We start from the raw sequence: 112,085 nt of genomic DNA, 5'->3' as shown, positions 1-112,085 counted from the left end.
GCGAAGCGCACCGTGGAGCGATCCCGCAATTGACGGGCGAAGATCTCGACGAGCGCGGGCCCGGTGCCCCAGGTGATGTGGAAGCGGGGAACCGAATTGCCGTGTCCCTGCGCGTCATACCCGCCGCGCTCGGCCCAGCCCACCAACGGGAAAAGCTTGAGCCCCCGGGAACGCAGCCAGCTGCGCTTCTCCCCCGCGGCGAAATCGACGTAGGCGTGCGCCCATTGGCGTGGCCAGTAGTCCTCGGGGCGGTCGAACGCCGCCGTACCGAGCCAGTCCTGCAGCGCAAGCTCGTGGCTGTCGCGGATTCCCAACCGGCGCTGCTCGGGGCTGTCGACGAAGAACAGGCCGCCGAAGGACCAGAACGCCTGCCCGCCCAAGTTGGCGCTGTTCTCCTGGTCGAGGATCAGCACCCGCAAGCCGCGATCCACCAGTTCGCAGGCGGCGACCAGGCCGGACAGCCCCGCCCCGACGACGATGGCATCAGCGCCGAACCCCGCAACCGAAGAATCGCTCATGTCGGTCCAGGGTAGTGCCCCCGGACAGCAGGTCAGGCAGTCGATCGGTCAGGCGGCGTCGAGCAAGGCCTTGTCATGACGCCAGCGGTACACCGTCGGTGTGCAGTTGTGCATCAACGCCAGGTCGACCGCGTCCAGCATCGCCTGCAGCGGCCCGGGTTTGCGGAGGTGACGAGCGGCGACGGCCACCCGCACCACACCGTCGCGCCGCGCGATCCGCTCGGCCGACAGCACGACCGTGCGACACCACCACGGTTCGGTGAGAACGCCTTCGCCGATGCCGAGGACCCGCGCGCGCACGGTGGTGTGCCGCACCAGGTCGGTGATCCCGTGCAGATCGGCCAGCATGCGAAATCCGTTCGCCGGCAATGCTTTGACCACGCCCGGCGAGACCACGCAGCTGGGCGACGCGAACAATCGGGTGCGCAGCCCGAGGTGCTCGAGAATCCGGTCGGCGGCCATCAATCGCAGATTGGCCTCATGCGCACGCAAGATCGCGAACTCACCGCGACGCTTCCTGGTGAGGGCATCGTCGTAGCCGTGCAGCACGATCGCGTCGCCACCGGCGCGGCGGGCGGTCAGCCAGTCAACGGTTTTCGGGTCGCTGTCGAGCCGGTAGTCCCCGGACAGGCGGGGAGCCACGAGGAGCGACACCGGAACCGTGCGGGCATCCATTTGCGCGCAGAACGTCTCCACGTCGGGCAGGGTGCGTTCGCAAATCCCCGAGACCGAGACGATCAATTTTCCAGACACACCAGCAGTTTGCCGACCGCAAGTGTCGGAATAGTGAAGGACACGCAGACAGCAGGCGTATATGCGCTCACCTGAGCGCGATGACTTACCTCGGCGACCGGCGTATCGGGGCGGTCCAGCAAAGGGCCGGCAGCGTCGGCGGAAACGAACTGTTCGATATGCTAAGCAACGCGATGGACGAGGCCTCCTACGCAGCGGCCAAAGCGCCGCTGCCCCATGCCCCCGCCGGGCAGCCTGGCGCCGACGAACGGGAGTATCCCGACAAGTTGGACGCCGCGCTGTTGCGGATCTCCGGTGTGTGCATCTTGGCCACGGTGATGGCGATCCTGGACGTGACGGTGGTCAGCGTCGCGCAGCGCACGTTCATCGACCAGTTCTCGTCCTCTCAGGCGGTCGTGGCCTGGACGATGACGGGCTACACGCTCGCCTTGGCGACCGTGATCCCGATAACCGGGTGGGCCGCCGACCGGTTCGGCACCAAGCGGCTGTTCATGGGCTCGGTGCTGGCATTCATGCTGGGCTCACTGCTGTGCGCGATTGCCGCAAACATCTTGCAGCTCATCATCTTTCGCGTGGTGCAGGGTGTCGGCGGCGGCATGCTGCTGCCGTTGGGGTTCATGATCTTGACCCGTGAGGCCGGCCCCGGGCGGCTCGGCCGCCTGATGTCGATCTTGAGCATCCCGATGCTGCTCGCCCCGATCGGCGGCCCGATTCTGGGCGGTTGGCTGATCGACACGTCGAGCTGGCGGTGGATCTTCCTGATCAATGTGCCGATCGGGCTGCTCACCATTGTCCTCGCCGCGATCGTGTTCCCGCGGGATCATCCGGCCCGGTCGGAAACCTTCGACGCCGTCGGCGTGCTGCTGCTCTCCCCCGGCCTGGCGATGTTCCTGTTCGCGGTGTCGTCCATCCCTGGCCGCGGCACCGTCGCGGACCGCCATGTGGTGATCCCGGCGACGATCGGACTGGCGTTGATCGCGGGGTTCGTCGCGCACGCCTGGCGTCGCGTCGATCATCCCCTGATAGATCTGCGGCTCTTTCGCAATCCGGTGCTGACCCACGCCAACGTGACGATGCTGGTCTTCGCCGGCGCATTTTTCGGCGCCGGCCTGCTGCTTCCCAGTTACTTCCAGCAGGTGCTGCACCAAACGCCCATGCAGGCGGGCGTGCACTTGATCCCCCAGGGGCTCGGCGCCATGCTGACCATGCGGCTGACCGGACCGCTGGTGGACAGACAGGGACCGGGCAAGATCGTGCTGGTCGGCATTGCGCTGATCACGGTCGGCCTGGGAGCTTTCGCGTTCGGGGTGGCCAGGCAGGCCCACTATCTCCCCGTGCTGCTGGTGGCGCTGGCGGTCACCGGCCTGGGCATGGGCTGCACCATGATGCCGTTGTCCGTCGCGTCGGTGCAGGCGCTGGCCCCGCACCAAATCGCCCGGGGAACGACCTTGATGAGCGTCAGCCATCAAGTGGGCGGCTCGATGGGAACCGCGCTGATGTCGATGGTCCTGACGAATCAGTTCAATCGGAGCCAATACATCGTCGCGGCAAACAAGGTTGCCGCCCTGGATCAGCGAGCGGCCGTCGACGGGGTGCCGGTCGACCAATCCGCAATGCCCCGGCAGGCGCTTGCGCCAGATTTTTGGGGGAATGTGGTGCACGATCTTTCCCAGGCGTATACCGCGGTATTCGTGATTGCCGTCATACTGGTGGTTTGCACGGTAATTCCGGCGTCGTTTCTGCCGAAAAAGCCGGCAAGCGAAACTGCCGGCGAATAAGACAATCACGCCTGCTAGTCGACCCCGGGCCGATTTTTCGCTTTAAATGGCCGTCCGCGCCGCTGCTGTGCAGCACGAATTACACGCATGGGAATACCGGCGAATACGAGTGAAAACGCCTCAGCAGGGCTAGCCGTATAGATATGCTCAGCGGCGCCATGGAGAACACCCGTTCTGCAGCTCTCAGTGTCCCGTTGCCCACCGCCGCGGGACCATCGCTGCGTTCTGACGACTACCCGGACAAGCTCGACGCAGCACTGTTCCGGATCGCCGGAGTCTGCGGCCTGGCCTGCATCATGGCCGTCCTGGACAGCACCGTCGTCGCCGTCGCGCAACGCACCTTCATCGATCAATTCGGGTCGAGTCAGGCCGTCGTCTCGTGGACCATCGCCGGCTACATGCTCGCGTTTGCGACCGTGATCCCGGTCACCGGATGGGCGGCGGATCGGTTCGGCACCAAACGGTTGTTCATGGGGTCGGTCCTGATCTTCACCCTGGGCTCGCTGCTGTGCGCGGTGGCTCCGAACATATTGCTGCTCATCTTGTTTCGCGTGGTGCAAGGGGTTGGCGGCGGCATGCTGCTGCCGCTCAGCTTCGTCATCTTGACGCGTGAGGCGGGACCCAAACGGGTCGGCCGCCTCATGGCGGTGGGGGGAATCCCGATCCTTCTCGGCCCGATCGGCGGGCCCATCCTGGGGGGATGGCTGATCGGCGCCTATGGCTGGAAGTGGATCTTCCTGATCAACCTGCCGATCGGACTGACCGCGTTTGCGCTGGCGGCGATCATGTTCGCGAAGGATCGCTCGGCCCCGTCGGAGGCCCTCGACATCACCGGCGCGCTGTTGCTGTCACCCGGCGTGGCGATCTTCCTGTGCGGGGTGTGCTCCATCCCGGGGCGGCACACGATCACCGACCCGTATGTGCTAGGGCCGGCGCTGCTCGGCCTGGCGTTGATCGCCGCGTTCATCGTGCACGCCTGGTATCGCACCGATCACCCCCTCATCGACCTGCGGCTGTTCCGCAACCCCGTGGTCACGCAGGTCAACGTGACGATGCTGGTGTTCGGGGCCGCCTCGGTCGGCGTGGGCCTGCTGGTCCCGAGTTACTTTCAGATCGTCAGCCACGAGACGCCGATGCAGTCCGGGTTGCACATGCTGCCGATCGGGATCGGTGCCGTATTGACCATGCCGATCGGCGGGGCCTTCATGGACAAGCACGGTCCCGGCAACATCGTGCTGATCGGCCTGCCCCTGATGGCAGCGGGTCTGGGGGTCTTCACCTACGGCGTCGCCACGCAGGCCGAGTACTCGCCGGTCTTGGTGTCCGGGCTCGCGATCATGGGGCTGGGCGCCGGCTTGACCACCACGCCGCTTTCCGCGGCGCTCATGCAGTCGCTGACCCCGCGTCAGGTGGCCCGGGGGACGACGTTGATCAGTGTGAATCAGCAGGTAGGCGGGTCGATCGGGGCCGCCCTCATGGCGGTGATCCTGACCAATCAGTTCAATCGCAACGAGGCCCTGATGGCGGCCAACGAGATGCTCGGGGCGCGCCCGGACGCCGGGAAGCGGGGACTTGACCCGTCGGCCCTCCCGCGCCAGACGATTACGCCCGATCTGGCCGGCCACGTGTCGCACCACTTGGCGCACGCCTATGCGACGGTGTTCGTGCTGGCGGTCGTGTTGGTGGCGTTCACCACCATCCCGGCATCCTTCCTGCCCAGGAAGCTGGCAACCCCGCCCGTCGGCGACTAGCGCCCGGCCCGCGGCTGATCCTCGAGCTAGCCGTCCCGGCCGCCATAACGGTCGCCGTCGGCGGTGGCCAACAGCCACGCATACTGGAAGGCGGCTTCCTCCCACCCCTTGTAGCGACCGCTGACGCCGCCATGCCCGGCGTTCATTTGCGTCTTCAGCAGGACGGGGCTCCCATTCGCGTTGACGTGTCGCAGCGCGGCAACCCATTTCGCGGGTTCCACGTAGTAGACCCGCGTGTCGTTGAGCGACGTCATCGCCAGTATCGCCGGATAAGGCTTGGCCTCGACATTCTCATACGGGGAATAGGACTTCATGTAGGAATAAACATCCTTGTCCGCCAACGGGTTTCCCCATTCGTCCCACTCGGTGACGGTCAGCGGCAAGGAGGGATCCAAGATGGTGGTCAGCGGGTCGACGAAGGGCACCTGCGCGAGGATGCCGGCGAAGAGTTCCGGCGCCAGGTTGGCCACCGCCCCCATCAACAGGCCACCGGCACTGCCCCCCAACGCCACCAGCCGGCGCGGGCGGGTGATTCCGGAATCCACCAGATGCCTTGCCACCGCGACGAAGTCGGTGAAGGTGTTCTTCTTCTCCAAGAGCTTGCCGTGTTCGTACCACAGCCGGCCCATTTCGCCGCCGCCGCGGACGTGGGCGATCGCGAACACCATTCCTCGGTCCAAGAGCGACAACCGGGCGATGGAAAAACTCGGATCGGTGCAGATCTCGTAGGCACCGTAGCCGTAAACCAATGCAGGCGCCGGGAATTCGATTCCTGCGCGGTGCACGACCGAAACGGGGATCCGGGCGCCGTCCTCGGCGACCGCCCAATCGCGGCGTTCGACGTAATCCTCCGAGCGATAATCCCCGAGCACGGGTTGCTCGCGCAGTAGGGTGCGTTCGCCGGTGACGAAGTCGATGTCGTAGACCCGCGCCGGAATGACGAGAGACCCCGCCCGGATCCGCAGCTTGGGGGCGCCCCAATTCGGGTTGCCGGCCGGACCGGCCGACATCAGTTCGGAGTCGAACGAAACCTCTTCAGGCTCTGCATATGTCCCGTCCGAGTTGATGCGCCACAGCGCAAGCCGGGGCAGCGCCTCACGCCGATAGCTGACCACGAGGTGGCCGGCGAAGGCGTCCACCCCGTCGAGCCGGACATCGTCGCGGTGGGGGATGAGCGTGCGCTGCTGCGTGGGATCGCCGACCGGCGCCTCGGTCAGCGTGAAGTTGACCGCCCCGTCGTTGTGCAGGATCAAGAACCGGTCCTGCCCGCCGACGACCGCATGCTCGACCGAATACTCGACACCTTCGCGGCGCGGCAGCACGACGGTGAACTGCGCGCGCGGATCGGCGGCGTCGGCGTAGCGGAATTCGGAGGTGATCGACGAGCCCGAGGCGATGAAGACGTAGGCCTCGCTTCGGGTGAGTCCCACGCCGAGCCAGAACTTTTCGTCGGCTTCGTGATACACCAGCTCCGATTCCTCACCGGAGCCCACCCGATACCGCCATACCTTGTCGGGGCGATGGGCCGCGTCCAGGGTGAGGTAGTACACGGTGCGGTTGTCGGCGGCCCAGGTCGCGCCCGCCCCGATGTCGGCGATCTCGTCCGGATAAAGCTCGCCGGTGCGTAAATCCTTGAACCGCAACGTATAGCGCTCATCGCCGAGCGTGTCGACCGAGTATGCCAGCAGGTGTCCGTCGAGGCTGACGGTTGCGGCGCCCAGGGAGAAGAACTCGTGCCCCTCGGCCTCGACGTTCGAATCGAGCAAGATCTGTTCGCCCGGAATGTCGGTGTTCTCGTCCAAGGTCGGCGGGTCCCAGTCATCGGGATCACGTACCGGACAACGGCACTGGACGCGGTACTGCTTGCCTTCGAACGTGCGGGCGTAGTACCACCACTGGCCCTGCCGCGTCGGTACCGACAGGTCGGTTTCCTTGGTGCGCGCCTTGATCTCGTCGAAGATCTGTTGCCGCAACGGTTCGAGGTGGGCGGTCATCTCGTCGACGTAGCTGTTCTCCGCCTCGAGGTAGGCGATGACATCGGGGTTCGTCTTTTCGCGTAGCCACTCATAGGGGTCGATGAAGACGTCACCGTGGTGTTCGCGCCGGCTGTCCACCCGCTTGGCGACGGGTGGTACGGACCCGGCGAGGTGCGGCTCGGTCATGCGGCCGGGCCGATCCAGTCGCCGAAGCTCAAGCCGGAAATGCGTTCGTAGGCCTCGATATAGCGGGCGCGGGTCGCTTCGATGATGTCGCCCGGGAGCGGCGGCGGGGGTTGTGTGCCGTGGCGGTCCCAGCCGGACTCGGGGCTGGTGAGCCAGTTACGGACGAACTGTTTGTCGAAACTGTTCTGGACCACGCCGACCTGGTACTCGTCGGCCGGCCAGTACCGTGACGAGTCCGGGGTGAAGATTTCGTCGGCCAGCAACAGGTTTCCGTCGCGGTCGGTGCCGAATTCGAACTTGGTGTCCGCGATGATGATTCCTTTCCGCAGCGCATGGTCGGCGGCCTGAACGTAGATCCGCAACGTGCGGTCGCGCAGCTGGTTGGCGCGCACCCCGCCCACCATCTCGATCACGCGGGCGAACGAGACGTTTTCGTCGTGGTCCCCCAACGCGGCTTTGGTCGCGGGGGTGAACAGCGGTTCGGCGAACCGGCTGGCTTCGGCCAGTCCCGGGGGCAAGGTGATGCCGCAGACCTTGCCGGTCGCCTGGTAGTCCAGGAGCCCCGAGCCGGTCAGGTAACCGCGCGCCACGCATTCGACCGGAAACATCTCCAGACGCCGCACCACCAGCGCCCGGCCCAGGACCTCGTCGGGGATGCGTGGGTCGTCCGGTGGTCCGGCCAGGTGATTGGGGGAGTCGACGAGACCGAAGAAGAAGACGCTCATCGCGGTCAGGATGCGGCCCTTGTCCGGGATGGTGCTGTCCAGGACGAAGTCGTACGCCGAGATGCGGTCGGTGGCGACCAACAGGAGGTGTTCGTCGTCGACGCGATACAGCTCACGGACCTTGCCGCTGGCCAGATGCTGGTAGTCGGACAGTGCAGGCATCCGGTCAGCCTATCGGGCACCTGACGGCGCGGCTTGTGCTGGGATCGGGGCTATGACACCGCGGTTTCTGCCCTACTCCACCAGGCCCGGCCGGCTGGCCGCCCAGCTGTTCAGCGACTTCGCCGTCGTCGTGTGGACAGCGCTGTGGCTTCTCGTCGGCCTGGCGGTTTACGACGCCATCGCGACCATCGCCGACGCCGGCCGACAGGTCGAGAGCGGGGCGGACGGCATCGCCGGCAACCTCGCATCCGCCGGCCACGGCGCCCAGCACATCCCGGTGGTGGGCGACACGGTCAGCAAGCCGCTCAACTCCGCCAGCCAGGCCGCGCTGGACATCGCGGGCGCGGGCCACGATCTGGACACCGCGGCGAGCTGGCTCGCGGTGCTGCTGGCGATGGCGGTCGTGGCGCTCCCGATCCTCGTCGCGGTGATCCCGTGGCTGTTTCTGCGGATTCGCTTCTTTCGGCGCAAGCTGACGGTGACCGCATTGGCCGCAACCCCGGCCGGGGCGCAATTGCTCGCGCTGCGCGCGCTGACCAATCGCCCGCCCCGCAAGCTGGTCGCCGTCAGCGCCGATCCGGTCGGTGGGTGGCGTCGCGAGGACCCGGTCACCATCGGGGCCCTGGCCGCGCTCGAACTACGCTCGGCGGGTATCGCGATCCGCGGGGTTTAACAGCAGCGCACGCGACAAGAGGAGCAGCCCCGCGGCGACCACAATGAGCCAGGCCGCCAACGCATCCCAGAAGAACACCAGCGAGACGGTCTGCAGCCAGCGCTGACCGATCTCGATCGCCATGGCGAAGCTGGCCGCCGAATACATGCCCAACGGAAACACGAACGCCCACCACACGCCGGCAAATCGCAGCATGTTGGGATGCCGCCTGATGCGGTGCAGGGCGAAGTAGATCAGCGGCGGTATCCACAGGGTGGCCGTCACCCAGGTCACGATGGTGACCGCGCGCACCGGGCCGGCCAGCCAGGCGGGAGCCACGGCGTGGATGTTGTCGCCGGCCAGCGTCGCAATCGCCATGCCGCCCATCAGGATCCAGGTGTCCGGTTCGAAGCCGTCGCGGTCCTGTCGTTCGTTGACCACGCGCCACATGGTCAGCCAGGTCATCAGTCCGTATATGCACAGCGCCGCCAGCCAGGCGGCCACGGCCACCGCGAGCCACCAGTGATGACCGGTGTGATAGGCCGCCCGGGCGATCACGATCGCCAGACCCGATGTTCCGACGCTGCCCAGCTGCCAGGCGCCGTGGGCACGGTCGCGCAGCTCGGACCAGCGATGCGCCAACATGTTTCGCGCGCTCAGCAGGATCAGCACCAGCCAGGACGCCAGCCCGACCGCACCGAGGACCCGCGCCACCCACACATTCGACGACAGGCGCGTGTCGATCACCGCACAGGCGGCGACGAAGGTGATCATCCGCAGCGTGACGTCGGGATCGCTCAGATCCCAGCGCAGCTTGTGTCCGGTGGCGCAGCCCTTCGCGACGACGAGGGCGACCAGCAAGACCAGACCCAGGGTGGCGATGACACCCATCGTGTCGCTGATCAACCGGTACCCATGATTTTTCGCACCGATCGACAAGATGCCCGTCGCCATCACCGCAGCGAACACATCGGGTGAGGGCTCGATATCGGCGAACCGGATCGTCACTGTTCTTCGCGTAGCTCCACGACGAGGTGCCGGATGCCGGTGTGCCGGTTGCTGCGGGCCCATTCGACCGGCCGGACCACCCTCACCGCACCGAACCGGGAGAGCAACTCCTCGAACAGCACCCGCAGCTCCAGCCGGGCCAGGTTGGCGCCCAGGCAATAGTGCACGCCCTGGCCGAATCCCAGATGCGGGTTGGGTTTCCGGGTGATGTCGAATGCGTCGGCGTTGTCGAACACACTGGCGTCGCGATTCGCCGAGCCCTCCCAGATCTGTATTTTCTGGCCGGCCTCGATGTGCTGGCCGCCCAGGGTGACGTCGCGGGTGGCTGTGCGCCGCTTCGAGGGCGAGGGTGAGGTCCACCGCACCATCTCCTCCACCGCGGTGGGCAGCGCGCCCAGATCCCGACGCAGAGAACGCAATTGCGACGGATGGTTGGCCAGCGCCAGCAGGCCGCCCGCGACCGCATTGCGGGTGGTCTCCGCGCCGGCGCTGAACAGCAGGCTGAAGAACAGGTACAGCTCGAGGTCGGATAGGGCCGACGCGTCGCGCCCCTCCGAATCGTCGAGCATCGCGTTCGCCACGACCGACAACATGTCATCGGTCGGGTTCTCACGCTTGGACGCGATCAATTGCTGACCGTAGTCATACATGCGCGACCCCGCCTCTTCCACCGATAGCTGTGAAAGCGCAGCCTTGCGCGAACCACCGAAATCGAACTGCGGCTCGATCGCCTCGAACAACCAATGCCGTTCGGATTCAGGGACTCCCAGCAGTATGCAGATCATCTGCATCGGCAGCTCGGCGGCGATGTCGACCAGGAAGTCGAACGGCTCGCCCGGCACCACCGCGTCCAGCAGACGACGCGCCCTGCTTCGCAGATCGTCTTCGACCAAACGGATCATCCGCGGAGTCAGCCCGGAGCTGACCAGTCGCCGGATCTGCGAATGCCGCGGGTCGTCCATCATGTTGAGCACCTGCCCGGCGATCGCCAGGTCCTGTAACAGGGTGCCGCCGTAGGGCCGTTCGCCGCCGGTAACCGACGAGTACGTCGCCGGATCCTTGAGAACCTCAAGCGTTTCCGCGTAGGTGGCAACCGACCAGAAGCCCTCGTTGTCCGGGGTGTTGTCGGTCGGCGGGTGCCAATACACCGGCGCCTCGCGCCTATGGATGGCGAACAGGTCGTGCGGGAATCCGTCGGCGAAGTTGTCGAGGTCGGTGAAATCGATCCCCGAAAGTGCGCCGGCCAGGGTCACAGGATCGCACCCGGGACGTACTTGGCGGCGTCCGGGTAGCGGCTCACCAGCGCGTCCACCAGCGCCGCCACCTCGTCGACCTGGTCACCGGCGGCGCCCGTGAACGCCTGCTTGTCCGCCAGCGCGGCGTCCAGGGCCGCCCGGTCCAGCGGCAGCCGCTCGTCGGCCGCCAGCCGATCCAGCAGATCGGGCTCGGCCCCGCGTTCCCGCATGGCCAGCGCCGTCGCGACCGCGTGTTCGCGGATCACGTGATGCGCGGCCTCGCGGCCCATGCCGGCGCGCACCGCCGCGATCAACACCTTGGTGGTGGCCAGGAACGGCAGGTAGCGGTCCAGCTCGCGACCGATCACCGCCGGATAGGCGCCGAACTCGTCGAGCACCGTCAAGAAGGTCTCGATCTGCCCGTCGATGGCAAAGAAGCTGTCCGGCAACGCCACTCGCCGCACCACCGAGCAGAACACGTCGCCCTCGTTCCACTGCGCGCCGGCCAGCTCGGCGGCCATCGAGGCGTAGCCGCGCAGCACCACCTGCAGGCCGTTGACCCGTTCGCAGCTGCGGGTGTTCATCTTGTGCGGCATCGCCGACGAACCAACCTGGCCCGGCGCGAATCCCTCGGTGACCAGCTCGTGCCCGGCCATCAGCCGGATGGTGTGCGCCATCGAGGATGGTCCCGCGCCCAGCTGCACCAGCGCCGAAATCACGTCGTGGTCCAGCGATCTCGGATACACCTGCCCGACACTGGTCAAAACCGTTGCAAAGCCCAAGAATTGGGCGATGCGCCGCTCGAGCTCGGCGAGCTTGGCGGTGTCGCCGTCCAGCAGGTCGAGCATGTCCTGCGACGTGCCCATCGGTCCCTTGATCCCGCGCAACGGGTAGCGGTCGATCAGCTCGCGCAGCCTGGTCAACGCGATCAGCGTCTCCTGCGCCGCCGAGGCGAACCTCTTGCCGAGGGTGGTGGCCTGGGCGGCGACATTGTGGCTGCGTCCGGCCATCACCAGGTCGCGATAGGCCACGGCCCGCTCGGCGAGCCGCGCCGCGACCGCCACCCCGTGCGCGAAGACCAGCTCCAGCGAACGCCGGATCTGCAGCTGCTCCACGTTCTCGGTCAGATCGCGACTGGTCATGCCCTTGTGCACATGCTCGTGACCGGCCAGCGCGTTGAATTCCTCGATGCGGGCTTTGACGTCATGGCGCAGGACGCGTTCCCGGTCCGCGATCGACGCCAGGTCGACGTCCTCGAGCACCCGCTCGTAGTCGGCGATCGCTTCGGGCGGCACCGCGACGCCCAACTCCGCCTGTGCGCGCAGCACCGCGAGCCACAGCCGCCGCTCCGCGACGATCTTGGCCTCGGGCGACCAGATCGCGACCATCTCGGCACTGGCGTACCGGGCGGCCAGCACGTTCGGAATGCTCACTCGGTCAGCTTAGCCACCGCGAGACTGCAGCTGGCAACGCGTTTCCCGAGTGACGGTGTCGCTAGCTACAGTCTCGCGGCACACTTTGACGATGTACTTCGCCGGCGTCGACCTCGCCTGGGCGGGTCGTAACCCGACCGGTGTCGCCGTCGTCGACTCCGGTGGTGATCTGGTGAGCGTGGGCGCGGTCCGCGACGACGACGAGATCCTGGCCGCGTTGCAGCCCTACGTGCGGGGGGATTGCCTGGTCGCCTTCGACGCGCCGTTGGTGGTGAACAACCCCACGGGTCAGCGTCCCGCCGAGACCGCGCTCAACCGCGACTTCCGCAGGTTCGAGGCCGGCACCCACCCCTGCAACACCGGGAAACCCGAATTCGCCGACGGCCCGCGCGGCGCGCGCCTGGCCGCGGCGCTGGGCCTCGATCCGGATCCGCGCTCGGCGGCGCCGCGTCGGGCCATCGAGGTCTACCCGCATGCGGCGACGGTCGCGCTGTTCCGGTTGGAGCGGACCCTGAAGTACAAGGCCAAGCCGGGCCGTAGCGTCGACCGGCTCAAATCCGAGCTGTTGTTGCTGATGGACGGGCTCGAACGACTCGCGCAGGCCCCGATACCCCTGCGCGTCGCCGGCCACGAAGGCTGGCTCGCGCTGCGGGCGGCCGTCGCGGGCGCGCAACGCAAAAGCGAACTGCGCCGTGCCGAGGATCCGGTCGATGCCGTCGTCTGTGCCTACGTGGCGCTGTACGCGCAGCGCTGCCCGGGCCTTGTGACGATCTACGGCGACGTCGACACCGGGTGCATTGTGACGCCGTCGCTGCCGGATCAGATCTGCACGGGGCGCTGATCGATGGGGGCGAGCACCTCGATGAGATCGACCACCGCCCCCTGCGCCGCCGCGCGCGGATCCCGGCCCTCCACCAAGGCCGACACCACCGACCCGTCGACCGCGCAGATCAGCGTGCACACCAGTTCGATGTGCACCGAGCGGCCGGAACGCTCGATGGCCTCCGCGATGGCCTCCGCGCGCTGACGCAAGCTGCGTCGCATGGTTTCTTGCAACGCGGGCAGGCGGGTGCACGCGATGTGTCGCTCATAGCGCGAGATCAGCTGCTCGGTGAGTCCCGGGCCGGACACGTCCCCGACGAGCAGGTCCGCCAGCACCTCGGCGATGGTCTCCGGTCCGCGCCGCCGCCGGGACAACGCGGTGACCCGCGACCGAAGCTGCGCCACCTCGATCATCGCGATGTGCTCGACCGCGCGGGCGATCAGATCGTCGAGGGAGGAGAAGTAATAGGTGGTGGACGCCAACGGCAATCCGGCCCGACTGGCGACCGCCCGGTGGCGCACCGCTTCGAACCCGCCCTCGGCGAGCAGCTCGGCGGCGGCGCTGATGAGCGCGTACCGTCGACGTTCTCCTTTCGGAGTAACCGCTGCAGTCACGAGTAGCCATCGTGCCAGTCAAAGTGGTACTGCATTGCCATTTCGGCCAAACGGCCCGCCGATCGAACATGGCATGATGGCCCGCATGCCCGACTTGAGCCGCCGCGCCGTGCTCGGCCTCGGCGCCGGCGCGGCCCTCGGCGCCGCCGGCGCTTACGGGCTCGACATTCTGTTACAGCCTCGGACATCTCACGCCGCGCCGACATCCGCGGCGGGCACCCAGGTGCCTTTGGCGCCGCCACCGAGCGCACCTCGCGATCCGGCTCCCCCGGCGGCGGCCGCGCCCACCATGGTGACCGGTTCCTTCGTCTCCGCCGCGCGTGGCGGGGTGAACACGAATTGGGCCATCGCGCGTCCGCCGGGCCAGACGAAGCCGCTGCGACCCGTGATCGCGCTGCACGGCAAGGGCAGCGACGCGTCCACCGTGATGGCCGGCGGGGTCGAACACGGTCTGGCACAGGCCGTCGACGCCGGACTGCCGCCGTTCGCGGTGGTCGCGGTCGACGGCGGCGGCAGCTATTGGCACAAGCGAGCTTCCGGCGAGGACAGCGGGGCGATGGTGCTCGACGAGCTCATCCCCATGCTGGGCAACCAGAATCTGGACACCTCACGAGTGGCGTTTTTGGGCTGGTCGATGGGCGGCTACGGCGCGTTGCTGCTCGGCGGCCGGCTGGGGGCCGGACGCACCGCCGCGATCTGCGCGGTGAGCCCCGCGCTGTGGATGTCGTCGGGCGCGGCAGCACCGGGAGCTTTCGACGGTCCGGACGACTTCGCCGCCAACTCGGTGTTCGGGATGCCGGCGCTGGCGTCGATCCCCATCCGGATCGACTGCGGCGACAGCGACCCGTTTTACAGCGCGACAAAGCAGTTCATTGCGCAACTGCCTCATCCGCCGGCGGGCGGTTTCTCCCCGGGCGGGCACGACGGAGCATTCTGGAGCTCGCAGTTGCCGGCCGAGCTGACCTGGATGGCACCGCTGCTGACGGCGTGATCTTCGGCCGCGAGCGTAACGCGGTGGCGGATTCTCGAGGAGGTGAAAATCGCCGTGGCGTTACGCTCGCGGAGATGAGCGCACCGTTCGACTGGAACCTCCCCTACGCCTGGCCCCGCAAGCCCATCCTGGCGGAAAACGTTGTGTGCACATCGCAACCGCTCGCCGCCCAAGCGGGCCTGCGGATGCTCGCCGAGGGTGGCAGCGCGGTCGACGCGGCGATCGCCACGGCCATCACGCTGACGATCGTGGAGCCGGTTTCCAACGGCATCGGCTCGGACGCCTTTGCCATCGTGTGGGACGGCAAGCAATTGCACGGGCTGAACGCATCGGGCCGCTCCCCGGCGGGGTGGACCCCGGAATACTTTGGCGGAGAACCCGTTCCCCTCTTCGGTTGGAATTCGGTGACCGTGCCGGGCGCGGTGTCGGCATGGACCGAACTGCATGCCAAGTTCGGTAAGCTGCCGTTCGAGCGGCTCTTCGAATCCGCGATCTCCTACGGCCGCAACGGCTTTCTGGTTTCGCCCACGGTGGCCGAGCAGTGGGCGGCCCAGGTACCGCTGTTCGAGAGGCAGCCGGGTTTCGGCGAGGCGTTTCTGCCCGGCGGGCGGGCGCCGAAACCCGGCGAGCGATTCAGCCTGCCCGATCATGCGGCCACGCTCGAGGCGATCGCCGCCACCAACGGCGAGGCGTTTTACCGCGGGGAACTGGCCGCCAAACTCGAGGCGCACGCGTCGGCCAACGGCGGTGTCATGCGGGCCAGTGACCTCGCGGCTCACCGTTCGGAATGGGTGGGCACGGTCGACGGCGGCTACCGCGGCTACACCGTGCACGAGATTCCGCCCAACGGTCAGGGGATCGTCGCGCTGATCGCCCTGGGAATCCTGGAGCACTTCGACATGGCGTCGTTGCCGCCCGATTCCGCCGACAGCGTGCACATGCAGATCGAGGCGGTGAAGCTGGCGTTCGCCGACGCTCAGGCGTACGTCGCCGACATCGAGCACATGCCGCTGAAGCCGGAACGCCTGCTGGACAAGGAGTACCTGGCGCAGCGTGCCGCACTGATCGACCGGGCACGGGCGAAGCCCGCGTCCGCGGGCGCCCCGACGGGCGGGACCGTCTATCTGACCGCGGCCGACGCCGCAGGGGTGATGGTGTCGATGATCCAGTCGAATTACATGGGATTCGGTTCCGGCGTGGTGGTGCCTGGCACCGGCATCTCGCTGCAAAACCGTGGGGCGAATTTCGCTGCGAGCCAAGGCCATCCGAACGTGGTGGGCCCGAACAAGCGCCCATTCCACACCATCATTCCGGCCTTCGTGACCAAGGACGGGGCCCCGGTCATGAGCTTCGGGGTGATGGGCGGAATGATGCAGCCGCAGGGACATGTGCAGGTGATGGTCCGCATCGCCGACCACGGACAGAATCCGCAGGCGGCGTGTGACGGTCCGCGGTTCCGGTGGGTCGAGGGGATGCAGGTCAGCTGCGAAACAGGTTTCCCGGCTGCAACGCTCGACGAGTTGCGCCAGCGCGGACACGACCTGGTTGCCGTCGACGACTACAACCAATTCGGCAGCTGCCAGGCGATCTGGCGACTCGATGGTGGCTACCTTGCGGCCAGCGATCCGCGCCGCGACGGGCAAGCGGCTGCGTTCTAGTCGCTTTCTAGACGCGGATCTGGCCTTCGGCAGCCGATTGGGCGATGTCGCTGCGGAAATGGCTGCCAGGCAGGCGAATCGAACGAAGCACGTCATACGCTTTGGTCCGCGCGGCCGCGAGGTCGGCGCCGGTTCCCACCACCGACAGCACGCGACCACCCGAGGAGACGATTTCGCCGTCGTCGCGCCGCGAGGTTCCGGCGTGCAGCACACCGTCGGCCTCCGAGCCGACGATGACGTCGCCCACCCGAGGACGGCCGGGATAGTTCTCCGCCGCCAGCACCACCGTCACCGCGGCACCGTCGTGCCAGCGCAGCTCGCCGAATTCCGCCAACGTGCCGCTGCCCGCCGCGTACAGGAGCTGCCCGAGCGGTGATTCCAGCAGCGCCAGCACCGCCTGCGTCTCGGGATCGCCGAAGCGGCAGTTGAATTCGACCACGGCCGGCCCGCTTGCGGTGATCGCGAGCCCGGCGTACAGCAATCCGCTGAACGGGCAGTCACGCGCAACCATCTCGGCCGCAACGGGTTCGACGATGTTGCTGACAATGTCGCGATAGACCTCGTCGGGAAGCCACGGGACCGGCGCGTAGGCGCCCATGCCGCCGGTGTTGGGTCCGTTGTCGCCGTCGCCGACGCGCTTGAAGTCCTGAGCCGGCAGCAGCGGCACCACGGTCTCGCCGTCGACGACGCAGAACAGTGACACCTCGGGGCCATCCAGGTACGACTCCAGCAGCACCGGGTGGCCGGCCTCGAGCAGTCCCGCGGCGTGCGCTCGCGCCGCACCGCGATCCGCGGTCACCACGACACCCTTGCCGGCGGCCAGGCGGTCGTCCTTCACCACCCAGGCGGCATCCCCGACAGGCGGACCGAAGCGATCCAGCGCTGCGTCCAAAAGTGCGGGGCTGTCGACGATTTCAGTGGTCGCGGTGCGCACACCGGCCGCGGCCATGACCTCTTTGGCGAACGCCTTGGAGCCTTCGATGCGGGCGGCGTCCTTGCCGGGGCCGAAGCAGACGATGCCGGCGGACCGCAACGCGTCGGCCACCCCGAGGACCAGCGGCACCTCGGGACCGATGACCACCAGGTCGGCGCGGACCTCGCGCGCCAGGGCGACGACATCCTCCGCCGCGGTGACATCGACGTCGTGCTGCTCGGCCAACCGGGCGGTGCCGGCGTTGCCGGGGGCGATCGCCAGCCCGGTGACCTGCGGGTCTTTGCGAAGCGCCAGCAGCAACGCATGCTCACGGGCACCGGAACCAATCACCAGGACGCGCACGACAGGTCAGACTAGCCGGGCGCAGGAGCGACTCCTACAAGGCCTGGTAGATGAGTCGCGTGTACTTGCGGGTGCGCTCGGTTCCCGCCGAGGTGACCTGTCCCATCTTGTTCATCACATAGGCGAAGGTGGCACGGCGGTCGGGATTCATGACCACCATCGACCCGCCCCAGCCGCCCCAATAGCAGACCTTCCCGTCGGGCATGTCCGGCACCGCTTCGGGGTGGGGCAGCGCGAACCCCAGGCCCCACCGCGCCGGCATGGCCAGGACCAGGTCGGTCCCGTTGGCATGTTCTTGAAAGATCAGGTCGATGGTGTCCGGGTTCAGTAGCCGCGTTCCATTGACGCTGCCACCCAACGAGATTGGCGAAAGGGCGCGGACCAACGACCGAGCGTTGCCGTGACCATTGGCCGAGCCGATGTCCGCGCGGCGCCACGCCGTGGTCTCGGCCGCCAGCGCGGATTCCGGAGTGGGCGGCACGGCGGCGAATGTCTTGTACATCGGATGGTCATGGGGCACCGCGTCGAGTGGAACATCCAGCGGTGGTGGCGGGACCAGCTCCGCGATGCGGGCGTCGTCTTCGGGCACCGCTCCAATCTGAAAGTCGGAACCCAACGGTTCGGCGATCTCGTCACGCACGAAGTTTTTCAGTGTCTTTCCGGTGATCCGCCGCACGATCTCGCCAATCAGGTGGCCACTGGTCACGGCGTGATAGCCGGACGCGGTGCCGGGTTGCCACCACGGGGCTTGGGCGGCCAGTCGCGACGTGGATTTCTGCCAGTCGTAGACGTCCTCGAGGCGAAACGGCATCTCCCAGCCGGACACTCCGGAGGTGTGGCTGAGGACGTGCCGCACTTCGACCTGCTCCTTGCCGTTGGCGGCGAACTCGGGCCAGTACTTCGCGACCGGGGCGAAGGGGTCGAGCAGCCCGCGGTCGATGAGTGTCAGCGCGGCCAGCGCGGTCACGTTCTTGGTGCTCGAAAAGACATTGACGATGGTGTCTTGCGACCATTCGCGGGTTTTCGCCCTGTCGGCGTGTCCGCCCCAGATGTCGACGACCAGTTCGCCGTCGATGTCGATGGCTATGGCCGCGCCGAGCTCGCCGCCGGTGCTGACCTCGTCGGCCAGCCCGGCGACGAGGTCCTCGAAGCGACTGTCGTAGTGCCCGTGCAGGACACCCGTGGTGAAGTGGGCGTCGATGAGAGTTCGGCTTGCCATTGGTACCTCCTTGAGTCCGGTGGACCCACTATGGGGCGGATCGCGGTGAACAACATTCGCCAACCGGCCTAGATCCGGGGCACGGCGCCGAAGCCGCGTTCTAGGCCATTGCGCTGATGTTTGCTGCCTGCGATTGCCGCATGCTGGCTAACATGACTGAGACCACCGATCGACGTGCGGAAACGCCGCCGCTGGAACCTCTGAAGTGGAGTGATTTGGGCGTAAGCGAGCTCCCGACTGGAACGGTGACGTTGCTGCTGGCCGACGTCGAGGGGTCGACGCGGCTATGGCAGACCCAGCCCGAAGAAATGGGTGCCGCGGTGGCGCGCCTGGACCGCACGGTATCGGATCTGGTGGCCCAGCACGGCGGGGTGCGCCCCGTGGAGCAGGGCGAGGGCGACAGCTTCGTCGTGGCGTTCGCCCGTGCCAGCGACGCCGCAGCGTTCGCGCTGCGGCTTCAGCTCGCGCCGCTTGCCCCGATCAGCCTGCGGATCGGTTTGCACACCGGCGAAGTGCAACTGCGCGACGAAGCAAATTACGTGGGGCCCACCATCAACCGCACCGCACGGCTGCGCGACCTCGCCCACGGGGGCCAGACGGTCCTGTCGGCCACGACGAGCGACCTGCTGGCCGACGGTCTTCCCGCCGACGCGTGGCTGCTCGATCTGGGCACCCACCAATTGCGGGACTTGCCCCGCCCAGAACGGGTGACCCAGCTGTGCCATCCGGAGGTGCGCAACGACTTCCCACCACTGCGCGCATCGAAAAGCACTGGAAAGCAGCATCTTCCGGTGCAGCTCACAAGCTTCGTCGGCCGCGACGCCGAAATCAAGACCGTGCGCGAAATCGTCGCGGGCAACCGATTGGTGACGCTGACCGGCGCGGGCGGTGTGGGCAAGACGCGCCTAGCGGTGCAGATCGCGGACCGGATGGATAGCGATTTCGCGGACGGCGTGTGGTACGTCGATCTGGCAGCGATCACCGACCGCGCCGTCGTACCGGTCGCCGTGACGCGGGCGCTGGGACTGCCCGATCAAGTGGGGCGTTCGACGATCGACACCCTGACCCACGTGATCGCCGGGCGACACATCCTCATCGTCTTGGACAACTGTGAGCACCTGATCGAGGCATGTTCCTCGCTGACCGTTGCGTTGCTAGGGGCGTGCCCGGCGGTGAATATTTTCGCCACGAGCCGTGAACCGCTCCGGGTGCCGGGCGAAGTCGCCTGGGGGGTGCCGTCCTTGTCGCTGACGGACGAGGCGATCGCATTGTTCACTGATCGCGCACGCCAGGTACGTCCTGATTTCGTTGTGTCTGAGCATAACTCGGCCACGGTGGCGGAGATCTGCGAGCGCCTGGACGGCATGCCCTTGGCGATCGAGCTGGCGGCCGCGCGAGTTCGCGCGCTGTCGCTGACGCAGATCCTCGACAGCCTGCACAACCGCTTCCGCCTGCTGACCGGCGGCGCACGCACGGCCGTTCGCCGCCAGCAGACGCTGCGGGCGTCGGTCGACTGGTCGCACGCGCTGTTGACCGAACCGGAACGCGTCCTGTTCCGCCGGGCAGCGGTGTTCCACGGGGGGTTCGACCTCGATGCGGCACAAGCGGTTTGCGGTGACAGCGATGTCGAGAGCTATCAGATTCTCGACCAGCTCACGCTGCTCATCGACAAGTCGCTCGTTGCGGCAGAGGACGGCGACTTCGGAACCCGATACCGAATGCTGGAGACGGTTCGCCAGTACGCGCTCGAAAAGCTCAGCGAGTCCGGCGAAGCCGACGCCGTCCGCGCGCGCCACCGCGACCACTACTCCGCAATGGCCGCCATGCTCGACGAGCCCGGCTGGTCGGGCCATCAGCACCGCGTGGAGCAAGCAGAAACCGAGATAGACAACCTGCGCGCCGCGTTCGCCTGGTGTCGGGAAAACGGCGAAACCGTAGCAGCAATACAGCTCGCATCGGCGTTGCAGCCGTTGTGGTTAACCCGCGGCCGCGTGCGTGAAGGACGCGCCTGGTTCGACGCAGCGCTCGCCGGCGGCAAGCCGCACCTGAGTGGAGTACCGGTCACGGTTCGCGCGCGGGCCCTGGCGGACAGTGCCGCCCTCGACGCCGCACAGAACATCCACGACCGCGTGGACACGGCCCTAGAGGCGCTGACCATCGCCCGTGAACTCAATGACCCCGCCTTACTGGTTCGCGCGCTCCTCGCGTGCGGCCTCCTCACCGCCTACGACGCAGAGGCCGCCAAGACTTACCTCGATGAGGCGCTGGGACTGGCTCGCGAGCTGGGTGACGACTGGAGCCTGAGCCAGATTCTCGCTTTTCAGGCGTTCGCAGCAGTCACCGGGAAGGGTGACGCCATAGCGGCTCGTGCGGCCGGTGAAGAGGGCCGCGCAATCGCCGATGCGGTCGGTGACGGATACACCTCCAGGATGTGCCGCTGGTGCGTGGCCTTGGCGCAGTGGTGGGGCGGCGATATCACCGGTGCGATTGCGGAATTCCGTGATTTGGTGGCCGAATCGGACGCGGCACACGACGAAACGTGGAAGATGTCCAGCCTCGTCTCCCTGGGCCATATGCGGTCCTACGCCGGCCAAACGAGCGATGCGTGCGCGGCCGCAAGCGCGGCCGTGGAAGCCGCCGCGGACCTCGGCGAGTTCAACCAAGGATTTGGCTATGCGGCGTTGGCTGTCGCGAATCTCGCCGCGGGCGACGTGGAAGCGGCAGCCAGCGCCAGCGAGACCGCCTGGCGGCTGCTGAGCGTCCAGCCCGAACTGGCAATCGTGAACGTAATCCCGCTCGCGGAGGTTGCGCTGGCGCGGGGAGATCTGACCGCGGCCCGCCGTTGGGCCGATGCCGCCGTGTCGGTGGCTCCGGGCCTGCACCAAATGCAGGCGCTGGCCGCACGCGCGCGCGTTGGGATCGCGCAGGGGGATTCACATCTGGCTGAACGCGATGCCCACGACGCGCTCACGCGCGCTAAGAGGCTCGAGGGTCAACGGATCGTTCCCGACGTGCTCGAGTGTCTCGCGATAATCGCGGTACGGGTCGGCGCCAACCAACATGCCGCCCATCTTTTCGGAGCTGCGACCGAATCTCGCCGCCGCACCGGCCAGGTCCGCTTCAAGATCTATGACGCCGACTATGCCGCGTCGGTGGCGACACTGCGGGAGGTCATGGGCGAGGGCGAATTCCATGACGCATGGACCGAGGGTGAGTCGCTGTCAATCGACGAAGCGATCGCTTATGCACAGCGCGGTCGCGGCGAACGTAAGCGGCCGGCGACGGGCTGGGATTCACTGACACCCGCCGAACTCAACGTGGTGAGGCTGGTCAGCGAGGGGCTCTCGAACAAAGACATCGCCGCGCGCCTCTTTCTTTCGGCGCGCACCGTGCAAGCACACCTCGGCCACGTCTACGCCAAACTGGCTATCAGCTCGAGAGTGCAGCTCGCCCAAGAGGCTTCACGCCATGCTTAATCACCCTTATCGCCCGAGTGCATCTTCAGCGCACCCTCGACGTTCGCCTTCTTGTCTTCTCCGGCGCCCTTTGCCGCGGCCTTCTTGCGCTTGGCCACGACGGCGTCCACCGCGCCGTTGAGGGCCGAACCCAAGGGGAAGCCCAGGTAATGGGTGAGGAAGACGGCCATCTCCTTCAGTTCGGTCACGGAAAGTTCACCGTTGAGGAGCGCGGCGTTGATCTGGATCTCGGCCAGGTCGCGATTGCCGATCGCGGTCACGGCCGTCAGCGTCATGATGCGCTTGTCGCGCATCGACAATCCCGGACGGGTCCAGATGCTGCCGAACAGGTGATCGACTGTCAGGTCGAAGTACGCGTCGCCTTCGATGTTGGGCATCTCCCAGCCGTAGACCTCGTTCATCTTCGCGAGACCCTTGCTGCGCAGCTCGTCCATTACACCTCTTTCTCCGTGTGTGGCACCCCGAGGCCCGCGGCCAACCGCTCGTAGGCCAACTGCGCGAGCGGCAGATCGACCGACACCGACTCGCCCAGAGCCAGCGCCAGGCTCAGATCCTTCTCCCCCAGCCCCCGGGTGTGCAAGAACGGTTGGTACAGGAAGTTGTCCGGCTCAAGGTCTTTCATGTCCTCACGCACCATGATCGCGCCCGGGCCACCGGTGAGCGCGTCGGTGTGCCGCACCACCCGGCCCAACGCCTGCAGATCCAGCCCGGCCGCCTCGGCGAGCTTCATGGCCTCGCACGCCGCGGCATAGGAGGTGAACGTCAACATGTTGCGGGCCAGCTTCATTCGCGTCCCCGCACCCGGCTCGCCCGCGTGGATGACCATCGCCGCCCAGTGTTTGAACGCCGGCTTGATCTTCTCGTAGACCTCGCGCTCGGCGCCCACCATGGTGGCGAGTTCGCCTTTGGCCGCCGCGGCGGCCCCGCCGCTCACGGGCGCGTCGACGATGTGGATGTCTTGCGGTTTGAGTTCGACCGCGAGTTCGACGGCGGTGGTGTCACTGATGGTCGAGTGGATCGCGATGACCGTCCCGGGCTTGGCGTGCGCCGCCAACTCGCCAACCACCTCGCGCACCTGAGCGTCGTTGAGGACGGTGATGTGGATGATGTCGGCGGCGACGGCAATGTCGGCCACGCTGTCGGCCAGGCCGGCGCCCTTTTCGGCCAACGGCGTCATCGCCTCGGTCCGAATGTCGAAAACCGTTACCCCGCCTGGCCATTCGGTCATCTTTGTAGCCATCGGAGCGCCCATATTGCCCAGCCCGATGTAGCCGAGCTTCACCTCGTCACTCATGACCGGATTATCTGTCCACCGTCGACATTGAAGATCTGCCCGGTGATCCACGACGCCTCGTCGGACAGCAGGAACAGGCACATGCCGACCAGGTCCGCGGGCGTCCCCATGCGCGACAGCGGCAGACCCTTGACGATGTCGGCGACCATCTCTTGGGGGGTGGTGGTCCGGTTCGCCTCGGTGTCGATGGGGCCCGGCGCGATCGCGTTGATCCGGATCTTCTGGCCGCCGAGCTCGCGGGACAGTTGCTGCGTCAGGCCGTTGAGGCCGACCTTGGCCAGGCCGTAGTAGTTCGAGTACAGCCAGGCGGCGGTGGATGATTGGTTGACGATCGCCCCGCCGCCGCGCTTGGCCATCTTCTTGTACACGGCGCGCGTGCACCACAACGCCCCGTCGAGGTTCACGCTCATGAACTTCTTGTAGTACTCGGGGTCGATGGTGAGCAAGAAGTCCAACTTCATGCCCCCGAAGATCGCGGCGTTGTTGACCAGGTAGTCGATGCCGCCGAATTCGGCCAGCGTGCGGTCGGCCATCGCCTTGGCCGACGCCGGGTCGGACACGTCGACCGGAATGCTGATCGCGGTTCCGCCGTCGGCCACGATCTGCTTGGCGACCGACTCGGCCGCCTCGGCGTTGATGTCGGCGACCACCACCGCGGCGCCCTCACGGGCCAGCGCCTCGGCATAGGCCTGCCCGATGCCGCCCCCGGACCCGGTGACGATGCCGACCTTGTTCTCGAATCGCATGCTTGCAAGCTCCTCTAGTTAATCGCTGTCGCAATAGTTTTGGTTTCCAGGTACTCCTCGAAACCGGCCAGGCCCATCTCGCGTCCGTTTCCGGACTGCTTGTAACCGCCGAAGGGCGCATCGGCTGAGTACCACACGCCGCCGTTGACGTTGATCGTGCCCGCGCGGACCCGGGCGGCGACCCGCGCGGCTCTGTCGGGGTCCGCACCAAACACGGTGCCCGACAGGCCGTACGGCGAGTCGTTGGCAATGCGGACCGCGTCGTCGTCGCCGTCGTGTGGAATCACCGTCAGGACCGGACCGAAGATCTCCTCGCGCGCGCAGCGAGCATCGTTGCCCAGCCCCGCGATCACCGTGGGCTCGATGAAGAAGCCGACTTCGCGGTCGGCCGGCCGACCGCCTCCGCAGGCGAACGTCCCGCCCTCGGCGATCGCCGAGTCGAGGTAGCCCTGTATGCGGTCCCGCTGGCGCGCCGAAATCACTGGGCCGCAGATGGTTCCGGGGTCGGTGGGGTCACCGGCCTTGATACCGCCCATCGTCGCGGCCGCGATCGAGACGGCCTCGTCATACTTCGCCCGCGGCACCACCAGCCGGGTGGTGATCGCGCAGCCTTGGCCGGCGTGCATGCACACCGAGAACGCCGCTACGCCCACCGCGCCGCCGAGGTCGGCGTCGTCGAGGACGATGAACGCCGACTTGCCGCCCAGCTCGAGGAAGACCTTCTTGATGGTCGCTGCGCCGTCGGCCATCACGCTACGCCCGGTCGCCGTCGACCCGGTGAACGAAACCATGTCCACCCGTGGGTCTTTCGACAGCAACGCTCCGACGCCGTGGTCGTCTGAGGTGACGATGTTGAGGACGCCGGGCGGAAAGTCGGTATGCGCGGCGATGAGTTCCCCCAGCACGGCGGCGCACCAGGGGGTGTCGGGTGCGGGCTTGAGGACGACGGTGTTTCCGGCGGCCAGGGCCGGCCCGATCTTGGCGAGGTTGATCTGGTGGGGAAAGTTCCACGGGGTGATGGCGCCGACGACGCCGACGGCCTCACGCGCGATGGTGCGCCTGGTAGGGATGCCCATCGGTGACGCCTCACCCAGATCCTGTTGGTATTCATAGGATTCGGCGGTGTCGGCGGCGAACGCCAGGTCGTTGACCGGGACTTCGAGCTGAGCGATGCTGGTGAGCATTCGCGGCGCCCCGACTTCGGCGATGGTCAGATCGCGCAATTCTTCGAGGTGCTGCTGCATCGCCTCGCGCAGTTGCCGCACGCAACGCACCCGCAACTCGGTGTCGCGCGACCAGTCCGTCTCGTCGAAGGCGCGCCGCGCGGCATCGATCGCGCGGTCCATGTCGGCGGCGTCGGCGTTGGCGGCGACCCCGAGCACTTCCTCGGTCGCCGGATTGACCGTGGGAAACGTGCCGGCGCTGCCGGCCGACATCTTGCCGTCGATAAAGAGTTCGCTCACGCCGTCGGCCAACAAGGCCATGTCCCGCTCCTGTCTGTGCGCGGCCGCACCGGCACGCCAATCTAGTGGACAGTTGTCCGATATCGTCCGATCGAACCATAGTCTTCTGGTCAGCGGCGGTGCAAGAGCCGATCCCGGTAGACACGCGGAATCGCCATAAAATGGCTGATTAAGCACAATGTTGACGAATCGGACTTGCTTCGTGCCGACACCATCCACTAGCTTGGACATGTGTCCAGCGATGCCCTGGCGATCACCTCCGACGCCGACCGCCAGACCGGTCAGACGCCGCGCAATCGGCGTCAAGAGGAGACCTTCCGGAAAGTGCTGGCCGCCGGCATCGAAACGTTGCGTGAAAAGTCCTACGCCGATCTGACCGTGCGCGCGGTAGCGGCCCGCGCCAAGGTCGCACCGGCCACCGCCTACACCTACTTCTCCTCGAAGAATCACCTGATCGCCGAGGTCTACCTGGACCTGGTGCGGCAGGTTCCCTACTTCACCGACGTGAACGACCCGATGCCCACCAGGGTGGAACAGGTGCTGCGTCATCTGGCCCTGGTGGTCGCCGACGAACCCGAGGTCAGCGCCGCCTGCACGACGGCCTTGCTCAGCGGCGGAGCGGACCCCGCGGTGCGTGCCGCGCGCGACCGCATCGGCGTGGAGATCCACCGCCGGATCACATCCGCGATGGGCCCCAACGCCGATCCCACTACCGTTTCCGCGTTGGAGATGTCGTTTTTCGGTGCGCTGGTCCAAGGCGGCAGTGGCGAATTCAGCTACCGCGAGATCGCCGACCGGCTGGCCTACGTGGTCCGGCTGATCCTGACCGGCGCCGCAGACACAAGCCAAGAGACAGAGGCAGGAACCTAAGCGATGACCGTCCATGTTGGCGACCACGAGCTCGTCCTCGATCCCTACGATTACGACTTCCACGAGGATCCGTACCCGTACTACAAGCGTCTTCGCGACGACGCCCCGCTGTATCGCAATGAGGAACTGAAGTTCTGGGCGCTGTCGCGGCATCAGGATGTGCTGCAGGGATTCCGCAACAGCACGACGCTGTCCAACAAGTACGGCGTCTCGCTGGATCCGGCGTCGCGCGGCCCGCACGCCAGTAAGACGATGAGCTTTCTCGCGATGGACGATCCGGCCCACCTGCGTCTGCGCACGCTGGTCTCAAAGGGCTTCACCCCGCGCCGGATTCGCGAGCTCGAACCCCGGGTCACCGAGATCGCGACGCAGCACCTCGACACCATGCTGGCCAAGGCGAAGAACGGCACCGTCGACTATGTCGACGAGTTCGCCGGCAAGCTGCCCATGGACGTCATCTCCGAACTGATGGGTGTCCCCGTGCCGGATCGGGATCAGGTGCGGGCGTGGGCCGACGGGGTGATGCACCGCGACGAGGGCGTCACCGACGTGCCGCCCGAGGCCGTCGAGGCCTCCCTCAACCTCATCGTCTACTACCAACAGATGGTGGCCGAGCGGCGCGAGCAATTGACGGACGATCTGACGTCGGCGCTGCTGGAAGCCGAGATCGACGGCGACCGGCTCACCGACGACGAGGTGCTCGGCTTCATGTTCCTCATGGTGATCGCGGGAAACGAGACCACCACCAAACTGCTTGCCAACGCCGCCTTTTGGGGTCATAAGAACCCCGATCAGCTGACCCCGGTCTACGACGATCTGTCTCGAGTGCCGCTGTGGGTCGAGGAGACGTTGCGCTACGACACCTCCAGCCAGATCCTGGCCCGCACCGTGTCCGGCGAGCTCACCCTCTACGACACCACCATTCCCGACGGCGACGTTCTACTGCTGTTGCCCGGTTCGGGCCATCGTGACGAGCGGGTCTTCGACAACCCTGACGATTATGTGATCGGGCGCGAAATCGGGCCCAAGCTATTGAGTTTCGGTAGTGGCGCACACTTCTGCCTGGGCGCGCATCTGGCGCGGATGGAAGCCCGGGTGGCGCTCACCGAGTTGTTCAAGCGAATCCGCGGCTATGAAGTGGACGAGGCCAACGCCGTCCGCGTCCACTCCAGCAACGTCCGCGGATTCGCCCACCTACCAATGCGCGTGGAGGTCCGCTGAATGCCCCGCTTTGAGCCCCTGCCCGAACGCCGGCCCGCCATCGTGGCCGGTGCCTCCTCCGGTATCGGGGAGGCCACCGCCATCGAGCTCGCGGCGCACGGCTTCCCGGTCGCCCTGGGCGCACGCCGGGTGGAGAAGCTCGACGACATCGTCGGCAAGATCAACGCCGAGGGCGGTGAGGCGGTCGGGTTCCACCTGGACGTCACCGACCCGAATTCGGTGAAATCCTTTGTGGCACAGTCGGTCGAGGCGCTCGGTGATGTCGAGGTGCTGGTGGCCGGGGCGGGCGACACGTACTTCGGCAAACTCGCCGAGATCACCACCGACGAATTCGAGTCCCAGCTGCAGATCCACCTCGTCGGCGCCAACCGGCTGGCCGCCGCGGTGCTGCCCGGCATGCTGGAGCGGCAGCGGGGCGACCTGATCTTCGTCGGCTCCGACGTGGCCCTGCGCCAGCGCCCGCACATGGGCGCCTACGGTGCGGCCAAGGCCGCTCTGGTCGCGATGGTCACCAACTTCCAGATGGAGCTCGAGGGCACGGGCGTGCGGGCCTCGATCGTGCATCCCGGCCCGACGAAGACGTCGATGGGCTGGAGCCTGCCCGCCGAAAAGATCGGCCCCGCACTCGAAGACTGGGCCAAGTGGGGGCAGGCCCGCCACGACTACTTCTTGCGGGCCGCCGATCTCGCGCGGGCGATCACGTTCGTCGCGGAGACACCGCGGGGCGGTTTCATCGCGAACATGGAACTTCAGCCCGAAGCCCCGTTGACCGACAACAAAGAACGCCAGAAGCTCGCACTCGGCGAAGAGGGGATGCCAGGACAATGACGACCACCGCGATCGTGCCCCGGGTTTCCGGCGGTGAAGAAGAGCACGGCCACCTCGAGGAATTCCGCACCGACCCAATCGGTTTGATGAAACGCGTCCGTGACGAGTGCGGCGACGTCGGCTGGTTTCAGCTGGCCGGAAAGCACGTCATCCTGTTGTCCGGCGCGGGCGCCAACGAGTTCTTCTTCCGCTCCGCCGACGAAGACCTGGATCAGGCCGAGGCCTACCCCTTCATGACGCCGATCTTCGGCAAGGGCGTGGTGTTCGACGCGAGCCCCGAGCGGCGCAAGGAGATGTTGCACAACTCGGCGCTGCGCGGCGAGCAGATGAAGGGTCACGCCAGCACCATCGAGGGCGAAGTCAAGAAGATGGTCGCCGACTGGGGCGACGAGGGCGAGATCGAGCTGCTCGACTTCTTCGCCGAGCTGACGATCTACACCTCGACGGCCTGCCTGATCGGGCTGAAGTTCCGCGAGCAGCTCGACCACCGGTTCGCCGAGTACTACCACGAGCTGGAGCGCGGCACCGATCCGCTGTGCTACGTCGATCCGTACCTGCCGATCGAGAGTTTCCGGCGCCGCGACGAGGCCCGCGTCAAACTCGTTGCGCTGGTTCAGGAGATCATGGACCAGCGGCTGGCCAATCCGCCCAAGGACAAGGCCGACCGCGACATGCTCGACGTGCTGGTGTCGATCAGGGACGAGGACGGCAATCCGCGGTTCTCCGCGGACGAGGTCACCGGGATGTTCATCTCGCTGATGTTCGCCGGGCACCACACCAGCTCCGGGACCTCGGCGTGGACGTTGATCGAGTTGATCCGCCATCCCGAGGTGTACGCCGAGGTGCTGGCCGAGCTCGAGGAGCTCTACGCCGACGGCCAGGAGGTGAGTTTCCATGCGCTGCGCTCGATTCCGAAGCTGGACAACGTGGTCAAGGAGACCCTGCGGCTGCACCCGCCGCTGATCATCCTGATGCGGGTCGCCAAGGGCGAATTCGAGGTCGAGGGCTTCCCGATTCACAACGGCGACTACGTCGCGGCGTCCCCGGCGATCTCCAACCGGATTGCCGAGGACTTCCCCGACCCCGACGCGTTCAAGCCCGACCGCTACAACAAGCCCGAGCAGGCCGACATCGTCAACCGGTGGACCTGGATTCCGTTCGGCGCGGGACGCCACCGCTGCGTCGGCGCCGCGTTCGCCCAGATGCAGATCAAGGCGATCTTCTCGGTTCTCCTGCGCGAGTACGACTTCGAGATGGCGCAACCAGCGGACAGCTATCACAACGACCACTCGAAGATGGTTGTGCAGCTGGCCCGGCCGGCGAAGGTCCGCTACCGCAAGCGCAATGCGTAAGGAGTGAGGCCTATGGGCCGGGAAACACCGAGCGGATTCAGAATCGAAGCCGATCTGGATTTGTGTCAGGGCCACGCCATGTGCGAACTCGAGGCGCCCGACTACTTCCGGGTGCCCAAGCGGGGCAAGGTCGAGATCATCGACCCCGAACCGCCCGAAGACGCCCGCGACGAAGTCGAGCGCGCGGTCGATATGTGCCCAACGCAAGCACTGTTCATCAGAGAGAAAGAAGACTGAGATGGCGTCACACTCGCGCGAAGATCTCGAGGCATGGGTCGACCGCTGGCTGCAGGCCAACAAGGACTGCGAAAAGGCCGGTGACTGGCGGCCATTGGCGGACTTCTACACGAAAGACGCCACCTACGGCTGGAACATCGGCCCCAAGGAAGACGTGATGTGCGTGGGCGTCGACGAGATCCGTGACATCGCTTTGGGTTTGGAGATGGAAGGCCTGGAGAACTGGGTGTACGAGTACCAGAAGGTGCTCATCGACGAGAAGCAGGGCGAGATCGTCGGCTTCTGGAAACAGATCGTCAACAAGGCCGACGGCACCCAGGACGAGATCTACGGCATCGGCGGCAGCTGGTTCCGCCTCAACAGCGACCGGCTGATCGAGTGGCAGCGGGACTTCTTCGACTTCGGCCACGTCGCGTACATGTTCGGCAAGCTCATCGAGTCCGGGGACCTGAGCGACGGCATGCAGAAGCGCATCGAGCGCAGCCTCGCCGGCGAAAAGCTGCCGGGTTACTACCCGCTTGGCGAGGCACCGGTCCCCATCTGGTGACCGAACCACTGGCGGGGAGCCAACCAAGCATTTGATTTGTTGCACGCGCTATGCTGACGCGACAAGGGTGCCTGTGGCACCCGTCACCTAGCTGGCCGGCATGAAGGGGCCGGTCAGCGCTGATCAATTCAAAGGCGAAATGGGGTCAGGACCATCGTGAAGACAAAAGGCGCACTGATCTGGGAGTTCAACCAGCCCTGGTCCATCGAGGAAATCGAGATCGGCGACCCGCAAGCGCATGAGGTCAAGATCCAGATGGAAGCGGCGGGCATGTGCCACTCCGACCATCACCTGGTCACCGGGGGTATCCCGATGGCCGGTTTCCCGGTGCTGGGCGGTCACGAGGGCGCGGGCATCGTCACCGAGGTCGGCCCGGGTGTGGAAGACATCGCCCCCGGTGACCACGTGGTGCTGTCGTTCATCCCGTCCTGCGGGCAATGTCCGACCTGTCAGGCGGGCATGCGCAACCTGTGCGACCTGGGAGCCGGCCTGCTGGGCGGCGCCGCGGTGTCCGACGGGACCTTCCGCATCCAGGCGCGCGGCCAGAACGTCTTCCCCATGACGCTGCTGGGAACGTTCTCCCCCTACATGGTCGTACACCGCAGCTCGGTGGTGAAGATCGATGAGTCGGTCCCCTTCGAGGTCGCCGCGCTGGTCGGCTGCGGCGTCACCACCGGTTACGGTTCGTCGGTCCGCACCGCGGACATCCGGCCGGGCCAGGACGTCGCCATCGTCGGCGTCGGCGGGGTCGGCATGGCGGCGCTGCAGGGCGCGGTCAACGCCGGCGCGCGCTACATCTTCGCGATCGACCCGGTGGAGTGGAAGCGCGACCAGGCGCTGAAGTTCGGCGCCACCCACGTCTACCCCGACATCATGGCCGCGATGGCGGGCATGGCCGAGGTCACCTACGGCCTGATGGCCCACAAGGTCGTCGTCACCGTCGGTGAGCTGCAGGGCGCCGACGTCGACAACTACCTCAACATCACCCAAAAGGGCGGGACCTGCGTGCTGACCGCCATCGGCAGCCTGCTGGACACCAACGTCAACCTCAACCTGGCGATGCTGACCCTGATGCAGAAGAACCTGCAGGGCACCATCTTCGGTGGCGGTAACCCGCAGTACGACATCCCGCAGCTGCTGTCGATGTACAAGGCCGGCAAGCTGAACCTGGACGACATGATCACCCGCCAATACCGTCTCGAACAGATCAACGACGGCTACCAGGACATGCTGGACGGCAAGAACATTCGCGGCGTCATCCGCTACACCGACGCCGACCGGTAAATCACCCGTCATCAGCCGCGTCTTTTAAGTGACCGGCTTTCCGCCACCTCATGGCGCCGGGACGAACCGGCGCCATGACGGTGCGCGACCTCGTGCTCAACTCCGCGACGGACGAGTCGCCGTCGAGCTCCTTCCTTGCGCCCCAACGCAATCGGCGCACGAACGAACGGTGTGCGCACACCAGTGACAGGAGAAGAAATGACCGAAGCCGCAGCAGCTCAAGAATCCCAGGCATCCCCGGCCCTGGCCGCGTCGCAGTCCTCGTGGCGGTGCGTGCAGGCGCACGACCGGGCGGGTTGGCTGGCGCTGATGTCCGATGACGTCGTCATCGAGGACCCGATCGGCAAGTCCGTCACCAACCCCGACGGCACCGGTGTCCGCGGCAAGGAGGCGGTCGGCGCGTTCTTCGACACGAACATCGCGGCCAATCAGCTCTCCATCACCTGCGAGGAGACCTTCCCGTCGAGTTCGCCCGACGAGATCGCCCACATCTTGGTGCTCAACAGCAAGTTCGAGGGCGGCCTCACCAGCTCGGTGCGCGGAGTGTTCACCTACAAGGTCAACGACGCCGGGCTGATCACCAACATGCGTGGCTACTGGAACCTCGAGATGATGCAGTTCGGCAAGGAGGAGTGAGTGCCCATGGCGTCGATCTTCACCAAGATCATCAACCGTGAACTGCCCGGCCGCTTTGTCTACGAGGACGACGACGTCGTCGCGTTCCTGACGATCGAGCCCATGACCCAGGGGCACACCCTCGTCGTGCCGCGCGCGGAGATCGACAATTGGCAGGACGTCGATGGCGCGGCCTTCGCCCGGGTGATGACCGTGAGTCAGTTGATCGGCAAGGCCGTGTGCAAGGCCTTCAGAACCGAACGGTCCGGCCTGATCATCGCCGGCTTGGAGGTGCCCCACCTACACGTGCACGTCTTCCCCACCCGCAGCCTCAGCGACTTCGGCTTCGCCAACGTGGACCGCAACCCCTCACCGGAATCACTGGACGAGGCCCAGACCAAGATCAAGGCCGCCCTGGCTCAGTTGGCGTGAACCGCGTGCTGCGCATGCACATCACTGATGCGCGGCAACGTCACCCGGAAGCAGCAGCCCTCGCCCGGAGCGGTGGTCACGCTGACGACACCGCCGTGCGCCCGCACCAGCGACTCGACGATGGACAGACCCAGACCGGTACCGCCGCTGGCCCGCGCACGCGACGAGTCCGTGCGATAGAACCGCTCGAACACCCGCGACGCGTCCTGCTCGCTCATGCCGGGGCCCTTGTCCGCCACTTCGAGGACCGCGTCATCGCCGTCGGTGCCGACCCGCACCGTCACGTCGGCGCTCTCCGGGGTGTGCTGCAAGGCGTTGGCGATCAGGTTGCTCAGCACCTGCCTGATTCGTGGTTCATCGCCGAGCACCTCCGGCGTGCCGGGACCGTCGAGGACCTTCATCGTGATGGATCGCCGGGGATCGATCGCCTGCGCATCATGCACGGCATCGCTGGCCAGCGCCAGTAGGTCCACGCGGTTGTGTTCGAGCGGTCGTTGCACGTCGAGGCGAGCCAGCAACAGCAAGTCGTCCACCAGCAGGCCCATCCGGGATGCCTCGCTCTCGATCCGCGACAACAACATGGCGACGTCGCGGGTGGCGCCCTGGCGATACAGTTCCGCGAAACCGCGGATGGTGGTCAGCGGGGTCCGCAGCTCGTGGCTGGCGTCGGTGATGAAGCGCCGCATCCGGTCCTCGGAGCCGCGGGCCTTCTCGGCCGAGGATTCCGAGGAAGCCAACGCTTGCTGAATCTGCGCGAGCATTCCGTTGAGCGCTAGTGAGAGCCGGCCCACCTCGGTTCGCGGATCACGTTCTGGGACACGGCGATCCAACTGGCCGGAGGCGATGGCCGCGGCCGTCCGTTCGACTTCGGCCAGCGGCCGCAGGCTGCGCTGCACCACCGCGAAGCCGGCGATCCCGACCAAGACCAGCACCGCCACCCCGATGCCGAACTGCAGCCAGACCAGCGAGCTGACCGTGTGCTGGAGGTCGGACAGGTCGATCGCCACGGTCGTCAGCCCGTGCGGGCCGCGCACGGATACGGCCCGCCAGTGGATGCTCGACCCGTTCACCGAGGGCAGCGTCGTCGGATTGGGACCGACGTCGTTGTTGGCCGGCAGGGCCGGCTCGGCGTTGCGGTCGTTGATGGCGGTGAACGGGGTGCCATCGGTGCTGACGCCGCGCACGTAGAACTTCGACGGGGGCCGGCCGGGGTCGGGGCCTTCGTAGGGCGGGGGCGACTGCCGCCGCGGGGCCTGCGCCCACCCGCGCGACGCGTCGAGCAGCGTCTGGTCGATGCGGCTGACCAGGCTGTGCCGCAGGATCGACGTCACTGCGACACCGGAAACGGCGAGACCGCAGGCGACCAGCACCAGGGTGGCGGCGACGAGCCCTACCCGGAGCGGCAATCCACGTCGAGGCTTAGTGACCATCTCCCAATTCTTCGCTACCGCCGTTGGCCGAGCACGTGCTCAGCGCGGTTCCCGCAACACATAACCCACCCCGCGCAGGGTGTGCAGCAGCCGCTTCTCCCCGGTGTCGATCTTGCGGCGCAGGTACGACACGTAGGACTCGACGACATTGACGTCACCTCCGAAGTCGTAGCGCCACACGTGGTCGAGGATCTTCGGTTTGCTCAACACCGTGCCCGCGTTGATCACAAAGTAACGCAGCAGCGTGAATTCCGTCGGCGACAGCGACACCGGTTGACCGGCCTTCCACACCTCGTGCGTTTCTTCGTCGAGTTCGATATCGGCGAAAGTCAGTCGGGCGCTGCGTGGTTCGGCCCCGCCCTTGCCGGCGCGCCGCAGGATGACCCGCAACCGCGCGACGACCTCCTCCAGGCTGAACGGTTTCGTCACATAGTCGTCGCCGCCCAGGGTCAAACCGGCGATCTTGTCCTGCAAGGAATCCCGCGCCGTCAGGAACAACGCGGGGGCGTCGATACCGTCGGCGCGCAACCGTCGCAGCACCCCGAATCCATCCATGCCGGGCATCATCACGTCGAGGATGACGGCGTCGGGACGCGCTTCACGCGCCCGGTCCAGCGCCTGGGCGCCGTTGGTTGCCGTATAGACCTCGAATCCCTGGAACTTCAAACTCACCGAAAGCAGTTCGACGATGTTGGCCTCGTCGTCGACCACGAGGACGCGGGCCTCGGGTTTGGTGTCACTGGGAGTTGGCGATGTCATCAGGTGCTTCTGTCCCTTACTTGAAGTTACCTATGGAAAGATTGTGTGATTCCTGAAAGCTCAGTGTCAACCGTCTGTAAGTAGTCTGCCAAACATGACCGCATTGCCTTGGGACGGATCGGCTCTTCGCAGGCCGCGCGCGAATAGACTCGAGGAATGAACCTCGCCAAAAGCATCGTGTCGGTGGCGACCGCTCCCGCGCGCGTCGGGCTGGCCGCGGCGGACGCGGGCCTGGGCGTGGCAAGCGCGGCCGTCGGCGTGGCGAAGCGGGCCTTGGGCGAGAACGGATCCGCGGGCACGAACGCGATGACGTCCATGCTGGGGATCGACGACGCGCTCGTGCGCGCCAACCGGCTGGCCAGGCTGCTCGACGACGACGCCCCGCTGGGTCGGGCGGTGGCCCCGGACGGCCCGCTCGACCGCTTGCTGCGCCCGGGCGGGGTGGTCGACATGCTGACCGCGGAGGGCGGTCTGCTCGACCGCCTGACCGCCGAGGGCGGCGCCTTGCAGCGCACGCTGCAGCCGGGTGGGCTGGCCGATCAGCTGGTCGCCGAGGAGGGTCTGATCGAACGACTGCTGGCCGAGGACGGGCTGGCCGACCGGCTGCTCAGCGAAGGCGGCCTGGTCGACAAACTGACGGCGAAGCACGGACCGCTCGACCAGCTCGCCGACGTCGCCGACACCCTGGCGCGGCTCACCCCCGGGATGGAGGCGCTCGAGCCCGCCATCGCCACCCTGCAAGACGCCGTCATCGCGCTCACCATGGTGGTCAACCCGCTGAGCAACATCGCCGACCGGATCCCGCTGCCGGGACGCCGGCGCCCCTCGTCGCGGGCGGTGCGCTCAGCACGCGTGATCGACAGCGACCAGTGACCGATTAGGCTGGGTCCGGTTTTACCCCGCCTCCTTAGCTCAGTGGTAGAGCACTCGCCTTGTAAGCGAGCGGTCGTCAGTTCAATCCTGACAGGGGGCTCCCTCTGCGGCATCGGCCTCTTCAGCGTGCCCTACGCTCGCCGTGGTCGTCGTCGTCCCAGTAGGCCCATTCGGGAAGCGGTGTGTTGGGCATGGCGCCCAAAGCGGACGCCTCGCACCCGGGTTGCCCACTGTGTCCCTTCCACCGTGGATCCAATCTATTCGCCCGTGAACGCTTGACCCCGCGGGCGATCAGGGCGATGGTGCCGCCTACGACGAAGGCGATCAACGCGACTTGAGAACCAGCAACAGCAGGGTCACGGCTGCGTGTGCTCCTCGCCGCTGTGCGATAACTGCTTGCAGGACAGGGGTTTCAGACACGAGAAGGGTCCGCGGCCCACCGGGCTCACGGGTGGCCCGGAAGGTTATCCAGATCGCCCTGGATGTCGCGCAGTTTTCCTTCGATGGCCTGCAGATCGGAGAGAGCATCCTGATAGGCCGGCTGCGTCTCGTCCGGCGCAGTAGGTAGGGACTGAGGGCAGTAGGCGACGATGGCCCCCGCGGTGACATGGGAACTTTGGTCGGCGTCCCAGATCGACGACCGCTGCACGAATGCGACCGCGTCGGAAAAGTTGTGTTGGTGCCCCAGGAAGTCGCAGACCGCGTGCCCTTGGGCCATCACGTAATCCTGGCTGGGAATCGGCACGCCCTCGTGCTTCAACGCGGCGATGAACGCCGTGTCGGCGACGCCAATCCGCGGGACTGCTGTGGGTGGCGCTATGTGACTGGGTGGTGGCGCGGCCGGCGCCGGGGTTTCCGTCGGTTGCGCCGCTGAATCCTGGTGGCGGACGGCGAATATGGCCATCACCGCGGCTGCGATGGCCACCAGCGACAGCGGCAACGCCGCCACCAGGCCCAGCCGGCGCAGCAGACCGCTACGCCGCAGGAGCATGATTCGGCTCGTGTTGCGCCGTGGCGGGGCGCCGGCGACCACCTGGGTCTCGCCCGCCTGAGGCGCGTTCACCAGCGGTGTCCCCATGCTGTGGGCCAGGAGCTCGTCGAGCAGTTCGTCGACCTCTTGGGACGACGGCTGACCGCCCTGCTCGCGGATCGATCGGCGCCCAAGGGCGATGCGCCGCAATTCTGAGTCGATCGTCTCGCGGTCGCGCATATCAACTAGTTTGAGAGTGCGACGACGTTGTTACAAGTCCCTGTGCTTCATCGGCATTGATGTCACGCGCTTCGATGCGCAAGACTCGGTGTGAGCCAACCAACCGGAGCCGTACGGATCGAGGCAATGGACGGACGTGATCAGTGTGGGCCGTAACCGACGCGCCGCGCCGCTCGTCCTGGCCGCGGTCATGTTGGCGCTCGCCGGTTGTTCCGCGTCGCGTTCTGTGGAGGCGACCCGCGCCACCCTGCCGACCCCGGCCGCACCGCTGGCGCCGCCGACACGAGTGGTGCCCGCGGATGCCGGGACGCCCGGCGGCGCGCAGCCGACCCTGGCGTCGGACCCCGTGCAGCTGGCCGATGACCTCGTCGCCGACGAGCGCGCGCTGCGTGACCCGGGGACTCCAGAGCCGGCGCTGACGGCGGCGGCGCACCGCGAGCAGGCGGCCTACCGCGCCATCGCTCGCCATCCCGAATGGGATGCGACGACGCGCCCGCGCATCCCGGCGGAGCTGGCCGATGTCTACGACCGCAACGTCGACGCGCGTCGGCAACTCATCGCGCTGACCCCGGTGCGAGACACCCTTCCGGCGTGGCGCATCGAGCCGCCGGCCCCGGCCGACGAGCTGCTCAACGATTACCACCAGGCGGAATCCGAGTCGGGCGTCGGCTGGAGTTACCTGGCCGCGATCAACTTCATCGAGTCGCGTTTCGGCAGCATCGTGGGCGCGAGCACCGCCGGCGCGCAGGGCCCCATGCAGTTCTTGCCGTCGACATTCGCGGGTTACGGCCAGGGCGGCGACATCCACTCGCCCCGCGACAGCATCCTGGCGGCGGGCCGCTACCTGGCCGCCAACGGCTTTGCCAACGATCGGGATCGCGCCATCTATGGCTACAACCAGGCGACCGAATACGTGCGCGCGGTCGACCAGTACGCGGCGCTGATCGCGGCCGATCCCGCTACCTTCGCGGCGTACTACCGGTGGGACGTCTATTGCCGCACGACGGCCGGCGACGTCTTGCTGCCCATCGGCTACGAGGCCTCGTCACCGATCCCGGCCGCGGACTACGTGGCGGCCCATCCGCAGTAGTGCGCGATCAGTACAGCGGCACCCAGACACCGAAGAACCAGTAACCCCACCCGCCGTACTGCCAGTTGAAGACCGGGATGACGGTAAAGGTGTTGTAGTTGAACGGTCCGAAGTCGGCCCGGGCCACAGCCACGTCACGCGGCGGGCCGGCCCACGGCCGGTTCCAGCCACCCGGAGGCGGCGGACCGTTCCAGCCACCCGGAGGCGGCGGGCCCTCCCAGTGCGGCGGCGGGTGGCCAGGGGCCGGGCCGTCGTTCCAGCCGTAGCCGTGCTGGCGCGGCGGCGGGGGCGCCCCGTGGCCCACGACGCTGAAGCCCGTGTCGAGACCCACTGGTCCGCCGATCTCCGCATTGCCGCTGGCATACACCCCGCGCGGCGGAACGTACGGCGGGTGCGGCGGCTGAGTGCTCGGCGGGTTGAGCGACGCATACCGCTGCCGCTCGTTCGGCGGCGGGTTCTGGGTGTTCGCCGGGGCATTCGTCTGCCCACCCTGCGGCGGCGGATTCTGACCAGGCTCGTTCGGCGGGGTGTTCTGCCCCGGCTGGGGCGGGTTTTGGTTGTCCTGGCCGGGGGGCGCGTTCTGCCCGGGCTGGGCCGGGGGTTGGCCGTGCTCATTCGGCTGCGGCGTGTTCTGGCCCCCCTGGGGCGGTGCGTTCGTCGGTCCGCCCTGCGGGGGCGGACTGTTCTGCCCGCCCTGCGGCGGGTTGGTCTGGCCGCCCTGCGCCGGCGGACCGTTCTGGCCGCCTTGCGTCGGCGGGCTGTTCTGCCCGCCCTGCGCCGGCGGGCTGTTCTGGCCGCCTTGCGCCGGCGGGCTGTTCTGGCCGCCCTGCGGCGGGGTATTGCCCCCGCCCTGCTGGCCGCCGGGGCCACCACCGCCGCCGCCCGGCTGCCCACCCGGTCCGCCGGGGTTGCCACCGCCGCCACCGCCGCCACCGCCGCCGTGGCAGCCCGGGCAGGGCGGTGGCGGGTCAAGTGGCGCGGAGTAGGCCGAGCCGGCGTTCAGAGTCGCCGCCGAGATGCTCAGGCCGGCGGCCACCGCGGCAGCGCTGACGACACGTTTCATAGACATAGCTGCGTCCCCCTAGGGTGTCGATGGCCTGCGCTACGGGCAGGTGACGTCCAACTCGAATGACTTGGTTACCTGCTGCGATTGCTGCGGATTGCTCATGTCGACACCCGTAGCGGTGCCCTTGATCGCCCACGTCTTGCCGTTGACCGCGGCCCCCGCACTGCCGCCCTGGTTGGGGGCGGCGTCGGAGAACCCGAGCGCGACACCGTTGACGGTGCCCAGCCCGACCGAATGGACCAGCGGCGGATTGCCGTTGCTGACTACGGCGCCGAGCCCGGCGGTCGGGTCACCGATGCCGATGTTGGTGTTGTCACCCGCAGCGGTGCACGTGACCTGCCCGCTGACGTTCTGATTCTGACCGTCGACGATAACTAGCGGACCTGCTGCCGCCGGCGTAGATGAGCCCGACGATCCCGTACCGGATTTGTTGCTCGAACAACCGGCGCCGGCCGCGATCACCAGGGCCACACCGGCAACGCCGACTACGATCCCACGCTTCACTACTGTCCCCTTCGTGCCGCTGGTTCCGCTGGCTCTCGGAGTTCGAGGCCGGTCGCCCGCATACCCGATACCCGAGATCTGCAAACGCTTCTCACGGGAGAACCCGTAGGCCCCACCTGTCCAGCAGCGGATTGATCAGCATGAAGTAGGTCGTGTAGTCGTCTCCGTCGGGCGAGGACATCAACAGACCGACCGCGCTCACGGTGCCGTCCGGGTTCATCACGAAGCCGGGACTGCCGCTGTCGCCGTCGAGGCTGAACACGCTGGCTTCGACCACGTCACCATCGATGCCCTTGATCGCGCCGCACGTCTCGCCCGTCACCGCGCCGATCTTGCAGAACGGCATACCGGGCTGAATCTGCGTGCGGCTCAACACATCCCGAACCTGATATCTGCCACCCACGTCGCCCACCGGCATGCCGACACTCGGCTCGAGGCGGATGATCGCGGCGTCCCGCTTGGCGCCCTCATGCTCGCTGGCCGAGATTCTGCCGAGCGGGGCATCGTTGCCATACGTCCACTCCGAACCGTCATGCGCGTCGCAGTGGCCGCTGGTCATCAGGTAGTAGCTGCCGTCGGCACCCTGTGCCGCGAATCCCGCTGTGCACCTGCCGGATTCATGATCGACCCCCATGCCCGGCGCCGGGGGCGGCGATGGCAGGGCCGGGGGCGGCGCTGCCGCAGCGGTTTTCGCCATCGCCGTCCCAGCCACCATGAGGGCCCCGACGAGTCCCAGCCTCCGCAACCACGGCATGCTCACTCCGACCCCCTCCGCTTGTGCCCGGCAGATAGTAGCAGCGCCACCCGTCTCAGATACGCTGGCGGCCAGCGGGTTCCGTGTGGGCGGTTCATCCGGCGTCGACGTGCCGCGCAAGGAATTCCAGCACGGCGCCGGCGAAGATGTCGTTGCGGTCGCCGGCGACCATGTGTCCCGCACCGCGGACATCGGTGAATTCGACTTGGGGAAAACGCGCCAGGAATTCGTCGGCGCGCTCCTGGCTGACGAGGTCGCTCATCTGCCCGCGGACGAGCAGCATCGGCACCCCGCCGCGCAGGATCGCCTCCACGGCCGCGTGCATCCGATCGGCATCGGTGACCTCGAACGGTGGGAATGCCGCAGTGCCGCTGATGAACTGGGGATCCCAGTGCCAATACCAGCGGTCGCCGCGGCGACGCAGGTTGGTGGTCAGGCCATCCAGATCGGTTGGTCGCGGCCGATGCGGGTTGTACTCGGCGATCGCGTCGGCGACTTCGTCGAGTGAGCCGAACCCCGATTCCACCCGCTCGGCCATGAACGCATGTATCCGGTTCGCCCCGGACTGGTCCATGTTCGGGACGATGTCCACCAACACGACCGCACTCGCGATGCCCCGGGACAGCTCCCCCGCGAGCAGCATCGACGTGAACCCGCCCAACGAGGCACCGACCAGCACGGGTCGCGGCGGCAGCGTGCGCAACACCTCTTGGACGTCGCCGGCGAAACTGACGACGCGATAGTCGCCGTCACCGGACCAGTCCGATTCGCCATGGCCGCGCAGGTCGACGGTGACGGCCTGCCACCCGCGCGCGGCGACCGCGGCAGCGGCCTTGCCCCAGGAACGGCGGGTCTGCCCGCCGCCGTGCAAGAACACCACGGCGCGGGCGTGAGGATCCCCGAGGCGGTCGGCGACGATCTGGACCCCGCCGGGACCCCGGATCGTAAACGGTTCAGCTGCCGTGGGCACCAGGTGATACTAAGGCGCCCCGAGCCGGTGCCCGCATTCGCTTGACGTCGATAGCGTGCAGCGGCGTCAATTTAGGGGAGGTCAGGTCGGTGCCGCACGGGACGGACCGGAGCGAAGGAGAAGACATGCACCTCGACGAGTACATGTCGCTGGACGCGACCGCCCTGGCCGAGCTGGTCGCGCGCAAGCAGGTCACTCCGGCCGAACTCCTCGCGTTGGCGCGGCAACGAGCGGACGCCGTGAACCCGCGGTTGAACGCCATCGTCCGCCGTCTCGACCATGTCGCCGACGCCCAAGCCGCAGACCCGAACCTGAGCGGGCCGTTCGCCGGTGTCCCATTCCTGCTCAAAGACCTCGGCCAGGAGTACCGCGGCTTTCCCACGTCGTGCGGGTCACGGTCGCTGGCCAACGAGGTGGCCGACCGGCACGCGCTGGTCACGCAGCGGTTTCTGGACGCGGGCCTGGTGATCTTCGGGATGACCAATACTCCCGAATTCGGGGCCAAGGGCGTGACGGAACCCGACTACTGGGGTCCCGCCCGCAACCCGTGGAACACGAAGCACACGCCCGGCGGCTCGTCAGGCGGATCCGCGGCAGCGGTGGCAGCCGGCATCGTTGCGGCCGCCGGGGCCAACGACGGCGGCGGGTCGATCCGAATCCCCGCCGCCTGCAACGGACTCGTCGGCCTCAAGCCCAGCCGGGGCTTGGCGCCCTACGGCCCGCAGACCGGCGAGATGCTGTTGGGGATGGCGACCCAGGGGGTGGTGTCGCGCACTGTGCGCGACAGTGCCGCGCTCTACGACGCGATCGTCGGACAGCAACCCGATGGGGCCTACCGGGTTGCATTGCCCGACAAGCCATTCAGCGAACTCATCCAACGTCGTCCGGAAGCGCTGAGAATCGGATACTCGGCGCGCTCGGCCATCAACCCGCGGCCGAGCCCGGAGGCCGTCGCCGCGGTCGAGAAGACCGCCGTGCTGCTGGGCGAACTGGGCCATCAGGTCGAGGAGGTCGCCCCGCCGTACGATGATGCCGCGCTGGGCCGTGACTTTCTGACCATCTGGTTCGCGCAGCTCCACCACCAGGTCGCCGACATCAAGCGGCGAACCGGCGCCCGCGACAGCGACTTTGAGGCCGATAGTTTGGCCGTCAGTGAACTCGGCCGATCCGGGGGTGTCCTCGCGGTCATGTCCGCACTGGAAAACAGGAACAACTACATCCAGTCTCTGGCCGAGTTCCACGGCGCCTACGACTACTTCCTGACCCCCACCCTGGCCACCCCTCCCCTGGAGGTGGGCGCCACCACGACGTCGGCGGTGTTGCAGCGCGCGGCCCGAGTGATCAGCAGGCTCCGCGCGGGAAAACTCATGGGGCTCAGCGGAATTCTCGACGACCTCATCCAGGAGAGCCTGGGCTGGGTGCCCTACACGCAGTTGGCGAACCTCACCGGGCGCCCCGCGATCAGCGTCCCCCTGCATTGGACACAGGGTGGCCTTCCGCTGGGTGTGCAGTTCGTGGGGAAGTTGGGCGCCGACGGCAGCCTCCTGCAGTTGGCCGCCCAACTCGAAGAGGCGCAGCCATGGGCTCACCGACATCCGGCTCCGGCCACGAATTAGCCGCTGCCGCAATCGGTTTTATGCCGGCGGCTCGGTGTCCTGCTGGCCGCCCGGCTGGCCGCGCTGCCCCCGCCAGAGACTGGCGAACCGTCGGGCGATGTCACCCAGGCGGCCGCCCGCGTGTTGGGAAGCCTTGATGCGGCCCAGGGTTTCCCGGCCTTCTTTCGCGTAGTCCTTGACCGATTCGTCGCCTTCCTCGGCACGCATATCCGTCCTCCGATCCTGCTCGGTCGCGTTCGTTATTCTGGGGCGTGACGCTCGGGCGGTTCCGATGGCGTCAACCGCTCCGGCGGTTCTGTCGGCGTGAGCCGTTCGGGCGTTTCGGTCGGCGTGAGCCGCTCCGGTTTCTCGTCCGGTGTCCCCGGCTCCCGCGGCTCTGAATTGCCTGGCCGCTCCGCCGAAAGCGGCCTGAGGTCCGTATCGCTCATGCTCAGCCCTTCGATCGGCTCACATCCGCGTACCCGCGGCACCCGGGCCCCCAAACGCCGTGGGGCCTAGGAAGAAGGGCCCGCGGCGTCGCAGGTGCCGCGGCGGGATCGGCCGCTTACACTCCAACGGTGGTAGATCTGGCGCAAACGAGGTCGGCAGTGAAGAAAGTCCCGCTGAGCATCGGAATCGCCGTCGTCGTGTTGCTCGCCGTTTTCGCGATACCGATCAAACAGCGATGCGGGGCGCCGGGCTACCCGTGCGCGTCGACACTGGATACCAAGGGCAATGCCCACTACTACTACGAGGTCGAACCCGCGGGTGTCTATCTCGCCGAAATCGTCACCGGCACCAACATCACGCTCTTTTACTCCGCGGGTGAGGACCTGGTCAAAGCCCGCTAGCACGGCTGGGAGACAACATGCGCATCCGCAGAATTGCCGGGACCACGGCGGCCGCCGGAATGCTCGCGGCGGCGATGCTGACCGTGAGTACGCCGACGGACGTGGCCCGCGCCGCCGTGGGGCAACACCCCTGTGGCGCAAATGCGCTGTGCCCCAACGCCCCCGCGCCCGACGGCGGTGACCAGGCCGCCGCCGAGCGCGCGATCATCGACGGCTACGTCAAGAAACAAGTCGGATGCACACCGACCATGCCGCCCAACCCGATATCCATCGCGTGGGATCCCCCGGGCTTCACGCCCGGGGTCGGCGGCTCCGGCCTCATCCACGATGCCAACCCGGCGCTCGGCGGCCAGTATCACGCCGACTATGTCGATGGCCGATGGCGCATCGAGTACCTGTACTGCTGACGGCGACGGTTTGCTGGCCCGTCCCGGTCGATGCCGGTCCGCTACGAGGTATCCGTGCGGTAACGAGTTCGGCTCGATCGCTCTCCCGCTCGAGGCCCGCCGGCGATCAGCGCGGCCACTCCCCCGCACCGCCCGACCAAAACAGCCTGGTAGAGCGGCGATCGTGGCCGCGAATCGCGCCGACCGGGCCCGCCGAACTCGCTCGCGACGGCCGTCGACGGGCGCTCTCGATTGGGGCCTTCACAGCAAGCTAACGCATACTTGTCACCATGCTCGAAGCGACATCGCCGCTAACCGCCGTTGCGGGGTCCGGTGATGCGCTGGGTGTGGGCAGAGGTTTGTGATGGCCCGCTCGGGCGGCGCCCATCGCCGCCATCGAGCCGTCCGTCAACCCTCTCGATTCCGTAAAGGGCTGACGCGCACCTTGGGCGCACTGGTTTCCGTGGCGGCGGTCGGGTTGACCGGCGCCGGGTATTACGTGGCGCACGGCGCGCTGGGTGGCATCACCGTTTCCAACGCACTGCAGCCCGACGACCCGCGGTCCAGCGGCGACAACATGAACATCCTGCTGATCGGCCTGGACTCGCGGAAGGATCAGGACGGCAATGACCTGCCGTATTCGATCCTCAAGCATCTGCACGCGGGCGATTCCGACGACGGCGGCTACAACACCAACACGCTGATCCTCGTGCACGTCAGCGCCGACAACAAAGTGGTCGCCTTCTCGATCCCACGCGACGACTGGGTGCCCTTCACCGGGGTCCCGGGATACAACCACATCAAGATCAAAGAGGCCTACGGGCTGACCAAGCAGTACGTCGCGCAAAAGCTGGCCAACCAGGGGACGAGCAGTCAGAAAGAGCTCGAGACCAAGGGCCGCGAAGCGGGCCGGGCGGCGACCCTGCGCGCGGTGCGCAGCCTGACCGGCGTCCCGATCGACTATTTCGCCGAGGTCAACCTGGCCGGTTTCTACGATCTGGCGCAGACGCTGGGCGGCGTCGAGGTGTGCCTGAACCACGCCGTCTACGACTCGTATTCCGGCGCCGACTTCCCGGCCGGCCGTCAGCGACTGGACGCTTCCGAGGCCCTGTCGTTCGTCCGGCAGCGGCACGGCCTGGACAACGGCGACCTGGACCGCACCCACCGCCAGCAGGCGTTCATCTCGTCGGTCATGCAGGAGCTGCAGGCCGCCGGCACGTTCACCAACATCGACAAGCTCAAGAACCTGATGGCGGTGGCGCGCAAGGACGTGGTGCTCTCGTCCGGCTGGAATGACGAGATGATCCAACGGCTCGGCGGGCTCGCCGGCGGCAACCTGGAATTCCGGACGCTGCCGGTGGTGCGCTACGACAACATCGATGGCCAGGACGTCAATATCGTCGACCCGACCGCGATCAAGGCAGAGGTGGCGGCGGCGATCGGCACCGACGCACCGTCGACCGCGACCACCACGACGGCCGTCAAGCCCAATCCGTCCACGGTCGTCGACGTGGTCAACTCGGGCAGCATGAGCGGGCTCGCCACCGAGGTCTCGCGCGCGCTGAAGAAGAAGGGCTACACCCCGGGCCAGGTCCGCGACCGCGAGTCCGGCGAGCCGACCACCAGCTCGATCGAGTACGGCGCCGGCGCGCAGACCGATGCGAGCAACGTGGCCAACCTGCTGGGCCTCGACGCGCCCAAACAGCCCAGCCCCGGCGTCCAACCCGGCCACATCCGGGTGACGGTGGATACCAACTTCTCGATCCCCACACCGGACGAGACGCAGATGGACGACGTCACGAGCACCAGCACCACCACGTCGACCAAGGCCAAGTCCTACTACTACAACGGCACCACCACGACCTACCCGACGCCCGATCAGGGAAAGCCGATCGACGGCGGCGGCGTGCCCTGCGTGAACTAGCCGCCATCAAGCGTGCGGCGATCGCAAGCGCGGCGAAGCCGGGCGCAGCGGGTCGCCGCCATCAGGCGCAGCGGCGATCGCAAGCGCGGCGAAGCCGGGCGCAGCGGGTCGCCGCCATCAAGCGTGCGTGCCGCCGTCCATGCGGATCTCGGTGCCCGTGATCCAGGCCCCGTCGTCGGACACCAGCATGGCGATCACGCCGGCCACCGCGTCGGGTCCGGCCATCCCGGTGCCGCTGGACTCCGTCGTGGTCGGCAGGACCGGCATCAGCCGCGAAAACAGCGACCAGTCAGCGTCTTTCGGAATGTATCCGCCGGTGGCGTCGGTGATCCCGGACTTGATGCTGCCGGGCGCCACGCACACCGCACGCAGGCCCTCGCGCGCGAATTCGAGCGCCAACGAGTGGGTGAAGGCCTGGATGCCGCCCTTGCTCGCGGCGTAGGCGGCCATGTAGGGATGGGCGAACGAGGCCGACGTGGAGCTGAAGTTCACGATCGCGCTGCGCGGGTTCGCCAACAGGGCGTCGAGCGCTTCACGCACCACCAGAAAGGTCCCGGTCAGGTTCACGCCGACGATCTGGTTCCACAGTTCGAGGCTGGTCTCGCGGGTGTGGGCGGCCCGCAATATGCCGGCGGCATTGACCAGCGAATCAAGGCCGCCCAGCCGCTCGACGGCCAGGCGTACGCCGTCGATCACCGACTCCTCGCTGCCGACGTCCATCGGCAGGGTGGTGAGCCGGTCGGCGGTGCCTGCCTGCTGGGCGCGGGCCTTCGTCGTGTCCAGGCCGTCGGCTGCCACGTCGGAGGCCGCCACCGCGGCGCCCTCGTCGAGCAAGCGCAGCGCGGTCGCCTGCCCGATGCCCGACGCGGCGCCGGTCACCAGGATCCGCCTACCCTCGAGTCGCTTCATCGCTTCTCCCGTTCGCTAGGCGCGGCGACGATTAGGGTGCCACCACCCCGCGCAGCGCGTCCTCGCCGTACATCTGCACCATCATCGAGGAGTAATCCGGACCGCGACGCAGAATGTGTCCCCCGTCGACGTTGATGCACTGGCCGGTGATCCAGGCGGCCGCGTCGCTGAGCAGGAACATCGCCAGGTTGGCCACGTCTTCGACCTCACCGACCCGCGGCAGCGGGGTGCACAGCGCGTAGTCGCCGCTGATCTCCGGTGACTGGATCACGCTCGCGTCGACCAGATCGGTGCGGATCAGGCCCGGTCGGATGCTGTTGACCCGCACCCACGACGGGCCGAGTTCGTCGGCGGCCAGCATCATCATGTGGTCGATCGCCGACTTGGTGACCCCGTACGGCCCGAACCACCGGTGGGTGTTGCTGGCCGCGATCGATGAGATCCCGATGAACGAGCCGCCACCGCCGCGCACGAGCTCGCGCCCCACGTGCTTGAGCACGTACATGGTGCCGTTGACGTTGAGGTCGACGGTGTTTCGCCACGCCTCCGAGTCGGTGTGGGTGATCGGCCCCACGGTCAGCGAGCCACCCGCGCAATGCACCGCGCCGTGCAGCCGCCCGTGCCAGGCCGTCGCCGCGTCGACCGCGCGGGCCACCTCGTCCTCGTTGGTGACGTCGGCGGGCTCATAACGAATGGAGCCGCCGCCGGGCAGGGCCTCGATCTCCTTGACGGCCCCGGCGAGTCGATCGGCATTGCGGCCGACGATCATGACCGAGGCGCCGGCCGCGACCAGCCCGGCCGCCACGCCCTTGCCGATCCCGCTACCGCCGCCGGTGATCAGGTATGTCCGGTCTTGGAAAGAAAGCTGCACGCGAGGCCCTTTCAAACTGGAACAAGTTCTAGCTATAGAAGCATGTCCCCTCGGGGGGAATATCGCTACCCCCGGTCTCGTTAGCCGCTCTGCTGCGCGGCGCTACGGGGTGTCGCGGCGCGCCAGCTTCGTCGGCTTGGCGTTGCGCCAGTCCTCGACGTCGGGCGGCAGGCCGATCGGATACCTGTTCTCGTTGTGGGCCGCCCAGTGCGCGTGGCCCAACTCGTGGATGTGGAACGCGTGGCGCAACGCCTCGGTGAAGCCCATCGCGTCGGAGGCGGCGTTGACCGAATCCTTGATCAGCATGGCCGCCATCGTGGGCCGCTCCGCGATGCGTCGCGCGAATTCCAGTGTCTTGTCGGCTAATTCGTCGACCGGGAACACCTTGGACACCATGCCCAGCCGGTAGGCCTCGTCGGCGTCCAGCGCATCACCGGTCAGCAGCAGCTCTTTGGCCTTGCGCGGGCCGAATTCCCAAGGGTGGGCGTAATATTCGACCCCGGGCATGCCCATCCGCACGCCGACCACATCGCTGAACTTGGCGTTGTCGGCGGCGACGATCAGGTCACACGCCCAGATCAGCATCAGGCCCGCCGAGATCGCGTTGCCCTGGACCTGGGCGATCGTAATCTTGCGCAGATCGCGCCAGCGGCAAGTGTTTTGGAAGAAGTAATGCCACTCCTGCAGGTAGGTCTTCTCCGCGACCGGATCGCGGGTGGCGCCATTGATCCGAAACGTCGGATGCTGCCCCGCACCCGGCGCCCGCTCGGCCAGCGCCAGCTCCGAGCCGAGGTCATGACCGGCGGAGAAGTTTTTGCCGCGGGCGGCCAGGATGATCACCCGGACGGTGTCGTCGGCCTCCGCGCGCAGGAATGCCTCGTCGAGCTGCACCAGCAGGCCGCGGTTCTGCGCGTTGTGGGCGTCGGCCCGGTTGAGCCAGATGCGCGCGATGCGGCCCTCGTCGAGGGTTTCGTAGGTCACCAGCTCCTCGGCGCTGGCGTTGCCCGCCTGCGCGCCGGCTTGCTCGGAGAGAGTCATTGGCCCACCTCGCTTGTTGTCAGCTCGAATTGTTTACAGATTACGGCCAGTGTGTAACCGGGGCCGCGCTGGGGGGACGCGCCGCGAACCCCTGGCAGGGGCACGCCCCGGCCGATCGTGTCTTCGCGAGCGGCGCGGCGAATCCCTGCAAACCAGCCATAAATGCGTCCGACGCCCGTTAGCTGGTGAGACGGGCTGCGGCCGATCACGCGCGTCGCCTACAGTTAAGTCATGCCTACGAAATCTGATCCTGGCGAAATCGGCGACGTCGAGCCGGTGGCGGACAGCACTGCGAGCCAGGCCAGGCGGGTCGTCGCGGCGTACGCCAACGACGCCGACGAATGCCGGGTTTTTCTGTCCATGCTGGGTATTGGGCCGGCGAAACTCGACGCGTAAATGGCTCCCGGGGGAGGGCGAAGCTCCAAGGCAGCCAAATTCGGGAAATCCGACTTCGTCGTCGTCGCCAACCGGCTGCCGGTAGACCGGGAGGTGCTTCCTGACGGCAGCACGGCCTGGAAACGCAGCCCCGGGGGACTGGTCACCGCCCTCGAGCCGCTACTGCGGCGCCGGCGCGGCGCGTGGGTCGGCTGGCCCGGCGTCGTCGACGAGGACGTCGACAACGAAGACGAGCCGATCGTCCAGGAGGACCTGGAACTGCGGCCGGTCAAGCTGAGCGCGGACGACGTCGCCGAGTACTACGAGGGCTTCTCGAACGCCACGCTGTGGCCGCTGTATCACGACGTCATCGTCAAGCCGCTCTACCACCGCGAATGGTGGGATCGCTACGTCGTCGTCAACCGCCGCTTCGCCGAAGCGACCTCGCGTGCCGCCGCGCGCGGCGCGACCGTGTGGGTGCAGGACTATCAGCTGCAACTGGTCCCGGCGATGCTGCGCGAGATGCGGCCCGACCTGACCATCGGCTTCTTCCTGCACATCCCCTTCCCGCCGGTGGAGCTGTTCATGCAGATGCCGTGGCGGACCGAGATCGTCGAGGGCCTGCTGGGCGCCGACCTCGTCGGATTCCACCTGCCCGGCGGCGCGCAGAATTTCCTGTTCCTCTCCCGGCGGCTGACCGGAGCCAACACCTCGCGCGGGGCGGTCGGGGTGCGGTCGCGGTACGGCGAGGTCGAGCTCGAGTCCCGCGTCGTCCGGGTGGGCGCCTTTCCCATCTCCATCGACTCCGGCGCACTCGACAAGACGGCCCGGCACCGCGCTATCAGGCGCCGCGCCAAGGAAATTCGTGCCGAGCTCGGCAACCCCCGCAAGGTGCTGCTCGGCGTCGACCGGCTCGACTACACCAAGGGCATCGACGTTCGGCTGAAGGCGTTTTCGGAGCTGCTGGCCGAAGGGCGGGCCAAGCGCGACGACACGGTGCTGATCCAGCTGGCGACACCGAGCCGCGAGCGGGTGGACAGCTACCAGCAGCTGCGCAACGACATCGAACGCCAGGTCGGCCACATCAACGGTGAATACGGCGAAGTCGGGCATCCGATGGTGCACTACCTGCACCGGCCGGTCCCCCGCGACGAACTCATCGCGTTCTTCGTGGCCGCCGACGTCATGCTGGTCACCCCGCTGCGCGACGGGATGAACCTGGTCGCCAAGGAGTACGTCGCCTGCCGCAGTGATCTCGGCGGTGCGCTCGTGCTGTCCGAATTCACCGGCGCCGCCGCCGAACTGCGGCAGGCGTACCTGGTCAACCCGCACGACCTCGAGGGGGTCAAGGACGCCATCGAGGCCGCACTCGACCAGTCCGTCGAGGAAGGACGGCGGCGCATGCGGTCCCTGCGCCGCCAGGTGCTCGCCCATGACGTTGATCGCTGGGCGCGGTCATTCCTCGACGCGCTCGCCGAGGCGCGGCCCCATGGCGCCGATTAGCCCGGATGCGCCGAGAACCCATGGTGTTGGCGCGCCAACGCTGTGATACTCGGGTGCAGCGTCGCACGCGAAGGAGAAAGAGTCACATGAAGCTCCGTCACGGTCTGGCCGCGGGTGCCGCGATCTTCACGGCCGTCGCAACGGGAATCGCGTTGCAATCCGGCGAACCGGCCAAAGCGCTCGGGCCGCCCGCGGACGGCACCTACGCCTACAACGAGGCGGGCGTTTCCGGGGTCACCTGGACGATCTCCGCACTCTGCGACCAGCCGTCCGGGACCCGGAACATGAACGACTATTCCGACCCGATCGTATTTGCGATGAACTGCGCGCTGAACATCGTGAGTTCGACGTCCGAGCAGATCAGCGCCGCCGACAAGCTGCAGAACTTCAGCGGCCGGGCGCGCATGTCCAGCATGCTGTGGACTTTCAAGGTTCAAAAGGACAACGGCGTGGCCTGCCCGGGCGGAGGCACCGCGCCGTCCACCGAAACCTTCGCGTTCAGCGACGAAACGATGAGCGGCACCCACACCACGCTGCACGGGGCGGTGTGCGGGCTGCAGCCGGAGATGAAAAAGCAACCATTCTCGCTGGCGATGACCGGGCCGCCGCCCAGCCCCATCGAGCGTTACCCGTTGTACTGCAACGGCATTGCGATGTGCTACTGAGCTAGATCGGCGTGATGTAGCCGATCAGCCATTGCTTGCCGATCCTCTTGAAGTCGACCCGCAACCGGCTGCCGTCATACAACGGCTGGCGTGACTTGTCGGTGACCGTCCGGTTCATGTAGACCATCACCGACGCCGAATTGCGTTGGGCGGACATGACTCCCACGCCCACGACGTTGGCCTGCACCACCACTTCGCGCTTCTTGGCTTCCGGGATGATCTGCGTGTTGGCGCTCTTCTGGAACTCCGCGCGATAGTCGGGGGTCAACAGCGGGTAGGCGGCCGACAGGCTGCGTTCGACGGTTTGGTAGTCGTAGGCGAAGACCTCGGGTATTTCCTTGGCCGCCAAGCCGGGCAACACGGCGCGCGCCGCCTGCTCACCGCGGACCTCGACCCGATCCCAGTACATCCAGCCGGCCACCGCGGACAACCCGACGAACGCCACGGCCAGAAGGCAACCCGCGACGATGAGCAGCCAACGCCGCCATCGCATCAATTACCCCCGTCGGGATACTTCAGGTCGTAGCCGCTCATCCGCCCGGAGTCGTCCTCGTGCACGATGACACGCAACCGGTAGGGCATGGACGGCTTGTTGACCCCGTCGATGTCGGCGACAGTGACGCGAACCGACACCAACACCGACGCGTTATCGGTAACGGTGTCAATGCCTTCCAGCGCGGCGCCGTTGACGACGGCTTCGGATGTCGCGTTGGTGGAGCGGAACAGGCCTTTGAGGTTTTCGACGTTGTTGTTGGCGCTGAGCATGCCGCGCAGCGGGCCACTGGTCCCGTTGACGAACCGGTTGACGCTCTCGTCGATGTTGTCCTGCTTGTAGCTGAACATGTTGACCACGGTCTGCGTCGCGGTGTCGACGAAACGTTGGTCGCGCGCCTGCGCCGCGGTGGCGTGGCGGTGCTGGACGATCAAGAGGGCCACGCATCCGGCCAACGTCCCCACCGCCACCAGCGCCGCCGCGAACGAGATCCACGCCACCAGGGCGCGGTGCGGCTGGCGCCGCGGTGGCGGCTTGATGGACTTGAGGGCCTTGGGTTTCGCCGGCCGCTTCGGCGCGGCCGGGCCCTCGGTCTGGACCGTGACGTCCCGGGTCGACTCACTCTTGGCGGGACCCGCCGCGCGCGAGGCTCGACGACGAGCTCGCGGCTTGGTTGTTTGTTCGTCTGCCACGACAGGGTCCATTACACGGTCCATTACATCGGCCTTGGATCAAGCATGAGGTCCACCCAATTCTCGGCGCCGGAGGTTCCGGTGGCGCCGGCGGCGAAGATACCAGTGCCGCCTGCCGGATCGACAAACGCGCCGGTCTTCTCGTCATAGGTGGCGTAGGCCGGCCCGCTGGCCTGTGGCTGTCCCCCGGGCGGCGGGCCCCACGGCTTCTCCGGTCCGGGGGCCGACGGCGGCGGGTTGATCCCCAGCGGCGGTGCCGGCGGGGGCAGCCACTTCGGATACGGAAGCTGCGGCGGCACCGGCGGCACCCCCGGTGGCTGCCACGACGTGAACGGCGGCGGCGGCCCGTTGTCGTTGGGTGGCGGCGGGGCGAAGGCAGGCTGCTTGTTGGGCAACGGCCCCGGCCCGGGCACCACGCCCGGGGGCGGCGGCCCGACGATCGGTGTCCCGGGATCGGGTTCCGCGTCCGGTGGGATATACGGGAAGTGGTTGGGCGGCAACACGTTCAGCCCGTTGGTCATCGGGGTGTCGTAGGGCACCGGCGGGCCGCGCCACGGGTTGCGGCCGATCGGCACGTAGCCCTTCGGGTCGCGGCAGAGCTGAATCGTGGGGGCGCGTTTTCCGGGAAACTCCTGGCAGGGATAGTTGCGGGCGCCGCGCACGGTGCTGGGATCGTTCTGGGCGGTCTTGCAGTACATGTCCCTCGGAAGTTCGCGCACCGTCTCATCGGCCGGTGTGCGCATCAACGGCGGGGGCAGGAAGCCGACGGCGCACGGCGGCGGGTCGTTGAGGTCGAGCTTGAAGTCCAGCTTGGCGCCTTCGTCCTGCGGCCCGCCGCCCGCGGCGGTGGTGATGGCCGCGAACAACGCCGGCAGGACCACCAGCAGCTGTTCGATCGACTTGTTGTAGATCACGCCCACCCGTCCGAGGTTGGCCAGGCTGGCGGCCAGGGCCGGGAAGGCGGGGCGGATGCCGGAGAACGCGGTGCTGGCCTCGTCGGTGGCCCCGGGGGCCGTGGCCAGGGTGTCGCGCAGCTGCGGGTCGGCCTGACGGACCTCGGAGGTGAACCGCGCCAACCCGTCCGACAGCGACTTGATGTCCCCGCCGGCGCGGATCTGGGCCTGCAGGAAGGGGCCGGCCTGGTCGATCAGCTGCGAGACTTGCGGATAGTTGGCGTTGGCCTCGTCCACCAGCAGCCGGGCCGACTCGAAGAGCCGCGCGAGCTCGGGGCCCGAGCCGTTGGCCGCAATGAACGTCTCGTGCAACAGCTCACGCAGCCGGGTGTCACCCAGGCTGTTGACCAGTGTCTCCGCCCGCTTCAACAGGTTGGCGACGTCCTGGCCGATGCGGGTGTTCTGCCGCTCGATGCGAGATCCGTTGGTCAACTTGCTCGATGCCGGTGCGCTCGGGGGCACCAGGTCGATGTATTGCTCGCCGACCGCCGACACGCTCTTGACGGTGGCGGTGACGTTCGACGGGATGGCGGTCTCGCTGTTCAGCCGCATCTGGGCGATGACGCCGTTGGGGCTCAGGCCCACCGACTCGACGCGGCCGACGGCAACTCCGCGGTAGGTGACGTTGGCGTTCTTGTACAGGCCGCCGCCGGCAACGAAATCAGCGCTCACGCCGTAGGTTCCGATGCCGAACGTCGCGGGCAGCCGCAGGTAGAAGATCGCCATCACGGTCAAGGTGATCGCCGTGATCACGGCGAAGATCGCCAGCTGGATCTTGGTCAGTCTGTCGTGCATCTGCGCCCGCCCCTACTGTCCCGAAGCCGTGCCGGGCGGAATCTTGAACGGATCCGCGGCCTGACCGGACAGGTTGGCCAATTCGCCGGTCAAGAAGTCCGGCGGATTGAGGATTTCGTCCATGTGAGCCATGTTCGGGTCGAAATAAGCGGTGGTGAAGAACGTTTCACCAATGCGGCGCAGGGTGAGGTCGAAGGTGGTGAACACGTTGAGGTAGTCACCCCGCACCGCCTGCTTGATCCCGAAGTTGGGGAACGGAAACGTCAGCAACAGCTGTAGCGAGGTGACGAAATTCCTCCGGTTGTCATTGAGGGCCTTCACGGCCGAGTACAGGTCCTTCATGTCGGCGGCGAAGTCCACCTTGGTCTTTGCCAGCACGTGCGAGGTGACGTTGGCCAGTTTGTGCAGCGCGCCGAAGGCCTCCACGATGTGGTCGCGGTTCTTGTTGAGCACGCGAATCGCCTCGGGCAGCGTGTCCAGCGCCCGGCCCAGGTTGTCCTTGTCGCGCGCCAATGCTCCCGAGAATCGGTTCAATCCGTCGACCGCATCGATGATGTCGTTGACCTGACGGTTGAGCCCCGAGGTCAATTCCGCCAGCCTCGGCACCAGGTCCACGAACTGGTCCTGCCGGCCCGCGACGGCCCGGTAGGTCTCGTCGGTGATCTCTTCCAGCGCACCGACATTGCCCTTGTTCACCACAACGCCGAGCGCCGAGAGCACCTCTTCGGTGGTGGGATAGCGACCGGTGTTGGCCTCCGTGATTTTGGACCCGTCGGTCAGCCGGCCGACGGCCGGCTTGTCCTTCGGCCGAGCCAGGTCGATGTGCATCGAACCGAGCAGCGAGGTCTGGGCGACCGTCGCGGTCGAGTTGGCGGGCAGCACGACGTTCTTGTTCAGCGCCAATTTCACTGCCGCATAAAACGATCCGTCGGACCGCTGTTCGGCGGCAATACCGGCAACACTTCCGACGGTGACGTCGTCCACCATGACCGGTGAGTTCTGCGGCAGCGTCGCCACATCGGGCAGCTCGACGGTCACCGAGTAGGCACCACTGCCATGGCCGGCGGTGCCCGGCATCGCCAACGAGTTCAGGCCGTTGAATTGGCAGCCGGCCAGCAGCACGCTGCCCGCCGCCAACCCGCTGGCGCGCAACCACATTCGGTTCATCCGCCACCGCCCAAGCCGGCCGCCGGCCCGTTAGGCGCCGGTTGACCGGGAGCGGGTCCCGGCCGCGGGCCGAACGCGCTTCCGGGAGCGGGACCGGGGGCGGGTGCGGCACCGGCCGGCGCGGGGCCGGGTGCCGGGCCGGCCTGCGGGGCCGTCGGGACGAGCAGCGCCTGCAGGTCCGCCGGGTTCTGGGAGGCCGGCGTTTGGGCGCCCTTGGCCGGGACCCAGGTCAGCTCCGGGACCGGGGTCGCCGCCTTGGCCTGGGTTTGCGGGGTGTCGTAGATGATCTGACCCTTGTACGCCGTGATCGTGTTGAGCGGGTGGAACATCAGCGGCGGGTAGTTCACCGTGAGCCGGCGCAGCACCGGCCCCAGCCGCTCACGACAGAGCTCGGCGCGCTTGAAGTAGTCCGGCGCCCTCGGCCCGGCCGCGGTCTCGAAGGATCCACCGCAGATGAACTGCACGGGATTGGCGAATTCCGGTATCGACAAGAGGCCGTTCAGCGTGCCCTGCGCGGGGTCGTAGATGTTGTAGAAGTTGGCGATACCCGGGCCCGCCACGTGCAGCACCTGCTCGATGTTGTCGCTCTGGTCGCTCAACGTCTTCGCGAAATCGTTGAGGTTGTTGACCGTATCGATGATGGTCGAGTTGTTTTCGTGGAGGAACCCGCGGATGTCCGACAGCGCGGTGTTGAGGGTGCCCAGCGTGCTGTCGAGATGGCGCGAACTGTCGGCGAGCACCTGCGACACCGACGCGACGTTGCCGGCGAATTGGACGATCTGTTCGTTACTGGACGAGAGGGCGTTGACCACCACCTGCAGGTTCTTCACCGTGCCGAAGATGTCGCCGCGCGAATCCCCCAGCCGCCCAGCGGCTTGCGAGAGCTCGCGCAAGGCGCTGTGGAACGACTGGCCCTTGCCGTCGAAGGTGTCGGCGGCCTGGTTGATCGCGGCGCCCAACGGACCCTGCATCGATCCGGCGGTCGGGCCGAGTTGGACGGCGAGCTGGGTCAGCGACTCCTTGACCTCGTCCCATTCCACCGGGACCGCGGTGCGGCCCGGCCCGATGGTGGCGCCGTCGGCCATCTCCGGCCCGCCGGTGTACGCCGGCGTCAACTGGATGAACCTGGCCGCCACCAGGTTTGGCGACATGATGATCGCCTTGGCGTCCTTGGGGACCTTGACGTCCTTGGACACCGACATGGTGATCTTGACGTCGGACGGCCGCGGCTCGATCGTGTCGATGGTGCCGACCGGGACACCCAGGATGCGCACCTGGTCGCCGGGGTACAAACCGACCGCCGAGGCGAAGTAGCCGACGATCTTGCGGTTATTCTCTTGCGACGACAGCACATACACGCCGCCCACCAACACCGCGACCAGCGCGATGATGGTGGCGTAGCGCAGCCCACGGCCGCCGAGGATCCGCTGCATCATGGTGACTTCGGCCTGATGATCCAGCGTTCCTGGATCAGCCCGCGCAGGTAGTCGGCGAGGCTGGCCGGCATCTTGCCGGGCTGATAGAAGAAGTCGAACATCGTCGCGAGCAGCGGCGCCGGGATGACACCGTAGACGTTCACGTTGAAGCCGGGGCCCGACCCGACGACCTCGCCCAGCTCGGTGGCGTAGGTGGGCAACCGCTTGAGGGCCTCGGTGATGTAGTCGCGGCGCTCATTGAGGTTGGACAGCACATCGTTGAGCTTGTTCAGCGCGGGCCCGAATTCCCGGCGGTTGTCGGCGACGAAGCCGGAAATCTGCGCCGAGAGATCCTGGATGCCCGAGATCAGCTGGCCCAGGGCCCGGCGGCGTTCGTCGAGGGCGGCGAACAACTCGTTACCGTCATCGACCAGCTTGTTGACCTGCTCGGCGCGCTGGGACAACACGCCCGTGACCGACTTCGCATGCGCCAGTAGGCTTTGCAGCGCCTCGTCGCGTCGGTCCAGGGTGCGGGACAGGGACGTCACGCCGTCCAGCGCACCGCGCAGCTCGGGGGTCGCGTCGTGCAGCGTGTCGGTCAGCACGTTCAACGCCTTCTCGAACTGCGGCTTGTTCAGGTTGCTGGCGTTGGAACCCAAGTCCTCGAGCGCGCCGGCCAGCGTGTACGGCGTCGTGGTGCGACTGAGCGGGATGGTGGTTGCCTTGCCACCGCCGGCCGGCGTCACCGAGATGGAGCGCTCACCGAGGATGGTGTCGGTGCGGATCGCGGCCAGCGACTGGTCGCCGACCGCGACGTGGCGGTCGACGCTGAAGCTGATCTTGGCGCTGTCGCCGGCCAGACCCACCGAGGTCACCTTGCCGACCTTGAAACCCGAGACGTAAACGGCGTTGCCGGGATTGATTCCACCGGCGTCGCTGAAGTAGGCGTCGTAGATCTTGCCCTGCGGCCAGAACGGCAACCCGGCGTAGCCGAATGCGATGAGTACGACGCAGACCACCAGCACCACGCCGAAGATGCCGGTGCGCAGTGGATCGCGCTCATGTTTTGCGTTACTTGGCAAAAGCGCACCTCCCCTTGCTGGGATCCACCTGGCCACCCAGGGGCAGGAGGATGTCGCCACCGGCCGGGCCGTTGATCTTGATCGTCACGGAGCAGAAATAGATGTTGAAGAACGACCCGTAGGCGCCGAGGGCGGCCAGCCGCAGATAGTCCTCACCCAGCTGTTCGATGTCGTTGTTCACCTCGGCCTTGCGGTTGTCCAGCTCGGTGGCCAGCGGACGGGTGTTCTCCAGGATGCCTTGCAGCGGCCGGCGCGAATTCTTCAGCAGCTGCGTCAGATCCGTCGTCGTCGAGGCCAGCGGGGGGATGGCGCCGGCGATGTCGTCTTTGTGTTCGGCCAGCCCGCTGATCAGTTGTTGCAACTGATCGACACTGGTCGAAAATTGCGCGCTGCGTTGGTCCACGGTCGTCAGCACCGTGTTGAGGTTGTTGATCACGTCGCCGATGAGCTGGTCGCGCTGGCCCAGCGCCGAGGAGAACGCGCTCGTGTCGGCAAGCACGTTCGACAACGCCCCGCCCTGGCCCTGCAGCAGCTGGATGACCGCACTGCTGATGGTGTTGACCTTGTCGGCGTCCAGGCCTTTGAGCACCGGCCGAAGTCCGCCCAGCAGCGCATCGAGATCGAGCGCCGGCTGGGTGTGTTGGCTGTTGATCGTCCCGCCCGCCGGTAGCCTCCGCAGCTCACCCGGGCCCGACGTGATCTCCAAATACCGGTCGCCGACCAGGTTTTCGTACCGGATCACCGCGCGCGTCGACGAGTAGAGCGTGTAGCGCTTGTCGACCCCGAACTTCACGTCGATGGTGTTGTCGTGGTTGAGCTTGATATCCGACACCGCACCGACCGGCACCCCGGCGATGCGCACCTTTTGACCGGCCTTCAGCCGCGAGATGTCGGTAAACGTTGCGTGGTAAGTGCTTTCGGGGCCGAACCGGAAGTCGCCGAAGACGACCACCAGTCCCGCCGAGACCAACAGCATGGCCACCGCGAAGATGCTGACCTTGATCATCATCGAGCGGTGCGAGGGCATCGCGGAGCTGGGCATCAGAAATCGTCCCGTTCCGCAAAGGCGCCGTGGAACAAGAACTGCAGCGTCGAGGGCGCGTCGACCTGCAGCTCGGTGAACGGCTCGTACGGGATGTTGGCGTTGTCGGTGACCAGGAACGGCGCCCGGTAGAACGACCCGCCGGTCTGCTTGGTCGGGATGTCGGGCAGCCCACGGCAGTTCGGGCCGCCGGAGGCGTTCACGATCGGCAGCGATTCCGGGAACGTGTACGACGGCGCGCCCAGCACGAAGCTTGACGACGTGAACAACCCCGCCTTGCGAACGCCGAGCAGCGGGGCGAATTCCTTGATACCGCGCTCGATCCCGGCAAACAGGCAGCCGAATTCCGGCGAATAGTCGGCGGCCACCTTGAGCGGGGCCCGCAGCCGGTTGATGGTGTCGATGAAGTCCTGTTCGGCCGGCGCCAACGTCTCATAGGCGTTGTTGGACAGGCCGATGGTGGCCAACAGCGTGCTGTCGAGATTCTTCTGCTCGTCCACGACCGTCTTGTTGATCGTCGGCAGGTTGTCGACGACGGTGTTCAGGTTCGGGGCGGAGTCGGCGTACACGTTGGCCACGACCGCCGTCTTCCGGAGGTCTTCCTGCAAGGCGGGCAGCTTCGGATTCGCTTGGCGCGTCAGCGTGTTCAATCCCGACAGGATGCCGCCCAGGTCGTCGCCGTGGCCGCGTAGGCCTTCGGCGAACGCGCTCAGCGTCCCGTTGAGTTCGACGGGGTCGATCTTGTGCAACAGGTCGATCAGCGACTGGAACAAGGTGTTGACTTCCAGCTGCACCGACGAGGCCGCGACGTGCGCGTCCGGACGCAGGGAGGTCGGCGACGGCGCTTGAGGCGGAATGAATTCCACCGCCTTGGCACCGAAGATGGTGTTGCCGGCGATGTGCACCGTCGCGTTGGACGGAATGAAATGCATGTCGTCGCTGTTGATTCCCAGCGTGAGGCGCGCCTGGTCACCGGAGTAGTCGATGGTCTCGACCTTGCCGATCTGGATGCCCCGGTATTTCACCTTGGCGCCCTTTTCCATCACCAACCCGGCCCGGGGCGCCGACACGGTGACGGTGTCGATCGACGCGAAGGCGGCCGTGTAGGAAAGGTAAGTCAGCACAGCGAAAGCCACCATCAGGCCGGCCAGCACTGCTGCTGCCAGCCGGACGGTTGTGCGTCGCGCGCTTGTGTCTGCCATGTCCCTTTTAAGCGGTCCTCTTAGCCGGAGAGGTTGAAGTTACCGGACGCCCCATACACAGCGAGCGAGATGAACAAAGTGATGACGACCACGACGATCAACGACGTCCGCACGGCCTGGCCGACCGCGATCCCGACGCCGACCGGGCCACCGCTGGCGTTGTAGCCGTAATAGGTATGTACGAGCATGACCGCGATGGACATCACGATGGCTTGCAGGAACGACCACAGGAGATCCGACGGGATCAGGAACGTATTGAAGTAGTGGTCGTAGAGGCCTTTTGACTGCCCGTTGATGTACACCGTGGTGAAGCGGGCGGCGAAGAAGGCGGCGAGCACGGACAGCGAGTACAGCGGAATGATCGCGATCAGGCCGGCGATCAGGCGGGTCGACACCAGGTAAGAGACCGAGTGCACCGCCATGCACTCGACGGCGTCGATCTCCTCGGACACCCGCATGGCGCCCAATTGGGCGGTGGCGCCGGCACCGATGGTGGCCGCCAGCGCGATACCGGCGATCACCGGGGCGACCACCCGGACGTTCAGGAAGGCCGACAGGAATCCCGTCAGCGCCTCGATGCCGATATTGCCCAGCGACGAATACCCCTGCACCGCAATGACACCGCCGGAGGCCAGGGTCAAGAAGGCCGCGACACCGACCGTGCCGCCGATCATGACGAGGGCTCCCGCGCCCATGGTCATCTCGGCGATCAGCCGGATCGTCTCCTTGCGATAGCGGGTCAGCGCGTTGGGGACGTAGCGCATGGTCTGCCCGTAAAACAGCGCCTGCTCGCCGAAGTCGTCAACCGGCTCTTGCAGCCGCGAGAAGACGCGACGAAATCGCAGTGTGGCGTCGTAACTCATCGCGTGCTCACCCGTCTCATCACTTCGCCGAAATTCGCACGCCGATGGCGGTCATCACCACGTTGATCACGAACAGACAGATGAAGGCGTAGACCACGGTTTCGTTGACGGCGTTACCGACGCCCTTGGGCCCCCCCTTGACGGTCAGGCCGCGGTAACAGCCCACCATCCCGGCCATCACCCCGAACAGCAACGCCTTGACTTCGGCGAGCACCAGCTCGCGCAGACCCGTCAGCACGGTCAAGCCGTTGATGAACGCGCCGGGGTTGACACCCTGCAGGAAGACCGAGAACACGTAGCCACCGGAAAGGCCGATGGCACATACCAAGCCGTTGAGCAGCAGTGCCACCACCGTGGACGCCAGCACACGGGGCACGACCAGCCGATGGACCGGGTCGATGCCGAGCACGCGCATCGCGTCGATCTCCTCGCGGATCGTGCGGGCGCCGAGGTCGGCGCAGATCGCGGTGGCGCCGGCGCCGGCCACGACGAGCACGGTCACCACCGGACCCAGCTGGGTGATGGTGCCGAATGCCGTTCCGGCGCCCGAGAGGTCGGCGGCGCCGATCTCGCGCAGCAGGATGTTGAGGGTGAAGGCCACCAGCACCGTGAACGGGATGGACACCAGCAGCGTCGGGACCAGCGATACGCGGGCGATCATCCACGTCTGATCGAGGAACTCACCAAACTGGAACGGCCGGCGGAAGGCGGCCCGGCCGGTATCCATCATCATTTCGAAGAATCCGCCGACCGCGCGGGCGGGAACCGCAAGTTGCTCCATCAACTCGGTCTCCCCCCTTGGCTGGTCTCGGCGAAGTCTATGGCTGGCCTTTGCGTGGTCTACGGTCGCGCGGGGCTCGGTGTGAGCCGGATCATATTAACTCAGAACAAGTTCACCATGTCAATGAACAGCATTTCTTATCCCAACCGTTAATTCGCCAGGTCAGAAGCACTTGTCACGTGTCAAACTGACACACGTTCTACCTGCCGATTCCCCCCGATCGACGAGCCGAAAATGGCTATTGATCCATCAGTGCGCTCGCCGAAAAATTGTGCTCAGGATCACGTCCAGCAAAGTAATCCTGCAGCGTCGCGCTCAGTTGTGCAGGGTCCCAAGCGGCGCCGTTGGCGCTGAATTTGCGCTCGACGGTCGGGGCAGCGACCAATGTCACCTGTGGACCGTAGACGATGAACACCTGGCCGTTGACTTCCGCGGCCGCCGGGGAGGACAGGAACGTGACCAGATTGACTACGTGCTCTGGCGACAGCGGATCGACGCCGCCCGTTTCCACCTCCGGTGCGTCGCCGAAGACGTCGGCCGTCATCGCGGTGCGCGCGCGGGGGCAGATGGCGTTGGCGCACACGCCGTAGCGGCCCAGCGCCCGCGCGGCCGTGAGGGTGAGCGAAATGATGCCCGCCTTGGCGGCACCGTAGTTCGCCTGCCCGACCGGGCCGACCAGGCCGGCCTCCGAGGCGGTGTTGACGATCCGGCCGAAGATCTGGCCGCCCGCCCCCTTGGCCTTGGAGCGCCAGTAGGTGGCGGCGTTGCGGGTCAGCAGGAAGTGGCCGCGCAGGTGCACGGCGATGACCTGGTCCCACTCCTCGTCGGACATGTTGAACAGCATCCGGTCGCGCGTGATGCCGGCGTTGTTGACCACGATGTCGAGCCCGCCCAGCCCGTCGGCCTGGGCGACGAGTTCGTCGGCGGTGGAGCGTTCGCTGATGTCCCCGGCGACGGCGACGGCCTTCGAACCCGAAGAATTGATTTCATCGATGACGTCGGAGGCATCCAACGCGGCGGCGATGTCATTGACGACCACGGTCGCTCCGAGGCGCGCCAGGCCGAGCGCCTCGGCCCGTCCCAGGCCCGCGGCCGCACCGGTGACCACCGCGACCTTTCCGGAGAGATCGGTCGCGTTCGTGCTGCTAGTCAATTTATGAATACCTCTAGTTTTCACGCAGCAGAGCCGCGCGCGGGCACTCCGCGATCGCTTGCTCGGCCAACTGCTCTTTGTCGGACGGAATCGGGTCCAGCTTCACCACGGCGTAGTCCTCGTCGTCCAGGTCGAAGATATCCGGGGAGATTCCCAAGCACACTGCGTTACCTTCGCACCGGTCACGGTCCACGATCACCCGCACAGCACCCTCCTTGAACCTGGCCTTCACCGCAGGACTCACCCCATCAGTATGTAGGTCCACCATAAGACCCCGACACCGATGGGGAAACGGTCGCTGGATTCCCAGACTAGAACGTGTTACAACCGGGAAGACGAATGGGTAGCCGTTGGTCGAGCTGCAGCCTGTGACGAGGGTTGTAATCGGAAACGTCGTTGACTTGAAGGACGGCTGAAATGCGCATCAGTTACACCCCGGAGCAGGAAGAGCTGCGTCGCGAGCTGCGGTCGTACTTCACCAACCTGATGACCCCGGAGCGCCGCGAGGCGCTGACCTCTTCAGGTGGCGGCGAGGTCGGCACCGGTACCGCGTACCGCGACACCGTCGCGCAGATGGGCAAAGACGGGTGGCTCACCCTGAACTGGCCCACCGAGTACGGCGGCCAGGACCGCTCGCCGATGGACTCGCTGATCTTCACCGACGAGGCCGCCATCGCCGGTGTGCCGGTGCCGTTCCTGACGATCAACAGCGTGGCGCCGACGATCATGGCGTTCGGCACCGAGGAACAGAAGAAGTTCTTCCTGCCCAAGATCGCCGCGGGCGAGCTGCACTTCTCGATCGGCTACTCCGAGCCCGGCGCGGGCACCGACCTGGCCAATCTGCGCACCACCGCGGTGCGCGACGGCGACGACTACGTCATCAACGGCCAGAAGATGTGGACCAGCCTGATCGCCTACGCCGACTGGGTGTGGCTGGCGGTACGCACCAATCCCGAGGCCAAGAAGCACCGCGGCATTTCGATGCTCACCGTGCCGACCACCGCGGAGGGTTTCTCCTGGACTCCGGTGCACACCATGGCCGGCGTGGACACCAGCGCCACCTACTACTCCGACGTGCGCGTCCCGGTGACCAACCTGATCGGCGAGGAGAACGGCGGCTGGAAGCTGGTGACCAACCAGCTCAACCACGAGCGCGTCGCCCTGGTGTCGCCGCAACCGATCTTTTTGGCCCTGCGCGAGGTGCGCGAATGGGCGCAGAACACCAAGGACGCCGGGGGCGCCCGGCTCATCGACTCGGAGTGGGTGCAGCTCAACCTGGCCCGGGTGCACGCCAAGGCCGAGGTCCTCAAGCTGATCAACTGGGAACTGGCCTCGGCGGCGAGTGAAGACCTGTCGCCCGCCGACGCGTCGGCGGCCAAGGTCTACGGCACCGAGCTGGCCACCGAGGCCTACCGGCTGCTGATGGAGGTGCTCGGTACCGCGGCGACGGTGCGCCAGAATTCGCCGGGCGCGTTGCTGCGCGGCCGGGTCGAGCGGATGCACCGGGCCTGCCTGATCCTGACCTTCGGCGGCGGCACCAACGAAGTGCAGCGCGACATCATCGGCATGGTCGCCCTCGGTCTGCCCCGCAACCGCTGAGCCGCTACGTAATAGAAGGACGGACGTTCATGGATTTCACGACAACCGAAGCGGCGAACGACCTCGGCAACCTGGTCGACACGATCGTGGACTCGGTGTGCACACCCGAACACCAGCGTGAGCTCGACGGGCTCGATCAGCGGTTCGACCGCGACCTGTGGCGAAAGCTGATCGACGCCGGCATCCTGTCCAGCGCGTCCGCGCCGGCGCTCGGCGGCGACGGCTTCGGCGCGCTCGAGCAGATCGCAATCCTGGTCGCCCTGGGGCATCAGCTGGCCGCGGTGCCCTACCTGGAGTCGGTGATGCTGGGCGCCGGGGCGCTGGCCCGGTTCGGCTCCGAAGAGCTGCAGCAGAGCTGGGGCGTGCCGGCGGTCAACGGCGAGAAGACGCTGACCGTTGCCCTCGACGGTGAGATGGGCGAGGGCCCGGTGCAGGCGGTCAGCGGCGGCGCCGGCTACCGGCTGACCGGCACCCGCACCCAGGTCGGCTTCGGCCCGGTGGCCGACGCGTTCCTGGTCCCCGCCGAGACAGATTCCGGCACAGCGGTATTCCTGGTTGCCGCCGACGATCCCGGCGTCACGCTGACCGCGCTGGAAACCACCGGCCTGGGCAGCGTCGGGCACCTCGCGCTGGACGGAACCGAGGTGGACGGCGCCCGCAAGGTCGGCGGCGCCGAGGTCGTGACCTGGATCGGCACGCTGGGGACCTTGGGCCGCAGCGCTTTCCAGCTCGGGGTGCTCGAGCGTGGCCTGCAGATGACCGCCGAATACGCCCGCGAGCGCGAGCAGTTCGACCGACCCATCGGCAGCTTCCAGGCGGTCTCGCAGCGGCTCGCCGACGGCTACATCGACGTCAAGGGGTTGCGACTCACGCTCACCCAGGCGGCCTGGCGAGTCTCGGAAGACATTCCGGCCGAGATCGACGTCGCCAGCGCGGCGTTCTGGGCCGCCGACGCGGGTCACCGGGTGGCGCACACCATCGTGCACGTGCACGGGGGTGTCGGCGTCGACACCGACCACCCGGCGCACCGCTACTTCCTGGCCGCCAAGGAGATCGAGTTCGCCTTGGGCGGCGCCACCGGGCAGCTGCGTCGCATCGGGCGCGAGCTGGCGGAGACGCCCGCCTAGGCGCAATGGACCTCACCGATGACCTGACGGTCACCAAGCTGCTGGAGCCGCTGACCGAGATCGACGATCGCGGTATCTACTTCGAGGACTCGTTCACCAGCTGGCGGGATCACCTGCAGCACGGCGCCGCGATCGCCGCGGCGCTGCGTGAGCGGCTCGACCCCGCCCGGCCGCCGCATGTCGGCGTGCTGCTGGAGAACACCCCCTTCTTCTCGGCGGTGCTGGTGGCGGCGGGAATGTCGGGGATCGTGCCGGTCGGGCTCAACCCGGTGCGCCGCGGCGAGGCGCTGCAGCGCGACATCGCCCGTGCCGACTGCCAATTGGTACTCGCCGACTCCAAATCGGCTGAGACGCTGGGTGATATCGAGCACCTCAACGCCGACTCCGCCGCGTGGGCCGAGGAGGTCGCCGCGCACCGTGACGCGCAGATCTCCTTTCAGGAGGCCTCGCCGGCGGATCTGTTCATGTTGATCTTCACGTCGGGAACCAGCGGCGAGCCCAAGGCGGTCAAGTGCAGCCACGGCAAGGTCGCGATCGCGGGCGTGACGATGTCACAGCGCTTCGGCCTCGGCCCCGACGATGTCTGCTACGTGTCGATGCCGCTGTTTCATTCCAATGCGGTGTTGGTCGGCTGGGCGGTGGCGGCGGCCTGCTCGGGCTCAATGGCGTTGCGGCGCAAGTTCTCCGCCTCGGGGTTCTTGCCCGACGTCCGCCGCTACGGCGCCACGTACGCGAATTACGTGGGCAAGCCTTTGTCCTATGTGCTCGCCACACCCGAGCGGCCCGACGACGCGGACAACCCGCTGCGCGCGGTGTACGGCAACGAGGGTGTGCCCGATGACATCGAGCGCTTCGGCCGCCGATTCGGGTGTGTCGTGCAGGACGGGTTCGGTTCCACGGAAGGCGGCGTGGCGATCGCGCGCACCCCCGACACACCGCCGGGTTCATTGGGCCCCCTTCCGCCGGGCATCGACATCGTCGATCCCGACACCGGCACGCCATGCCCGCCGGGCGTGGTCGGCGAACTGGTGAACGCCGCGGGGCCTGGGCGTTTCGAGGGTTACTACAACGACGCCGCCGCGGAGGCGGAGCGGATGGCCGGCGGGGTCTACCACAGCGGCGATCTCGCCTACCGTGATGACGCCGGCTACGCGTATTTCGCTGGGCGGCTGGGTGATTGGATGCGGGTCGACGGCGAAAACCTCGGTGCCGCGCCCATCGAGCGGGTGTTGCTGCGCCACCCCGATCTCACCGAGGTGGCGGTGTATCCGGTGCCCGACGCGATCGTCGGCGACCAAGTCATGGCCGCGGTGGTGATGGCGCCGGGCACCGAGTTCGACGACGAGAAGTTCCGCGCCTTCCTGGCCGAGCAGCCGGACCTGGGACCCAAGCAATGGCCGTCGTACGTGCGGGTCAGCGCCGAGCTTCCGCGGACGGTGACGTTCAAAGTGCTGAAGCGACAGTTGGCCGCTCAGGGTGTCGACTGCGGCGACCCGGTCTGGAAGATCCACCGCTAGGGGTGCGGACGGGCGTTGCGGCCGGATGCGCCGCCCAAGCAGTAAACTCAGCGCTTGATGAAAATCCGCGAAATGATCGCCGGCTCGATCCTGGTTGGGTCGCTGGGTGGCGCCGCACTCGGGCTGGGCGCCGGTTTCGCCGCGGCGGAACCGCCCCCGCCGCCTCCCCTGCCTCCACCGCCGCCGCTGGTGTGGTCGCCGCCGACGCCGGACCCCGAACCCTGGGAAGCCCCTCCCCCGCCCGACGACGGGCCGCCGCTACCGCCGCTGCCCCCGCCATCGGGCTGATGGTTATCGCCCGGCGCACGGCGTAGCTGAGCGCCGATCCGCACCGAACACGCCGCAACGACAAGGAGACCCGATGGTTGATGCGCCGGTCCCCCACCCCGGCGTCGCTGTCCCGCACGCCGAAATCGGCACCAGCGCATGACGGCACGGCCTCTCGAGCTCGCGTTGGAAGCCAGCTTCGAACAGCTTTCCGCCGCGGTGCCGGCGAACGTCGGCGTCGCGATCGCCCGGCCGGATAGGACATTTTCGCTGGGGAGCTGGTGGTCCGGCGTGGCATGGTCGACGATCAAGGTGCCCCTGGTGGTGGCGGCGCTGCGCAACGATTGGCTGGGCGCCCGCGATTTCGCCGTGAAGGCCATCACCGAATCCGACAATCGCGCGTCCGAACAGTTGTGGTCGCAGTTGGGCGAGCCGGCCGACGCGGCACGGCAGGTTCAGGCGGTGGTGGCCGAAGGCGGTGACACCGCGACGGTGGTCGAGTCACGCCGACTTCGTCGCGGCTTCACCGCGTTCGGCCAAACGCAGTGGAGCCTGCAGCGCCAGGCGCGCTTCGCCGCGGAGCTACCGACCATCCCCGACGCCGGCGAGGTGATCGACCTGATGCAACGACTCACCAGCGGTGACCAATGGGGGCTGGCGGCCAAAGGGATTGCCGCAAAAGGGGGTTGGGGTCCGGGCGTGCACGGCGAGTACCTGGTCCGGCAATTCGGGATCGTTCCCACCCCGTCCGGGCAGTGGGGCGTGGCGCTGGCGGCGGACGCGCACGACGGCGCGTTCGAGACCGGCGTCGACGTGGTCAATACGATGACGGACTGGTTGCTGAGCCGGCTGCCGACCCTAGCCCGTTATTGACGGCACCACGGCGTCGATCAGATGCGGGCCGGGTTCCGCGAACGCGGCGCGCAGCGCATCGGCGAACTCCTCGGCGGTGGTGACACGCCGGGCCGGCACCCCCATGCCCTCGCTGAGTTTCACGAAATCCATTGTGGGGTCGGATAAGTCGAGCAGGGACAGGGCTTCGGGCCCGGGGGCCGACCCGGCGCCGACCCGTTGCAGCTCGATGCGCAGGATGTCGTAGGCGCTGTTGTTGTACACCACGGTGGTGACGTTGAGGTTCTCCCGCGCCTGGGTCCACAACCCCGCAATCGTGTACATGGCTGAGCCGTCGGATTCCAGGCACAGCACCGGACGGTCCGGGGCGGCGATCGCCGCACCGACCGCCGCGGGAATGCCGTAGCCGATCGCCCCACCGGTCAGGGTCAGCCAGTCGTGTGCCGGCGCCCCGGCGGTGGCCTGGGCGAGCAGCAGTCCGGAGGTGTTCGACTCGTCGACCACGATCGCCCGTTCCGGCATCAGCGCCCCGATGACGTCGGCGGCCGACGCCGACGTCAGCGCGCCAGTCGGCAGCTTCGGGCGCGACGCGGCCGCCACCGCCGCCACCGTCCCCGGCGCCACCTGATCCGCCAAGGCGGTCAACGCATCCGCAGCGCCGCTGTGTTCGGCGAGCACGTGCACCTCGCAGCCGGCCGGCACCAGGTCGCTGGGCATGCCGGGGTAGGCGAAGAATGACACCGGCGACTTGGCGCCGGCCAGCACCAGATGTTTGGCGCCGTCCAGCTGGGCCGTGGCGGCTTCGGCGAAATAGGCCAGCCGGTCGACGGCGGGGATGCCGGCGCCGCGCTCGAGCCGGGCGGGGAACGTCTCGCACAGCACCCGCGCGCCCGTGGCCGCGGCGATCCGGGTGGCCGCGTCCAGGCCGGCGCGGCGGGTGGCGTCGCCGCCCACCATGATCACCGTCGGCTCCCCGGAGCCGAGCACCTCGGCCACCTCCGGCGCCAGCAGGGGGTCGGCGCCCGCCGGCTGTGCCTCCAGGTTGGAGAACAGCTGGGCGCCGTCGGACCAGGACACGTCGGCGGGCAGGATCAGCGTCGAGATCTGCGAACCCCACCGGCTGGCGGCGATGCCCTCGACGGCGTCGGCCGAGACCTGGGAGGCGTCACCCGTTCGGCGCACCCATCCCGAGACGGTGCCGGCGAGGGCGTCGATGTCGGATTCCAGTGGGGCGTCGTACTTTTTGTGATACGTGGCGTGGTCACCGACGACCACCAGCATCGGCACCCGGGCGCGGCGCGCGTTGTGCAGATTGGCCAGGCCGTTGCCCAAACCGGGGCCCAGATGCAGCAGCACCGCCGCCGGGCGATCGGCGATGCGGGCATAGCCGTCGGCCGCGCCGGTGGCGACCCCCTCGAACAAGGCCAGCACGCCGCGCATCCGCGGAACGCTGTCCAGGGCCGCGACGAAGTGCATCTCCGACGTGCCCGGGTTGGCGAAGCACACGTCGACGCCGCCGTCGACCAGGGTGTTGATCAGGGCCTGAGCGCCGTTCACGTGTCTGCCTCCAGTCGGAACACTCGTTCGGCATTGCCGCGCAAGAAGTCTCGGCGAGCGTCGTCGGACAGCCCGAGGTCGTCCAGGCCCGCCAACGCGTGCTCGTGGCCGATCATCGGGTAATTGGTGCCGAACAGCACTTTCCGTTGTCCGGTACCGGTTTTCATGAATCTGATGAGCTCGTCGGGCAGCCGCTTGATCGTGTACGCCGAGGTGTCGATGAAGACATTTTGGTGCTTGCGGGCCACCGCGACCATCTCTTCGGTCCACGGGTAGCCGACGTGACCGCAGACGATCGCGAGTTCCGGGAAGTCGAGGGCTACCTCGTCGATGTAGGGAATCGGCCGGCCGGTCTCCGACGGGCGCAGCGGGCCGGTGTGGCCGACCTGGGTGCAGAACGGCACGCCGGACTCGACGCACTTGGGCGAACAGCGGATAGTAGCGGCGATCGGTGGGCGGGGCGTTCCACAACCACGGCACCACCCGCAGGCCGACGAATCCCTCTTCGACTCGCCGTCTCAGCTCCCGGACCGCCTCCATGGGGCGATCGAGGTCGACGGTGGCAAGCCCGGCGAATCGGTTCGGGTGCGCGGCGATCCATTGCGCCACCTCGTCGTTGGAGACGAGGTCTTGGCCGTTCGGGCCGCGCCAGGCGCTGAGTATGCCCAGTTGAACGCCGGCGGCATCCATCGACGCCAGCGACGCCTCGATCGGGATCTCGGTGTCGGGGATCGACCCGCCCGTCCAGCGCCGCAGGGACGCGAGCATGTCGCTGCGCAGGAACCGCAGCGTCGGGTGTTGCATCCAGACGTCGATCGTCATCGGGATCGACAGTAACCCGGCTGCCGTAGACGACGTTCAGGCGGCCAGCGCGGCGCGGGCGGCGGCGTCGGTCTGCTGCGCGTACCCGCCGCCGAACAGCACGACGTGGGCCAGCAGCGGGAAGAGCTGGTGCAGCCCGATGCGGTTTCGCCAGCCGGGTCGCAGCGGCCGCACCCGCTGGTAACCGTCGACGATGGCGTCGTGATGCGGGCAGCCGAACAGCGCGAGCATCGCCAGGTCGGTCTCGCGGTGGCCGCCGTGCGCGGCCGGGTCGATCAGCACCACCCCGCCGGGGGTCCACATCACATTGCCGCTCCACAGGTCGCCGTGCAGGCGGGCCGGCCGGTCGTCGTCGTCGAAATCGCCCGCACGGCAACGGGCCGCGACGGCGTCGACGGCCTCGCGGGTCGCCGCGTCGAGCCGCGGTGCCGCGAGTTCGGCCATCGGGGCCAGCCGCTCCTGCGCGTAGAACTCGCCCCAGCGTCGGTGCGGCCGCAGCGACATCGGCAGGGGCTGGGACAGCGGCCCGAAGAAGCCGGGCCCGTCCCACCCGTCGGGCCCCGCGCCGAAACCCGCAGCGCCGGCGTCGTGCGTGATGGCCAGCTGGCCGCCGAACGCGCGCGCCGCACCGGGCGTCGGGCCCACCGAATCGAGGCGCCGCAGCGTCAGGCTGGTCGCGGTGACGGAAACGACTTGCGCGCACGGCACACCGCCGTCGACGCCGGAAAGCCATTGCAGGCCCGCGGCTTCCGCCGCGAAGAAACGGGCGGGCGCGTCCGGGTTGTGCTTGACGAAGTCGGTCACGCCGCGCGCGGTCCTAGCGCTTGGAGCGTGTCACGCAGTGGCGTGAGCGGCGTGCACGTCGTCGGCCGGGCGCGCCTCGGTCTGCTCCTTGGCCCAGCGGTAGTCGGGTTTGCCGGCGGGCGAACGCTTGACCTCGTCGACCAGCCACAGGCTGCGCGGCACTTTGTATCCCGCGATCTCGGAACGCACGAAGGCGTCCAGCTCCGACAGTGGGGGCCGGGTTCCCGGCCGCGGCTGGACGACGGCCGCGACGTGCTGGCCGTACCGGGCGTCGGGCACGCCGACCACCAGGGCGTCGAAGACGTCGGGGTGCCCCTTGAGCGCGGCCTCGACCTCCTCGGGATAGATCTTCTCGCCGCCGCTGTTGATCGACACCGAGCCGCGGCCCAGCATCGTGACGGTGCCGTCCTCCTCGACCGTCGCGAAGTCGCCGGGGATGGCGTAGCGCACGCCGTTGATGGTCTTGAACGTCTCGGCGGTCTTCTTCTCGTCCTTGTAGTAGCCGACGGGAATGTTGCCCTTCTTCGCGATGAAGCCGCGCACACCGGAGCCGGGCTTGACCTCGTTGCCGTCCTCGTCGAGGACGACGGTGCGGTGGTCGATCGTCACGCGCGGGCCGCCGCTGTGCGGCGCGTCCTTGGCCACGACGCTGGTGCCGCCGAACCCGGTTTCCGACGATCCGATCGAGTCGGTGATGACCCGGTTGGGCAGCAGCTCGAGGAACTTCTCCTTGATGCTCGGCGAGAACAGCGCCGCGGTGGAAGCGAGCAGGAACAGCGACGACAGGTCGTACTCGTTACCCTTGTCCTGGTGCGCCAGCAGCGCGTCCAGCAGCGGCCGCGCCATCGCGTCACCGGTGAAGAACAGCAGGTTCACCTTGTGGTCGTGAATCGTGCGCCAGACCTCGTCGGCGTTGAATTCCGGTGCCAGCACCGTGGTTTGGCCCGAGAAGATCGACATCCAGGTCGCCGACTGGGTGGCGCCGTGGATCATCGGCGGAATCGGGTGGCGGACCATCGGCGGATTGGCGGCCGCGGCTTTGGCGAGGTCGTACTCGTCCTTGACGAATTCGCCTGTGGCGAAGTCGGTTCCGCCGAACAGCACCCGGTAGATGTCCTCGTGGCGCCACATCACGCCCTTCGGGAACCCGGTGGTGCCGCCGGTGTAGAGGAGGTAGATGTCGTCGGCGCTGCGCGGGCCGAAGTCGCGCTCGGGTGAGCTCTGGGCGATCGCGGAGTAGAACTCGACGCCGCCGTAGCGCTGGTAGTCGTTGTCGCTGCCGTCCTCGACGACGAGGATCGTCTTGACGCCTGGGGTCTCGGGCAGCACGTTGGCCACCCGGTCGGAGTACTGGCGCTCGTGGACCAGCGCGACCATGTCGGAGTTGTCGAACAGGTAGCGCAGCTCGCCCTCGACGTAGCGGTAGTTGACGTTCACCAGGATGGCGCCCGCCTTAACGATGCCGAGCATCGCGATGACGATCTCGATGCGGTTCCGGCAGTAGAGGCCCACCTTGTCGTCCTTTTTCACCCCCTGCTCGAGCAGGTAGTGGGCAAGGCGGTTGGCCTTCTCCTCCAGTTGGGCGTAGGTCAGCTTCTCGTCGCCGCAGATCAGGGCGACACGCTCGGGCACCGCGTCGATGGCGTGCTCTGCAAGATCGGCAATATTCAAGGCCACGGCCACCAAATTAGAACGTGTTACATTTCGAGGCAAGCTCGTGACCATTGTCGAGGGAAAGGCGGTAGCCGTGTCCGTGGCGTCAGCAAACGAGGAAACCGGTCCTGACGCGCTGGTGGAGCAGCGTGGTCACACCCTCATCGTGACCATGAACCGGCCCCACCGCCGCAACGCCCTGAGCACCGAAATGATGGAAATCATGGTCCAGGCCTGGGATCGCGTCGACAACGATCCCGACATCCGCTGCTGCATCCTGACCGGCGCCGGTGGCTACTTCTGCGCGGGCATGGACCTCAAGGCCGCGACCCAGAAGCCGCCGGGGGAGTCGTTCAAGGACGGCAGCTACGACCCGTCACGAATCGACGCCCTTCTCAAGGGCCGCCGGCTCAAGAAGCCGCTCATCGCCGCCGTCGAGGGCCCGGCCATCGCCGGGGGCACCGAGATCCTGCAGGGCACCGACATCCGGGTGGCCGGCGAGAGCGCCAAATTCGGCATCTCCGAGGCCAAGTGGAGCCTGTACCCGATGGGCGGGTCCGCGGTGCGACTGGTGCGCCAGATCCCCTACACGGTGGCGTGCGACCTGCTGCTGACCGGGCGGCACATCACCGCCGCCGAGGCCAAGGACATCGGCCTGATCGGCCACGTCGTGCCCGACGGGCAGGCGCTGGCCAAGGCCCTCGAAATCGCCGAGGTGATCGAGAACAACGGGCCGCTGGCCGTGCAGGCGATCCTCAAGACGATCCGCGAGACCGAGGGGATGCACGAGGAAGAGGCCTTCAAGCCCGATACCGCCAACGGAATACCGGTGTTCCTCTCCGAGGACTCCAAGGAAGGTCCCCGGGCGTTCGCCGAGAAGCGCAAGCCCAACTTCCAAAATAAGTAAGCGGCGGGGCCGGTTGCGCCGAACGTGACGTCACGGCGATTTTTCGGCCGATTTTTCGCCCTGCCGTCACACTCGGCGTCGCTGTCAGTCCTTGACGCGACACTGCTCGCGTGCGCGAACCCTTCATCGGCAGCGAGGCGCTCGCAGCCGGCACCCTTACCCGGTATCGGCTGCGGAGCCGGTTCGTCGCGCTGCACCCCGACGTCTACGTCGACCCCGGCACGGAACTGACCGCCACAAGACGCGCATGCGCCGCGTGGCTGTGGTCGCGGCGGCGGGGCATCGTCGCAGGACGCTCCGCCTCGGCACTGCACGGGGCCAAATGGGTCGACCACCGGGCGCCCGCGCAATTGGTCTACCAGCACCGCCGTCCGCCGGCCGGCATCACCACGTGGTCGGATTCGCTGGCACACAACGAAATCCGCTTGATCGGCGACATACCCGCGACCTCCGCGGCCCGTACGGCCTTCGATATCGCTTGCCGCAATCCCATCGGCAAGGCCGTCGCGGCTCTCGACGCGCTTGCTCGGGCGACGAGACTCGACGTCGCCGAAGTCGAGTTGCTCACCGAACGCTACAAGGGCCATCGGAATGTCCGCCGGGCGCGGCGCGCGCTGACCCTGGTCGACGCGGGGGCCGAATCACCACGCGAGACGTGGTTGCGATTGCTGCTCATTGACGCCGGTTATCCGTGCCCGAAGACGCAGATCCCCGTCTACGGCACGTACGGCGAGCTTGTCGCCGTACTCGATATGGGTTGGGAAGACATCAAAGTCGCGGTCGAGTACGACGGAGATCATCACCGTAGCGATCAGCGGCAATTCAACAAGGACATTCGACGCGCGGAGACCCTGGCGGAGATTGGTTGGACGGTCGTTCGCGTCACGATCGAAGACACACCGGGCGGCATCATCGCCAGGGTGGCAGCGGCGTGGGCGAAACGGGGCCCAAACGCGATCAGCCCAGCAGCGGCGCGCTCGGCGTGAACACCACCGGCATCGCCTCCAGGCCACTGACGAAGTTCGCCGGCCGCAGCGGCAAGGTCGAGTCGTCGTCGGCCAGTCTCAGATCCGGCAGCCGCTTGAGCACCCGCTCGGTCATCATCGACAGCTCGAGGCGGGCCAGCTGGTTCCCCAGGCAGAAGTGGGTGCCGAAGCCGAAAGCCATGTGGCTGTTCGGGTTTCGCCGGATGTCGAAGCTGTCCGGGTCCTCGAACACCGACTCGTCGAAGTTGCCCGACTCGAACAGCAGCATGATCTTCTCGCCCTCACGCAGCGAGGTGCCGTGGAAGTCCGTATCAGCCGTCAAAGTCCTGCACATGTTCTTGACCGGCGACGTCCAGCGCAGCATCTCCTCGATGGCGCCCGGAAGCAACGACGGGTCACGCACCAGGGCGTCCCACTGGTCGCGGTGGCGCACCAGCTGTTCTGTCCCCCCGCTCAACGTGTGCCTCGTGGTCTCGTCGCCGCCGATGAGGATGAGCAGCGTCTCCATGACGATCTCGTCGTCGGACATCCGCTGCCCCTCCACCTCGGCGTTGACCAGGATGGAGAAAAGGTCGTCGGTGGGCTCGGCGCGCCGCTTGGTGATGATGTCCGTGGTGAACTCGGTGTACGCGGCGAATGCGGCCATCACCGCCTGGGCCACGTCCGACGTGGGGTCGATGTGCGAACTCAGCCCGCAGACCAGGTCGTCGGACCACTTCAACAGCATGCTGCGTTCGTCGGGCAGCACGCCCAGCATGTCGCCGATCACCGCCATCGGCAGCGGGGCGGCGATATCGCGGACGAAGTCACACTCGCCGCGCTCACACACCGCGTCGATCAGGGTGTCGCACAGCCTCGCGATCGACGGCTCCTTCTCCTTCACCCGCTTGCGGGTGAAGCCGGCGTTGACCAGCTTGCGCCGCAACAGATGTGCGGGATCGTCCATGTCGATCATGTAGGGCATGCCCGGCTGGTCGGGACGGATGCCGCCCGTGCTGGAGAACAACTCCGGATTGCGCTCGGCGTCGAGGATGGCCTGATACGTGGTGGCGCCGGCCAGCCCGTTGCGATCGCGAAACACCGGCTGGTTGGCGCGCATCCAGCGATAGGCCTCGCGCGAGGTGTGACGGTCGGCGTAGAAATTGCCGTCGGTCAGGTCGATGTTCGAGATTGCTTCCGGGATGGTCGAAGTCATCTACAGCCTCCAAATGTTGACGAACGGATTACAGTAACCGGCATGGCTGAGTCACAACACGTCGTTGCAGGGACAGTCCTCACCATGCCGGTGCGGATACGAAAAGCGGACGTGCACACCGCGATGTTTTCGGTGGATGCGCAAGCGGCGCAACGCCTTATCGACTACAGCGGTCTGCGAGTATGCCAGCACCGCCCGGGCCGGGCGGTGGTCAACCTGATGCTGGCCCGCTATATCGACGGCGACCTGGGGCAGTACCACGAATTCGGCACCTGCGTGATGGTCAATCCCCCCGGCTCGACGGCGCGCGGCTGGCGCGCGCTGGGTGATGCGGCCGCGTTCATCCACCATCTGCCGGTCGATCAGAGCTTCACCCTGGAAGCGGGACGCTCCATTTGGGGGTTCCCGAAGATCATGGCCGACTTCACCGTTCGCGAGCAGGGCCGGTTCGGATTCGACGTCAGCGCCGACGGCGCACACATCGCGGGCATCGACTTCGCCCGCGGATTGCCGGTGCCGTCGCTGTTCACCTCGCGCCCGCAGGTCCTCAAGACCTACACCTACGCCGACGGCACCACCCGGGAAGTGCCCTGGGAGATGCGGGTGCGCGGGCTGCGCGGTCAGGCCGGCGGCGCGAGATTGCGACTGGGCGACCACGCCTACGCCAAGGAGCTGGCGTCGCTGGGCCTGCCAAAGCGGGCCATGATCTCTGGATCCGTCGGACACGTCGAGATGACATTCGGCGACGCCCACCCGCTCGGCTGACCGGTCGGGCCGGTGTCGATTGCCCGGCTCCGCCTCATCGCGCTGCGCGCTCGGCATCGTCGTCGGGCGTGTCATCCGGACAATCTAGAACGCGTTCTCACCCGCTGGCAAGAAAATTAGAACGTGTTCTAGTCCGCGCTGGGCTGGGGTCAGATCAGGCTCGCCAGCTCGCGGACCTGCTCTGTACTGCGCCCGGACACCACCATCATGGTCACGCCGGCGGCCTCCCAGGCCTTGATCTGCTTACGCACGTAGTCGATGTCGCCGACGATCGCGGCGTCATCGATCACCTCGTCCGGGATGATCTCCGCCGCTCGTTCTTTGCCGTCCTTTTGTCCACTGCGGAACAGCTTCGTCACGTCGTCGACGACCTCGGAGTAGCCCATCCGCCGGTAGACGTCGGCGTGGAAGTTGGTGTCCTCGGCGCCCATCCCGCCCATGTAGAGCGCGATGTAGGGCTTCATGGCCGCGAAGGCGGCGCTGCGGTCCTCGGTGATGACGATGTTGGCCGTCGCGCAGATCTCGAAGTCCTCGCGGCTGCGGCGCGCGCCCGGGCGGGCGAACCCCTCGTCCAGCCATTCGTTGTAGGTGTCGGCCATGCGCGGCGTGTAGAAAATCGGCAGCCAGCCGTCGCAGATCTCGGCGGCCAGCGCGACGTTCTTCGGCCCCTCGGCGCCCAGCATGATCGGGATGTCGGCCCGCAGCGGATGGGTGATCGGCTTGAGCGGTTTGCCCAGACCTGTTGCGCGCTCGCCGTTCAGCGGCAGCGGGTAGTGCGGCCCGCCGCTGGTCACCGGCGCCTCCCGCGCCCACACCTGCCGGATGATGTCGATGTATTCGCGGGTACGGGCCAGCGGCTTGGGGAACGACTGGCCGTACCAGCCCTCGACCACCTGCGGCCCGGAGACTCCGAGGCCCAGCACATGCCGGCCGCCGGACAGGTGGTCGAGCGTCAGGGCGGCCATCGCGCAGGCCGTCGGGGTCCGCGCGGACAGCTGCACCACCGAGGTGCCCAGCCGCACCCGGGACGTCGACGATCCCCACCAGGCCAGCGGCGTGTAGGCGTCGGATCCCCACGCCTCGGCAGTGAAGACGGCGTCGTACCCGGCCTCCTCGGCCGCGGCGACGAGCTCACCGTGGTTCTCCGGCGGTTGCGCGCCCCAATATCCCAGCTGCAGTCCCAGCTTCATCGTCTTCGCCCTTCCGCAGACCCGATGTTGAATCCGTTCTTAGAACCTGTTCTACTCGATGGCGTGACAGCCAGCTCGAGTAGCCCGCCCCTGATGGATCACCCTGAGCCACCGCTCTCCGCGCCACTGACGTTGGCCTTCGACTACACCCGTTCAGTCGGCCCCACGCTGAGTAAGTTCTTCACCGCACTGCGTGACCGCCACGTCCTGGGTGTACGCGGATCGGATGGCCGGGTACATGTGCCGCCGCCGGAATATGACCCGGTCACCTATGAGCCGCTGGGCGAGATGGTACCGGTCTCCAGCGTCGGCACCGTCGTCTCGTGGACCTGGCAGCCCGAACCGATCGAGGGCCAGCCGCTCGACCGGCCGTTCGCCTGGGCGTTGATCAAGCTCGACGGCGCCGACACCCCGTTGATCCACGCGGTGGATGCGGGCGAGCCCAACGCCATCAAGTCCGGCACCCGGGTGCATGTGCACTGGGCCGACGAGCCGGTGGGCGCCATCACCGACATCGCGTATTTCGCGCTCGGCGAGGAAGCTGAAGCCGTCGCGGAGCGGTCGGACGGCGACAAAGACCCGGTGACCATGGTCGTCACACCGGTCTCGCTGACCATTCAGCACACCGCCTCGCACGAGGAGAGCGCCTACCTTCGCGCCATCGCCCAGGGCAAGCTGCTGGGTGCGCGCACCGGCGAAAGCGGGAAGGTCTACTTCCCGCCGCACGGCGCCGACCCGGCCACCGGTCAGCCGACCACCGAGTTCGTCGAGCTGCCGGACAAGGGCACCGTGACGACGTTCGCGATCATCAACATCCCGTTCCAGGGCCAGCGCATCAAGCCGCCCTACGTGGCCGCCTACGTGCTGCTCGACGGGGCCGACATCCCGTTCCTGCATCTCGTCGCCGACATCGACGCGCACGAGGTGCGGATGGGCATGCGCGTCGAAGCGGTGTGGAAACCCCGCGAGGAGTGGGGTTTTGGCATCGACAACATCGAGTACTTCCGGCCGACCGGGGAACCCGACGCCGACTACGACACCTACAAGCATCACCTGTAAAGGGCTTACGAACACATGAGCGCTCGCAACGTTGCGGTGGTCGGCTTTGCCCACGCCCCGCATGTCCGCCGCACCGACGGCACCACCAACGGCGTCGAGATGTTGATACCGTGCTTCGCCCAGCTGTACGAGGAGCTGGGCATCGAAAGGACCGACATCGGCTTCTGGTGTTCCGGATCGTCGGATTACCTTGCCGGAAGGGCCTTTTCGTTCATCTCGGCGATCGACTCCATCGGCGCCGTTCCGCCGATCAACGAATCGCACGTCGAAATGGACGCGGCATGGGCCCTCTACGAGGCCTACATCAAAATCCTGACCGGTGAGGTCGACACCGCACTGGTGTACGGCTTCGGCAAGTCCTCGGCCGGGATCCTGCGCCAAATCCTCTCGCGGCAGACCGACCCTTACACCGTCGCGCCGCTGTGGCCCGATTCGATCTCGATGGCCGGGCTGCAGGCCCGCATCGGGCTCGACACCGGCAAGTGGACCGAGGAGCAGATGGCGCGCGTGGCCTTCGACTCCTTCGCGAACGCGCGCCGGGTCGACAAGATCGAGGGGTCGATCAGCGTGGCCGAATTGCTCGAACGGCCGTTTTACGCCGACCCGCTGCGGCGCCACGACATCGCGCCGATCACCGACGGTGCCGCGGCGATCGTGCTCGCGGCCGGCGACCGGGCACGCGAACTGCGCGAAAACCCGGCCTGGATAACGGGAATCGAGCATCGCATCGAAACCCCGTCGCTGGGCGCGCGCGACCTCACCGAGTCCCCGTCGACCAAGGCCGCGGCCCACGTGGCCACCGGCGGCAGGACCGACAACCTGGACGTGGCCGAGATCTGCGCACCCTTCACCCACCAGCACCTGATCATCGAGGAAGCCATCCGGATTCCGGGACCGACCAAGGTCAACCCGTCCGGCGGCGCTCTGGCGGCCAATCCCATGTTCGTCGCCGGCCTCGAGCGCATCGGCTTTGCAGCACAACACATCTGGAATGGTTCGGCTGAGCGGGTGCTGGCGCACGCCACCAGCGGGCCTGCGCTACAACAGAACCTGGTCGCGGTCATGGAAGGAAAGAACTGATGGCCGGTGCAGGGCCAAACATCGCTGCGGTACTAGGTACCGGACAGACGAAGTATGTCGCCAAGCGCCAGGACGTTTCGATGAACGGCCTGGTGCGCGAGGCGATCGATCGGGCGCTGGCCGACTCGGGTTGCACGTTCGACGACATCGACGCCGTCGTGGTCGGCAAGGCGCCGGACTTCTTCGAGGGCGTCATGATGCCGGAGCTGTTCATGGCCGACGCCATGGGCGCGACCGGCAAGCCGCTGATCCGGGTGCACACCGCGGGATCGGTCGGCGGCTCCACCGGCGTGGTGGCCGCCAGTCTGGTGCAGTCCGGCAAGTACCGGCGCGTGCTGGCGATGGCCTGGGAGAAGCAGTCGGAATCAAACGCGATGTGGGCGTTGTCAATTCCGATCCCCTTCATCAAGCCGGTGGGCGCCGGCGCGGGCGGCTACTTCGCCCCGCACGTGCGCTCCTACATCCGTCGCTCGGGGGCGCCGACCAACATCGGTGCCATGGTCGCGGTCAAAGACCGGCTCAACGGCGTCCGCAACCCGCTGGCGCACCTGCATCAGCCCGACATCACCGTGGAGAAGGTGATGGCGTCGCCGATGCTGTGGGACCCGATCCGTTACGACGAGACCTGCCCGTCCTCCGACGGCGCGGCGGCGGTCGTGATCGGCAACGAGGAGGCCGCCGAAGCCCGCCTGGCGCAAGGCAATCCGGTGGCATGGATTCACGCCACCGCGTTGCGCACCGAGCCGCTGCAGTTCTCCGGGCGCGACCAGGTCAGCCCGCAGGCCGGCCGTGACGCGGCCGCCGCGCTGTGGAAGGCCGCCGGCATCACGAGCCCCGTCGATGAGATCGACGCCGCGGAGATCTACGTTCCGTTCTCCTGGTTCGAGCCGATGTGGTTGGAAAACCTGGGGTTTGCGCCCGAGGGCGAAGGCTGGAAGCTCACCGAAGCGGGCGAGACCAGGATCGGCGGTCGGCTGCCGGTGAACCCGTCGGGCGGCGTGCTGTCGTCCAACCCGATCGGCGCCTCGGGCCTGATTCGCTTCGCCGAAGCGGCGATCCAGGTCATGGGCAAGGGTGGCGACCACCAAGTACCCAACGCGCGAAAGGCCTTGGGACACGCCTACGGCGGCGGCTCGCAGTACTACTCCATGTGGGTCGTCGGCGCCGACAAGCCGGCGGCCCAAAAGGTCGAGGCGTGAGCGCGCCCAAGACTGAGCATCCCGCGCACGAGGCCGGCCGCCGCTCCCGCGAGGCGGTGGCGGCCCGGGACAAGGACGCCTGGCTGGCGGTGTTCGCCGACGACGCCATCGTCGAAGACCCGATCGGCCCCTCCGCGTTTGACCCCGAAGGCAAAGGGCATCGGGGGCGCGACGCGATTTCGGCGTTCTGGGACAAGGCGATCGCCCCGACCGCGAAGATCGAGTTCGTGTTCCGCGACACGTATCAGTGCGGCAACGAGGAGGCCAACGTCGGGCACATCCTCATCACGACGGGCGAATACCAGACGACCGCCGAGGGCGTGTTCACCTACAAGGCCAACGACGAGGGCAAGCTGGTGGCCCTGCGCGCCTATTGGGAGATGGACCGCGCGGCGGCCAACACGCGCAAGGTCTAAATCGGTTCCAGCCCGGCCAGATGCCGCTGTGCGAGGTCGCGGTAGGCCTGTGGATTCAGCTTGAGCCACATCTCCGCGCCGGTGCCGGCGACCGGGCCGCGGATTTGGGCGGGGGCGCCGACCGCCAGCATCCCGGCCGGGATCTGGGTGCCGGCGGTGACCAATGAGTGCGCGGCGACCAGGCTGCGCGCGCCGATGACCGCGCCGTCCAGCACGGTGGCGTGGTTGGCGATCAGCGCCTCGGGCCCCACGTGCACCCCGTGGACGACGCACAGGTGCGCCACGGTCGCGCCAGGACCGATGTCGACCGGGATACCGGGCGGGGCATGCAGCACCGATCCGTCCTGCACGTTGGCGCCCTCCCGGACCACGATGGGCGCGTAGTCGCCACGCAGGACGGCGTTGAACCAGATCGAGGCCCCCGCCTCCACGACAACGTCGCCGATCAGAGTGGCCGTGGGGGCCACGAAAGCGGTGGGATCGACCCGTGGTGACCGGCCCTCGAATGCAAACAGCGGCATCGTTTACATATACCCCAGCACGCATATGTCCCAGCCAGGCTCGCCGTCGTTGCGCGCCCCCGCCGCAAAACTGTAACGTGTTCTAGTTAGAGGGCTACGAGTTGGAGGTGACAGGTGAGTACCGACACCAAGGCGGTCGGCATCCGGGAGATTGATCCCGGCGCGTTGCCGACCAGGTACGCCCGCGGCTGGCACTGCCTGGGCGTCGCGAAGGACTTTCAGGACGGTAAGCCGCATTCGATCGAGGCTTTCGGCACCAAGCTTGTGGTCTTCGCCGACTCCCACGGGGACATCAAGGTCCTCGACGGCTATTGCCGACACATGGGCGGAGACCTGTCGGAGGGCACCATCAAGGGCGACGAGGTCGCCTGCCCGTTCCACGACTGGCGCTGGGGCGGTGATGGCCGCTGCAAGCTGGTGCCGTATGCCAAGCGCACGCCGAAGACGGCCCGCACCCGGTCGTGGGCGACCGATGTGCGCGGCGGCCTGCTGTTCGTCTGGCACGACCACGAGAACAATCCGCCGGACCCCGCCGTGCAAATTCCGGACATCCCGGAAGCCCACAGCGACGAGTGGACCGAGTGGCGGTGGAACAGCATCCTCATCGAGGGGTCCAACTGCCGCGACATCATCGACAACGTCACCGACATGGCGCACTTCTTCTACATCCATTTCGGATTGCCGACGTACTTCAAGAACGTGTTCGAGGGGCACATCGCGTCGCAGTACCTGCACAACGTGGGCCGGCCCGATGTCAACGATCTCGGCACGTCTTACGGTGAGGCGCACCTGGATTCCGAGGCGTCCTACTTCGGCCCGTCGTTCATGATCAACTGGCTGCACAACAGCTACGGCGGTTACAAGGCCGAGTCGATCCTGATCAACTGCCACTACCCGGTCACCCAGAACTCGTTCGTGCTGCAGTGGGGTGTCATCGTCGAAAAGCCCAAGGGCATGGACGAAAAGATGACCGACAAGCTGGCGAAGGTGTTCACCGAGGGTGTCAGCAAGGGCTTCCTGCAGGACGTCGAGATCTGGAAGCACAAGACTCGCATCGACAATCCGCTGCTGGTCGAAGAGGACGGCGCGGTCTACCAGCTGCGCCGCTGGTATCAGCAGTTCTACGTCGACGTCGCCGACATCGAGCCGGAAATGGTGGAACGCTTCGAGATCGAGGTCGACACCACCCGCGCCAACGAGTACTGGAATTCCGAGGTCTCCGAGAACCTCAAGGCCAAGGAATCCGAAGACGTTCCGGCGGAGCAGCACTAAGGACCCCATGGGCGACGATCAGCCGCAGGTACCTGACGTCGATCGGCTTGCGCGATCGATGTTGGCGCTGCACGGCGATCATCACGACCACGAGGAGAAGCCGGGCCGCGACAGCGGCTCCGGATCGTGGTCGAAGTCAAGGGATTTCGCCAACGATCCGCAGCGCGCGGCCGCCGTGGCCGAAGCCAGCCGCGCCGACCGTGAGCGCTACCTCAACTCGGGCCTGCTGCCGGTGGACTGCCGCTTCTGCCACGTCCGCGTCACGGTGCGCAGGCTTGGCCCCGGACACACTGCGGTGCAGTGGAACACCGAGGCGTGGCAGCGCTGCGCGCACTTCACCGAAGTGCGGGAGGCCGGCGGTGACACCGCGCGCACCCGGTCCTGCCCCAAACTGAGCGACAGCATCGAGCATGCCGTCGCCGAGGGCTACCTCGACGACGATCCGGACGCAGACTGACTCCGCGAGACTGTAACTACCGACGGCGCCGCTCGGGAAATGTGTCGCCAGTTGCAGTCTCGCGACGGATCACAGGCCCGCGAACCGCTCCTTGACCGTCTCGGTGCTGAGGCCATAGTCGGCCAGCGAGTAGGTGTGCTTGGGCGCCCGCTCGCCGGACCGGCTGTCGGCATGGGTCTTTTCCATGGCGGCTTTGGCCTCTTCGGTCAGGGTCAGGCCGAAGTGCCGGTAGATGTCGGCCACGGTGCCCATCGGGTCGGCGATCAATTCCTTGTAGTCGACGTCGTAGAACTGGTCCGGGCTGTATTTGGCCCGGGCGGTGTTGAACCGCTCCAACCCCCGCGACCAGGTTTCCATTGCGTCAGCACCGATTTGGGCGCCTGTGAACGTCGTCGACCAGCCCTCGGCGGTGTGCTGCGCGAGCGAGCACATCGAGGCCATGATCGTTTCGACCGGCCGATGGGTCTGGATCACCAGCGCGTCGGGGTAGGTCGCCATCAACGCGTCCAACGCGAACAGGTGACTGGGATTCTTCAGCACCCACCGCTTGTCGGCGTCGTTGAGCCCGATCAGCTGAAGGTTCTTGCGGTGCCGCCGATATGACGGCGTCCAGTCCTGCTCGGAGAGCCACTGCGCGTAGCTCGGCAGGTGCGCCAGCGTTTCGTAGGACACCGAGTGCAGCGACTGCCGCAGCAGCTGCCAGCACTCCTCCAGCTCGTAGGCGGCCATGAAGTGCAGCCCGGTGTAGCCGGGGTTTTCCTGGTGGTGCTGGGTGAATTGCGCGTCGAGCTGGCGATACAGCGGGTGCGACTCCCACGTCTCGCGCGGGGGGCGCGGTTGCGGGAATTCCGCCAGCCACATGTGCAGGCCCTGATGCGCGGGATCGGCGCCCAGGAGCCGGTGCAGCGCCGTGGTTCCGGTGCGCACCAGACCGGTGACGAAGATGGGGCGTTCGATGGCAACGTCGGCGTACTGCGGGTACTGCTTCCAGGCGGCCTCGGACAGCAATCGCGCCACCAGCGCCCCACGCAGGAAGAAGCGATTCATCTTGCTGCCCAACACCGTAAGCCCGGCCTCGGTCCGGTAGGAGTCCAGCAGCACGGAGAGCGCTTCGCGATAGTTGTCGTCGTCGACGCCGAAGTCGTCGAGCCCTGTCAGCTTGGTGGCCGATGCGTGGAGCTCGTCGACGGTACCGATATCGGTGCGATCACTCATTGTTGCGCCGCTTCCTCCTCATCGCTTCTGCATCGTCAGCGCCGACATCACGTGTGATACTCCCCGCAGTTGACGTCCAATGTCTGGCCGGTGATGCCGCTGGACAGATCGCTGGCCATGAACAGGATCGCCGAGGCAACCTCGTCCTCGGTTGGCAGCCGCTTCAGATCGGAGCCGGCCGCGGTGGCCTCGTAGATCTGCTCGGCCGTGGTGCCGTACTTGCCGGCCTGGTGGTTGAAGTAGCCCTGCAATGTCTCGCCCCAGATATAGCCGGGTGCAACGGAATTGACCCGGATCCCCTGCTCGCCCAGCTCGGTGGCCAGCGAATGCGACATGGACAGCAGCGCCGACTTGGCCATCTTGTAGGCGCCGTACTTCGCCTGCGAGTGCCGCAACACCATGGAGTTGACGTTGACGATCGAGCCCTTCGACTCGGCCAGCGCCGGCGTGAACCCCTGGATGAGCCGCAGTGCGCCGAGGGCGCTGAGTTCGATCGCGTCGCGGATATGCTGAAAGCTGGTGCCGGAGAACGGTTTCAGCGACGGCACCCGGAATGCGTTGTTGATCAGCACGTCGACCTTGCCGTAGGCCTCCAAGGTGGCATCGACCAGGTTGCTCACCTGGTCGTCCTCGGTGATGTCCGTGCGCACCGTCGTCGCCCGGCCTCCGAGGTCGGCGATCTGCTTGGCGACGTCGTCCAGGCGTTCCGGCGTGCGGGCCGCCAGCACCAGGTCGGCACCTTCTCGCGTGCATCGGTGCGCCAGCGTCGTGCCCAGACCCGGGCCGACGCCGCTGATCACCACTACCTTGCCGTCGAGCAACTTCGTCATCCCAGCATCCTCGCCTGAATTTGTTGGTGGCGCAACGCAATACGCGCGCGCCAGTCGCCCTCTGAGATCTTGTTGTGATCGTAGTACGGCAACGCGGCCGGAACCTTGTCGATGTCGACCACCTCGACGCTCGGACCGTCGGCATCGGTGAGCTCACGCGACACCCGCTGCCAGCGGAACTGCAGGAAGCCCCGCCGATGGCCGAGCGTCTCGACCCAGTTGGTCACTCCCGGGTTCTGGTCGGCGACGACGATGCGCACCTTGCCGTCCGGATCCGCCTGCGCCTGCGTGTTGTTCAGCGAAGTCTGGTGGTTGATGTAGTCCAGCGAGATGTACCAGAGGCTGCCCAGCTGGAAGCCGAGGTAGGGCGCGTCGGTGACCGGGATGGTGATGACCATCGCCTGATCCGGTCGCAGGTCGAAGTGCCCGACCGACGAGTACTGTGTGGCCAGTCCGCCCGGAGTCAGCCGCGGCGCCACCATGGTGTTGACCGGCAGGTCGAGATAAAACCATTGCGGGAATTGCAGCCAGGTCTTTACTCGCTGGACAAGCTGCTTTCCCGCCGTGGCGTAACGCTTTTCGATGAGCTCGCGGGTCAGCGGCGGCGGTGCGGTGCCCGCCGTGTCGAGCCGCGAGATCGCCAGCGTGCCGCGCTGGGCCGACCAGTCCCCGTACACCTCGCGGATCACCAATTGTCCGGGGCTGGTGGGTCGCACCCGCCACTCGAAGCTGCCGTCGGGCGCGATCTCGAGCTCGCGATCGTCGAACGCGGCCTGGCTGACGGGCACGAAGTCGTCCGTGTATTCGCCGCCGAGTAGCTGGAAACTCAAATCGGTGGTGGTTCCGCGCCTGCCGGTGACCACGTAATCGTGGTTGGCGTGCACCCGGGTACCGAAGTAGAGGGTGTCGGGGTTGTCCAGGCCCATCTTGGTGAACGGCCCGGTACCCGACTGCAGGAAGGGATGGTCGCGGTCGTAGTCCACGGCCAGATGGATGCAGGCCGAGATGCAGCCGGCCAGGTACTGCAACCCTTCGAGGAGGTCGGCTTCGGTCTCGATGAACGGCGCATCGGCCACCAGCTGTTCGGCCTCAGCGATCGCTTGGGTGAGCGGGCCGGAAAAGGAATTTGCGGACACGCCTAGACGCTAGAACGTGTTCTACTTTTTCGTCAATGGCGAACATTCCGGCGCGTCGGCCGCGGGGTTCAAGGACGAGGCAGCTTCGCTACGGCGGGCAGGCGTGGGACAGCTCGATCAGGTGCTGGCGCACGTCGGGATGCCGGTTCAGGTAGTCGATCACGCTGCCGTTACCGCCCTCGCCCTTTGACTTGTCGATCAGTTGCTGGTGGAGGTCGGGATGGCGCTGCAGGTACGAGTCGATGGAACTACCCACGTCCTGATTACACCCGGGATCCGCGTTGGCCACCGGCAGCGCGATCAACGTTGCCGCGGTGGCGGTTAGTAGCCCCCCGACGAGCAGGCCGTGCAGCCCACGGCGGCGGGCGCCGACTGTCTTGGATGTGCTCATGCGCGCCAGGTTACTCGCGCTACCTTTGCGTGCCCTGTGTGTGCTAGCGAGCGGTCGCGGCGCCGCTTTCCTGCTCGCGCTTGATCTCCAGCGCGATGTCGATCAGCTGGTCCTCCTGGCCGCCGATGAGCTTGCGCTGGCCGGCCCGGTGCAACAGCTCATGCGGCGGGACGCCGTAGCGCTCACCCTGGCGGATGGCGTGCTTGAGGAAGCTGGAGTAGACCCCGGAGTAGCCCATGATGAGGGCGTTGCGGTCGAGCAGGCACTCGGCGGGCATGGCGGGGGCGACGACCTCTTCGGCGGCGTCGGCGATGTCGAAGAAGTCGATGCCGGTTTTGACGCCGATCTTGTCGAACACCCCGATCAGCGCCTCGACGGGCGCGTTGCCCGCCCCGGCGCCGAAGCGGCGGCACGAGCCGTCGATCTGCTTGGCGCCGGCGCGCACGGCCTCGACGCTGTTGGCCACCCCGAGTCCGAGGTTCTCGTGGCCGTGGAAGCCGACCTGGGCGTCGTCGCCGAGTTCGGCGACCAGCGCGGCGACCCGGTCCCGCACGCCTTCGAGGACCAGCGCCCCGGCCGAGTCGACCACGTAGACGCACTGGCAGCCGGCATCGGCCATGATGCGGGCCTGGGCGGCCAGCTTCTCCGGGGAGATGGTGTGGCTCATCATCAAGAAGCCGACGGTTTCCAGGCCGAGTTCGCGGGCCAGGCCGAAGTGCTGGATCGAGACGTCGGCCTCGGTGCAGTGCGTGGCGATCCGGCAGATCGAGCCGCCGTTGTTCTGGGCCTCTTTGATGTCCTCCTTGGTGCCCACACCGGGCAGCATCAAGAAGGCGATCTTGGCCTCTTTGGCGGTTTCGGCGGCGAGCTTGATCAGCTCCTGCTCGGGGGTCTTGGAGAACCCGTAGTTGAAGCTCGAGCCGCCCAGCCCGTCGCCGTGGGTGACCTCGATGACGGGCACACCCGCGGCGTCCAGGGCGGCCACGATGGCGCCGACCTCGTCCTTGGTGAACTGGTGGCGTTTGTGGTGCGAGCCGTCGCGCAGCGACGTGTCGGTCATCCGGACGTCCCAGACCGGGTTGAAGAAGATGTCGGTGGTACTCATGCTTGCGCTCCTCCGGCCGTCGCGGTCAAGGATTCCTTGGCGATCTCCTCGCCGACCTTGGTCGCCGCGGCGGTCATGATGTCCAGGTTGCCCGCATAGGGGGGCAGGTAATCGCCGGCGCCCTCGACTTCGACGAACGTGGTGACCAGCGCCTGGCCTCCGGAGTTGATCGACGGATCGTCGAACTGGGGTTCGTTGAGCAGCCGGTAGCCGGGCACGTAGGTCTGCACCTCGGCGACCACGTCGTGGATGGATTGGGCGACCGCGTCGCGGTCGGCGTCCTCGGGGAGGGCGCAGAAGATGGTGTCGCGCATGATCATCGGCGGGTCGGCCGGGTTCAAGATGATGATCGCCTTGCCGCGGGCGGCACCGCCGATGGTCTCCACGCCCTTGCTGGTGGTCTTGGTGAACTCGTCGATGTTGGCCCGGGTGCCCGGCCCCGCCGACAGCGAGGCGACCGAGGCGACGATCTCGGCATACGGCACGCCACCGAGGTCGGCGACCGCGCGCGACACCGCGTACACGATCGGAATGGTGGCCTGGCCACCGCAGGTGATCATGTTGACGTTCGGCGCATCCAGGTGCTGGCGCAGGTTGGCCGGCGGGATCACCGCCGGACCCACCGCGGCCGGCGTCAGGTCGATGGCCCGGATGCCGGCGGCCTCGTACTTGGGTGCGGCGTCGCGGTGCACGTAGGCGCTGGTCGCCTCGAAGACCAGGTCGGGTTTGTCCGACTGCGCCAACAGCCAGTCCACGCCCTCGTGGGTGGTCTCCAAACCCAGCTTGCGGGCCCGCGCCAGACCCTCGCTTTCGGGGTCGATGCCGACCATCCAGCGCGGCTCCAGCCAGTCCGACCGCAACAACTTGTAGAGCAGGTCAGTGCTGATGTTGCCCGACCCGACAATGGCCACACTCGCCTTGGACGGCATGATGCCCCTTTTCGAACTACTGAGATTTAAGTTGGTCGATTTAATTCGAGCCTATTCGAACGCCAGACGCACCGAACCGAGGCCTGCGAAGTCGGCGACGAACTCGTCGCCGGGGTGCGCGTCGATCGCCCGCGTGCACGATCCGGGCAGCACGACGTCGCCCTTGCGTAACCGCACGCCGAACCCGTCCACCTTGCGGGCCAGCCACGCCACCGCGGTGACGGGGTTGCCCAGCACCGCGTCGGTGCGGCCCTCCGCGACGACCTCGCCGTTGCAGCGCAGCACCGCGTCGATCCCCTTGACGTCGATGTCGCGGGGGGACACCCGGGCCTGACCCAGCACGAAACCGGCCGACGACGCGTTATCGGCGATGGTGTCGCACAGCTCGATCTTCCAGTCGGTGATCCGGGTGTCGATCAACTCGATGGACGGGACCAGCGCCTCGGTGGCCGCCAGTACGTCGTCCTCCGTGCAACCGGCCCCCGGCAGGTCCGCGTTCAACACGAAACCGACCTCGACCTCCACCCGCGGATACAGGTAGCGGTTCGCCTTGACCGGGGTGTCTTCGAACAGCTGCATCTCGTCGAGCAAATGCCCGTAGTCGGGCTCGTCGACGCCCATCATCTGCTGGATCGCCAACGACGACAGCCCCACCTTGTGGCCCAGCACGCGGGCGCCCTCGGCGACCCGCTGGCGGATGTTGATCAGCTGAATCTCGTAGGCGTCGACGACGTCGATGTCCGGATAGGCGGCGGTCAGCGGCGGGATCGGCTCACCGCTGCGCTCAGCCTGCGCCAAGTCGGCAGCGAGCTCGTCGCGGGTAGCAACACTGAGCATTTCTCTACGTCTCCTCGTACGGTCGACCGGGCCAGTAGCGGCCGCCCCGGGCAATTCTATAACGTGTTCTACATGTCAGCGCAGGAGTACGACGTCGTCGTGGTCGGGAGCGGCGGGGCCGGCATGGTGGCCGCCCTTACCGCCGCTCACCGGGGTCTTTCCACAATAGTCATCGAAAAGGCCCCGCACTTTGGTGGCTCGACCGCACGCTCGGGCGGCGGCGTTTGGATCCCAAATAACGAAGTGCTCAAGCGTGACGGGGTCAAGGACACCGCGGAAGCCGCCCGCACGTATCTGCACGGGATCATCGGCAACGTCGTCGAGCCGGAACGCATCGACACCTACCTCGAGCGCGGGCCCGAGATGTTGTCGTTCGTGCTCAAGCACACGCCGCTGAAGATGTGCTGGGTGCCGAAGTACTCCGATTACTACCCCGAGTCGCCGGGCGGGCGCGCGGAGGGCCGCTCGATCGAGCCGAAGCCGTTCAACGCCCGCAAGCTCGGGGCCGACGAGCGTGGCCTGGAGCCCGCGTACGGCAAAGTGCCGCTCAACGTCGTGGTGATGCAACAGGATTACGTGCGGTTGAACCAGCTGAAGCGCCACCCGCGCGGCGTGCTGCGCAGCCTGAAGGTCGGCGCCCGCACGATGTGGGCCAAGGCGACCGGCAAGAACCTCGTCGGCATGGGCCGGGCGCTGATCGGGCCGCTGCGAATCGGGTTGCAACGGGCCGGTGTTCCGGTGGTGCTCAACACCGCCCTCACCGACCTGTACGTCGACGACGGCGTGGTGCGCGGGGTCTACGTACGCGGCGCCGGCGAAGCCGAATCGGGTGAGCCCCAACTGATCCGGGCCCGTCGCGGCGTGATCCTGGCGTCGGGCGGGTTCGAGCACAACGAACAGATGCGGGTCAAGTACCAGCGCGCGCCGATCACCACCGAATGGACCGTCGGCGCGGTGGCAAACACCGGCGACGGCATCGTCGCCGCCGAAAAGCTGGGCGCCGGACTCGAATTGATGGAAGACGCCTGGTGGGGGCCCACCGTCCCGTTGGTCGGTGCGCCGTGGTTCGCACTGTCGGAGCGCAACTCGCCGGGATCGATCATCGTCAACATGTCCGGCAAACGGTTCATGAACGAGTCGATGCCCTACGTGGAAGCCTGCCATCACATGTACGGCGGCGAATACGGCCAGGGGCCGGGGCCGGGTGAGAACATTCCCGCGTGGCTGGTCTTCGACCAGCAGTACCGCGACCGCTACATCTTCGCGGGATTGCAACCCGGACAACGCATTCCACGTAAGTGGCTGGAGTCGGGCGTCATCATCACGGCCGACACGCTGGCGGAGCTGGCGACCAAGGCCGGACTTCCGGTGGACGAATTCACCGCGACCGTGGAACGTTTCAACGGTTTCGCGCGCTCCGGTGTGGACGCGGACTTCCAGCGTGGCGAGAGCGCCTACGACAGGTACTACGGCGACCCGACCAACAAGCCCAACCCCAACCTCGGCGAGATCAGCCACGCGCCGTACTACGCCGCCAAGATGGTGCCCGGCGACCTGGGGACCAAGGGCGGCATCCGCACCGACGTCCACGGCCGGGCGCTGCGCGACGACGGCAGTATCATCGAAGGGCTTTACGCCGCGGGCAATGTCAGTGCCCCGGTGATGGGCCACACGTATCCCGGTCCGGGTGGCACCATCGGCCCGGCCATGACGTTCGGCTACCTGGCGGCATTGCACATAGCGGGAGAGAACTGACATGCCTATCGACGTAGACGTCGCGCTGAACGCCGAGCTGGATCCCATCGAATTCTCTTGGGCCAGTAGCGATGTGCAGCTCTACCACCTCGGGCTGGGCGCGGGCGCCGATCCGATGGATCCGCGCGAGCTGCGCTACCTGGTCGACGACACCCCGCAGGTGCTGCCCACGTTCGGCAACGTGGCCGCCACCTTCCACGCCACGAAACCGCCGACCGTGCAGTTCCCGGGCATCGACATCGAACTGGGCAAGGTGCTGCACGCCAGCGAGCGGGTCGAGGTGCCCGGGCCGTTGCCACCGTCGGGCTCGGCGAAGGCCGTCACCCGGTTCACGGACATCTGGGACAAGGGCAAGGCCGCGGTGATCTGGAGCGAGACCACGGTGACCGCGCCGGACGGCACGCTGTTGTGGACGCAGCGACGGTCCATCTTCGCCCGCGGCGAAGGCGGCTTCGGTGGTGAGCGCGGGCCGTCGGGGGGCGACGCCGCGCCCGACCGCGCCCCCGATCTCGAGGTCGACGTGCCGATCCTGCCGCAGCAGGCGCTGCTCTACCGGCTGTGCGGCGACCGCAACCCGCTGCACTCCGATCCCGAATTCGCCGCTGCCGCAGGCTTTTCGCAGCCCATCCTGCATGGGCTGTGCACGTACGGGATGACCTGCAAGGCGATCACCGACGCGCTGCTCGACGGTGACACCGCCGCGGTGGCCGCCTACGGTGCGCGTTTCGCCGGGGTGGCATTCCCCGGCGAGACGCTCAAGGTCGGCATCTGGAAGGAGAGCGGCCGGTTTGTGGCCAGCGTCGTCGCGCCCTCGCGCGACAACGCCGTCGTGCTCTCCGGCGTCGAGCTGGTCCCGGCGTAGGGTTCCGGCCCTTCCGCCGAGCTCCAGCGCGCGGCTAGCTTCACGTTCGCGCTCTACTGTGCGGCCAGCTTCACGTTCGGCTGGCGCGGGCCGCTCGGACCCGACGAACGATATCGGCCGGTCGATTCCCAGCCACCACCCGGATTATCGTCCATCCACGACGCTGCATTCTCTCTAATCGCGTGATGTCCCAGTTGTATTGCGAACGATCGCTGCGATGGTGGTCGCCGTCGTACTCAACAGCGACTTTGACATCCTCCCAACCCATATCCAGATAGCCGATCACGCTGGCGAATTCGTCGAGCACCGGGATCTGTGTCTGCGGCTTCGGCAGGCCGGCTTGGATCAAGACAACGCGCAGCCACGACTCCTTGGGTGACTGGGCCCCAGCGTCGAATAGCTCCAACGCATGTCGTGCTCGCGCAATACCCCTGCGTCCCGCATACCTGCGACCCAACAAGTCGATATCCGCTGCTTTGATCTCCGTCGCTCGGGCGAGCGCATCGATGCCCGCAACAGCAGCCATGAGCGGGTACCAGCAACCCAGATCGAGTGCGGTCCTTGCCGGTGTCGTGACCGGCACCCCGCCAATGATTTCGACTTCGTCGTCCTCGATGAAATCGCCATGCACCTGGATTCCCGGAACGCGGTGGCGATTGTCGTGGATCAGCTCCACCACCCGCCGGTCATCCACCCACTTGCTGCCGTGTAGGGCCGCCGCCGAAAATCCCGCGACCACTCCCCGACGCCCGGCCCACAACCACCCCGCCTTCGCCCTCAGTGCCGCCGTGACGTCGGTGTCGGGATCGACGTAGACATCGCGGAACAACCGCATGTAGCGCGTGTACAGCCGGCTTTTGGTCACGATGCCACGCGCAACCGCCTCACTGCCTATGAACGGCTCGGCCATGACCGCAGCGTTGCATGCGACCGCTAGGGCGTCACTTCAGTTGACGAACGTGAAGCTAGTTTCACGTTCGTCGTCGAGCGTGCGGCTAGTCGCACGCTCGGCGGCAAGCTCGGCGGCAAACCGACAGCCGAAGGCGGCTAGCCGAGGATGAGGCCGGACGTGGGCACGCCCGTACCCGCGGTGACGAGGACGTGCTCGACATCGGGCACCGGGTTCACCGAGGTGCCCCGCAGTTGCCGCACTCCTTCGGCGATGCCGTTCATGCCGTGGATGTAGGCCTCACCGAGTTGGCCGCCGTGGGTGTTGATGGGGAGCCGGCCGCCGATCTCGATCGCGCCGTCGGCGATGAAATCCTTGGCCTCGCCACGACCGCAGAACCCCAACTCCTCCAACTGAATCAGCGTGAACGGGGTGAAGTGGTCGTACAGCACAGCGGTCTGGATGTCGGTCGGCTTCAACCCCGATTGCGCCCACAGCTGCCGACCGACAACCCCCATCTCGGGCAGGCCGAGTTCGGGCCGGTAGTAGCTGACCATCGTGTACTGGTCGGGGCTGGAGCCCTGCGCCGCCGCCTCGATGATCGCCGGGCGCTGCTTGAGGTCCCGCGCGCGCTCGGGCGAGGTCACCACGATCGCGACCGCACCGTCGGTCTCCTGGCAGCAGTCCAGCAGCCGCAGCGGCTCGGCGATCCACCGCGAATTCTGGTGGTCCTCAATGGTTATCGGTTTCTCGTAGAAGTACGCCTTCGGGTTCTTGGCCGCATGCTTGCGGTCGGCCACCGAAATCGCGCCGAAGTCCCGGCTGGTCGCCCCGGACAGGTGCATATAGCGCTGGGCGATCATTGCGACCTGCGCCGCAGGCGTCGAAAGCCCGTGCGGGTAGGAGAAGGAATTGTCGGCCGTGGTCGAATCCGCTTGTGCGCGGGCATCTCCCGCCAGCCGGGTCTGGACCTGACCGAACCGCATGCCGGAGCGCTCGTTGAACGCCCGGTACGCGACGACGACGTCGGCCACCCCGGTGGCGACGGCGATCGCGGCCTGCTGAACGGTCGCGCACGCGGCGCCGCCGCCGTAACCGATCTGCGAGAAGAACTTCAGGTCACCGATGCCGACCGCACGCGCCACCGCGGTCTCGTTGTTGGTGTCCATCGTGAAGGTGGTCAGCCCGTCGACGTCGGACGGGCTCAGCCCGGCGTCGTCCAGGGCATCCAAGACCGCCTCGGCGGCCAACCGCAACTCGCTGCGACCGGAGTCCTTCGAGAAGTCGGTCGCGCCGATGCCGACGATGGCGGCTCGGCCGTTCAATAAACCCGCTGACATCTACGCACCCCCCATCGTCAGCGTCACGGTCGCGATGACGTGGTCGCCAAGGCTGTTGCGCCCGAACACCTTCACGGTGGCCAGGCCATCCTCCACGGCGGTCACCTCACCGGAGAACGTCACGGTGTCGTAGGCGTACCACGGCACCCCGAGGCGCAACCCGATCGACTTGATCAGCGCCGACGGCCCGGCCCAGTCGGTGACGTAGCGCTGCACCAGCCCGGTGTCGGTCAGGATATTGACGAAAATGTCCTTGGAGCCCTTCGCGACCGCCTTGTCACGGTCGTGGTGCACGTCCTGAAAGTCCCTGGTGGCCAAGGCGGTTGAGATGATGAACGTCGGGTCGCCGTAGAGCTTGAGCTCCGGCAGCGTGGTGCCGACCTCGATGACCGGCGCGCTCATGCCCGAGCCTCCGCGGGCTCCCAGGCATAAAGGCTCCAATCCGGCCCGGTGTCACCGGCCGGGAAGTCGATATAGGTTGCCCGCACAGGCATTCCAATCTTCACGTTGGCGGCCTCGACGTTGCGCAACTCGCCGAGCATACGCACGCCCTCCTCGAGTTCGACGAGGGCAATCACGAACGGCAGGGTGCGGCCGGGCACCTTCGGCGCGTGGTGCACCACGAAACTGAACACCGTGCCCTTGCCGCTGGCCACCACATAATCGATCGGTGCGGCCTTTTCCTGCCACACCGCCGGCACCGGCGGGTGCTGCAGGCTGCCGTCGGGACGCCGCTGGATCCTCAGCTCGTGCTCCTTGACGCCTTCCCAGAAGAACGCCGTATCGCGCGACGACGAGGGCCGCATCATCGCGGCCGGGTCGAGGTCGTCGGGCACCGACGACGCGGGCGCCTCTGCCTCGCGGGGCTTGAACTTGAGGATGCGCCAATTCATCTCGGCGACGTCCTCGTCGCCCACCCGCCAGATGATGTGCTGGTTGATGAAATAGCCTTCACCCAAACCGGTCTGCTTGGGCCCGACCACATCACCCATCTCCGAGGTGATGCTGACCTGCTCACCGGGCTGCAGGTAGCGGTGATAGGTCTGCTCGCAGTTGGTGGCGACCACGCCGATGTAGCCGGCGTTGTCGAACAGCTCCATGATGGGGCCCATGGGGTCGTCCTTCGGACGCTCCCCGCCCAGGCCGAACATGGTCCACACCTGAATCATGGCCGGTGGGGCCACAATCCCAGGGTGCCCGACGGCGCGGGCGGCGGCCTCGTCGACATAGATCGGGTTGCTGTCGCCGATGGCCTCCACCCAGTTGTTGATCATCGGCTGGTTCACGGCATCACGGCCGGCGCGCGGCTTGGGCCCACCGGCGGCCTTGATTTCCGCGATGGCGTCCTGGATTTCGGTCATCGAGGCACCCTCGGCACTTTGAGTCCGGCGGCGGCGATCATCTCGCGCATCACTTCGTTCACCCCACCTCCGAACGTGATCACCAGGTTGCGCTTGGTCTGGGAGTCCAGCCAGTTGAGCAGGTCGGCGGTGTCGGAGTCCGCGGGGTTGCCGTACTTGCCGACGATTTCCTCGGCGAGCCGGCCGATGTACTGAACCCGCTCCGTGCCAAAGACTTTGGTCGACGCGGCGTCGGCGACGTTGATGTCCTCGCCGGCTGCGGCCACCTGCCAGTTGAGCAGTTCGTTGATCCGCCACATGGCGTGAATCTCGCCGAGCGCCCGCTTGACGTCGGCGTGGTCGATCGGCGTGACCCCGTCACTGCCCGGCTTGGACGCCCAGGCGTGTACCCGGTCGTAGATGCCGGCGGTGCGGCCGGCCGGGCCGAGCATGACCCGTTCGTTGTTGAGCTGGGTGGTGATCAACCGCCACCCGCCGTTCTCCTCGCCGACCAGCATGTCGGCGGGCACCCGCACGTCGTTGTAATACGTCGCGTTGGTGTGGTGGGCGCCGTCGGACAGGATGATCGGCGTCCAGGAGTAGCCGGGATCCTTGGTATCGACGATCAGGATCGAAATGCCCTTGTGCTTCACGGCTTCCGGGTCCGTGCGGCAGGCCAGCCAGATGTAGTCGGCGTCGTGGGCGCCGGTGGTGAAGATCTTCTGCCCGTTGACGATGTACTCGTCGCCCTGACGCACTGCGGTGGTCCGCAGGGAAGCCAGGTCGGTACCGGCCTCGGGCTCGGTGTAGCCGATCGCGAAGTGCACCTCGCCGGCCAGGATCGCCGGAAGGAACTTCTTCTTCTGCATCTCGCTGCCGAACTGTTGCAGGGTCGGACCCACCGTCTGCAACGTGACCGCGGGCAGGGGCACGTCGGCCCGATGCGCCTCGTTGACGAAGATCGACTGTTCGATCGGTCCGAAGCCCAAGCCGCCGAACTCCTTTGGCCATCCGACGCCGAGCTTGCCGTCGCGGCCCATCCGCCGGATCACCGCGCGGTAGGCCTCGTTGTGGCGGTCCTGCTCCATCGCCTTCATCTCGTCGGACGAGATCAGGTTCGAAAAGTATTCCCGTAGTTCCGCTTGCAGCTGACGCTGCTCCGGAGTCAGGTCTATGAACATTGCGCTCCCACCAGATCGAGACGATGAGAAGGACCGCCGAGCAACCGGGTCAGGTCCTTGATCGTGGAGTAGTACCGGTGCATCGGATAGGTGATGTCCATGCCCATGCCGCCGTGCAGGTGGTGGCAGAGCTGCATCACCGGCGGCGCCTGCGAGGTGACCCAGTACCCGAGGACATCGAGATCGTCGTCCGCGTCGCGGCCTTCGGCCAGCCGCCACACGACCGACTTCGCCACCAAATCGATGGTGCGCGAGGCGATGTAGACCTCGGCGAGCTGGGCGGCCACGGTCTGGAACGTCGACAGCGGCTTGCCGAATTGCTTCCGGTTGGCCACGTAGTCCGCGGTGAGGCGCAGCGCGCCCGCCACCAGCCCGTCGGCGTAGGCGCCGATGGAAGCCAGCGCCAGCTGGTTGACGCGGGGTGCGGTGGCACCCGCCAAGACATCGGAGTCGTCGACGGCGACGTCGGTGAACGTGACCGTGTACTCGTCGGAGTCGTTCGATGTCGGCGTTTGGACCACCTCGACGCCGCCGGCCTTCGGCGACACCACGACCACCGCGCTGTCGGCGGTGACGATCATCCAATCCGCTTGTCCGGCAAAGCCGACGCCGACCTTGGTGCCCGACAACCGGCCGCCCGCGAACGTGGTCGACGGCCGGTCCGGCAGCGCGGCGCCGGGCTCGTTGAGCGCCGCGGTCAGCACCCCGCCCTTCGCGACGCCCGCCAAAAACCGGTCCTGCTGGTCGTCGGAAGCCAGATCAAGCAGCGGCACCACGCCGAAACCCAGCGTGGCCAGGGCCGGTGTGATGGCGCCGTGGCGACCGATCTCCGTCAGCACGGTGGCGACCTCGGGCAGTCCCACCCCGTCGCCGCCGAGGCGCTCGGGCACCGGCAGCGCCGTCACACCCCCGTCGACCAAAGCGTCCCAACTCAATTCACGCTCGGACACCGACGTCACGACGTCGGCGACCGCCTGTTGCGTCGCGGTGAGATCGAAGTCCATCAGGACGTCACCGCGGACTTACCCGTGTAGTCGACCTGCCAGTGCTTGATCCCGTTGAGCCATCCCGACCGCAGCCGCTCGGGCTCCGAAATCGGCTTCAGGTCGGGCATGTGGTCGGCCACGGCGTTGAAGATCAGGTTGATCGTCATGCGCGCCAGGTTCGCGCCGATGCAGTAGTGGGCGCCGGTGCCGCCGAAGCCGACATGGGGATTCGGGTCGCGCAGGATGTTGAAGGTGTGCGGGTCTTCGAAGACCTCTTCGTCGAAATTGGCCGACCGGTAGGACATGACGACCCGCTGGCCCTTCTTGATTTGCACGCCGGCCAACTCGGTGTCCTCGTTGGCGGTGCGCTGGAAGGCCGATACCGGGGTGGCCCACCGGATGATCTCGTCCGCGGCGGTCGATGGGCGCTCCTTCTTGAAGAGCTCCCACTGATCGGGGTTGTTCGCCATCGCGATCATGCCGTGGGTGATGGAGTTTCGCGTCGTCTCGTTGCCCGCCACGGCGAGCATGACCACGAAGAAGCCGAACTCGTCATCGGAGAGCTTTTCGCCGTCGATGTCGGCTTCGATGAGCGTGGTGACGATGTCGTCGGTGGGATTCTTGCCCCGCTCCTCGGCCATCGCCATCGCGTACGTGATCAGCTCCATCGACGACTGCGCGGGATCGACGTGCGCGTACTCCGGATCGGTGCCGCCGGTCATCTCGTTGGACCACCGGAAGAGCTTGTCGCGATCCTCCTGAGGGACACCGAGCAGACCCGCGATGGCCTGCAGCGGCAGCTCGCACGACACCTGCTCGACGAAGTCGCCGGCGCCCTCGGCCGCCGCGGTCTTGGCAATGTTCTGGGCCCGCTGGTCCAGCTCGGCCTCCAGCCGCCCGATGGCCCGTGGCGTGAACCCGCGGGAGATGATCTTGCGCAGCCGGGTGTGGTGGGGCGCGTCCATGTTGAGCATGACGCTGCGCTGCAACTCGACCTGCTCGCGCTTCATCTCCGGCGGCCACGTCGGGATGGCGCCGTTCATCCAGCTCGAAAAGACTTCGCTGCGCTTCGACACGTCCTTGACGTCGGCGTGCTTGGTCACGAGCCAGTAGCCGTGGTCCTCGAACCCGCCCGCGCCGTCGGGGATGTCGACCCAGTGGATCGGCTCCGCCTTGCGCAGCCAGGCGAGCTCCTCGACGGGCAACCCTGCGAGGTTGACGTCAGGGTCGAGGAAGTCGAAGTCGGCGGGAATGTTTGGGGGTGCCATGTAGAGTGCGCTCCTTTTACAACACTAATTGCAACGTGTTCTAGTGCCAGTAAAACACGGCTCCTGCGCAGATAAAAGGCAGGTCACCATCCTCGCTTGTCAGAGTAATGAAACGTGTTCTAGCCTGACGGAATGGGTAACCCGGTAATCGTCGAAGCCACCCGCAGCCCGATCGGCAAGCGCAATGGATGGCTCTCAGGACTCCACGCCACCGAACTGCTCGGCGCGGTGCAGAAGGCACTCGTCGAGAAGGCCGGCATCGACGCCGGCGACGTCGAACAGGTCATCGGCGGTTGCGTCACACAGTACGGCGAGCAGTCCAACAACATCAGCCGGGTCAGCTGGCTGGTGGCCGGCCTGCCGGAACACGTCGGCGCCATGACCGTGGACTGCCAGTGCGGCAGCGGCCAGCAGGCCAACGGCCTGGTCGCCGGGCTGATCGCGGCGGGTGCCATCGACATCGGCATCGCCTGCGGAATCGAGGCCATGAGCCGCGTCGGGCTCGGCGCCAACGCCGGCCCCGACCGCAGCATCCTGCGGCCCGCGTCGTGGGACATCGACCTGCCCGACCAGTTCACCGCCGCGGAGCGCATCGCCAAGCGGCGCGGCATCACCCGCGAGGAGATCGACGAGTTCGGCTTCTGCTCGCAGGCCAAGGCCAAGCAGGCCTGGGACGAGGGCCGATTTGACCGGGAGATCTCCCCGATCGAAGCCCCGGCGCTCGACGAGAACAAGCAGCCGACGTCGGAGCGCGTCACCATCTCCCGCGACCAGGGCCTGCGTGAGACGACCCTGTCGGGTCTGAGCGCGCTGAAGCCAGTCCTCGAAGGCGGAATCCACACGGCGGGAACGTCGTCGCAGATCTCCGATGGTGCGGCGGCCGTGCTGTGGATGGACGAGGACAAGGCCAAGGCCCTCGGGCTGCGGCCGCGCGCCCGCATCGTCAGCCAGGCGCTGGTCGGCGCCGAGCCCTACTACCACCTCGACGGACCGGTGCAGTCGACGGCCAAGGTGCTGGAGAAGGCCGGCATGAAGATGGGCGACATCGACCTCGTCGAGATCAACGAGGCCTTCGCCTCGGTGGTGTTGTCCTGGGCGCGCGTGCACGAGCCGGACATGGCCAGGGTCAACGTCAACGGCGGCGCCATCGCGCTGGGCCACCCGGTGGGATCGACCGGCAGCCGGCTGATCACCACCGCCCTGCACGAGCTGGAGCGCACCGACCAGACCACCGCGCTGATCACGATGTGCGCGGGCGGCGCATTGTCGACCGGCACCATCATCGAGCGCATCTAGTTCCCCTTGCTCGTCTCCGAAGAGCGCCGCATCGCCGCGGCGCAGTCCTACATCGACGCGCTGGTCAGCCATGACGGCGACGCTGTCCCGTTCGCGGCCGGCTGCACCCGCATCGAACAGGGAATCAAGAACGGGTTCTCCGGAAATCATCTGCGGCGCAGCCTCAATCGTGGGCCGCAGTATCGGTTGCTCGCGCACACGACGACGCCGGAGTACCGCATCGACGGCGACGACGTGCACGCCGCGTACCAGGTGCTGACCAAGGCGGCGTTCGGCGGCCGTCGGCTCGCCGCGCACGTCACCGAGACCTTCGTCATCCCGGCCGAAAGCCCAAGCGGGAAAGCCGAAATCCACAACATCAAAGTTCGCTTCCACCCCTTCATTCACCAGCGCCGGTAACGACGCGGCCCGCATGGCGGGGTGCGGCGGAGCCGGCCAGATCGAGCACAGAGGACCGCAATGGAAAAGCCCAAATCTCTGAATTCGCCCGTCACCGGCTTCTTCATCAAGTGGATGTCGCGGGTCAACACCTGGATGTATCGCGTCAGCAAGGGTAAGTGGGGCGGCACATTCCAGAAGAGTCCGGTCGCGCTGCTGACCACCACGGGCCGCAAATCCGGGCAGCCACGCGTGAGCCCCCTGCTTTATCTGCGCGAGGGCAATCGGGTGATCCTGGTGGCATCTCAAGGCGGCCGCGACAAGCACCCGCTGTGGTACCTCAACCTCAAGGCGGACCCGAAGGTCTCGGTGCAGATCAAGGACGAGGTGCTGCATCTGCAGGCGCGCGACGCCTCGGAAGAAGAGCGCAAGGAGTACTGGCCGAAGTTGGTCGCCATGTATTCCTCGTTCGACGATTACCAGTCGTGGACCGATCGGGTGATCCCGGTCGTCATCTGCGATCCCTAAGTTTCGATTCGCCCGGATTGGGAACCATCCTGGGCAAGATGTCCGACCGTCACTGGATCCGCAATTCTCGCCCGATTGCGCTGCTGCTCAAGTACTTCGCGCGCGCGCACATTTGGGTGTACCGCCGAACCAACGGCAGGATCGGCGCGAAACTGCTGAGGTTCCCGGCGGCGCTGCTGACGACGACCGGACGCAGGTCGAACGAGCCGCGGACCACCGCAACGCTCTACCTGCGCGACGGAGAACGGGTGATCTTGCCCGCCTCCTTCGGCGGGCGCGACGAGGATCCGCTGTGGTATCTGAACCTTCAGGAGAATCCCGAGGTGCGGGTGCAGATCCATGCCCAGCGCCTGGAATTGATCGCGCGCGACGCGACCGACGCCGAGCGCGAACGCTATTGGCCGCCCCTGATGCGGATGTACCCGCCGTACCGTAGGTACCGCGAAGCCGCCGACCGGGTCATCCCGCTCGTCGTGTGCGAACCCCCTCGGCGAACGTGCACTGACGGCGAGAAATCGACCTTGGATTCATCGCCGTGAGTGCACGTTCGGCGCCGCGCTAGGCGCCGTAGACCGGAACCGGCGGGCGCGCCTTGGCGAGCAGGTCGGCGACGACGCGCCCCAGCTCCGCGGGATCCCACCGCGCCCCCTTGTCGATCTCCGGCCCGTGCGCCCAGCCCTCGGCGACACGGATCTTGCCGCCCTCGACCTCGAACACCTTGCCGGTCACGTCGCGCGATTCGGCGCTGCCCAGCCAAACCACCAGGGGGGAAACGTTTTCCGGGGCCATCGCATCGAAGTCCTGGTCCTGGGTGGACATCATCTCGGCGAACACGGTCTCGGTCATGCGGGTGCGGGCCGACGGCGCGATGGCGTTGACGGTGACGCCGTAGCGCCCCATTTCCGCCGCGCCGACGAGCGTCATCGCCGCGATGCCCGCCTTGGCAGCGCTGTAGTTGCCCTGACCGACGCTGCCCTGCAGCCCGGCGCCCGAACTGGTGTTGATGATCCGAGCGTCAACGGTTTTGCCCTCTTTGGACAGCCCGCGCCAATATGACGCGGCGTGCCGCATCGTGGCGAAGTGGCCCTTGAGGTGCACAGCGACGACGGCGTCGAACTCGTCCTCGCTGGTGTTGGCCATCATCCTGTCGCGCACGATGCCGGCGTTGTTCACCAAAACGTCCAGGCCGCCGAAGGTTTCGACCGCGGTCCGGATCAGGCCGGCCGCCTGGTCCCAGTCGGCGACGTTGGAACCATCGGCGACGGCCTCGCCACCGGCGGCGGTGATCTCGTCGACCACACCCTGGGCCGCGCTGCCGCCGCCCGCCGGCGAACCGTCGAGGCCCACCCCGATGTCGTTGACCACCACCCGCGCACCCTCGGCGGCGAAGGCCAGCGCATGCGCGCGACCGATACCTCCGCCCGCTCCGGTGACGATGACGACGCGGCCGTCAACCACTCCCATAGTTGTTGTCTCCTCTACTTGACCGCGCTCGCGGTGGTGGTGGACAGGTAGTGCGGCGGCTCGCCGCCGCCGTGCACCTCCAACGAGGCCCCGCTGATGTAGGAGGCCGCGTCCGAGGCCAAAAACGCTGCGGCCCAACCGACATCATCGGGCTTGGCCAGCCGGCCCAACGGCACATTCTTCGAGATCGCGGCGATCGATTCGGCGTCACCGTAGAACAGTTCCGACTGCTCGGTCTCCACCATGCCGACCACACAGGCGTTCACCCGGACCTTCGGCCCCCATTCGACCGCCAGGGTCTGGGTGAGGCTTTCCAGGCCCGCCTTGGCCGCACCGTAGGCGCCGGTGCCGGGCGAGGGCCGCCGGCCGGACAGGCTGCAGATGTTGACGATCGACCCGCCGCGCGGCTGGCCTTGCATCTTGTCGTTGGCGTGCTGCGAAACCGAGAGCGCCCCAATCAGATTGAGTTCGATGATCTTGCGGTTGAACTTGGCGCTGGACTCCGCGGTCAGCACGTAGGGCGATCCCCCGGCGTTGTTGACCACGACGTCGAGGCCGCCGTGCCGCTCCGCGACGGTGTCGATCAATTCCTTGACCGCGTCGTCATCGCGGACGTCGCAGGAGTGGAACTCATACGGCAGCCCCTCGACCGGCCGTCGCGCGCAGGTGACGACGGTGGCACCCTGGGCGGCGAAAACCGCGCTGATGCCGGCGCCCACCCCGCGAACGCCGCCGGTGACCAGAACCAACCGCCCGGCCAGCCCCAAGTTCATGACTTCTTCAAATGGGGGGCATGCTTCGGCGCGAGTCACTGTGCTAGCGTACCAAGCAAGTGCTTGCTTAGGTAGTTACCCCCACAAGGAAGTGGCACCGTGCCCATCACATCCAAAACCACCGAACCGGGCATCGTCGCGGTCACCGTCGACTTCCCGCCCGTCAACGCCATCCCATCGCGCGGCTGGTTCGAGCTGGCCGACACCATCACCGCGGCCGGCCACGACCCGCAAACCCACGCCGTCATCCTGCGGGCCGAGGGCCGCGGCTTCAACGCCGGGGTCGACATCAAGGAGATGCAGCGAACCGAGGGATTCACCGCGCTGATCGACGCCAACCGCGGCTGCTTCGCCGCGTTCCGCGCGGTCTATGAGTGCGCGGTGCCCGTCGTCGCGGCCGTGAACGGATTCTGCGTCGGCGGCGGCATCGGCCTGGTCGGCAACTCCGACGTCATCGTCGCCTCCGAGGACGCCACCTTCGGGCTGCCAGAGGTGGAACGCGGCGCCCTCGGCGCGGCCACCCATCTGTCCCGGCTGGTGCCCCAGCACCTGATGCGGCGGCTGTTCTTCACCGCCGCCACCGTCGACGCCGCCACCCTGCACCACTTCGGTTCGGTGCATGAGGTGGTGCCGCGGGACCAGCTGGACGAGGCCGCATTGCGGGTCGCGCGGGACATCGCCGCCAAGGACACCCGGGTCATCCGGGCGGCCAAGGAGGCGCTGAACCTGATCGACGTGCAGCGGGTCAACTCGAGTTACCGTATGGAACAAGGCTTTACGTTCGAGCTCAACCTGGCCGGCGTGGCCGACGAGCACCGCGACGCGTTCGCCGGTACGACGAAGGGCAAGGACGCGTGAGCGACAAGAGAACCACTCTCGACGAGGCCGTCGCGCAGGTGCGCAGCGGCATGACCATCGGCATCGGCGGCTGGGGATCGCGGCGCAAGCCAATGGCATTCGTGCGCGCCCTGCTGCGCACCGATGTCACCGACCTGACCGTCGTCACCTACGGCGGACCCGACCTGGGGCTGCTGTGCTCGGCCGGCAAGGTGAAGCGCGTCTACTACGGCTTCGTCTCGCTGGACTCCCCGCCGTTCTACGACCCGTGGTTCGCCAAGGCCCGGGCCGCCGGGGCGATCGAGGCCCGCGAAATGGACGAGGGCATGCTGCGCTGCGGGCTGCAGGCCGCCGCACAACGACTGCCGTTCCTGCCGATCCGGGCCGGGCTGGGCAGTTCGGTGCTCGACTTCTGGGAGGGCGAGTTGCAGACCGTCACCAGCCCGTATCCGGCGCCCGGCGGCGGCCACGAGACGCTGATCGCCATGCCGGCGCTGCGCCTGGACGCCGCCTTCGTGCACCTCAACCTCGGCGACGCCCAGGGCAATGCCGCCTACACCGGCATCGACCCGTACTTCGACGACCTGTTTCTGATGGCCGCCGATAAGCGCCACCTGTCGGTGGAGCGCGTCGTATCCACCGAGGAGCTGGTCAAGGCGGTGCCACCGCAGGCCCTGCTCGTCAACCGGATGATGGTCGACAGCGTCGTGGAGGCGCCCAACGGGGCCCACTTCACCACCGCCGCACCGGATTACCGGCGCGACGAGAAATTCCAACGGCACTACGCCGAGGCGGCCTCGACCGACGAAGGCTGGCAGAAGTTCACCCAGACCTACCTGTCGGGCAGCGAGGACGACTACCAGGCGGCGGTTCGCGCATTCGCAGAGGAGGCGTCCAAGTGAGCAGCACCCGCGCCGAGGTGTGCGCAGTGGCCTGCGCCGAATTGTTCAGGGACGCAGGCGAGATCATGGTCAGCCCGATGACCAACATGACCTCGGTCGGGGCGCGGCTGGCCCGGTTGACGTTCTCCCCCGACATCTTGCTGACCGACGGCGAGGCCCAGCTACTGGCCGACACCCCGGCGCTCGGTGCGACCGGAGCCGTGGAGGGTTGGATGCCGTTCGGCCGGGTGTTCGAGACGCTGGCCTGGGGCCGCCGCCACGTGGTGATGGGCGCCAATCAGGTTGACCGGTTTGGCAATCAGAACATCTCGGCGTTCGGCCCGTTGCAGCAACCCAAACGTCAGATGTTCGGCGTCCGCGGCGCCCCCGGCAATGCCATCAACCACGCGACCAGCTATTGGGTGGGTAACCACTCCAAGCGCGTGTTCAGCGAGAAGGTGGACGTGGTCTGCGGGATCGGCTGGGACAACGTCGATTCCGGCAATCCGGCCTTCCGCTTCGCCAACACGTACCGGGTGGTGTCGAACCTCGGCGTGTTCGACTTCGGCGGGCCCGACCGGACCATGCGGGCGCTGAGCCTGCATCCCGGGGTCGCGCCGGAGGAGGTCCGCGAAGCCACCTCGTTCGAGATCCATGGGCTCGAGGACGCCGAGGAGACGCGGCTGCCCACCGAGGACGAACTGCGCCTCATCCGCGAAACGATCGACCCGAAGTCGTTGCGCGACCGAGAGATACGCTGATGCCCAGATTGCGCACGCCGCTGACCGAGCTGGTCGGTGTCGAGCACCCGGTGGTGCAAACCGGGATGGGCTGGGTGGCCGGGGCGCGCCTGGTGTCGGCCACCGCGAACGCGGGCGGGCTGGGCATCTTGGCGTCGGCCACCATGACGCTGGACGAATTGGCGACGGCCATCGCCAAGGTCAAGGCCGCCACGGACAAGCCGTTCGGCGTGAACATCCGCGCCGACGCGGCCGATGCCGGCGATCGGGTCGATCTGATGATCCGTGAAGGCGTCAAGGTGGCGTCCTTCGCCCTGGCGCCCAAGCAGGAGCTCATCGCCCGGCTCAAAGAGGCCGGCGCGGTGGTGATTCCGTCGATCGGCGCGGCCAAGCACGCCCGCAAGGTCGCCGGGTGGGGCGCGGACGCGATGATCGTGCAGGGCGGCGAGGGTGGCGGGCACACGGGCCCGGTCGCCACGACGCTGCTGCTGCCCTCGGTACTGGACGCCGTGCGGGGCACCGGCATTCCCGTCATCGCCGCGGGCGGATTCTTCGACGGGCGCGGGCTGGCGGCCGCCCTGAGCTACGGCGCCGCCGGCGTCGCGATGGGCACGCGCTTCCTGCTGACCTCGGATTCGACCGTGCCCGACGCGGTCAAGCGGCGCTACCTGGAATCGGCGCTGGACGGCACCGTCGTCACCACCCGCGTCGACGGCATGCCGCACCGGGTGCTGCGCACCGGCCTGGTCGAGAAGCTGGAAAACGGGTCGCCGGTACGGGGTCTGACCGCCGCGGTGCGCAACGCGGCCAAGTTCAAGCACATGTCACGGATGACCTGGCGGTCGATGATCAGCGACGGCATGGCGATGCGGCACGGCAAGGAGATGACCTGGTCGCAGGTCGTCATGGCGGCCAACACCCCGATGCTGTTGAAAGCCGGTCTGGTGGATGGCAATACGGACGCCGGGGTGCTGGCCTCCGGGCAGGTGGCCGGCATTCTCGAGGACCTGCCATCGTGCGCCGAGCTGATCGATTCGATCGTGCGTGACGCCATCGAGCACCTGCGGGCAGCCTCGTCCTTTATCGAGGACTGACAGCTCCGCCGAGTGTGAATTCTGCGACGCGGCACGCCGATGGGGCGTCGCTGAATTCACTATCGGCGGTCAGGGACGCCAGCCGGCGGCGGTCAGCGCTGAGCCCACTCGGTGGGTCAGGGTGCCCTGGCGGTACCTGAGCATGTCGCCGCTCACCCGGATGATCGTCCAGCCGTTCTCAGAGAGTTCGGCGTGGCGATCGATGTCGCGGTTGCGTTGCATCGGGTCCGTCCAATGCAGCGCCCCGTCATACTCCACTCCGACAAGGAACTCCTCCCAACCGATGTCGATGCGTGCAATGAGATAGCCGCCGGGAACGACAACGGGGGTCTGGGTACGAGGAACAGGAAATCCTGCGTCTAGGAGCACCAAGCGAGTTCGCGTCTCCTGTGGGGACTCCGAGCCTCCGTCGACAAGCGGCAGTATCCGTCGCAACCGAACCACACCGCGCGCACCGGTTTTCTCGGCGGCCATGGCCTCGACATCACTGGCTTTCACGTCGGTTGCGTTCATGAGCGCGTCGAGCCGCTGAACGGCCTGCAGCCGTGGGATGGTGCGCCGCCCGATATCGAATGCGGTTCGAGCCGGCGTGGTTACCGCAACGTCGCTGACCGTGAGCACTTCGTGCGGGCTCAAGGTATCCGTGTGGACCGTGATCCCGCGGGGAGGCCGTCGGTTGTCGTGCACGAGTTCGGCGTCGAGTGCCGGGCTTACCCACTTCGTTCCCAGCAACGCCGCCGCCGAATTGCCCGCGACGACTGCCTTGCGCCGCGACCACAGCCACGCCGCAAATGCACGCTGGGCGGCGGTCAACTCGATGCCGGCCGGCGCGTACACCGGGATAGATGGGTTCGTGCAGGGCACGCATCGCCCGCTCCGGCAGGGCCTTCGCTGCCAACGTCTCCGAGCCCAAGAATGGCCACGGGTGTTCTTTCATGGGCGAATGCTGGCACCACCCACCGACAGCTCCGCCGAGTGTGAATTCTGCGACGCGACACGCCGAGCAAGCGTCGGCTGGTTCACACTCGGCGCAAGAGGCTACAAGCGCTCGATGATGGTCACGTTTGCGGTGCCCCCGCCCTCGCACATGGTCTGCAGGCCGTAGCGGCCGCCGGTGCGCTCGAGCTCGTTGAGCATCGTGGTGAACAGCTTGGCGCCGGTGGCGCCCAGCGGGTGCCCGAGCGCGATCGCGCCGCCGTTGGGGTTGACCTTCTCCGGGTCCGCCTTGACCTCCTTGAGCCACGCCAAGACCACCGGCGCGAAGGCCTCATTGATCTCGACGGTGTCGATGTCGTCGATCGACAGCCCGGTCTTGTCCAGCGCGTAGCGGGTCGCCGGAATGGGCCCGGTCAGCATGAACACCGGGTCGGCGGCGCGGGCACTGATGTGGTGGATGCGGGCCCGTGGCTTGAGTCCATGCTCCTTGACGGCCCGCTCGGACGCCAGTAGCACTGCGCTGGCCCCGTCGGAGATCTGGCTGGCCATGGCCGCCGTCAGCCGGCCGCCCTCGACCAGCGGCTTGAGGCCGGCCATCTTCTCCAGCGACGACTCGCGCGGGCCCTCGTCGACCCGGAACGGGCCGGATTCGGTTTCGACGGTGATGATTTCGTTGTCGAAGTGGCCGCCACGGATCGCCGCGAAGGCGCGCTCGTGACTGGTCAGCGCGTAGCGCTCCATCTCTTCGCGCGACAGGTTCCACTTCTCGGCGATCAGCTCCGAACCGCGGAACTGCGAGATCTCCTGATCGCCGTAGCGGTGCAGCCACTGCTTGGACTCGTTGGTCGGCGAGGTGAAGCCGAACTGTTCGCCCACGGTCATGGCCGACGAGATCGGGATCTGGCTCATGTTCTGCACGCCCCCGGCGACGATGAGGTCGGCGGTGCCGGACAGAATCGCCTGTGCGCCAAAGGAAATGGCCTGCTGGCTGGATCCGCATTGCCGGTCGACGGTGACGCCGGGCACCTCTTCGGGGTAGCCGGCGGCCAGCCACGAGAGCCGCGCGATGTTGCCCGCCTGGGCGCCGATCGCATCGACGCAGCCGGCGATCACGTCGTCGACGGCGGCGGGGTCGACGTCGACCCGGTCGAGAAGTCCGCGCCATCCCAGGGCACCCAGGTCGACCGGATGCACCCCGGCCAGCGATCCGCCGCGCTTGCCGACCGCGGTACGCACCGCGTCGATGACGTAGGCCTCAGCCATTGTGTCGCTCCTCCTCATCGCTTCGCTCTGCATCGTCGCCGACACGAGCCATGTTCAGATTCCTTCTTTGGTGATCCCGCCAAGAACGATGGCGAGGTATTGCTGACCCACCTGCTGCGCGGTGAGCGGACCGCCGGGCTGATACCAGCGCACCGACACCCACGTGGTGTCACGGATGAAACGGTAGACGAGGTCGACGTCGAGGTCGGGCCGGAAGTAGCCCTCGTCGACGCCCTGATGTAGCAGCTCGAGCCACATCTTGCGCTGCTGCCGGTTCATGTCCTCGATGTAGGAGAACCGGGGTTGCGACAGCAGCCGCTGTGCTTCGTCCTGGTAGATGACGACCTGCGCATGCCGATGCTCGATCGCCTCGAACGACGCCATGAACAGCCCCTTGAGCCGCTCCAGGGGGTTGGCCTCCCCGTCCACGATCTCGCGGTAACGGGTGAACAACCAGTCCAAGAAGCTGCGCAGCAGCTCGTCGACCATCTCCTCTTTGGACGAGAAGTGGTGATAGAGACTGCCGGAGAGGATGCCGGCGCTGTCGGCGATGTCGCGCACGGTGGTGGCGCGCAGGCCACGCTCGGCGAACATGGTCGCGGCAAGCTCCAGCAACTCGTCTCGCCGGCTGTTGGCCTGACCGGTCACTCGGTCCACCCGACCAGAGTATCAACCAAGCGCTTGCTTGGCTAGCGGGCGGCGCTCACGGATGCTGACTGGATACCGAGATGACCTCACCGGTCAGGTAGCTCGAGTAGTCGCTGGCGAGGAAGGCGATGGTGGCCGCGACCTCCCACGGCTCGGCGGCCCGGCCAAAGGCTTCGCCGGCCGAGAGCCGATCGAGTAACTCCGACGAGGACGTCTTCTCGAGGAACTTGTGCCGCGCGATGCTCGGCGACACCGCGTTGATCCGTACCCCATACTCGGCGGCTTCGATTGCGCTGCACCGGGTTAGGGCCATCACGCCGGCCTTGGCGGCCGCGTAGTGCGACTGCGAGTGCTGGGCCCGCCAGCCCAGGACGCTGGCGTTGTTGACGATGACGCCGCCGTGT

At 67.1% G+C, this 112,085-nt stretch carries 111 protein-coding genes, 1 tRNA gene and 2 pseudogenes (2 of these 114 only partly in view); 50 read left to right on the top strand and 64 right to left on the bottom strand.

The window, feature by feature from the left end; all coding sequences use genetic code 11:
- Together JF781_RS05345 and JF781_RS05340 are read right to left on the bottom strand one after the other, a co-directional pair.
- Positions 1 to 518: the 5' end (the start) of an FAD-binding dehydrogenase gene (locus tag JF781_RS05345; RefSeq protein ID WP_225327858.1), read on the bottom strand. It extends 1,150 nt beyond the left edge of the window; 518 of the gene's 1,668 nt are visible here — the first part of the coding sequence; the start codon lies at positions 516 to 518; the stop codon falls past the left edge of the window.
- 48 nt (positions 519 to 566) lie between these two features.
- Positions 567 to 1,271 carry a DUF2334 domain-containing protein gene (locus tag JF781_RS05340; RefSeq protein ID WP_225327859.1) on the bottom strand — a complete coding sequence of 235 codons (705 nt, stop codon included), beginning with the start codon at positions 1,269 to 1,271 and terminating at the stop codon, positions 567 to 569.
- 158 nt (positions 1,272 to 1,429) lie between these two features.
- Between JF781_RS05340 and JF781_RS05335 the strand changes: the two genes are divergently transcribed.
- Together JF781_RS05335 and JF781_RS05330 are read left to right on the top strand one after the other, a co-directional pair.
- Positions 1,430 to 3,049: a DHA2 family efflux MFS transporter permease subunit gene (locus JF781_RS05335; RefSeq protein WP_225327907.1), complete on the top strand. Its 1,620-nt coding sequence runs from the start codon at positions 1,430 to 1,432 to the stop codon at positions 3,047 to 3,049.
- A 143-nt stretch (positions 3,050 to 3,192) separates the two neighbouring features.
- Complete coding sequence (locus JF781_RS05330; RefSeq protein ID WP_225327860.1) at positions 3,193 to 4,800, top strand: DHA2 family efflux MFS transporter permease subunit; 1,608 nt, start codon at positions 3,193 to 3,195, stop codon at positions 4,798 to 4,800.
- A 26-nt stretch (positions 4,801 to 4,826) separates the two neighbouring features.
- On the opposite strand, the gene JF781_RS05325 is transcribed toward JF781_RS05330, so the two are convergent.
- Entirely contained in the window at positions 4,827 to 6,962 is a 2,136-nt protein-coding gene (locus JF781_RS05325; RefSeq protein ID WP_225327861.1) for a S9 family peptidase, read from the bottom strand.
- On the bottom strand, positions 6,959 to 7,849 hold the full coding sequence (locus tag JF781_RS05320; RefSeq protein WP_225327862.1) for a phosphoribosylaminoimidazolesuccinocarboxamide synthase: 891 nt from the start codon (positions 7,847 to 7,849) through the stop codon (positions 6,959 to 6,961). Before JF781_RS05320 ends, JF781_RS05325 begins: the two co-directional genes overlap by 4 nt.
- A 52-nt stretch (positions 7,850 to 7,901) precedes the next feature.
- On the opposite strand from JF781_RS05320, the gene JF781_RS05315 reads away from it, so the two are divergent.
- Positions 7,902 to 8,522: a hypothetical protein gene (locus tag JF781_RS05315; RefSeq protein ID WP_225327863.1), complete on the top strand. Its 621-nt coding sequence runs from the start codon at positions 7,902 to 7,904 to the stop codon at positions 8,520 to 8,522.
- On the opposite strand, the gene JF781_RS05310 is transcribed toward JF781_RS05315, so the two are convergent.
- Genes JF781_RS05310 through purB form a run of 3 tightly spaced genes read right to left on the bottom strand, consistent with a single transcriptional unit; the run spans position 8,487 to position 12,177 of the window.
- Positions 8,487 to 9,509, bottom strand: a complete 1,023-nt coding sequence (locus tag JF781_RS05310) for a tellurite resistance/C4-dicarboxylate transporter family protein (protein WP_225327864.1) — start codon at positions 9,507 to 9,509, stop codon at positions 8,487 to 8,489. The genes JF781_RS05315 and JF781_RS05310 overlap by 36 nt on opposite strands.
- Entirely contained in the window at positions 9,506 to 10,762 is a 1,257-nt protein-coding gene (locus tag JF781_RS05305; RefSeq protein ID WP_225327865.1) for a cytochrome P450, read from the bottom strand. The genes JF781_RS05310 and JF781_RS05305 overlap by 4 nt, the downstream gene beginning before the upstream one ends.
- The gene (gene purB, locus JF781_RS05300) at positions 10,759 to 12,177 is read right to left on the bottom strand and encodes an adenylosuccinate lyase (protein WP_225327866.1); all 1,419 of its coding nucleotides are present in this window, start codon (positions 12,175 to 12,177) and stop codon (positions 10,759 to 10,761) included. Before purB ends, JF781_RS05305 begins: the two co-directional genes overlap by 4 nt.
- 91 nt (positions 12,178 to 12,268) lie before the next feature.
- Between purB and JF781_RS05295 the strand changes: the two genes are divergently transcribed.
- Complete coding sequence (locus JF781_RS05295; protein ID WP_225327867.1) at positions 12,269 to 13,018, top strand: DUF429 domain-containing protein; 750 nt, start codon at positions 12,269 to 12,271, stop codon at positions 13,016 to 13,018.
- On the opposite strand, the gene JF781_RS05290 is transcribed toward JF781_RS05295, so the two are convergent.
- On the bottom strand, positions 12,997 to 13,614 hold the full coding sequence (locus JF781_RS05290; RefSeq protein ID WP_374109667.1) for a TetR/AcrR family transcriptional regulator: 618 nt from the start codon (positions 13,612 to 13,614) through the stop codon (positions 12,997 to 12,999). The genes JF781_RS05295 and JF781_RS05290 overlap by 22 nt on opposite strands.
- A 73-nt stretch (positions 13,615 to 13,687) precedes the next feature.
- Between JF781_RS05290 and JF781_RS05285 the strand changes: the two genes are divergently transcribed.
- On the top strand, positions 13,688 to 14,605 hold the full coding sequence (locus JF781_RS05285) for an alpha/beta hydrolase-fold protein (RefSeq protein WP_225327868.1): 918 nt from the start codon (positions 13,688 to 13,690) through the stop codon (positions 14,603 to 14,605).
- 74 nt (positions 14,606 to 14,679) lie between these two features.
- Positions 14,680 to 16,263 (top strand): gamma-glutamyltransferase family protein, encoded by a 1,584-nt coding sequence (locus JF781_RS05280; protein WP_225327869.1) that lies wholly within the window; start codon positions 14,680 to 14,682, stop codon positions 16,261 to 16,263.
- A gap of 7 nt (positions 16,264 to 16,270) precedes the next feature.
- On the opposite strand, the gene purD is transcribed toward JF781_RS05280, so the two are convergent.
- Both purD and JF781_RS05270 read right to left on the bottom strand, forming a co-directional pair.
- A complete protein-coding gene (purD, locus tag JF781_RS05275; RefSeq protein WP_225327870.1) occupies positions 16,271 to 17,539 on the bottom strand; it encodes a phosphoribosylamine--glycine ligase in 1,269 nt (422 codons plus the stop codon).
- Positions 17,540 to 17,573: 34 nt separating this feature from the next.
- On the bottom strand, positions 17,574 to 18,758 hold the full coding sequence (locus JF781_RS05270; protein WP_225327871.1) for a serine hydrolase domain-containing protein: 1,185 nt from the start codon (positions 18,756 to 18,758) through the stop codon (positions 17,574 to 17,576).
- Between the two features lie 140 nt (positions 18,759 to 18,898).
- Between JF781_RS05270 and JF781_RS05265 the strand changes: the two genes are divergently transcribed.
- Positions 18,899 to 22,234: a LuxR C-terminal-related transcriptional regulator gene (locus JF781_RS05265; protein ID WP_225327872.1), complete on the top strand. Its 3,336-nt coding sequence runs from the start codon at positions 18,899 to 18,901 to the stop codon at positions 22,232 to 22,234.
- Here JF781_RS05265 and JF781_RS05260 read toward each other — a convergent pair.
- The 4 genes from JF781_RS05260 to JF781_RS05245 are packed head-to-tail and all read right to left on the bottom strand — an operon-like array spanning position 22,231 to position 25,758.
- Positions 22,231 to 22,668, bottom strand: coding sequence for a carboxymuconolactone decarboxylase family protein (locus JF781_RS05260; RefSeq protein ID WP_225327873.1), 438 nt, complete (start codon positions 22,666 to 22,668; stop codon positions 22,231 to 22,233). The genes JF781_RS05265 and JF781_RS05260 overlap by 4 nt on opposite strands.
- A complete protein-coding gene (locus JF781_RS05255; protein ID WP_225327874.1) occupies positions 22,668 to 23,528 on the bottom strand; it encodes an NAD(P)-dependent oxidoreductase in 861 nt (286 codons plus the stop codon). The genes JF781_RS05260 and JF781_RS05255 overlap by 1 nt, the downstream gene beginning before the upstream one ends.
- Positions 23,525 to 24,274: an SDR family oxidoreductase gene (locus JF781_RS05250; RefSeq protein ID WP_225327875.1), complete on the bottom strand. Its 750-nt coding sequence runs from the start codon at positions 24,272 to 24,274 to the stop codon at positions 23,525 to 23,527. The genes JF781_RS05255 and JF781_RS05250 overlap by 4 nt, the downstream gene beginning before the upstream one ends.
- A 14-nt stretch (positions 24,275 to 24,288) precedes the next feature.
- Positions 24,289 to 25,758: an aldehyde dehydrogenase gene (locus JF781_RS05245; protein WP_225327876.1), complete on the bottom strand. Its 1,470-nt coding sequence runs from the start codon at positions 25,756 to 25,758 to the stop codon at positions 24,289 to 24,291.
- A 210-nt stretch (positions 25,759 to 25,968) separates the two neighbouring features.
- On the opposite strand from JF781_RS05245, the gene JF781_RS05240 reads away from it, so the two are divergent.
- The 9 genes from JF781_RS05240 to JF781_RS05200 all read left to right on the top strand — a co-directional run bounded on the left by JF781_RS05240 (position 25,969) and on the right by JF781_RS05200 (position 33,123).
- Entirely contained in the window at positions 25,969 to 26,607 is a 639-nt protein-coding gene (locus JF781_RS05240) for a TetR/AcrR family transcriptional regulator (RefSeq protein ID WP_225327877.1), read from the top strand.
- Between the two features lie 3 nt (positions 26,608 to 26,610).
- A complete protein-coding gene (locus JF781_RS05235) occupies positions 26,611 to 27,828 on the top strand; it encodes a cytochrome P450 (RefSeq protein ID WP_225327878.1) in 1,218 nt (405 codons plus the stop codon).
- Complete coding sequence (locus JF781_RS05230) at positions 27,829 to 28,656, top strand: SDR family oxidoreductase (protein WP_225327879.1); 828 nt, start codon at positions 27,829 to 27,831, stop codon at positions 28,654 to 28,656.
- Positions 28,653 to 30,008: a cytochrome P450 gene (locus JF781_RS05225; protein WP_225327880.1), complete on the top strand. Its 1,356-nt coding sequence runs from the start codon at positions 28,653 to 28,655 to the stop codon at positions 30,006 to 30,008. Before JF781_RS05230 ends, JF781_RS05225 begins: the two co-directional genes overlap by 4 nt.
- Before the next feature lie 12 nt (positions 30,009 to 30,020).
- Positions 30,021 to 30,245: a ferredoxin gene (locus tag JF781_RS05220; protein WP_225327881.1), complete on the top strand. Its 225-nt coding sequence runs from the start codon at positions 30,021 to 30,023 to the stop codon at positions 30,243 to 30,245.
- Between the two features lies 1 nt (position 30,246).
- Positions 30,247 to 30,792 (top strand): nuclear transport factor 2 family protein, encoded by a 546-nt coding sequence (locus JF781_RS05215; protein ID WP_225327882.1) that lies wholly within the window; start codon positions 30,247 to 30,249, stop codon positions 30,790 to 30,792.
- A 156-nt stretch (positions 30,793 to 30,948) separates the two neighbouring features.
- Positions 30,949 to 32,076: an NDMA-dependent alcohol dehydrogenase gene (locus tag JF781_RS05210; RefSeq protein WP_225327883.1), complete on the top strand. Its 1,128-nt coding sequence runs from the start codon at positions 30,949 to 30,951 to the stop codon at positions 32,074 to 32,076.
- A 198-nt stretch (positions 32,077 to 32,274) separates the two neighbouring features.
- On the top strand, positions 32,275 to 32,712 hold the full coding sequence (locus JF781_RS05205; protein ID WP_009951973.1) for a ketosteroid isomerase family protein: 438 nt from the start codon (positions 32,275 to 32,277) through the stop codon (positions 32,710 to 32,712).
- 6 nt (positions 32,713 to 32,718) lie between these two features.
- A complete protein-coding gene (locus tag JF781_RS05200; RefSeq protein ID WP_225327909.1) occupies positions 32,719 to 33,123 on the top strand; it encodes an HIT family protein in 405 nt (134 codons plus the stop codon).
- On the opposite strand, the gene JF781_RS05195 is transcribed toward JF781_RS05200, so the two are convergent.
- Positions 33,111 to 34,553 (bottom strand): cell wall metabolism sensor histidine kinase WalK, encoded by a 1,443-nt coding sequence (locus JF781_RS05195; protein ID WP_225327884.1) that lies wholly within the window; start codon positions 34,551 to 34,553, stop codon positions 33,111 to 33,113. The genes JF781_RS05200 and JF781_RS05195 overlap by 13 nt on opposite strands.
- A 39-nt stretch (positions 34,554 to 34,592) precedes the next feature.
- Positions 34,593 to 35,312, bottom strand: a complete 720-nt coding sequence (phoP, locus tag JF781_RS05190; RefSeq protein ID WP_008263800.1) for a two-component system response regulator PhoP — start codon at positions 35,310 to 35,312, stop codon at positions 34,593 to 34,595.
- A 156-nt stretch (positions 35,313 to 35,468) separates the two neighbouring features.
- Here phoP and JF781_RS05185 point away from each other — a divergent pair, with 156 nt between their 5' ends.
- Positions 35,469 to 36,185: a hypothetical protein gene (locus tag JF781_RS05185; protein ID WP_225327885.1), complete on the top strand. Its 717-nt coding sequence runs from the start codon at positions 35,469 to 35,471 to the stop codon at positions 36,183 to 36,185.
- A gap of 28 nt (positions 36,186 to 36,213) precedes the next feature.
- Positions 36,214 to 36,285 (top strand) — tRNA-Thr (locus JF781_RS05180).
- A gap of 345 nt (positions 36,286 to 36,630) precedes the next feature.
- On the opposite strand, the gene JF781_RS05175 is transcribed toward JF781_RS05180, so the two are convergent.
- Positions 36,631 to 37,395, bottom strand: coding sequence for a DUF732 domain-containing protein (locus JF781_RS05175; RefSeq protein WP_225327886.1), 765 nt, complete (start codon positions 37,393 to 37,395; stop codon positions 36,631 to 36,633).
- A 190-nt stretch (positions 37,396 to 37,585) separates the two neighbouring features.
- Here JF781_RS05175 and JF781_RS05170 point away from each other — a divergent pair, with 190 nt between their 5' ends.
- The gene (locus JF781_RS05170; protein ID WP_225327910.1) at positions 37,586 to 38,485 is read left to right on the top strand and encodes a lytic transglycosylase domain-containing protein; all 900 of its coding nucleotides are present in this window, start codon (positions 37,586 to 37,588) and stop codon (positions 38,483 to 38,485) included.
- A gap of 7 nt (positions 38,486 to 38,492) precedes the next feature.
- Here the strand turns inward: JF781_RS05170 and JF781_RS05165 are convergent, their stop codons facing one another.
- From JF781_RS05165 to JF781_RS05150, 4 genes are all read right to left on the bottom strand, one after another.
- The gene (locus JF781_RS05165) at positions 38,493 to 39,548 is read right to left on the bottom strand and encodes an MAP_0585 family protein (protein WP_225327911.1); all 1,056 of its coding nucleotides are present in this window, start codon (positions 39,546 to 39,548) and stop codon (positions 38,493 to 38,495) included.
- Positions 39,549 to 39,587: 39 nt separating this feature from the next.
- On the bottom strand, positions 39,588 to 40,055 hold the full coding sequence (locus JF781_RS05160; protein ID WP_225327887.1) for a lipoprotein LpqH: 468 nt from the start codon (positions 40,053 to 40,055) through the stop codon (positions 39,588 to 39,590).
- Positions 40,056 to 40,146: 91 nt separating this feature from the next.
- On the bottom strand, positions 40,147 to 40,815 hold the full coding sequence (locus JF781_RS05155) for a S1 family peptidase (RefSeq protein ID WP_225327888.1): 669 nt from the start codon (positions 40,813 to 40,815) through the stop codon (positions 40,147 to 40,149).
- An 88-nt stretch (positions 40,816 to 40,903) separates the two neighbouring features.
- Positions 40,904 to 41,779, bottom strand: coding sequence for an alpha/beta fold hydrolase (locus JF781_RS05150; protein ID WP_225327889.1), 876 nt, complete (start codon positions 41,777 to 41,779; stop codon positions 40,904 to 40,906).
- A gap of 125 nt (positions 41,780 to 41,904) precedes the next feature.
- On the opposite strand from JF781_RS05150, the gene JF781_RS05145 reads away from it, so the two are divergent.
- Positions 41,905 to 43,395 carry an amidase gene (locus tag JF781_RS05145; protein WP_225327890.1) on the top strand — a complete coding sequence of 497 codons (1,491 nt, stop codon included), beginning with the start codon at positions 41,905 to 41,907 and terminating at the stop codon, positions 43,393 to 43,395.
- Between the two features lie 18 nt (positions 43,396 to 43,413).
- On the opposite strand, the gene JF781_RS05140 is transcribed toward JF781_RS05145, so the two are convergent.
- Entirely contained in the window at positions 43,414 to 43,602 is a 189-nt protein-coding gene (locus JF781_RS05140; RefSeq protein WP_225327891.1) for a hypothetical protein, read from the bottom strand.
- 380 nt (positions 43,603 to 43,982) lie between these two features.
- On the opposite strand from JF781_RS05140, the gene JF781_RS05135 reads away from it, so the two are divergent.
- The 3 genes from JF781_RS05135 to JF781_RS05125 all read left to right on the top strand — a co-directional run bounded on the left by JF781_RS05135 (position 43,983) and on the right by JF781_RS05125 (position 46,535).
- A complete protein-coding gene (locus JF781_RS05135; protein WP_225327892.1) occupies positions 43,983 to 44,225 on the top strand; it encodes a hypothetical protein in 243 nt (80 codons plus the stop codon).
- A gap of 17 nt (positions 44,226 to 44,242) precedes the next feature.
- On the top strand, positions 44,243 to 44,632 hold the full coding sequence (locus JF781_RS05130) for an integrase (RefSeq protein ID WP_225327893.1): 390 nt from the start codon (positions 44,243 to 44,245) through the stop codon (positions 44,630 to 44,632).
- A gap of 343 nt (positions 44,633 to 44,975) precedes the next feature.
- Complete coding sequence (locus JF781_RS05125; protein ID WP_225327894.1) at positions 44,976 to 46,535, top strand: LCP family protein; 1,560 nt, start codon at positions 44,976 to 44,978, stop codon at positions 46,533 to 46,535.
- A 117-nt stretch (positions 46,536 to 46,652) separates the two neighbouring features.
- Here JF781_RS05125 and JF781_RS05115 read toward each other — a convergent pair whose 3' ends face one another.
- The 3 genes from JF781_RS05115 to JF781_RS05105 form a co-directional block, all read right to left on the bottom strand.
- Positions 46,653 to 47,444 (bottom strand): SDR family NAD(P)-dependent oxidoreductase, encoded by a 792-nt coding sequence (locus JF781_RS05115; RefSeq protein WP_225327895.1) that lies wholly within the window; start codon positions 47,442 to 47,444, stop codon positions 46,653 to 46,655.
- A gap of 31 nt (positions 47,445 to 47,475) precedes the next feature.
- Positions 47,476 to 48,315, bottom strand: a complete 840-nt coding sequence (locus JF781_RS05110; RefSeq protein WP_225327896.1) for an SDR family oxidoreductase — start codon at positions 48,313 to 48,315, stop codon at positions 47,476 to 47,478.
- A 102-nt stretch (positions 48,316 to 48,417) separates the two neighbouring features.
- A complete protein-coding gene (locus tag JF781_RS05105; RefSeq protein ID WP_225327897.1) occupies positions 48,418 to 49,353 on the bottom strand; it encodes an enoyl-CoA hydratase in 936 nt (311 codons plus the stop codon).
- Positions 49,354 to 49,584: 231 nt separating this feature from the next.
- Here JF781_RS05105 and JF781_RS05100 point away from each other — a divergent pair, with 231 nt between their 5' ends.
- The 3 genes from JF781_RS05100 (at position 49,585) to JF781_RS05090 (ending at position 51,896) form a co-directional block, all read left to right on the top strand.
- Complete coding sequence (locus JF781_RS05100) at positions 49,585 to 49,749, top strand: hypothetical protein (protein ID WP_008263763.1); 165 nt, start codon at positions 49,585 to 49,587, stop codon at positions 49,747 to 49,749.
- Entirely contained in the window at positions 49,750 to 51,231 is a 1,482-nt protein-coding gene (locus JF781_RS05095) for a trehalose-6-phosphate synthase (protein ID WP_225327898.1), read from the top strand.
- 86 nt (positions 51,232 to 51,317) lie between these two features.
- On the top strand, positions 51,318 to 51,896 hold the full coding sequence (locus JF781_RS05090; RefSeq protein WP_225327899.1) for a hypothetical protein: 579 nt from the start codon (positions 51,318 to 51,320) through the stop codon (positions 51,894 to 51,896).
- Between the two features lies 1 nt (position 51,897).
- Here JF781_RS05090 and JF781_RS05085 read toward each other — a convergent pair whose 3' ends face one another.
- The 12 genes from JF781_RS05085 to JF781_RS05030 form a co-directional block, all read right to left on the bottom strand.
- Entirely contained in the window at positions 51,898 to 52,389 is a 492-nt protein-coding gene (locus JF781_RS05085; protein WP_225327900.1) for a mammalian cell entry protein, read from the bottom strand.
- The gene (locus JF781_RS05080) at positions 52,389 to 53,093 is read right to left on the bottom strand and encodes a mammalian cell entry protein (RefSeq protein WP_225327901.1); all 705 of its coding nucleotides are present in this window, start codon (positions 53,091 to 53,093) and stop codon (positions 52,389 to 52,391) included. Before JF781_RS05080 ends, JF781_RS05085 begins: the two co-directional genes overlap by 1 nt.
- Positions 53,094 to 53,104: 11 nt before the next feature.
- On the bottom strand, positions 53,105 to 54,829 hold the full coding sequence (locus tag JF781_RS05075) for a virulence factor Mce family protein (protein ID WP_225327902.1): 1,725 nt from the start codon (positions 54,827 to 54,829) through the stop codon (positions 53,105 to 53,107).
- A gap of 12 nt (positions 54,830 to 54,841) precedes the next feature.
- Entirely contained in the window at positions 54,842 to 55,996 is a 1,155-nt protein-coding gene (locus tag JF781_RS05070; RefSeq protein WP_225327903.1) for an MCE family protein, read from the bottom strand.
- Positions 55,993 to 57,432 (bottom strand): virulence factor Mce family protein, encoded by a 1,440-nt coding sequence (locus JF781_RS05065; RefSeq protein WP_225341148.1) that lies wholly within the window; start codon positions 57,430 to 57,432, stop codon positions 55,993 to 55,995. Before JF781_RS05065 ends, JF781_RS05070 begins: the two co-directional genes overlap by 4 nt.
- Positions 57,429 to 58,493, bottom strand: coding sequence for a virulence factor Mce family protein (locus JF781_RS05060; RefSeq protein ID WP_225326303.1), 1,065 nt, complete (start codon positions 58,491 to 58,493; stop codon positions 57,429 to 57,431). The genes JF781_RS05065 and JF781_RS05060 overlap by 4 nt, the downstream gene beginning before the upstream one ends.
- The gene (locus JF781_RS05055; protein WP_225326302.1) at positions 58,483 to 59,535 is read right to left on the bottom strand and encodes a virulence factor Mce family protein; all 1,053 of its coding nucleotides are present in this window, start codon (positions 59,533 to 59,535) and stop codon (positions 58,483 to 58,485) included. Before JF781_RS05055 ends, JF781_RS05060 begins: the two co-directional genes overlap by 11 nt.
- Complete coding sequence (locus JF781_RS05050) at positions 59,535 to 60,737, bottom strand: virulence factor Mce family protein (RefSeq protein ID WP_225326301.1); 1,203 nt, start codon at positions 60,735 to 60,737, stop codon at positions 59,535 to 59,537. The genes JF781_RS05055 and JF781_RS05050 overlap by 1 nt, the downstream gene beginning before the upstream one ends.
- A gap of 20 nt (positions 60,738 to 60,757) precedes the next feature.
- The gene (locus JF781_RS05045) at positions 60,758 to 61,600 is read right to left on the bottom strand and encodes an ABC transporter permease (protein WP_225326300.1); all 843 of its coding nucleotides are present in this window, start codon (positions 61,598 to 61,600) and stop codon (positions 60,758 to 60,760) included.
- Between the two features lie 19 nt (positions 61,601 to 61,619).
- A complete protein-coding gene (locus tag JF781_RS05040) occupies positions 61,620 to 62,384 on the bottom strand; it encodes an ABC transporter permease (RefSeq protein ID WP_225326299.1) in 765 nt (254 codons plus the stop codon).
- 235 nt (positions 62,385 to 62,619) lie between these two features.
- Positions 62,620 to 63,534, bottom strand: a complete 915-nt coding sequence (locus tag JF781_RS05035) for a 3-oxoacyl-ACP reductase (RefSeq protein WP_225326298.1) — start codon at positions 63,532 to 63,534, stop codon at positions 62,620 to 62,622.
- Positions 63,535 to 63,547: 13 nt separating this feature from the next.
- A complete protein-coding gene (locus tag JF781_RS05030; RefSeq protein ID WP_225326326.1) occupies positions 63,548 to 63,739 on the bottom strand; it encodes a ferredoxin in 192 nt (63 codons plus the stop codon).
- A 212-nt stretch (positions 63,740 to 63,951) separates the two neighbouring features.
- Between JF781_RS05030 and JF781_RS05025 the strand changes: the two genes are divergently transcribed.
- The 5 genes from JF781_RS05025 to JF781_RS05005 all read left to right on the top strand — a co-directional run bounded on the left by JF781_RS05025 (position 63,952) and on the right by JF781_RS05005 (position 68,917).
- Positions 63,952 to 65,133 (top strand): acyl-CoA dehydrogenase, encoded by a 1,182-nt coding sequence (locus JF781_RS05025; protein ID WP_225326297.1) that lies wholly within the window; start codon positions 63,952 to 63,954, stop codon positions 65,131 to 65,133.
- Positions 65,134 to 65,162: 29 nt separating this feature from the next.
- Entirely contained in the window at positions 65,163 to 66,260 is a 1,098-nt protein-coding gene (locus JF781_RS05020) for an acyl-CoA dehydrogenase family protein (RefSeq protein WP_225326296.1), read from the top strand.
- Between the two features lie 5 nt (positions 66,261 to 66,265).
- Entirely contained in the window at positions 66,266 to 67,777 is a 1,512-nt protein-coding gene (gene fadD17, locus JF781_RS05015; RefSeq protein ID WP_225326295.1) for a long-chain-fatty-acid--CoA ligase FadD17, read from the top strand.
- A 57-nt stretch (positions 67,778 to 67,834) separates the two neighbouring features.
- On the top strand, positions 67,835 to 68,065 hold the full coding sequence (locus tag JF781_RS05010) for a hypothetical protein (protein WP_225326294.1): 231 nt from the start codon (positions 67,835 to 67,837) through the stop codon (positions 68,063 to 68,065).
- A gap of 138 nt (positions 68,066 to 68,203) precedes the next feature.
- On the top strand, positions 68,204 to 68,917 hold the full coding sequence (locus JF781_RS05005) for a hypothetical protein (RefSeq protein WP_225326293.1): 714 nt from the start codon (positions 68,204 to 68,206) through the stop codon (positions 68,915 to 68,917).
- On the opposite strand, the gene JF781_RS05000 is transcribed toward JF781_RS05005, so the two are convergent.
- From JF781_RS05000 to JF781_RS04985, 4 genes and pseudogenes are all read right to left on the bottom strand, one after another.
- Positions 68,903 to 70,453: an acetolactate synthase large subunit gene (locus JF781_RS05000; RefSeq protein ID WP_225326292.1), complete on the bottom strand. Its 1,551-nt coding sequence runs from the start codon at positions 70,451 to 70,453 to the stop codon at positions 68,903 to 68,905. The two genes, JF781_RS05005 and JF781_RS05000, sit on opposite strands and share 15 nt — an antisense overlap.
- A pseudogene (locus JF781_RS04995) lies at positions 70,450 to 71,275 on the bottom strand (amidohydrolase family protein). The gene JF781_RS05000 and the pseudogene JF781_RS04995 overlap by 4 nt, the downstream one beginning before the upstream one ends.
- Positions 71,276 to 71,311: 36 nt before the next feature.
- A complete protein-coding gene (locus JF781_RS04990) occupies positions 71,312 to 72,079 on the bottom strand; it encodes a fructosamine kinase family protein (RefSeq protein WP_225326291.1) in 768 nt (255 codons plus the stop codon).
- A gap of 30 nt (positions 72,080 to 72,109) precedes the next feature.
- Positions 72,110 to 73,762, bottom strand: coding sequence for an acyl-CoA synthetase (locus tag JF781_RS04985; RefSeq protein ID WP_225326290.1), 1,653 nt, complete (start codon positions 73,760 to 73,762; stop codon positions 72,110 to 72,112).
- A 64-nt stretch (positions 73,763 to 73,826) separates the two neighbouring features.
- Here JF781_RS04985 and JF781_RS04980 point away from each other — a divergent pair, with 64 nt between their 5' ends.
- Both JF781_RS04980 and JF781_RS04975 read left to right on the top strand, forming a co-directional pair.
- Positions 73,827 to 74,639 carry a crotonase/enoyl-CoA hydratase family protein gene (locus JF781_RS04980; protein WP_225326325.1) on the top strand — a complete coding sequence of 271 codons (813 nt, stop codon included), beginning with the start codon at positions 73,827 to 73,829 and terminating at the stop codon, positions 74,637 to 74,639.
- A 110-nt stretch (positions 74,640 to 74,749) separates the two neighbouring features.
- Entirely contained in the window at positions 74,750 to 75,625 is an 876-nt protein-coding gene (locus JF781_RS04975) for an endonuclease domain-containing protein (RefSeq protein WP_225326289.1), read from the top strand.
- Here the strand turns inward: JF781_RS04975 and JF781_RS04970 are convergent.
- Positions 75,597 to 76,820 carry a cytochrome P450 gene (locus JF781_RS04970; protein ID WP_255641059.1) on the bottom strand — a complete coding sequence of 408 codons (1,224 nt, stop codon included), beginning with the start codon at positions 76,818 to 76,820 and terminating at the stop codon, positions 75,597 to 75,599. The genes JF781_RS04975 and JF781_RS04970 overlap by 29 nt on opposite strands.
- Before the next feature lie 42 nt (positions 76,821 to 76,862).
- Here JF781_RS04970 and JF781_RS04965 point away from each other — a divergent pair, with 42 nt between their 5' ends.
- A complete protein-coding gene (locus JF781_RS04965; protein ID WP_225326288.1) occupies positions 76,863 to 77,585 on the top strand; it encodes an acetoacetate decarboxylase family protein in 723 nt (240 codons plus the stop codon).
- A gap of 149 nt (positions 77,586 to 77,734) precedes the next feature.
- Here JF781_RS04965 and JF781_RS04960 read toward each other — a convergent pair whose 3' ends face one another.
- Entirely contained in the window at positions 77,735 to 78,775 is a 1,041-nt protein-coding gene (locus JF781_RS04960; protein ID WP_225326287.1) for an LLM class F420-dependent oxidoreductase, read from the bottom strand.
- 63 nt (positions 78,776 to 78,838) lie between these two features.
- Between JF781_RS04960 and JF781_RS04955 the strand changes: the two genes are divergently transcribed.
- Genes JF781_RS04955 through JF781_RS04940 form a run of 4 tightly spaced genes read left to right on the top strand, consistent with a single transcriptional unit; the run spans position 78,839 to position 82,529 of the window.
- Entirely contained in the window at positions 78,839 to 79,834 is a 996-nt protein-coding gene (locus tag JF781_RS04955; protein WP_225326286.1) for a Zn-ribbon domain-containing OB-fold protein, read from the top strand.
- 15 nt (positions 79,835 to 79,849) lie between these two features.
- Positions 79,850 to 80,914: a thiolase domain-containing protein gene (locus JF781_RS04950; protein ID WP_225326285.1), complete on the top strand. Its 1,065-nt coding sequence runs from the start codon at positions 79,850 to 79,852 to the stop codon at positions 80,912 to 80,914.
- On the top strand, positions 80,914 to 82,113 hold the full coding sequence (locus tag JF781_RS04945; RefSeq protein ID WP_225326284.1) for a thiolase domain-containing protein: 1,200 nt from the start codon (positions 80,914 to 80,916) through the stop codon (positions 82,111 to 82,113). The genes JF781_RS04950 and JF781_RS04945 overlap by 1 nt, the downstream gene beginning before the upstream one ends.
- Positions 82,110 to 82,529, top strand: coding sequence for a nuclear transport factor 2 family protein (locus JF781_RS04940; RefSeq protein WP_225326283.1), 420 nt, complete (start codon positions 82,110 to 82,112; stop codon positions 82,527 to 82,529). The genes JF781_RS04945 and JF781_RS04940 overlap by 4 nt, the downstream gene beginning before the upstream one ends.
- Here JF781_RS04940 and JF781_RS04935 read toward each other — a convergent pair.
- Positions 82,526 to 83,050: a gamma carbonic anhydrase family protein gene (locus tag JF781_RS04935; RefSeq protein WP_225326282.1), complete on the bottom strand. Its 525-nt coding sequence runs from the start codon at positions 83,048 to 83,050 to the stop codon at positions 82,526 to 82,528. The genes JF781_RS04940 and JF781_RS04935 overlap by 4 nt on opposite strands.
- A 114-nt stretch (positions 83,051 to 83,164) precedes the next feature.
- Between JF781_RS04935 and JF781_RS04930 the strand changes: the two genes are divergently transcribed.
- Together JF781_RS04930 and JF781_RS04925 are read left to right on the top strand one after the other, a co-directional pair.
- Positions 83,165 to 84,322 (top strand): Rieske 2Fe-2S domain-containing protein, encoded by a 1,158-nt coding sequence (locus JF781_RS04930; RefSeq protein WP_225326281.1) that lies wholly within the window; start codon positions 83,165 to 83,167, stop codon positions 84,320 to 84,322.
- A 7-nt stretch (positions 84,323 to 84,329) separates the two neighbouring features.
- On the top strand, positions 84,330 to 84,779 hold the full coding sequence (locus JF781_RS04925; RefSeq protein ID WP_225326280.1) for a hypothetical protein: 450 nt from the start codon (positions 84,330 to 84,332) through the stop codon (positions 84,777 to 84,779).
- Between the two features lie 69 nt (positions 84,780 to 84,848).
- Here JF781_RS04925 and JF781_RS04920 read toward each other — a convergent pair whose 3' ends face one another.
- The 7 genes from JF781_RS04920 to JF781_RS04890 form a co-directional block, all read right to left on the bottom strand.
- Complete coding sequence (locus JF781_RS04920; protein WP_225326279.1) at positions 84,849 to 85,994, bottom strand: sulfotransferase; 1,146 nt, start codon at positions 85,992 to 85,994, stop codon at positions 84,849 to 84,851.
- A 47-nt stretch (positions 85,995 to 86,041) separates the two neighbouring features.
- On the bottom strand, positions 86,042 to 86,824 hold the full coding sequence (locus tag JF781_RS04915) for an SDR family oxidoreductase (RefSeq protein WP_225326278.1): 783 nt from the start codon (positions 86,822 to 86,824) through the stop codon (positions 86,042 to 86,044).
- Positions 86,821 to 87,960, bottom strand: coding sequence for a hypothetical protein (locus JF781_RS04910; protein WP_225326277.1), 1,140 nt, complete (start codon positions 87,958 to 87,960; stop codon positions 86,821 to 86,823). The genes JF781_RS04915 and JF781_RS04910 overlap by 4 nt, the downstream gene beginning before the upstream one ends.
- Positions 87,961 to 88,048: 88 nt before the next feature.
- The gene (locus tag JF781_RS04905; protein WP_225326276.1) at positions 88,049 to 88,351 is read right to left on the bottom strand and encodes a hypothetical protein; all 303 of its coding nucleotides are present in this window, start codon (positions 88,349 to 88,351) and stop codon (positions 88,049 to 88,051) included.
- Positions 88,352 to 88,394: 43 nt separating this feature from the next.
- A complete protein-coding gene (gene dmpG, locus JF781_RS04900; protein ID WP_225326275.1) occupies positions 88,395 to 89,456 on the bottom strand; it encodes a 4-hydroxy-2-oxovalerate aldolase in 1,062 nt (353 codons plus the stop codon).
- A complete protein-coding gene (locus JF781_RS04895) occupies positions 89,453 to 90,385 on the bottom strand; it encodes an acetaldehyde dehydrogenase (acetylating) (protein WP_225326274.1) in 933 nt (310 codons plus the stop codon). The genes dmpG and JF781_RS04895 overlap by 4 nt, the downstream gene beginning before the upstream one ends.
- 51 nt (positions 90,386 to 90,436) lie before the next feature.
- Positions 90,437 to 91,222: a 2-keto-4-pentenoate hydratase gene (locus JF781_RS04890; RefSeq protein WP_225326273.1), complete on the bottom strand. Its 786-nt coding sequence runs from the start codon at positions 91,220 to 91,222 to the stop codon at positions 90,437 to 90,439.
- Between the two features lie 72 nt (positions 91,223 to 91,294).
- On the opposite strand from JF781_RS04890, the gene kstD reads away from it, so the two are divergent.
- Positions 91,295 to 92,977, top strand: coding sequence for a 3-oxosteroid 1-dehydrogenase (gene kstD, locus JF781_RS04885; RefSeq protein ID WP_225326272.1), 1,683 nt, complete (start codon positions 91,295 to 91,297; stop codon positions 92,975 to 92,977).
- A 1-nt stretch (position 92,978) separates the two neighbouring features.
- A complete protein-coding gene (locus JF781_RS04880) occupies positions 92,979 to 93,839 on the top strand; it encodes a MaoC family dehydratase (protein WP_225326271.1) in 861 nt (286 codons plus the stop codon).
- Positions 93,840 to 93,909: 70 nt separating this feature from the next.
- On the opposite strand, the gene JF781_RS04875 is transcribed toward JF781_RS04880, so the two are convergent.
- From JF781_RS04875 to JF781_RS04845, 7 genes are all read right to left on the bottom strand, one after another.
- On the bottom strand, positions 93,910 to 94,749 hold the full coding sequence (locus tag JF781_RS04875) for a hypothetical protein (protein WP_225326270.1): 840 nt from the start codon (positions 94,747 to 94,749) through the stop codon (positions 93,910 to 93,912).
- Positions 94,750 to 94,886: 137 nt separating this feature from the next.
- Positions 94,887 to 96,068, bottom strand: a complete 1,182-nt coding sequence (locus JF781_RS04870) for a lipid-transfer protein (RefSeq protein ID WP_225326269.1) — start codon at positions 96,066 to 96,068, stop codon at positions 94,887 to 94,889.
- Complete coding sequence (locus JF781_RS04865; RefSeq protein ID WP_225326268.1) at positions 96,069 to 96,470, bottom strand: MaoC family dehydratase; 402 nt, start codon at positions 96,468 to 96,470, stop codon at positions 96,069 to 96,071.
- Positions 96,467 to 97,429, bottom strand: a complete 963-nt coding sequence (locus JF781_RS04860; RefSeq protein ID WP_225326267.1) for a bifunctional MaoC family dehydratase N-terminal/OB-fold nucleic acid binding domain-containing protein — start codon at positions 97,427 to 97,429, stop codon at positions 96,467 to 96,469. The genes JF781_RS04865 and JF781_RS04860 overlap by 4 nt, the downstream gene beginning before the upstream one ends.
- Complete coding sequence (fadE29, locus tag JF781_RS04855) at positions 97,426 to 98,589, bottom strand: acyl-CoA dehydrogenase FadE29 (protein ID WP_225326266.1); 1,164 nt, start codon at positions 98,587 to 98,589, stop codon at positions 97,426 to 97,428. Before fadE29 ends, JF781_RS04860 begins: the two co-directional genes overlap by 4 nt.
- Positions 98,580 to 99,593 carry an acyl-CoA dehydrogenase family protein gene (locus JF781_RS04850; RefSeq protein ID WP_225326265.1) on the bottom strand — a complete coding sequence of 338 codons (1,014 nt, stop codon included), beginning with the start codon at positions 99,591 to 99,593 and terminating at the stop codon, positions 98,580 to 98,582. Before JF781_RS04850 ends, fadE29 begins: the two co-directional genes overlap by 10 nt.
- Positions 99,593 to 100,843 (bottom strand): cytochrome P450, encoded by a 1,251-nt coding sequence (locus JF781_RS04845; RefSeq protein WP_225326264.1) that lies wholly within the window; start codon positions 100,841 to 100,843, stop codon positions 99,593 to 99,595. Before JF781_RS04845 ends, JF781_RS04850 begins: the two co-directional genes overlap by 1 nt.
- A gap of 132 nt (positions 100,844 to 100,975) precedes the next feature.
- Between JF781_RS04845 and JF781_RS04840 the strand changes: the two genes are divergently transcribed.
- The 4 genes from JF781_RS04840 to JF781_RS04825 are packed head-to-tail and all read left to right on the top strand — an operon-like array spanning position 100,976 to position 103,584.
- Positions 100,976 to 102,139, top strand: coding sequence for a steroid 3-ketoacyl-CoA thiolase (locus JF781_RS04840; RefSeq protein WP_225326263.1), 1,164 nt, complete (start codon positions 100,976 to 100,978; stop codon positions 102,137 to 102,139).
- A gap of 6 nt (positions 102,140 to 102,145) precedes the next feature.
- A complete protein-coding gene (locus tag JF781_RS04835; RefSeq protein ID WP_225326262.1) occupies positions 102,146 to 102,538 on the top strand; it encodes a hypothetical protein in 393 nt (130 codons plus the stop codon).
- Between the two features lie 60 nt (positions 102,539 to 102,598).
- A complete protein-coding gene (locus tag JF781_RS04830) occupies positions 102,599 to 103,045 on the top strand; it encodes a nitroreductase family deazaflavin-dependent oxidoreductase (RefSeq protein ID WP_225326261.1) in 447 nt (148 codons plus the stop codon).
- A gap of 38 nt (positions 103,046 to 103,083) precedes the next feature.
- Positions 103,084 to 103,584, top strand: coding sequence for a nitroreductase family deazaflavin-dependent oxidoreductase (locus JF781_RS04825; RefSeq protein WP_225326260.1), 501 nt, complete (start codon positions 103,084 to 103,086; stop codon positions 103,582 to 103,584).
- Positions 103,585 to 103,603: 19 nt separating this feature from the next.
- Here JF781_RS04825 and JF781_RS04820 read toward each other — a convergent pair whose 3' ends face one another.
- A complete protein-coding gene (locus JF781_RS04820) occupies positions 103,604 to 104,509 on the bottom strand; it encodes an SDR family oxidoreductase (protein ID WP_225326259.1) in 906 nt (301 codons plus the stop codon).
- Between the two features lie 14 nt (positions 104,510 to 104,523).
- On the bottom strand, positions 104,524 to 105,282 hold the full coding sequence (locus tag JF781_RS04815; RefSeq protein ID WP_225326258.1) for an SDR family oxidoreductase: 759 nt from the start codon (positions 105,280 to 105,282) through the stop codon (positions 104,524 to 104,526).
- 99 nt (positions 105,283 to 105,381) lie between these two features.
- Between JF781_RS04815 and echA20 the strand changes: the two genes are divergently transcribed.
- From echA20 to ipdC, 4 genes are read left to right on the top strand one after another with little or no spacing between them, the layout of a single operon-like run.
- Positions 105,382 to 106,140: a (7aS)-7a-methyl-1,5-dioxo-2,3,5,6,7,7a-hexahydro-1H-indene-carboxyl-CoA hydrolase gene (gene echA20 / locus JF781_RS04810; protein WP_225326257.1), complete on the top strand. Its 759-nt coding sequence runs from the start codon at positions 105,382 to 105,384 to the stop codon at positions 106,138 to 106,140.
- On the top strand, positions 106,137 to 107,021 hold the full coding sequence (gene ipdA / locus JF781_RS04805) for a cholesterol ring-cleaving hydrolase subunit IpdA (RefSeq protein WP_225326256.1): 885 nt from the start codon (positions 106,137 to 106,139) through the stop codon (positions 107,019 to 107,021). Before echA20 ends, ipdA begins: the two co-directional genes overlap by 4 nt.
- The gene (gene ipdB / locus JF781_RS04800) at positions 107,018 to 107,761 is read left to right on the top strand and encodes a cholesterol ring-cleaving hydrolase subunit IpdB (RefSeq protein ID WP_225326255.1); all 744 of its coding nucleotides are present in this window, start codon (positions 107,018 to 107,020) and stop codon (positions 107,759 to 107,761) included. Before ipdA ends, ipdB begins: the two co-directional genes overlap by 4 nt.
- On the top strand, positions 107,761 to 108,834 hold the full coding sequence (gene ipdC / locus JF781_RS04795) for a (3aS,4S,5R,7aS)-5-hydroxy-7a-methyl-1-oxo-octahydro-1H-indene-4-carboxyl-CoA dehydrogenase (protein WP_225326254.1): 1,074 nt from the start codon (positions 107,761 to 107,763) through the stop codon (positions 108,832 to 108,834). The genes ipdB and ipdC overlap by 1 nt, the downstream gene beginning before the upstream one ends.
- Before the next feature lie 69 nt (positions 108,835 to 108,903).
- Here ipdC and JF781_RS04790 read toward each other — a convergent pair.
- The 4 genes and pseudogenes from JF781_RS04790 to ipdF form a co-directional block, all read right to left on the bottom strand.
- Positions 108,904 to 109,771, bottom strand: a pseudogene (locus tag JF781_RS04790) (hypothetical protein).
- A gap of 101 nt (positions 109,772 to 109,872) precedes the next feature.
- Positions 109,873 to 111,033: a steroid 3-ketoacyl-CoA thiolase FadA6 gene (gene fadA6, locus JF781_RS04785; protein ID WP_225326253.1), complete on the bottom strand. Its 1,161-nt coding sequence runs from the start codon at positions 111,031 to 111,033 to the stop codon at positions 109,873 to 109,875.
- Between the two features lie 54 nt (positions 111,034 to 111,087).
- Complete coding sequence (kstR2, locus tag JF781_RS04780) at positions 111,088 to 111,690, bottom strand: TetR family transcriptional regulator KstR2 (RefSeq protein ID WP_225326252.1); 603 nt, start codon at positions 111,688 to 111,690, stop codon at positions 111,088 to 111,090.
- A 46-nt stretch (positions 111,691 to 111,736) separates the two neighbouring features.
- Positions 111,737 to 112,085: the 3' end of a (5R,7aS)-5-hydroxy-7a-methyl-1-oxo-2,3,5,6,7,7a-hexahydro-1H-indene-carboxyl-CoA reductase gene (gene ipdF / locus JF781_RS04775; RefSeq protein ID WP_225326251.1), read on the bottom strand. Its footprint extends 440 nt past the window's final position; only the last 349 of its 789 coding nucleotides appear in the window; the start codon falls outside the window, past its right edge; its stop codon occupies positions 111,737 to 111,739.

The sequence above is a fragment of the Mycobacterium sp. WUMAC-067 genome, from assembly GCF_020217485.1.
In the GTDB taxonomy this organism is placed as follows: domain Bacteria; phylum Actinomycetota; class Actinomycetes; order Mycobacteriales; family Mycobacteriaceae; genus Mycobacterium.
This window is presented reverse-complemented; position numbering and strand designations above follow the sequence as displayed.

What these genes read in the sequence shown, in the direction of transcription:
- JF781_RS05100 (WP_008263763.1), top strand. Translation starts at nt 49,585, where the DNA reads ATGCCTACGAAATCTGATCCTGGCGAAATCGGCGACGTCGAGCCGGTG.
- JF781_RS04895 (WP_225326274.1), bottom strand. Translation starts at nt 90,385, where the DNA reads ATGCCGTCCAAGGCGAGTGTGGCCATTGTCGGGTCGGGCAACATCAGC.
- JF781_RS05245 (WP_225327876.1), bottom strand. Translation starts at nt 25,758, where the DNA reads ATGGCCTTGTTGGCCGACGGCGTGAGCGAACTCTTTATCGACGGCAAG.
- JF781_RS05220 (WP_225327881.1), top strand. Translation starts at nt 30,021, where the DNA reads ATGGGCCGGGAAACACCGAGCGGATTCAGAATCGAAGCCGATCTGGAT.
- JF781_RS05020 (WP_225326296.1), top strand. Translation starts at nt 65,163, where the DNA reads ATGGATTTCACGACAACCGAAGCGGCGAACGACCTCGGCAACCTGGTC.
- JF781_RS05130 (WP_225327893.1), top strand. Translation starts at nt 44,243, where the DNA reads ATGCGCATCCGCAGAATTGCCGGGACCACGGCGGCCGCCGGAATGCTC.
- JF781_RS05140 (WP_225327891.1), bottom strand. Translation starts at nt 43,602, where the DNA reads ATGCGTGCCGAGGAAGGCGACGAATCGGTCAAGGACTACGCGAAAGAA.
- JF781_RS05295 (WP_225327867.1), top strand. Translation starts at nt 12,269, where the DNA reads ATGTACTTCGCCGGCGTCGACCTCGCCTGGGCGGGTCGTAACCCGACC.
- JF781_RS04945 (WP_225326284.1), top strand. Translation starts at nt 80,914, where the DNA reads ATGGCCGGTGCAGGGCCAAACATCGCTGCGGTACTAGGTACCGGACAG.
- JF781_RS05260 (WP_225327873.1), bottom strand. Translation starts at nt 22,668, where the DNA reads ATGGACGAGCTGCGCAGCAAGGGTCTCGCGAAGATGAACGAGGTCTAC.
- JF781_RS04815 (WP_225326258.1), bottom strand. Translation starts at nt 105,282, where the DNA reads ATGAACTTGGGGCTGGCCGGGCGGTTGGTTCTGGTCACCGGCGGCGTT.
- JF781_RS05325 (WP_225327861.1), bottom strand. Translation starts at nt 6,962, where the DNA reads ATGACCGAGCCGCACCTCGCCGGGTCCGTACCACCCGTCGCCAAGCGG.
- JF781_RS04840 (WP_225326263.1), top strand. Translation starts at nt 100,976, where the DNA reads ATGGGTAACCCGGTAATCGTCGAAGCCACCCGCAGCCCGATCGGCAAG.
- dmpG (WP_225326275.1), bottom strand. Translation starts at nt 89,456, where the DNA reads ATGAGTACCACCGACATCTTCTTCAACCCGGTCTGGGACGTCCGGATG.
- JF781_RS04860 (WP_225326267.1), bottom strand. Translation starts at nt 97,429, where the DNA reads ATGACCGAAATCCAGGACGCCATCGCGGAAATCAAGGCCGCCGGTGGG.
- fadD17 (WP_225326295.1), top strand. Translation starts at nt 66,266, where the DNA reads ATGGACCTCACCGATGACCTGACGGTCACCAAGCTGCTGGAGCCGCTG.
- JF781_RS05025 (WP_225326297.1), top strand. Translation starts at nt 63,952, where the DNA reads ATGCGCATCAGTTACACCCCGGAGCAGGAAGAGCTGCGTCGCGAGCTG.
- JF781_RS04915 (WP_225326278.1), bottom strand. Translation starts at nt 86,824, where the DNA reads ATGACGAAGTTGCTCGACGGCAAGGTAGTGGTGATCAGCGGCGTCGGC.
- JF781_RS05205 (WP_009951973.1), top strand. Translation starts at nt 32,275, where the DNA reads ATGACCGAAGCCGCAGCAGCTCAAGAATCCCAGGCATCCCCGGCCCTG.
- JF781_RS05265 (WP_225327872.1), top strand. Translation starts at nt 18,899, where the DNA reads ATGCTGGCTAACATGACTGAGACCACCGATCGACGTGCGGAAACGCCG.
- JF781_RS05270 (WP_225327871.1), bottom strand. Translation starts at nt 18,758, where the DNA reads ATGGCAAGCCGAACTCTCATCGACGCCCACTTCACCACGGGTGTCCTG.
- JF781_RS04890 (WP_225326273.1), bottom strand. Translation starts at nt 91,222, where the DNA reads ATGCTCAGTGTTGCTACCCGCGACGAGCTCGCTGCCGACTTGGCGCAG.
- JF781_RS05090 (WP_225327899.1), top strand. Translation starts at nt 51,318, where the DNA reads ATGAAGCTCCGTCACGGTCTGGCCGCGGGTGCCGCGATCTTCACGGCC.
- JF781_RS04875 (WP_225326270.1), bottom strand. Translation starts at nt 94,749, where the DNA reads ATGGCCGAGCCGTTCATAGGCAGTGAGGCGGTTGCGCGTGGCATCGTG.
- JF781_RS04905 (WP_225326276.1), bottom strand. Translation starts at nt 88,351, where the DNA reads ATGAGCACATCCAAGACAGTCGGCGCCCGCCGCCGTGGGCTGCACGGC.
- JF781_RS05010 (WP_225326294.1), top strand. Translation starts at nt 67,835, where the DNA reads ATGAAAATCCGCGAAATGATCGCCGGCTCGATCCTGGTTGGGTCGCTG.
- fadE29 (WP_225326266.1), bottom strand. Translation starts at nt 98,589, where the DNA reads ATGTTCATAGACCTGACTCCGGAGCAGCGTCAGCTGCAAGCGGAACTA.
- JF781_RS05335 (WP_225327907.1), top strand. Translation starts at nt 1,430, where the DNA reads ATGCTAAGCAACGCGATGGACGAGGCCTCCTACGCAGCGGCCAAAGCG.
- JF781_RS04825 (WP_225326260.1), top strand. Translation starts at nt 103,084, where the DNA reads ATGTCCGACCGTCACTGGATCCGCAATTCTCGCCCGATTGCGCTGCTG.
- JF781_RS05050 (WP_225326301.1), bottom strand. Translation starts at nt 60,737, where the DNA reads ATGGCAGACACAAGCGCGCGACGCACAACCGTCCGGCTGGCAGCAGCA.
- JF781_RS05330 (WP_225327860.1), top strand. Translation starts at nt 3,193, where the DNA reads ATGCTCAGCGGCGCCATGGAGAACACCCGTTCTGCAGCTCTCAGTGTC.
- JF781_RS05145 (WP_225327890.1), top strand. Translation starts at nt 41,905, where the DNA reads ATGCACCTCGACGAGTACATGTCGCTGGACGCGACCGCCCTGGCCGAG.
- JF781_RS05285 (WP_225327868.1), top strand. Translation starts at nt 13,688, where the DNA reads ATGATGGCCCGCATGCCCGACTTGAGCCGCCGCGCCGTGCTCGGCCTC.
- JF781_RS05055 (WP_225326302.1), bottom strand. Translation starts at nt 59,535, where the DNA reads ATGCCCAGCTCCGCGATGCCCTCGCACCGCTCGATGATGATCAAGGTC.
- JF781_RS05320 (WP_225327862.1), bottom strand. Translation starts at nt 7,849, where the DNA reads ATGCCTGCACTGTCCGACTACCAGCATCTGGCCAGCGGCAAGGTCCGT.
- JF781_RS04950 (WP_225326285.1), top strand. Translation starts at nt 79,850, where the DNA reads ATGAGCGCTCGCAACGTTGCGGTGGTCGGCTTTGCCCACGCCCCGCAT.
- JF781_RS05080 (WP_225327901.1), bottom strand. Translation starts at nt 53,093, where the DNA reads ATGGACCCTGTCGTGGCAGACGAACAAACAACCAAGCCGCGAGCTCGT.
- JF781_RS05075 (WP_225327902.1), bottom strand. Translation starts at nt 54,829, where the DNA reads ATGCACGACAGACTGACCAAGATCCAGCTGGCGATCTTCGCCGTGATC.
- JF781_RS04970 (WP_255641059.1), bottom strand. Translation starts at nt 76,820, where the DNA reads ATGACTTCGACCATCCCGGAAGCAATCTCGAACATCGACCTGACCGAC.
- JF781_RS05230 (WP_225327879.1), top strand. Translation starts at nt 27,829, where the DNA reads ATGCCCCGCTTTGAGCCCCTGCCCGAACGCCGGCCCGCCATCGTGGCC.
- JF781_RS05255 (WP_225327874.1), bottom strand. Translation starts at nt 23,528, where the DNA reads ATGAGTGACGAGGTGAAGCTCGGCTACATCGGGCTGGGCAATATGGGC.
- JF781_RS04880 (WP_225326271.1), top strand. Translation starts at nt 92,979, where the DNA reads ATGCCTATCGACGTAGACGTCGCGCTGAACGCCGAGCTGGATCCCATC.
- JF781_RS04960 (WP_225326287.1), bottom strand. Translation starts at nt 78,775, where the DNA reads ATGAAGCTGGGACTGCAGCTGGGATATTGGGGCGCGCAACCGCCGGAG.
- JF781_RS05095 (WP_225327898.1), top strand. Translation starts at nt 49,750, where the DNA reads ATGGCTCCCGGGGGAGGGCGAAGCTCCAAGGCAGCCAAATTCGGGAAA.
- JF781_RS04865 (WP_225326268.1), bottom strand. Translation starts at nt 96,470, where the DNA reads ATGAGCGCGCCGGTCATCGAGGTCGGCACCACGCTGCCGGAGCTCAAG.
- JF781_RS05195 (WP_225327884.1), bottom strand. Translation starts at nt 34,553, where the DNA reads ATGGTCACTAAGCCTCGACGTGGATTGCCGCTCCGGGTAGGGCTCGTC.
- JF781_RS05125 (WP_225327894.1), top strand. Translation starts at nt 44,976, where the DNA reads ATGGCCCGCTCGGGCGGCGCCCATCGCCGCCATCGAGCCGTCCGTCAA.
- JF781_RS05225 (WP_225327880.1), top strand. Translation starts at nt 28,653, where the DNA reads ATGACGACCACCGCGATCGTGCCCCGGGTTTCCGGCGGTGAAGAAGAG.
- JF781_RS05235 (WP_225327878.1), top strand. Translation starts at nt 26,611, where the DNA reads ATGACCGTCCATGTTGGCGACCACGAGCTCGTCCTCGATCCCTACGAT.
- JF781_RS05045 (WP_225326300.1), bottom strand. Translation starts at nt 61,600, where the DNA reads ATGAGTTACGACGCCACACTGCGATTTCGTCGCGTCTTCTCGCGGCTG.
- JF781_RS04920 (WP_225326279.1), bottom strand. Translation starts at nt 85,994, where the DNA reads ATGAGTGATCGCACCGATATCGGTACCGTCGACGAGCTCCACGCATCG.
- JF781_RS05185 (WP_225327885.1), top strand. Translation starts at nt 35,469, where the DNA reads ATGAACCTCGCCAAAAGCATCGTGTCGGTGGCGACCGCTCCCGCGCGC.
- fadA6 (WP_225326253.1), bottom strand. Translation starts at nt 111,033, where the DNA reads ATGGCTGAGGCCTACGTCATCGACGCGGTGCGTACCGCGGTCGGCAAG.
- JF781_RS04850 (WP_225326265.1), bottom strand. Translation starts at nt 99,593, where the DNA reads ATGGACTTCGATCTCACCGCGACGCAACAGGCGGTCGCCGACGTCGTG.
- JF781_RS04830 (WP_225326261.1), top strand. Translation starts at nt 102,599, where the DNA reads ATGGAAAAGCCCAAATCTCTGAATTCGCCCGTCACCGGCTTCTTCATC.
- JF781_RS05005 (WP_225326293.1), top strand. Translation starts at nt 68,204, where the DNA reads ATGACGGCACGGCCTCTCGAGCTCGCGTTGGAAGCCAGCTTCGAACAG.
- JF781_RS05280 (WP_225327869.1), top strand. Translation starts at nt 14,680, where the DNA reads ATGAGCGCACCGTTCGACTGGAACCTCCCCTACGCCTGGCCCCGCAAG.
- ipdC (WP_225326254.1), top strand. Translation starts at nt 107,761, where the DNA reads ATGCCCAGATTGCGCACGCCGCTGACCGAGCTGGTCGGTGTCGAGCAC.
- JF781_RS05165 (WP_225327911.1), bottom strand. Translation starts at nt 39,548, where the DNA reads ATGAAACGTGTCGTCAGCGCTGCCGCGGTGGCCGCCGGCCTGAGCATC.
- kstD (WP_225326272.1), top strand. Translation starts at nt 91,295, where the DNA reads ATGTCAGCGCAGGAGTACGACGTCGTCGTGGTCGGGAGCGGCGGGGCC.
- phoP (WP_008263800.1), bottom strand. Translation starts at nt 35,312, where the DNA reads ATGACATCGCCAACTCCCAGTGACACCAAACCCGAGGCCCGCGTCCTC.
- JF781_RS04935 (WP_225326282.1), bottom strand. Translation starts at nt 83,050, where the DNA reads ATGCCGCTGTTTGCATTCGAGGGCCGGTCACCACGGGTCGATCCCACC.
- JF781_RS05070 (WP_225327903.1), bottom strand. Translation starts at nt 55,996, where the DNA reads ATGAACCGAATGTGGTTGCGCGCCAGCGGGTTGGCGGCGGGCAGCGTG.
- JF781_RS04870 (WP_225326269.1), bottom strand. Translation starts at nt 96,068, where the DNA reads ATGTCAGCGGGTTTATTGAACGGCCGAGCCGCCATCGTCGGCATCGGC.
- JF781_RS05315 (WP_225327863.1), top strand. Translation starts at nt 7,902, where the DNA reads ATGACACCGCGGTTTCTGCCCTACTCCACCAGGCCCGGCCGGCTGGCC.
- JF781_RS05065 (WP_225341148.1), bottom strand. Translation starts at nt 57,432, where the DNA reads ATGATGCAGCGGATCCTCGGCGGCCGTGGGCTGCGCTACGCCACCATC.
- JF781_RS05250 (WP_225327875.1), bottom strand. Translation starts at nt 24,274, where the DNA reads ATGCGATTCGAGAACAAGGTCGGCATCGTCACCGGGTCCGGGGGCGGC.
- JF781_RS04925 (WP_225326280.1), top strand. Translation starts at nt 84,330, where the DNA reads ATGGGCGACGATCAGCCGCAGGTACCTGACGTCGATCGGCTTGCGCGA.
- JF781_RS05175 (WP_225327886.1), bottom strand. Translation starts at nt 37,395, where the DNA reads ATGCGCGACCGCGAGACGATCGACTCAGAATTGCGGCGCATCGCCCTT.
- JF781_RS05115 (WP_225327895.1), bottom strand. Translation starts at nt 47,444, where the DNA reads ATGAAGCGACTCGAGGGTAGGCGGATCCTGGTGACCGGCGCCGCGTCG.
- JF781_RS05200 (WP_225327909.1), top strand. Translation starts at nt 32,719, where the DNA reads ATGGCGTCGATCTTCACCAAGATCATCAACCGTGAACTGCCCGGCCGC.
- JF781_RS05215 (WP_225327882.1), top strand. Translation starts at nt 30,247, where the DNA reads ATGGCGTCACACTCGCGCGAAGATCTCGAGGCATGGGTCGACCGCTGG.
- JF781_RS04845 (WP_225326264.1), bottom strand. Translation starts at nt 100,843, where the DNA reads ATGGCACCCCCAAACATTCCCGCCGACTTCGACTTCCTCGACCCTGAC.
- JF781_RS04820 (WP_225326259.1), bottom strand. Translation starts at nt 104,509, where the DNA reads ATGGGAGTGGTTGACGGCCGCGTCGTCATCGTCACCGGAGCGGGCGGA.
- JF781_RS04965 (WP_225326288.1), top strand. Translation starts at nt 76,863, where the DNA reads ATGGCTGAGTCACAACACGTCGTTGCAGGGACAGTCCTCACCATGCCG.
- JF781_RS05085 (WP_225327900.1), bottom strand. Translation starts at nt 52,389, where the DNA reads ATGCGATGGCGGCGTTGGCTGCTCATCGTCGCGGGTTGCCTTCTGGCC.
- JF781_RS05170 (WP_225327910.1), top strand. Translation starts at nt 37,586, where the DNA reads ATGTTGGCGCTCGCCGGTTGTTCCGCGTCGCGTTCTGTGGAGGCGACC.
- JF781_RS05105 (WP_225327897.1), bottom strand. Translation starts at nt 49,353, where the DNA reads ATGACTCTCTCCGAGCAAGCCGGCGCGCAGGCGGGCAACGCCAGCGCC.